At 55.0% G+C, this 103,938-nt stretch carries 107 protein-coding genes, 2 tRNA genes and 1 pseudogene; 65 read left to right on the top strand and 45 right to left on the bottom strand.

What is annotated here, in order from left to right; translation table 11 throughout:
• The first annotated feature begins 686 nt into the window (after positions 1-686).
• Both LA04_RS24770 and LA04_RS10280 read left to right on the top strand, forming a co-directional pair.
• Complete coding sequence (locus LA04_RS24770) at positions 687-1,322, top strand: response regulator (protein WP_047651454.1); 636 nt, start codon at positions 687-689, stop codon at positions 1,320-1,322.
• Positions 1,323-1,372: 50 nt separating this feature from the next.
• Complete coding sequence (locus tag LA04_RS10280) at positions 1,373-1,594, top strand: YgdI/YgdR family lipoprotein (protein ID WP_047651453.1); 222 nt, start codon at positions 1,373-1,375, stop codon at positions 1,592-1,594.
• 647 nt (positions 1,595-2,241) lie between these two features.
• Here the strand turns inward: LA04_RS10280 and ivy are convergent.
• Both ivy and LA04_RS23500 read right to left on the bottom strand, forming a co-directional pair.
• Entirely contained in the window at positions 2,242-2,688 is a 447-nt protein-coding gene (gene ivy, locus LA04_RS10275) for an Ivy family C-type lysozyme inhibitor (protein WP_047651452.1), read from the bottom strand.
• A 489-nt stretch (positions 2,689-3,177) separates the two neighbouring features.
• Positions 3,178-3,396, bottom strand: a complete 219-nt coding sequence (locus tag LA04_RS23500) for a hypothetical protein (RefSeq protein ID WP_072015523.1) — start codon at positions 3,394-3,396, stop codon at positions 3,178-3,180.
• 435 nt (positions 3,397-3,831) lie between these two features.
• Here LA04_RS23500 and acuR point away from each other — a divergent pair, with 435 nt between their 5' ends.
• Positions 3,832-4,488, top strand: coding sequence for an acrylate utilization transcriptional regulator AcuR (acuR, locus tag LA04_RS10270; protein WP_047651451.1), 657 nt, complete (start codon positions 3,832-3,834; stop codon positions 4,486-4,488).
• 62 nt (positions 4,489-4,550) lie between these two features.
• Here the strand turns inward: acuR and acuI are convergent, their stop codons facing one another.
• The 6 genes from acuI to LA04_RS10240 all read right to left on the bottom strand — a co-directional run bounded on the left by acuI (position 4,551) and on the right by LA04_RS10240 (position 8,742).
• Positions 4,551-5,534, bottom strand: coding sequence for an acrylyl-CoA reductase (NADPH) (gene acuI, locus LA04_RS10265; protein WP_047651450.1), 984 nt, complete (start codon positions 5,532-5,534; stop codon positions 4,551-4,553).
• A gap of 334 nt (positions 5,535-5,868) precedes the next feature.
• Positions 5,869-6,168, bottom strand: coding sequence for a putative quinol monooxygenase (locus LA04_RS10260; protein ID WP_047651449.1), 300 nt, complete (start codon positions 6,166-6,168; stop codon positions 5,869-5,871).
• Between the two features lie 107 nt (positions 6,169-6,275).
• Positions 6,276-6,962, bottom strand: coding sequence for a replication protein P (locus tag LA04_RS10255; protein WP_047651448.1), 687 nt, complete (start codon positions 6,960-6,962; stop codon positions 6,276-6,278).
• On the bottom strand, positions 6,959-7,876 hold the full coding sequence (locus tag LA04_RS10250) for a replication protein (protein ID WP_047651447.1): 918 nt from the start codon (positions 7,874-7,876) through the stop codon (positions 6,959-6,961). Before LA04_RS10250 ends, LA04_RS10255 begins: the two co-directional genes overlap by 4 nt.
• Before the next feature lie 84 nt (positions 7,877-7,960).
• Positions 7,961-8,512 carry a toxin YdaT family protein gene (locus LA04_RS10245; RefSeq protein ID WP_047651446.1) on the bottom strand — a complete coding sequence of 184 codons (552 nt, stop codon included), beginning with the start codon at positions 8,510-8,512 and terminating at the stop codon, positions 7,961-7,963.
• A gap of 2 nt (positions 8,513-8,514) precedes the next feature.
• Positions 8,515-8,742: a transcriptional regulator gene (locus tag LA04_RS10240; protein ID WP_022651300.1), complete on the bottom strand. Its 228-nt coding sequence runs from the start codon at positions 8,740-8,742 to the stop codon at positions 8,515-8,517.
• Between the two features lie 99 nt (positions 8,743-8,841).
• Here LA04_RS10240 and LA04_RS10235 point away from each other — a divergent pair, with 99 nt between their 5' ends.
• The 11 genes and pseudogenes from LA04_RS10235 to tus all read left to right on the top strand — a co-directional run bounded on the left by LA04_RS10235 (position 8,842) and on the right by tus (position 19,282).
• Positions 8,842-9,234, top strand: a complete 393-nt coding sequence (locus LA04_RS10235; RefSeq protein WP_022651301.1) for a helix-turn-helix domain-containing protein — start codon at positions 8,842-8,844, stop codon at positions 9,232-9,234.
• A gap of 365 nt (positions 9,235-9,599) precedes the next feature.
• Positions 9,600-9,755, top strand: a pseudogene (locus LA04_RS24985) (hypothetical protein); the annotation flags it as partial.
• A complete protein-coding gene (locus LA04_RS24980; protein ID WP_047651444.1) occupies positions 9,748-9,912 on the top strand; it encodes a YdaE family protein in 165 nt (54 codons plus the stop codon). The pseudogene LA04_RS24985 and the gene LA04_RS24980, both read left to right, overlap by 8 nt.
• Positions 9,913-10,052: 140 nt before the next feature.
• Positions 10,053-13,190, top strand: coding sequence for a RecE family exodeoxyribonuclease (locus tag LA04_RS10220; protein WP_047651443.1), 3,138 nt, complete (start codon positions 10,053-10,055; stop codon positions 13,188-13,190).
• Between the two features lie 9 nt (positions 13,191-13,199).
• The gene (locus tag LA04_RS10215; RefSeq protein ID WP_047651442.1) at positions 13,200-14,285 is read left to right on the top strand and encodes a RecT family recombinase; all 1,086 of its coding nucleotides are present in this window, start codon (positions 13,200-13,202) and stop codon (positions 14,283-14,285) included.
• A gap of 33 nt (positions 14,286-14,318) precedes the next feature.
• Positions 14,319-15,152 (top strand): DNA adenine methylase, encoded by an 834-nt coding sequence (locus LA04_RS10210; RefSeq protein ID WP_047651441.1) that lies wholly within the window; start codon positions 14,319-14,321, stop codon positions 15,150-15,152.
• A complete protein-coding gene (locus LA04_RS10205) occupies positions 15,149-15,391 on the top strand; it encodes a DUF4060 family protein (protein WP_047651440.1) in 243 nt (80 codons plus the stop codon). The genes LA04_RS10210 and LA04_RS10205 overlap by 4 nt, the downstream gene beginning before the upstream one ends.
• Before the next feature lie 64 nt (positions 15,392-15,455).
• Entirely contained in the window at positions 15,456-15,671 is a 216-nt protein-coding gene (gene xisR, locus LA04_RS10200) for an excisionase family protein (RefSeq protein WP_047651439.1), read from the top strand.
• Positions 15,671-16,951, top strand: a complete 1,281-nt coding sequence (locus LA04_RS10195) for a site-specific integrase (protein WP_052119543.1) — start codon at positions 15,671-15,673, stop codon at positions 16,949-16,951. The genes xisR and LA04_RS10195 overlap by 1 nt, the downstream gene beginning before the upstream one ends.
• Before the next feature lie 29 nt (positions 16,952-16,980).
• Positions 16,981-18,279, top strand: coding sequence for a two-component system sensor histidine kinase RstB (rstB, locus tag LA04_RS10190; protein WP_047651438.1), 1,299 nt, complete (start codon positions 16,981-16,983; stop codon positions 18,277-18,279).
• A gap of 73 nt (positions 18,280-18,352) precedes the next feature.
• Positions 18,353-19,282 (top strand): DNA replication terminus site-binding protein, encoded by a 930-nt coding sequence (tus, locus tag LA04_RS10185; RefSeq protein ID WP_047651437.1) that lies wholly within the window; start codon positions 18,353-18,355, stop codon positions 19,280-19,282.
• Here tus and fumC read toward each other — a convergent pair whose 3' ends face one another.
• Both fumC and fumA read right to left on the bottom strand, forming a co-directional pair.
• A complete protein-coding gene (gene fumC, locus LA04_RS10180) occupies positions 19,283-20,677 on the bottom strand; it encodes a class II fumarate hydratase (RefSeq protein WP_047651436.1) in 1,395 nt (464 codons plus the stop codon).
• Between the two features lie 139 nt (positions 20,678-20,816).
• Positions 20,817-22,463 (bottom strand): class I fumarate hydratase FumA, encoded by a 1,647-nt coding sequence (fumA, locus tag LA04_RS10175; RefSeq protein ID WP_047651435.1) that lies wholly within the window; start codon positions 22,461-22,463, stop codon positions 20,817-20,819.
• 199 nt (positions 22,464-22,662) lie between these two features.
• Here fumA and manA point away from each other — a divergent pair, with 199 nt between their 5' ends.
• Positions 22,663-23,838 carry a mannose-6-phosphate isomerase gene (manA, locus tag LA04_RS10170; RefSeq protein ID WP_047651434.1) on the top strand — a complete coding sequence of 392 codons (1,176 nt, stop codon included), beginning with the start codon at positions 22,663-22,665 and terminating at the stop codon, positions 23,836-23,838.
• 99 nt (positions 23,839-23,937) lie between these two features.
• Positions 23,938-25,470, top strand: a complete 1,533-nt coding sequence (locus LA04_RS10165; protein WP_047651433.1) for a YdgA family protein — start codon at positions 23,938-23,940, stop codon at positions 25,468-25,470.
• A 125-nt stretch (positions 25,471-25,595) separates the two neighbouring features.
• On the opposite strand, the gene LA04_RS10160 is transcribed toward LA04_RS10165, so the two are convergent.
• Positions 25,596-26,624, bottom strand: a complete 1,029-nt coding sequence (locus tag LA04_RS10160) for a Mal regulon transcriptional regulator MalI (protein WP_047651432.1) — start codon at positions 26,622-26,624, stop codon at positions 25,596-25,598.
• A gap of 177 nt (positions 26,625-26,801) precedes the next feature.
• Here LA04_RS10160 and malX point away from each other — a divergent pair, with 177 nt between their 5' ends.
• The 3 genes from malX (at position 26,802) to add (ending at position 30,713) form a co-directional block, all read left to right on the top strand.
• Positions 26,802-28,394: a maltose/glucose-specific PTS transporter subunit IIBC gene (gene malX, locus LA04_RS10155; RefSeq protein ID WP_029740306.1), complete on the top strand. Its 1,593-nt coding sequence runs from the start codon at positions 26,802-26,804 to the stop codon at positions 28,392-28,394.
• A gap of 48 nt (positions 28,395-28,442) precedes the next feature.
• Entirely contained in the window at positions 28,443-29,615 is a 1,173-nt protein-coding gene (locus tag LA04_RS10150; protein WP_047651431.1) for a MalY/PatB family protein, read from the top strand.
• Positions 29,616-29,711: 96 nt separating this feature from the next.
• Positions 29,712-30,713 carry an adenosine deaminase gene (gene add, locus LA04_RS10145; protein WP_047651430.1) on the top strand — a complete coding sequence of 334 codons (1,002 nt, stop codon included), beginning with the start codon at positions 29,712-29,714 and terminating at the stop codon, positions 30,711-30,713.
• A gap of 52 nt (positions 30,714-30,765) precedes the next feature.
• Here the strand turns inward: add and LA04_RS10140 are convergent, their stop codons facing one another.
• Entirely contained in the window at positions 30,766-31,806 is a 1,041-nt protein-coding gene (locus tag LA04_RS10140; protein ID WP_032657704.1) for an oxidoreductase, read from the bottom strand.
• 243 nt (positions 31,807-32,049) lie between these two features.
• On the opposite strand from LA04_RS10140, the gene blr reads away from it, so the two are divergent.
• From blr to gstA, 12 genes are all read left to right on the top strand, one after another.
• Positions 32,050-32,175 (top strand): division septum protein Blr, encoded by a 126-nt coding sequence (blr, locus tag LA04_RS10135; protein ID WP_168112406.1) that lies wholly within the window; start codon positions 32,050-32,052, stop codon positions 32,173-32,175.
• A 231-nt stretch (positions 32,176-32,406) separates the two neighbouring features.
• Positions 32,407-32,622 (top strand): transcription modulator YdgT, encoded by a 216-nt coding sequence (ydgT, locus tag LA04_RS10130; RefSeq protein ID WP_013096896.1) that lies wholly within the window; start codon positions 32,407-32,409, stop codon positions 32,620-32,622.
• A gap of 86 nt (positions 32,623-32,708) precedes the next feature.
• The gene (locus tag LA04_RS10125; protein ID WP_029740310.1) at positions 32,709-33,149 is read left to right on the top strand and encodes a DUF2569 domain-containing protein; all 441 of its coding nucleotides are present in this window, start codon (positions 32,709-32,711) and stop codon (positions 33,147-33,149) included.
• A gap of 76 nt (positions 33,150-33,225) precedes the next feature.
• Positions 33,226-33,807, top strand: coding sequence for an electron transport complex subunit RsxA (gene rsxA / locus LA04_RS10120; protein ID WP_014883581.1), 582 nt, complete (start codon positions 33,226-33,228; stop codon positions 33,805-33,807).
• Positions 33,807-34,385 carry an electron transport complex subunit RsxB gene (rsxB, locus tag LA04_RS10115; protein ID WP_047651429.1) on the top strand — a complete coding sequence of 193 codons (579 nt, stop codon included), beginning with the start codon at positions 33,807-33,809 and terminating at the stop codon, positions 34,383-34,385. Before rsxA ends, rsxB begins: the two co-directional genes overlap by 1 nt.
• Complete coding sequence (rsxC, locus tag LA04_RS10110; RefSeq protein WP_047651428.1) at positions 34,378-36,408, top strand: electron transport complex subunit RsxC; 2,031 nt, start codon at positions 34,378-34,380, stop codon at positions 36,406-36,408. Before rsxB ends, rsxC begins: the two co-directional genes overlap by 8 nt.
• Positions 36,409-37,461 (top strand): electron transport complex subunit RsxD, encoded by a 1,053-nt coding sequence (gene rsxD / locus LA04_RS10105; RefSeq protein WP_047651427.1) that lies wholly within the window; start codon positions 36,409-36,411, stop codon positions 37,459-37,461.
• 10 nt (positions 37,462-37,471) lie between these two features.
• Positions 37,472-38,092: an electron transport complex subunit RsxG gene (gene rsxG / locus LA04_RS10100; protein WP_047651426.1), complete on the top strand. Its 621-nt coding sequence runs from the start codon at positions 37,472-37,474 to the stop codon at positions 38,090-38,092.
• Between the two features lie 2 nt (positions 38,093-38,094).
• Positions 38,095-38,781, top strand: coding sequence for an electron transport complex subunit E (locus LA04_RS10095; protein ID WP_023617347.1), 687 nt, complete (start codon positions 38,095-38,097; stop codon positions 38,779-38,781).
• Positions 38,778-39,413, top strand: coding sequence for an endonuclease III (gene nth, locus LA04_RS10090; RefSeq protein WP_008500570.1), 636 nt, complete (start codon positions 38,778-38,780; stop codon positions 39,411-39,413). Before LA04_RS10095 ends, nth begins: the two co-directional genes overlap by 4 nt.
• 591 nt (positions 39,414-40,004) lie before the next feature.
• Positions 40,005-41,513 carry a dipeptide/tripeptide permease DtpA gene (gene dtpA, locus LA04_RS10085; RefSeq protein WP_033145330.1) on the top strand — a complete coding sequence of 503 codons (1,509 nt, stop codon included), beginning with the start codon at positions 40,005-40,007 and terminating at the stop codon, positions 41,511-41,513.
• 100 nt (positions 41,514-41,613) lie between these two features.
• Positions 41,614-42,219, top strand: a complete 606-nt coding sequence (gene gstA / locus LA04_RS10080; protein ID WP_047651425.1) for a glutathione transferase GstA — start codon at positions 41,614-41,616, stop codon at positions 42,217-42,219.
• Between the two features lie 60 nt (positions 42,220-42,279).
• On the opposite strand, the gene pdxY is transcribed toward gstA, so the two are convergent.
• The 5 genes from pdxY to anmK form a co-directional block, all read right to left on the bottom strand.
• On the bottom strand, positions 42,280-43,140 hold the full coding sequence (gene pdxY / locus LA04_RS10075) for a pyridoxal kinase PdxY (RefSeq protein ID WP_047651457.1): 861 nt from the start codon (positions 43,138-43,140) through the stop codon (positions 42,280-42,282).
• 66 nt (positions 43,141-43,206) lie between these two features.
• On the bottom strand, positions 43,207-44,481 hold the full coding sequence (gene tyrS, locus LA04_RS10070) for a tyrosine--tRNA ligase (protein ID WP_047648003.1): 1,275 nt from the start codon (positions 44,479-44,481) through the stop codon (positions 43,207-43,209).
• Between the two features lie 125 nt (positions 44,482-44,606).
• Entirely contained in the window at positions 44,607-45,263 is a 657-nt protein-coding gene (gene pdxH / locus LA04_RS10065; RefSeq protein WP_024909355.1) for a pyridoxamine 5'-phosphate oxidase, read from the bottom strand.
• Positions 45,264-45,320: 57 nt separating this feature from the next.
• Complete coding sequence (mliC, locus tag LA04_RS10060; RefSeq protein WP_047651424.1) at positions 45,321-45,644, bottom strand: C-type lysozyme inhibitor; 324 nt, start codon at positions 45,642-45,644, stop codon at positions 45,321-45,323.
• A gap of 93 nt (positions 45,645-45,737) precedes the next feature.
• Entirely contained in the window at positions 45,738-46,862 is a 1,125-nt protein-coding gene (gene anmK, locus LA04_RS10055; protein ID WP_047651423.1) for an anhydro-N-acetylmuramic acid kinase, read from the bottom strand.
• Between the two features lie 255 nt (positions 46,863-47,117).
• On the opposite strand from anmK, the gene slyB reads away from it, so the two are divergent.
• Together slyB and LA04_RS10045 are read left to right on the top strand one after the other, a co-directional pair.
• Positions 47,118-47,585, top strand: a complete 468-nt coding sequence (gene slyB, locus LA04_RS10050; RefSeq protein ID WP_008500578.1) for an outer membrane lipoprotein SlyB — start codon at positions 47,118-47,120, stop codon at positions 47,583-47,585.
• 199 nt (positions 47,586-47,784) lie between these two features.
• The gene (locus LA04_RS10045) at positions 47,785-49,146 is read left to right on the top strand and encodes a sensor domain-containing diguanylate cyclase (protein WP_047651422.1); all 1,362 of its coding nucleotides are present in this window, start codon (positions 47,785-47,787) and stop codon (positions 49,144-49,146) included.
• A 36-nt stretch (positions 49,147-49,182) separates the two neighbouring features.
• On the opposite strand, the gene slyA is transcribed toward LA04_RS10045, so the two are convergent.
• The gene (slyA, locus tag LA04_RS10040) at positions 49,183-49,623 is read right to left on the bottom strand and encodes a transcriptional regulator SlyA (RefSeq protein ID WP_033145325.1); all 441 of its coding nucleotides are present in this window, start codon (positions 49,621-49,623) and stop codon (positions 49,183-49,185) included.
• A 186-nt stretch (positions 49,624-49,809) separates the two neighbouring features.
• On the opposite strand from slyA, the gene LA04_RS10035 reads away from it, so the two are divergent.
• The 3 genes from LA04_RS10035 to LA04_RS10025 are packed head-to-tail and all read left to right on the top strand — an operon-like array spanning position 49,810 to position 52,942.
• Positions 49,810-50,046: a DUF1656 domain-containing protein gene (locus tag LA04_RS10035; protein WP_047651421.1), complete on the top strand. Its 237-nt coding sequence runs from the start codon at positions 49,810-49,812 to the stop codon at positions 50,044-50,046.
• A gap of 2 nt (positions 50,047-50,048) precedes the next feature.
• Positions 50,049-50,909 carry an efflux RND transporter periplasmic adaptor subunit gene (locus tag LA04_RS10030; RefSeq protein WP_047651420.1) on the top strand — a complete coding sequence of 287 codons (861 nt, stop codon included), beginning with the start codon at positions 50,049-50,051 and terminating at the stop codon, positions 50,907-50,909.
• Positions 50,909-52,942, top strand: a complete 2,034-nt coding sequence (locus LA04_RS10025) for an FUSC family protein (protein ID WP_047651419.1) — start codon at positions 50,909-50,911, stop codon at positions 52,940-52,942. Before LA04_RS10030 ends, LA04_RS10025 begins: the two co-directional genes overlap by 1 nt.
• Here the strand turns inward: LA04_RS10025 and sodC are convergent.
• From sodC to LA04_RS10010, 3 genes are all read right to left on the bottom strand, one after another.
• Positions 52,921-53,439 (bottom strand): superoxide dismutase [Cu-Zn] SodC, encoded by a 519-nt coding sequence (gene sodC, locus LA04_RS10020; protein ID WP_047061660.1) that lies wholly within the window; start codon positions 53,437-53,439, stop codon positions 52,921-52,923. The genes LA04_RS10025 and sodC overlap by 22 nt on opposite strands.
• 81 nt (positions 53,440-53,520) lie before the next feature.
• Positions 53,521-54,417 carry an aldo/keto reductase gene (locus tag LA04_RS10015; protein ID WP_047651418.1) on the bottom strand — a complete coding sequence of 299 codons (897 nt, stop codon included), beginning with the start codon at positions 54,415-54,417 and terminating at the stop codon, positions 53,521-53,523.
• Between the two features lie 48 nt (positions 54,418-54,465).
• Positions 54,466-54,705, bottom strand: a complete 240-nt coding sequence (locus tag LA04_RS10010) for a DUF1289 domain-containing protein (RefSeq protein WP_010430327.1) — start codon at positions 54,703-54,705, stop codon at positions 54,466-54,468.
• A gap of 149 nt (positions 54,706-54,854) precedes the next feature.
• On the opposite strand from LA04_RS10010, the gene eptA reads away from it, so the two are divergent.
• From eptA to rnt, 5 genes are all read left to right on the top strand, one after another.
• Positions 54,855-56,480 carry a phosphoethanolamine transferase EptA gene (gene eptA, locus LA04_RS10005; RefSeq protein ID WP_047651417.1) on the top strand — a complete coding sequence of 542 codons (1,626 nt, stop codon included), beginning with the start codon at positions 54,855-54,857 and terminating at the stop codon, positions 56,478-56,480.
• Between the two features lie 41 nt (positions 56,481-56,521).
• Positions 56,522-57,121, top strand: coding sequence for a TetR/AcrR family transcriptional regulator (locus LA04_RS10000; RefSeq protein WP_047651416.1), 600 nt, complete (start codon positions 56,522-56,524; stop codon positions 57,119-57,121).
• Positions 57,122-57,176: 55 nt separating this feature from the next.
• On the top strand, positions 57,177-58,274 hold the full coding sequence (locus tag LA04_RS09995) for an alkene reductase (protein WP_047651415.1): 1,098 nt from the start codon (positions 57,177-57,179) through the stop codon (positions 58,272-58,274).
• A gap of 100 nt (positions 58,275-58,374) precedes the next feature.
• Positions 58,375-58,782 (top strand): lactoylglutathione lyase, encoded by a 408-nt coding sequence (gene gloA / locus LA04_RS09990; protein ID WP_013096923.1) that lies wholly within the window; start codon positions 58,375-58,377, stop codon positions 58,780-58,782.
• A 95-nt stretch (positions 58,783-58,877) separates the two neighbouring features.
• Entirely contained in the window at positions 58,878-59,528 is a 651-nt protein-coding gene (gene rnt / locus LA04_RS09985; RefSeq protein ID WP_023311355.1) for a ribonuclease T, read from the top strand.
• A gap of 44 nt (positions 59,529-59,572) precedes the next feature.
• On the opposite strand, the gene grxD is transcribed toward rnt, so the two are convergent.
• Positions 59,573-59,920 (bottom strand): monothiol glutaredoxin 4, encoded by a 348-nt coding sequence (gene grxD / locus LA04_RS09980; RefSeq protein ID WP_003832760.1) that lies wholly within the window; start codon positions 59,918-59,920, stop codon positions 59,573-59,575.
• A 338-nt stretch (positions 59,921-60,258) separates the two neighbouring features.
• Between grxD and LA04_RS09975 the strand changes: the two genes are divergently transcribed.
• Positions 60,259-61,032: a C40 family peptidase gene (locus LA04_RS09975; RefSeq protein WP_023311354.1), complete on the top strand. Its 774-nt coding sequence runs from the start codon at positions 60,259-60,261 to the stop codon at positions 61,030-61,032.
• A 122-nt stretch (positions 61,033-61,154) separates the two neighbouring features.
• Positions 61,155-61,736, top strand: coding sequence for a superoxide dismutase [Fe] (gene sodB, locus LA04_RS09970; RefSeq protein ID WP_029739795.1), 582 nt, complete (start codon positions 61,155-61,157; stop codon positions 61,734-61,736).
• A 38-nt stretch (positions 61,737-61,774) separates the two neighbouring features.
• Here sodB and LA04_RS09965 read toward each other — a convergent pair whose 3' ends face one another.
• Together LA04_RS09965 and cydH are read right to left on the bottom strand one after the other, a co-directional pair.
• Entirely contained in the window at positions 61,775-62,941 is a 1,167-nt protein-coding gene (locus LA04_RS09965) for an MFS transporter (protein ID WP_047651414.1), read from the bottom strand.
• 163 nt (positions 62,942-63,104) lie between these two features.
• Complete coding sequence (cydH, locus tag LA04_RS24385; RefSeq protein WP_008500596.1) at positions 63,105-63,194, bottom strand: cytochrome bd-I oxidase subunit CydH; 90 nt, start codon at positions 63,192-63,194, stop codon at positions 63,105-63,107.
• Between the two features lie 297 nt (positions 63,195-63,491).
• On the opposite strand from cydH, the gene purR reads away from it, so the two are divergent.
• On the top strand, positions 63,492-64,517 hold the full coding sequence (gene purR / locus LA04_RS09955; RefSeq protein WP_010430302.1) for an HTH-type transcriptional repressor PurR: 1,026 nt from the start codon (positions 63,492-63,494) through the stop codon (positions 64,515-64,517).
• A gap of 17 nt (positions 64,518-64,534) precedes the next feature.
• On the opposite strand, the gene punR is transcribed toward purR, so the two are convergent.
• Complete coding sequence (gene punR / locus LA04_RS09950; RefSeq protein ID WP_023311350.1) at positions 64,535-65,446, bottom strand: DNA-binding transcriptional activator PunR; 912 nt, start codon at positions 65,444-65,446, stop codon at positions 64,535-64,537.
• A 114-nt stretch (positions 65,447-65,560) separates the two neighbouring features.
• On the opposite strand from punR, the gene punC reads away from it, so the two are divergent.
• Together punC and cfa are read left to right on the top strand one after the other, a co-directional pair.
• On the top strand, positions 65,561-66,760 hold the full coding sequence (gene punC / locus LA04_RS09945; protein WP_047651413.1) for a purine nucleoside transporter PunC: 1,200 nt from the start codon (positions 65,561-65,563) through the stop codon (positions 66,758-66,760).
• A 298-nt stretch (positions 66,761-67,058) separates the two neighbouring features.
• Positions 67,059-68,207 (top strand): cyclopropane fatty acyl phospholipid synthase, encoded by a 1,149-nt coding sequence (cfa, locus tag LA04_RS09940; protein WP_047651412.1) that lies wholly within the window; start codon positions 67,059-67,061, stop codon positions 68,205-68,207.
• Positions 68,208-68,238: 31 nt separating this feature from the next.
• Here the strand turns inward: cfa and LA04_RS09935 are convergent, their stop codons facing one another.
• Positions 68,239-68,883: a riboflavin synthase gene (locus LA04_RS09935; protein WP_023311347.1), complete on the bottom strand. Its 645-nt coding sequence runs from the start codon at positions 68,881-68,883 to the stop codon at positions 68,239-68,241.
• A gap of 225 nt (positions 68,884-69,108) precedes the next feature.
• Between LA04_RS09935 and mdtK the strand changes: the two genes are divergently transcribed.
• The 4 genes from mdtK (at position 69,109) to LA04_RS09915 (ending at position 72,508) form a co-directional block, all read left to right on the top strand.
• A complete protein-coding gene (gene mdtK / locus LA04_RS09930) occupies positions 69,109-70,482 on the top strand; it encodes an MdtK family multidrug efflux MATE transporter (protein WP_047651411.1) in 1,374 nt (457 codons plus the stop codon).
• 153 nt (positions 70,483-70,635) lie between these two features.
• Positions 70,636-70,712, top strand: a tRNA-Val gene (locus LA04_RS09925).
• Between the two features lie 4 nt (positions 70,713-70,716).
• A tRNA-Val gene (locus LA04_RS09920) sits at positions 70,717-70,793 on the top strand.
• A 119-nt stretch (positions 70,794-70,912) separates the two neighbouring features.
• Positions 70,913-72,508, top strand: a complete 1,596-nt coding sequence (locus tag LA04_RS09915; RefSeq protein ID WP_047651410.1) for an FAD-NAD(P)-binding protein — start codon at positions 70,913-70,915, stop codon at positions 72,506-72,508.
• Positions 72,509-72,536: 28 nt separating this feature from the next.
• Here the strand turns inward: LA04_RS09915 and LA04_RS09910 are convergent, their stop codons facing one another.
• Positions 72,537-73,172 (bottom strand): carbonic anhydrase, encoded by a 636-nt coding sequence (locus LA04_RS09910; RefSeq protein ID WP_023311344.1) that lies wholly within the window; start codon positions 73,170-73,172, stop codon positions 72,537-72,539.
• A 72-nt stretch (positions 73,173-73,244) separates the two neighbouring features.
• Positions 73,245-74,027: an MBL fold metallo-hydrolase gene (locus LA04_RS09905; RefSeq protein ID WP_047651409.1), complete on the bottom strand. Its 783-nt coding sequence runs from the start codon at positions 74,025-74,027 to the stop codon at positions 73,245-73,247.
• 125 nt (positions 74,028-74,152) lie between these two features.
• Here LA04_RS09905 and LA04_RS24380 point away from each other — a divergent pair, with 125 nt between their 5' ends.
• Positions 74,153-74,293 (top strand): hypothetical protein, encoded by a 141-nt coding sequence (locus LA04_RS24380; RefSeq protein ID WP_003857665.1) that lies wholly within the window; start codon positions 74,153-74,155, stop codon positions 74,291-74,293.
• A gap of 92 nt (positions 74,294-74,385) precedes the next feature.
• On the opposite strand, the gene LA04_RS24760 is transcribed toward LA04_RS24380, so the two are convergent.
• On the bottom strand, positions 74,386-74,553 hold the full coding sequence (locus LA04_RS24760; protein ID WP_038419198.1) for a hypothetical protein: 168 nt from the start codon (positions 74,551-74,553) through the stop codon (positions 74,386-74,388).
• A 245-nt stretch (positions 74,554-74,798) separates the two neighbouring features.
• Here LA04_RS24760 and LA04_RS09890 point away from each other — a divergent pair, with 245 nt between their 5' ends.
• The 4 genes from LA04_RS09890 to LA04_RS09875 are packed head-to-tail and all read left to right on the top strand — an operon-like array spanning position 74,799 to position 77,893.
• The gene (locus tag LA04_RS09890; RefSeq protein ID WP_161785591.1) at positions 74,799-75,629 is read left to right on the top strand and encodes an ABC transporter substrate-binding protein; all 831 of its coding nucleotides are present in this window, start codon (positions 74,799-74,801) and stop codon (positions 75,627-75,629) included.
• Between the two features lie 2 nt (positions 75,630-75,631).
• A complete protein-coding gene (locus LA04_RS09885) occupies positions 75,632-76,447 on the top strand; it encodes an amino acid ABC transporter ATP-binding protein (RefSeq protein WP_047651408.1) in 816 nt (271 codons plus the stop codon).
• The gene (locus LA04_RS09880) at positions 76,447-77,223 is read left to right on the top strand and encodes an amino acid ABC transporter permease (RefSeq protein ID WP_047651407.1); all 777 of its coding nucleotides are present in this window, start codon (positions 76,447-76,449) and stop codon (positions 77,221-77,223) included. Before LA04_RS09885 ends, LA04_RS09880 begins: the two co-directional genes overlap by 1 nt.
• Positions 77,207-77,893: an amino acid ABC transporter permease gene (locus LA04_RS09875; RefSeq protein WP_047651406.1), complete on the top strand. Its 687-nt coding sequence runs from the start codon at positions 77,207-77,209 to the stop codon at positions 77,891-77,893. The genes LA04_RS09880 and LA04_RS09875 overlap by 17 nt, the downstream gene beginning before the upstream one ends.
• Here LA04_RS09875 and fumD read toward each other — a convergent pair.
• From fumD to LA04_RS09855, 4 genes are all read right to left on the bottom strand, one after another.
• Positions 77,874-78,083, bottom strand: coding sequence for a fumarate hydratase FumD (fumD, locus tag LA04_RS09870; RefSeq protein WP_008500615.1), 210 nt, complete (start codon positions 78,081-78,083; stop codon positions 77,874-77,876). The two genes, LA04_RS09875 and fumD, sit on opposite strands and share 20 nt — an antisense overlap.
• 110 nt (positions 78,084-78,193) lie before the next feature.
• Positions 78,194-79,006 (bottom strand): MetQ/NlpA family ABC transporter substrate-binding protein, encoded by an 813-nt coding sequence (locus LA04_RS09865; RefSeq protein WP_047651405.1) that lies wholly within the window; start codon positions 79,004-79,006, stop codon positions 78,194-78,196.
• Positions 79,007-79,033: 27 nt separating this feature from the next.
• Complete coding sequence (locus tag LA04_RS09860) at positions 79,034-79,702, bottom strand: methionine ABC transporter permease (RefSeq protein ID WP_047651404.1); 669 nt, start codon at positions 79,700-79,702, stop codon at positions 79,034-79,036.
• The gene (locus tag LA04_RS09855) at positions 79,695-80,717 is read right to left on the bottom strand and encodes a methionine ABC transporter ATP-binding protein (protein ID WP_047651403.1); all 1,023 of its coding nucleotides are present in this window, start codon (positions 80,715-80,717) and stop codon (positions 79,695-79,697) included. Before LA04_RS09855 ends, LA04_RS09860 begins: the two co-directional genes overlap by 8 nt.
• Before the next feature lie 400 nt (positions 80,718-81,117).
• Here LA04_RS09855 and LA04_RS09850 point away from each other — a divergent pair, with 400 nt between their 5' ends.
• From LA04_RS09850 to lpp, 5 genes are all read left to right on the top strand, one after another.
• Complete coding sequence (locus LA04_RS09850; RefSeq protein WP_032657782.1) at positions 81,118-82,488, top strand: pyridoxal-phosphate dependent enzyme; 1,371 nt, start codon at positions 81,118-81,120, stop codon at positions 82,486-82,488.
• An 11-nt stretch (positions 82,489-82,499) separates the two neighbouring features.
• Positions 82,500-83,645 (top strand): trans-sulfuration enzyme family protein, encoded by a 1,146-nt coding sequence (locus LA04_RS09845; protein WP_047651402.1) that lies wholly within the window; start codon positions 82,500-82,502, stop codon positions 83,643-83,645.
• Positions 83,646-83,820: 175 nt separating this feature from the next.
• On the top strand, positions 83,821-84,015 hold the full coding sequence (gene ynhH, locus LA04_RS25235) for a protein YnhH (protein ID WP_418721936.1): 195 nt from the start codon (positions 83,821-83,823) through the stop codon (positions 84,013-84,015).
• A gap of 7 nt (positions 84,016-84,022) precedes the next feature.
• The gene (gene pykF / locus LA04_RS09840; RefSeq protein ID WP_029739779.1) at positions 84,023-85,444 is read left to right on the top strand and encodes a pyruvate kinase PykF; all 1,422 of its coding nucleotides are present in this window, start codon (positions 84,023-84,025) and stop codon (positions 85,442-85,444) included.
• Positions 85,445-85,753: 309 nt separating this feature from the next.
• Positions 85,754-85,990: a murein lipoprotein Lpp gene (lpp, locus tag LA04_RS09835; RefSeq protein WP_001082307.1), complete on the top strand. Its 237-nt coding sequence runs from the start codon at positions 85,754-85,756 to the stop codon at positions 85,988-85,990.
• A gap of 60 nt (positions 85,991-86,050) precedes the next feature.
• On the opposite strand, the gene ldtE is transcribed toward lpp, so the two are convergent.
• From ldtE to LA04_RS09790, 9 genes are all read right to left on the bottom strand, one after another.
• On the bottom strand, positions 86,051-87,064 hold the full coding sequence (ldtE, locus tag LA04_RS09830) for a L,D-transpeptidase LdtE (protein WP_047651401.1): 1,014 nt from the start codon (positions 87,062-87,064) through the stop codon (positions 86,051-86,053).
• A 97-nt stretch (positions 87,065-87,161) separates the two neighbouring features.
• Positions 87,162-87,578 carry a cysteine desulfuration protein SufE gene (gene sufE, locus LA04_RS09825; protein WP_023311331.1) on the bottom strand — a complete coding sequence of 139 codons (417 nt, stop codon included), beginning with the start codon at positions 87,576-87,578 and terminating at the stop codon, positions 87,162-87,164.
• 14 nt (positions 87,579-87,592) lie between these two features.
• Positions 87,593-88,813 carry a cysteine desulfurase SufS gene (gene sufS / locus LA04_RS09820; protein ID WP_047651400.1) on the bottom strand — a complete coding sequence of 407 codons (1,221 nt, stop codon included), beginning with the start codon at positions 88,811-88,813 and terminating at the stop codon, positions 87,593-87,595.
• The gene (sufD, locus tag LA04_RS09815) at positions 88,810-90,081 is read right to left on the bottom strand and encodes a Fe-S cluster assembly protein SufD (protein WP_047651399.1); all 1,272 of its coding nucleotides are present in this window, start codon (positions 90,079-90,081) and stop codon (positions 88,810-88,812) included. The genes sufS and sufD overlap by 4 nt, the downstream gene beginning before the upstream one ends.
• Positions 90,056-90,802 carry a Fe-S cluster assembly ATPase SufC gene (sufC, locus tag LA04_RS09810; RefSeq protein WP_047651398.1) on the bottom strand — a complete coding sequence of 249 codons (747 nt, stop codon included), beginning with the start codon at positions 90,800-90,802 and terminating at the stop codon, positions 90,056-90,058. The genes sufD and sufC overlap by 26 nt, the downstream gene beginning before the upstream one ends.
• Before the next feature lie 9 nt (positions 90,803-90,811).
• On the bottom strand, positions 90,812-92,302 hold the full coding sequence (sufB, locus tag LA04_RS09805) for a Fe-S cluster assembly protein SufB (RefSeq protein WP_047651397.1): 1,491 nt from the start codon (positions 92,300-92,302) through the stop codon (positions 90,812-90,814).
• Between the two features lie 8 nt (positions 92,303-92,310).
• A complete protein-coding gene (sufA, locus tag LA04_RS09800) occupies positions 92,311-92,679 on the bottom strand; it encodes a Fe-S cluster assembly scaffold SufA (RefSeq protein WP_008500631.1) in 369 nt (122 codons plus the stop codon).
• Positions 92,680-92,991: 312 nt separating this feature from the next.
• Positions 92,992-93,720, bottom strand: a complete 729-nt coding sequence (locus LA04_RS09795) for a MerR family transcriptional regulator (RefSeq protein WP_047651396.1) — start codon at positions 93,718-93,720, stop codon at positions 92,992-92,994.
• Between the two features lie 188 nt (positions 93,721-93,908).
• Positions 93,909-95,129, bottom strand: coding sequence for a diguanylate phosphodiesterase (locus LA04_RS09790; protein WP_047651395.1), 1,221 nt, complete (start codon positions 95,127-95,129; stop codon positions 93,909-93,911).
• Positions 95,130-95,467: 338 nt separating this feature from the next.
• On the opposite strand from LA04_RS09790, the gene ycgZ reads away from it, so the two are divergent.
• From ycgZ to fdhF, 4 genes are all read left to right on the top strand, one after another.
• Positions 95,468-95,707: a regulatory protein YcgZ gene (gene ycgZ / locus LA04_RS09785; RefSeq protein WP_023311324.1), complete on the top strand. Its 240-nt coding sequence runs from the start codon at positions 95,468-95,470 to the stop codon at positions 95,705-95,707.
• A gap of 4 nt (positions 95,708-95,711) precedes the next feature.
• Positions 95,712-96,032 (top strand): hypothetical protein, encoded by a 321-nt coding sequence (locus tag LA04_RS09780; protein ID WP_047651394.1) that lies wholly within the window; start codon positions 95,712-95,714, stop codon positions 96,030-96,032.
• Positions 96,033-96,061: 29 nt separating this feature from the next.
• A complete protein-coding gene (locus LA04_RS09775; protein WP_023617825.1) occupies positions 96,062-96,340 on the top strand; it encodes a biofilm development regulator YmgB/AriR family protein in 279 nt (92 codons plus the stop codon).
• Positions 96,341-96,531: 191 nt separating this feature from the next.
• Positions 96,532-98,682 (top strand): formate dehydrogenase subunit alpha, encoded by a 2,151-nt coding sequence (gene fdhF / locus LA04_RS09770; protein WP_047651393.1) that lies wholly within the window; start codon positions 96,532-96,534, stop codon positions 98,680-98,682.
• Between the two features lie 88 nt (positions 98,683-98,770).
• On the opposite strand, the gene LA04_RS09765 is transcribed toward fdhF, so the two are convergent.
• From LA04_RS09765 to ydiJ, 3 genes are all read right to left on the bottom strand, one after another.
• Entirely contained in the window at positions 98,771-98,965 is a 195-nt protein-coding gene (locus tag LA04_RS09765; protein ID WP_003857766.1) for a YdiH family protein, read from the bottom strand.
• Positions 98,966-99,050: 85 nt separating this feature from the next.
• Complete coding sequence (gene menI / locus LA04_RS09760) at positions 99,051-99,461, bottom strand: 1,4-dihydroxy-2-naphthoyl-CoA hydrolase (RefSeq protein ID WP_047651392.1); 411 nt, start codon at positions 99,459-99,461, stop codon at positions 99,051-99,053.
• Positions 99,458-102,514 carry a D-2-hydroxyglutarate dehydrogenase YdiJ gene (gene ydiJ, locus LA04_RS09755; RefSeq protein WP_047651391.1) on the bottom strand — a complete coding sequence of 1,019 codons (3,057 nt, stop codon included), beginning with the start codon at positions 102,512-102,514 and terminating at the stop codon, positions 99,458-99,460. Before ydiJ ends, menI begins: the two co-directional genes overlap by 4 nt.
• A gap of 198 nt (positions 102,515-102,712) precedes the next feature.
• Between ydiJ and ydiK the strand changes: the two genes are divergently transcribed.
• Positions 102,713-103,828, top strand: a complete 1,116-nt coding sequence (gene ydiK, locus LA04_RS09750; protein WP_033145295.1) for an AI-2E family transporter YdiK — start codon at positions 102,713-102,715, stop codon at positions 103,826-103,828.
• The last annotated feature ends 110 nt before the right edge of the window (positions 103,829-103,938 follow it).

Here is a 103,938-nt window from a genome sequence, read left to right as displayed (position 1 = left end):
CTTCACCCCCACCCGCCCATCACTTTAAATATTTCCATAATAATAACAAAAACATAGTCAGATCATATGGAGATGTTTTGTTACCAAGTAGGAAATACTTAATCGAAATTGATGAATATCCATTCAAATTTCATTTATATTTAATAATCAAAAGCAGTATGCATAATTACCTTGAAACTTGTCTGACCAGACCTTAAATGTTATGTTATAACAAATGCTTTGGAGGCATGAAGTTCAGGACGCAGAAGTTAAGATAAGGAGGTGTGTTATGCGTAGTTTGAAGTCACTAAATAGCCGATCAGTTATCTATCTCCTGTGTTTCTTTATGATAGCCGTAACTCATAAAACGAATGCTCGTTCGTTTTATGTGAAGAACTACAGTCTGCCAAGCTATACCGAGTTTCACGGGAAAATTAAAAGTGGTGAATTTGATGAATACCATGTGTTTCTACAGAAGTCTCAGCCCCTCAGAATGGAGATATCCGATAAACGCTTTGAACTGAGAGTGACTGGCCCGGATCAAAGAGGAAGTAAGATAAACACCCGACTTGAGAAGAGTAATGTCTTCATCGCCCCAGTATCCGGTATGTATAAGATTATTGTTAAAAGCACGCATCGGGATCAACAGTGTAATTGCTATGTATTGGCTATTAACTTTACGGATTGAGATGACGCATTATGTTTAAATGGAAAAATATATCTATTTTCTTAGCAGTAAAAATATCAGTATTTTACTAACGGATGACTTCTACTTTTTTTATGGTTTAAAAAAAATAACCGGCTTGCCTTTGGTTCATATGACATATGATGGAACCACTCATCCTCCCGCTATTATAAGAGGAAAAGGTAAGATCCGAGTGCTTATTGATGGCCGAATTTTCAAGGAAGGTAATTGGAGGGGTTTCAATAAGCTACGCGAGTCGCTAAAAAAGGGGGCTGACTGGATCTGGCTTGATGTATCCGGACACGGACGTTTTTATCCTGAAGATTGTGAATATCATATTTATGCCAATCTAAGAGGAAGCATGCATGACTCAATTATGTCCTTGTACCATGCCTATTTAAGACGCCGCATCACTATGATTTACCATCACTACCCGCGACTGACTGTCAAGGAGTTAGATATTCTTCAGAGTCTACTTGATAACGACAGTATAGCTGAAATTCAAAAGAAATTTTGTCTTGGTGAAAAGACAGCTACCTGTTACCGAAGCAGGATTGTGCAAAAATTTGGTTGCCGAGGATACGGAATGTTTATGCAGTATTATGAACGAAACAAGGAAATCATTGACAGAAAATGGAGGTATGAATGTAAGCAGTAATTAAAATTTCTTTTAATAACTTTTTATGCCTGAAATCAAAGGAGCACTTTATGAATAAAGCTGTAATTCTTTCCCTCTTCACTGCCGTCACATTATTTACTGCAGGATGCGCTAAACATACATACAGCATTGTCACTCAGGACGGTCGAACCATTATTAGTGAAGGAAAACCTAAAGAAACCAGTGCCGGTTTAGTAGGGTATGTGGATGCGAATGGTGTCAAACAGCAGATTAACCGCGCAGAAGTGAAAGAAATCACCCAGATAAGGTAAGCCAGATTTCTAGGCAGCAGTGCTTTACCGTCAGCCCGGAGCGTAAATAGATTTACGCTCCTTAACTCGCTCTCCCGAAACGGGTGCTAAGGTTCCCCTTCTCTGTTCCTTGTCCCATGTTAAATTACGCAGGCTCAGACTTCCTATTTCAGTTCAAGGCTATCGTTTCTTTCCTGAAGGTATCCGTACAAATATAGGCAACTGATGAAGCCACTATACTGGATTCCAATACTTCCTTCGTCAGTGAATTTCATCAAGTAAGGCTACATTTAACCTTTCTATGATGAGAAGGAGTTTGTTATGGGTAAACTTCATGCCACGCCTGACTGTTTGTAGCCAGGTAACGTATGGCATGAATGCAGAATGGCGCCATCAGTTTGGAAATAAGATGTAACCGCGCCCAAAAAGTTGCCTTAGGTACCAGTATTTGGTATTGATGCCGGGGAATAACTCATATTTAACAGGCAGAAAATTAATAAATAAAAAAACGTCGGGCAGGCATAACCCGACGTGGTACTCAAAAAGCAGGATTACATTTTTGCCATAGCCAGAGTAATGACGTAATACCTGCAGGCAAGTTCCCAAGAGGTAGCAATTTATTAATGAAACTTAAAGACAATCACACAAAGCAGCAAAGACTCGCTCAGTTATTTGAAGTTAAAAGCATCAGGATGGTTTTGAAGGCTACCGCTGAGAGCAGCAAAAAGAACCGTCCTACCATCTATCGAGATATCACTTCCTGAATTCAACCACACCAGGTTTTGCTGATATCCCTCTTCGGATTGTTTTGAAAATACCGCTGACATACTCTTGGTATCAGGTGAGTACAAGATCGCGATTTGTTCCGCTGCACAATCATGGGGTTTGCAGGCAGAAACTACCTGGTAGGCTTTATTGTCCACGGTTACCCTCATCGCAGGTGTACTGGTACCGCCTTTCATCACCCAGTCTGGCAGGTTATGACCCTTCGACATTTTATGGAAAGCTTTGCTGGTTTCACTATCCGTCGCTAGACTGCTTACTGTCATCTCAGTTTGCGCATAGGCAGCAGTTGCAGTTAACAATGATAAGGTTGTCACAATTAGCTTAAGCATATGTTTTCCTCTATAAGTAAAAGTTCCAGCTTAGGACAATGTCATAAAAAGAAAGTACTGCATTTGCACACATCTATGGTGAATGCATTCCACATAAATATCAATAAACAATAACACCGACAAAAATTTTCTTTTAGGTTTTTTCTGATGTAAATTACGAAAATGAATCAATAAAAACTTAAAAAGCAACAAATAGCTTCAATCACGCTGATATTAACTATCCACTAAGATAATCCTAAAGTCAGGAATTAAATTAACATTTTGCAGATATCGATGTACCTACCCTGTTATTGGAAGGAACAGATATAAATGCAACATGTAATTATTGCACCCTATAAATTCCGAATTGGAGTTTAACTTGGGTTTAAGTTGTTTTCAGCAAGCATCAAATTTGGTTTTCCAGGTTGCCTCAACCGTCAGCGTAGCTTACCTATCTTATGTACAGATTATGGATGATAGATATCATCAAAGCTCTCTCAGTTGCCGTTTTCACGCCTGAAACCCCTTTCCCCTTGCGATGTTAATTCCCTCAACGCATTCCCTTAATGCATTTACTTGCTCAGAGGAGAGTTCAGATTCATCAATTGTGGCCAACAGAGCGTTGAGGGAGCGCTCAATATCGTTTTTAGTCAATCGTAAACAGATAACCTTAACCCAACGTGGAGAGAACTTGCTGAGGCCGATTGCTCTTGTGATACGTAGTTTCATGAAATGCCTCTTTACTGCCAGTGGTGGCGATTTGTAACTCAGTTGTAACACACAGTGGAGGAGACTTATGTGATTATTTCGCCATAAAAATTTCTAAGGGGCGTTTAGCCTGGGCAATCAGGCTTTCAGCAAGTATCGAAGTTGGTATTCCAGCATGTCACACAAGCGCCTCGTCATAACCTGAAGCGGCTAAATCATGTGAAGGTGCTTTTACAGTCATAAATAGGCTGGGATGCCAGCTTTGCGCTAGAAGCGGACAAAGCGAATTCGTCATTGCACTGGGTTAGCAGGTTTACTTCAACGGCCTACTATGCAGGCACTGCTCCTGCCCAAGAGGTATATGAGACCACCTCATCCCCGTCGGGGATAAACTTATTGAAGCTCCCATTGAAAATAACTTATTCTTTTCCGTCAATGAAATGCAGGAGACGAGTCATGACTGGCGAAATTCGCAGACGAGGAAGGCCACGAAAAACAGAAAGTACCTATGCAGATACCCGTAATGACCTGATCCGCAGTGGACTTGAACTGCTCACGCAGAATGGTTTTCTTTCGACGGGAGTCGATGCCATTGTCAAAAATGCCAGTGTCCCTAAAGGCTCATTTTATTACTATTTTAAGAGCAAAGAGGAATATGCCCAGACAGTTCTGAACGCCTATGACAGTTTCTTTGTGCACAAACTCAAAAAACACCTTCATGGATCATCCAGCCCACCAATGGTACGTCTGGAAAATTTCATCAACGATGCCTGCGACGGCATTAAAAAGTACAATTTCACCCGGGGCTGCCTGGTTGGCAATATGATGCAGGAGAGCCCGGGGCTTCCACTATCCTTTATTAAACAGCTTCAGGATATACTTGAACGCTGGCAGGCAATTGTGGCGTCCTGTCTTTCCGATGCGTTATCCTCTGGCGATATCTGTTCCGATATGAACGATACACAACTGGCGGCCATTTTCTGGAGCAGTTGGGAGGGTGCCGTGATGCGTGCCAAACTTTATTGTTCAACCCAGCCTGTGTACGATTTTTGGAGCTATTTCAAAACGTCAGTACGCTATCAACCCTCTAAGGATACGACGGTTAAACAGTAAAAAAGGGGCCGCGGCCCCTAATTGTAATTATCCCCCCCAGGCCGAGCCTGGCTTCCATCTCATTAGCTACATTGAATTACTGCCCGGCCACGAATTCCTCCACTCAGAAGTTTTTCAGCCACATTTATAGCGTCACTGAGCGGGTAAATGGTGGTAAGGCTATCCAGTCGGGACTCTGGTAAATACTGTACCGCTTGTTGCCAGATCGCTGTTCTTTTCTCTTTCGCGAACATGACACTGTCAATCCCTTTCAGCGTGACAGCACGCAGAATAAACGGAGCCACATTGCCCATCAATTCCATCCCCTGAGCCATGCCGCAGGCTGCAACAATACTGCCATACCGCACCCCGGCGCAGGCATTGCAGAGTGTGTGGCTACCGACTGTATCAATGGCGGCAGCCCAGCGTTCTTTTTGTAACGGTTTTCCAGGGGAGGCAAGCTCGGAACGATTAATAATCTCCTCTACACCGACCGTTTTATAAAGCCAGGCAGCTTCTTCAGGTCGACCAGTAGACGCGGTCACGCGGTAATCCATCGACGCCAGGATCATGGCCGCAATGCTCCCGACACCTCCACTGGCACCAGTAACTAGTACCTGACCATCTTCAGGCTTAATACCATGATTCAGTAGTGCGTCGACACACAGCATCGCGGTAAAACCTGCTGTTCCGATTGCCATTACGTGTTTGCTGTTTGAGCCAGCCGGCAGCGGCGTCAGCCAGTCTCCTTTTACCCGTGCTTTTTCAGACAGTCCACCCCAGTGTTTTTCCCCTACACCCCAGCCTGTCAGGAGAACCTTATCTCCGGGCTGATATTCCGGATGTGAACTGGCGGACACCGTACCGGCAAAGTCAATGCCTGGCACCATTGGGAAGTGCCGGACGATTGGGCCACGGCCCGTAATGGCCAGCGCGTCTTTGTAGTTGATGGAGGAATATTCAATATTTACCTCAACATCCCCCTGCGGCAGCTCACTTTCAGCAATTTCAACAAGTTGCGCACTATAGCGTTCATCTGCTTTGTTTATTAATAAAGATTTAAACACTTTCACCTCGTCTTTTTGGCGTTTACCGTTCAGTTATTAAGTCATGTACAAATAATATTGACCGATCGTCTAATAATCAACACTACTATCCTGATGTTTTGCCAGCAATCAAGAATTATTATTTATTTCATGAACATAAAACGGTCTACCTTGATCAGCATCAAGCTGGATTCAGATTGATCTGGTACAGATGGGAAAATGAACATCTCTTAAATATACACAGCTAATGCTTCAGGAGACGGCTGATGATGAGATAAAGCAACTGAGCTTCAATGAGTTTGCCCACACCGGACCTTCCGTCTTTCAGAAGACCGTTTTGTGCCAAAAGCTGAACTTATCTCTCAGGATCCACCTGTCCATCCATTAGTATGTACTGCGCTGCTTTACGCGCGTGTTGATCAATCAAAGGAACAAGCCGAGTGAAATGCTCACTGGCGCAATGTGCATCGAGTGCCGCCCGGTCAGGCCATTCCTCAATGAAAATAAAATGCCCCGGATCCTTTTCATCTCGATACAAATCATAAGCAATACATAGAGGCTCTCGTTTCGTTGTCGCAATGAGCTCACGGTATAAAGGGAGGACGGTTTCAACGCATTCGGGTTTGATAAAATCTTCGGCAATGACCTTTAGCATGCGAATTCCTTTAGAAAAAATGGCTAGGGTTTTGATGGATAATGCCAGCATGAAGGGCTATTTCAAAAAGAATGTTCGCTCCTCGCTCATAACGAACCATTTCCTCACTATGCCCTGCCATCGGCTTTCATCCGCTGATATTTAGCTTTCAAAAGCTCTGCCGGTGTCGGCCCCTTCGGCGATACCGGCGCGGCCAACGCCCGCCGTACAGGCGGAATCGGCTTACCGGCCAGCACGCGCTTTTCCCACATATCCAGAATATCGCTGGCTTCACGCTCGAGTTCTTTATGGCTTAGTTGGCCATCGGTTCCGCGGCGCCTCAGTTCGAGACAAATGTGGTAGTAAATCGGCTTAGGCCACGGATACTGCTCACTGCTCGGGTACCGAAACACCAGCTTACGCCACTTCCAGTACTCAGCCATCACGTCAGCAGTGGTGATCCCCAGCACGCATCGCCCTTCCCTGCACCACTTGATGAACTGGCCAGGCGACGGCAGGAACGGACGCTCCTGACGGCGTACCACTCGCATTCCGGCTTCAACCTGCTCCAGAGTGGTGATCCCATTTTCTTTGAAGGCCAGCACCCATTGCCGGCGGATCTCGTTCACGTCTTCCTGGCTGCGATTAACCAGGCTTGCAGGGAACGCGGCCGCCAGATGTACGAATAGCCCGTTGATAATCTGCGCCACCTGTTGCGTTTGTTCGCGTTCGGTGTACTGCTCAGGCATGTTGTGCACCACGCGCCGAGCCTGTTCCCGGTCAAAACTGCGAATTTTCTCTGCGAGGTTTTTCATTCCAGCACCCCGTCAATCCAGTCGGTGTTATGCAAGTCAATGCCGCCCCGGGATGGTTTTACCGCTCCGGTTGCACGCAGCCGTTTGGTGGTGAGCTGATCCCACTGCTTTCGCAGACTTGAGGGACTCAGGATGTTGTCTTTCCAGAAATCATCTCGGTTGGCCCACTGGAACAGGTCACAGATTTCGTAGTGAGTACGATTGTCCTGGACACGCATCAGCCTGATGGTGTTTGCCCATTCAGCCCAGTTTGGTTCGGATAGCGATGCGTTGACGGTGAGAAGCCTGTCGTAAATCCAGCGGGCGGCCTTGAGGTCGTCAGCGGATCCCCATGACTTACCTGCCGGGGTGTATATCCCGGCGGCAGCTTCTGGATGGCGTGAGAGAAACTTTTGAGTTTTCTGGTTTCGGGATTCGTTAGAATTCCGAGACGAGGATATTTTAATATTGTTCTTGTTATAGTCTTGGGTGTCTACCGTTTCCGGGAAGACTTTTCCCGTTTTCGGTAACACTTTTCCCGATTTCGGGAAGGTTTTTCCCGTTTTCGGTTTGTCTAAAATCCAGGCAGAAAGGTCAGTATTTATACCGACGATTTTCATCACGCCTTGCTTCTGACTGAAGATAATTTTGCGTTCTGCGAGCGATTTGAGCGCATCAGAGACATGCGAATCACTCAGCCCTGTAAGCTCAGCGATCACCGTGTTCGTAACGCGGTCTTGTTTCTTGTTCCAGCCGTAGGTAAGCCAGATCACCGCCTCAAAACACTGCCACTCCCGGCCTGACATTCTCAGACGAGGCTTTAGCTGTTGGATCTCGTTAGCGACCTTGGTATACCCGTTCGACAGGTCGGCCATACGACCTCCCGGTTGTTCGGTTCTGTGGGGGAAATTGATAATTTCAGCTGTGTTTGACATACTTAGCTCCGCAATTACACTCCGTTCTTGCACCTGAAAGTCGGTTCTGTTAGCGCAGACCGGCTTTCGCCTTTTCTGAAGTCTTCACACTGCCCCCAGCATGGTTGTTACCATCGCCAGCAGCGGCGCAGTAAGGTCCGGATCGACACGGAACATCTCAAAAATCCCCTCGCCTAACTCCTTCAGCTTTTCCTTCTTCGGCGCATCGAGCATCAGAGCTTGCTTCGCCTCACTTACCTCTTTTTCTAATCTGGCCATGCGATACGCGAACGAGTCGTTCTTTACGACACGGTCGCGGTATCGAAGCGGTAGTACGGACATGATCGCTGGCAACAGTTGTTCGACGTTCTTTCGGTAAGATGCGGAGTCTTCTTTGTTGTCTAGCCAGCGGAACAGCTTCACGTTCCAGACATCGGCCTGGCCTGTTAAATCCACGCCATCAAGTTGAAGTTCTTCCGCCGCGTCTTGAATTTGAAGCGCAACAGTTACGCGCCCTTCTGCTGCCGCCCACGCCCGGACCGCAGAGCAGAGATCACGATGAGCAATATCCTGCGCTGTAGATTCGCTTTGATGACACTGGAATATCAGAGGATTAGAGGCAGCTCTGCTACTTTGTTGAACTGAAACAGTTTGCATAGTTAAGGCTCCTGTTTAGGTAAACCGTCAGTTGGGTTTGGGTAGAGATCTGGGCGCAGCTCGTGCGGAGTTACGCCAGTAACCCCATAAATTTGCAAGACTCGATCTGCCGGGACGACGCCCTGATATCGATTTCGCCAATGACTAACAGTCATGGCGCTTACGGTTAGTAGTTGGGCTAAGCGCGTAGCAGTTCCTGCTTTGGTAATTGCTTTATCAATTGCTTTCATAAATAGCTCCTGTAACAACCACGCAATTAAACATATTGTTTATGTTTATGTCAACATTTTGAATATTGAGCTAATAAACATTTGGTTTAGAATTCGTCCATGAAAGAAAAAACTCATCAAATTAACCACCCACAAGTTCAGCGGCTTAACGAGGTTCTTGAGCTCAAGAAGTTGACCAAATCAGACATGGCCCGTATTTGTGGCGTCAGTGCTCAGTCGGTCAATAACTGGTTCGTTCGTGGGACGATTGGTAAAAGCTCAGCGATTAAGCTGGCGGATGCGCTTGGGGTGAGCCTTGAGTGGCTGCTTGGCCAAGATGTTGGCGAGAAAGATGGACTGAAGCCAGACGAACAACGCCTGCTGGAACTTTACCGTCAGCTTCCCGAAGAAGAGCAACAGAACATGCTTCGCATCTTCGCACTTCGCCTGAAAGAGCTGGACGAACTATATGATAAGTATATGAAAGGCCGTATTCGTTCGCAGGATGATTGAGTAATCCTTTCAGCAATGATTCGTAAATACCTACTATAAGAAATGGCCATAAAGTGGCCTTTTTTTATGCCCCTCGAATAACTAGCACATCTTTTGTATTAAACGCCCATTCCCCGGACTTCCAGCCCGTACCATTTCGTCGAATTTTTTGCCTCCAAAGAACAAAATTTCACTCTCCATAAGCACCACATAAACATTTTGTTTATTTAATATTACTCATTTCGTTGACTAAAGCTTAAACTTTGTGTTTAATCTAACTCACCAGGACGCACTACGAACCACCAAGGCAGGACGCCCACGGAGTAGCCGCCGACGGCATACGAATAGTCGGATGAGGTGGAGAGATTAACGCGCATCAGGTTTAAACGTTCCGCTGGCCGGCGATAAGGCAAACGAGGGTGAGAATGATTGATTTCGCACGCAAACCAGGACGGCAGCAGGCCGTAAAACTTAACTTGTTCGAAGTGATTCTTCGCCGCCTGTGCTACCTGCTGGCGCAAAAGGGGAATCCAGATGTGTAACTCAACAAAATGCGGGTACTGCGGCAAGCCGGTTGAACCGGAGAAAGTAGTCAAAAGTACCCTTCTCTATCGCAACGGCGCACAGCTGGCGCGCAAAGAAAAAGAATACTGCTCTGAACGTTGTGCTTCGTACGACCAGATGGCCCACGAGGCATAACGTAAAAGCCGCGCAAGGCGGCCCGTACGTCCGGTGCTCCCGACCAAAGTTACACCGGAAAACTACTTAAAAAACCAAAGTTCACCCAATGGGCGCTATCTCTGGCCCGGGGATCTTACATCCAAAAAAGAGGATCTCACATGGAATTTTTCTATGTAGTTAAGGCTACGCAGAAATCTGGCAAAGAAGACGCGGTGATTTGGTTCACTGCGAAATCTGAAGTCCGAGCCAACCTGCAGCTCTATGTCGAGCTGGAAGATTCTGGTATTGAAACCGGCCGCGGTAAGGATTACGCCAAACCGGTTCGCACCGATTTCCCTGTTTACAACGACCTGCCGGAAGAAAGCACCGTGGATTACACCTGGTGCAAACGCTACGAACTCCAGGACGATGGACGCACCTGGCTACCAAAGGCTGGCGCTGAGTCTACTGAAGCCGTTGACAACATTGCCGCACCGGAACCGACTGTTAAAGTCGAAACTATCGTCGAGAGTGTCCCGCTTGAAAACCGCACTCCAGCGGTTCGTTTTGCCGTCCACCTGACCAGCGACAAATACCAGTCACACATCACTAAAGAGCAGCAGCTCGCTGCCAGCGAAATGTCACTGGATGAAGGCAATACCTATCTCCAGAACCTGCTGCTGGCGAAGAGCGACATCCCTGAAGTTGCCGAACTCAGCCTGAACGCTGAGTGGAAACTGGTTCAGGCGATTAAGCAGGTATTCGCGCCAGATGAAGCGCACGAAACTGAAATTATCGCTGCATTCATGGCTGACTGGGCGAGAGCAGATGCCGGCGACCGCAATCAGTTAGTTGAAGAGTGGAGAAGCGGAAAGCTTGCTCTTCTCAAATCAGAAAGCACCAGCGACGCCGACGTTACAACTGGTCATGATCTCAAACCTGATAACGGTATCCAGATTGACGAGAATGATGACGAAACCACTCGTTATCCAGTCGTGCGTATGCCGTTCCGGAAGCAGCTACTCGCACAGTTCACCGCCAATGAACTGCGCCACCACTTAACCCGCGAAGAGTACGAAACTATCAGCGCGCTGGAGATGGACACTGACAACAGCTATGTCCAGAACCTGCTGCTGGCGGCAGAAAACTGCGAAGAGGTGAAGGGTTACGATACCAAAGACCTTTGGCGCTATACCGACGCCATTCGCAAGGTGTTCAGCCAGGAGAAGCGCCACGAACTCGCTTTGGTTCTCCGTTTTACCCGAATCTGGGCGGCGACTGATTATATTGACTGCGGCATTCTCGTTCGCGAATGGGCTGCAGGTAATCGCATCAGTAATGTTCAGCGTACTGATTCTGGTACCAATGCAGACGGTGGCTATGTGACGGATCGCGGCGAAGGCGCGCACCACACTCTGGACACTCTCGATCTTGAGATCGCCTGTGCCCAGCTGCCTATGGATTTCCATCACTTTGAAATCCCCTCAAGCGTTTTACGTCGCGTCAAAGAAATCGTGGCGAAGAAAGAAGAACCATGGAAATCATGGAGCGCCATCCTGCGTAATCAGCCCGGCGTACTGGCAGTGAACCGTGCGGCAATCTTCAATCTGATCCGCATAGCGCCGGAAAATATCCACCACACGCCAGCGGCTCATCTTGAGTTCGTTAATAAAACCATGACGGCTGAATTTAACTCTGCTGTGGAATTACTGCCGTTGCCTACTCCTGTAGTTGAGGCTGAAGCCCCAGCTGAACAACCGCAGGTTGAAAATCTCGGTAGCGGCGTGTTCTCCATCGATGGCCTGGTGGATGGAAATACCGAACCGGTCCTCAATACCCCCTCAAATGAAGTCGAAAAAACGGAAAACGCAACGGAGACCACCAGCGATGTGCAGATGGAAACGGCTAAGCCAGAGAAAGACGAAGATGTTGGTTCGGTACCACCGAGCGAAAGCACTGATGCAGCTAATTCGCAGACAGATTCCGTAACGTTGGAAGAACAGCAAGCAGAACCGGTAATTGAGTACCCGGCTTATTTCGAGCCTGGCCGCTACGAAGGCCTTCCGAATGACGTTTATCACGCAGCAAACGGTATTAGCTCAACCCAGGTGAAAGATGCCCGCGTCAGCCTGATGTACTTCAACGCACGCCATGTGGCTAAAACTATCCCGCGCACAGCATCTAAAGTGCTGGACATGGGGAACCTGGTGCACGCCCTTGCACTGCAGCCGGAAACCCTGGATGCAGAGTTCAGCGTAGAACCTGAGATCCCGGAGGGTGCTTTCACCACCACCGCAACTCTGCGTGAGTTCATCGACGCGTACAACGCCAGCCTGCCGGCACTACTAAGCGCTGACGAGATCAAAGCGTTGCTTGAAGAACATAACGCATCCCTTCCCGCTCCAGTGCCGCTTGGCGCTAGCCTGGAAGAAACGGGTCAAAGCTATATGGCTCTCCCTGTTGCGTACCAGCGTATTGAAGAAGGCCAGAAGCAGACAGCAACAGCGATGAAGGCATGCATCAAAGAGTACAACGCCACCCTGCCCGTACCGGTTAAAACCAGCGGCAGCCGTGATGCGTTACTCGAGCAATTAGCGATCATCAATCCTGATTTGGTCGCACAGGAAGCGCAGAAACCGACGCCGCTGAAAGTATCCGGCACCAAAACGGACATGATCCAGGCTGTTAAGTCGGTTAAGCCCGATGCCATATTCGCCGACGAACTTTTGGATGCCTGGCGCGACAACCCTGGCGAAAAGATTCTGGTTACCCGCCAGCAACTGGCCACAGCGCGGGCAATTCAGTCTGCACTCCTGGCGCACCCTACCGCTGGCATGCTGCTGACACATCCAAGCCGCGCTGTTGAAGTGAGTTACTTCGGCTTTGACGACGAAACAGGTTTAGAAGTGCGTGTACGCCCTGACCTCGAGATTGAACTGGACGGCGTGCGTATCGGTGCTGACCTGAAAACCATCAGCATGTGGAATGTGAAGCAAGAAAGCCTGCGCGCCAGGCTGCATCGGGAAATCATTGACCGGGACTACCACCTCAGTGCGGCTATGTATTGCGAGACCGCGGCGCTGGACCAGTTCTTCTGGATTTTCGTCAACAAAGACGAGAACTACCACTGGATCGCCATCATCGAGGCATCCGCAGAACTGCTGGAACTGGGCATGCTCGAGTACCGCAAAACAATGCGCGCCATCGCAACCGGATTCGACACGGGCGAATGGCCAGCGCCGATCACTACCGATTACACCGATGAACTGAACGACTTTGACATGCGCCGCCTCGAAGCGCTGCGCGCTCAGGCTTAAGGGGGATTTATGCATAACACTAACGTTACCGTTGCTGACCAGAACACCGTTATTAACTCCAACGTGGCTTTGTTCGATTCCCAGTATCTGAACGCCATCAGCACGTTCGCGCAGATTATGGCCCAGGGCACCGCTACAGTTCCTAAGCACCTGCAGGGCAATCAGGCCGACTGCATGGCTGTAGCGATGCAAGCGGCACAGTGGCAGATGAATCCCTTTGCCGTGGCGCAGAAGACGCACCTGATTAACGGTGTGCTCGGGTATGAAGCGCAGCTGGTTAATGCCGTCATTTCACGCAGCGGCGTTCTGGCAAGTCGTTTTGAATATGACTGGTTCGGGCCATGGGAAAAGGTTGTTGGAAAATTCCATATCCGTAAAGGCGACAAAGGCGAGTACCGGGTCCCGGGCTGGTCCCTGGCTGACGAGGCTGGGATCGGCATCATTATCAGCGCAACGCTGAAAGGTGAAGATCAGCCAAGAAAACTCGATTTGCTGCTGGCTCAGGCCCGTACCCGAAATTCTACCCTCTGGGCTGAAGACCCTCGCCAGCAACTAGCGTACCTGGCCGTCAAACGCTGGGCGAGGCTGTTCTGCCCGGATGTGATTCTGGGCGTCTACACCCCGGATGAACTCGATGATCGACGAGAAGAACGAGAGGTAAACCCGGCACCTGCGCAGCACGTTAGCCTTGCAGACATTTCAGGTGACAACGTCACTACGACTCAAACGGCTCAGGAATCAGCTCAAAATATTGATGCACTTGCTGATGATTTCCGCGATCGCATCGAGGCGGCTCAGGATGTGGATAGCGCTAAAGCTCTGCGCGCAGATATTGAAACCGTCAAAGCAACGCTGGGTTCTGCCCTGTTCACTGAGCTGAAAAACAAGGCCGTGAAGCGTTATTACCTGGTTGATGCACGGAACAAAGTCGAAGCAGCCATCAATTCCTTGCCACCTTCAGATGAGCCCGATGCAGCTGCGCAGTTCGCAGAAGTAGAGCGCGTTCTTGCATCGTCGAAACGCCATCTGGGCGACGGACTGCATAGTCAGTTCAGCATCACTCTGGCGGATATGAAACCGGAATACGTGGGCTAATGGAGGCGGGAGGGTCAGCCCTCCCGGAAAGGAATGCAAAATCAAAACCCTGTAAAACATCCAGCAATTCGCTACCACGGCGGTAAGTTCCGTCTGGCTTCATGGATTATCCCACAGATGCCTCAGCACGTTTGCTACGTAGAACCTTTCGGCGGCGCAGCCGGCGTGCTGCTGCAAAAACCTCGAAGCTATGCAGAAGTCTATAACGATCTGGATGGCGAGGTAGTCAACCTGTTTCGCGTGCTGCGCGACGTCGAGATGAACCAACGTCTGCAGGAAGCGTGCATGCTAACACCTTATTCTCGGGACGAATTTTGCGCGGCCCGAGATGCAACAGACGAACCGATTGAACGGGCCAGGCGCATGATTGTACGCGCCAGTATGGGCTTCGGTTCAGCAGCCGGAATCGGTGGTAATTCCGGCTTCCGTAGTGACAGCAAAAGGAAATATGCGACGGCTGCACATCTTTGGGTCCGTTATCCAGAAAATTTGGCAGCAGTAGGTCAGCGCCTGCAGGGGGTCATTATCGAGAATAAAGATGCTCTGGAAGTTATGCATGCTCATGACGCTGAAACCACACTGCACTACATCGATCCACCTTATGTACTTGAAACCCGTGTACAAGGTAACCGCTATTACAGACATGAAATGACTGCTGAGGAGCACGTGCAGTTGCTCTCAGCGGCAAGAGCGATGATTGGAATGGTGATGATCAGTGGCTACGACACTGATCTATATAACGACATGTTAAACGGTTGGGCAAAGCTTACAAAAGGAGCACGCATCAGCGCTGGGCGTGGCACAAAAGTTCGTACTGAATGCTTATGGATTAATCCACAGGCGCAACAAGCGGAGCGTGCAGTATGAAACTGATTAATCGAGGCAGTAAGCAATCCCCTTTGGCTCGCCAGGCATGTGAAATCGCACTTGCAGCCCACCAGCAAAGATATGGTGACTATGGGCGCAGCAAGATGAAAGAGACCTATACGGTGAGAGTGGAAGGCGTGAAGGTCTGGGTTGAAGTGGTCAACTGCAAGGCAAGCTACGTGGCCACAGCAATGACCGGCATGCGCCGACTGCGTTCCCTGCCCGGCCAAGCAAACTGAAACTGAAATATCAACGACTAAAGACCGGCATATCTATACTCATGCCGGTTACCTGAGGTGAACCATGTCGCAGGTAATTTACGATTCAGAATGGGGCGTTGCTTCAAAACTAAAAGAGAAGACAGGCCTTACAGATCGTCAGATTAAAAGCTATCGCCAAACCTCCTGGGTAGAAGGTGTTCATTTTAAGAGAATCCCATTGGATGGAAGCAACTCCGAAGAGCGAGGACTTGTCTGGTACAACATCCCAAACATTAACAGGTTTGTGAAGGAGGCATAATGGCTGCAATGCCAACGGGTGTTGAGATCCACAACAATAAGATACGAATAAGTTTCAAGTTTCAGGGCGTTAGATGTCGAGAAACATTGAAAGGATGGATCGTAAATGCATCGAATCTCAAAAAAGCCGGGAATCTAAGGGCCAAAATTGTAAGCGAGATTCAACTGGGCACTTTTGACTACCGGGGCATGTTCCCGGAGTCAAAGGTGGCAGCAAAGTTTTATACATCTAAAAACATTACGACGTTCGCCGAACTTGCATCAACCTGGTATGAAAACCATAAAATCGATCTCTCACCCAATGCCACAAGAAGCTATGGGATAGCTGTAAGAACGTTAACAAAACTAATCGGCCCTGAAACGCTCGTTGCATCCATCACCAACAGCGACATTCTGGGCTGGAGAAAGGATTTACTGACTGGCGAGACTAACTATGCTCCCGAAAAGAGGAGAAATAAAACTGGCCGCGCCGTTAGAACAGTAGATTATTATCTGGCCATCCTGCGACAAATCCTCGACTATGCGGTTAAAAATAAAGTCATTTCATATCAACCATATGTCGGGATAAAAAGGCTTCGCAAAGGGCAAACAAAACCAGATCCGCTTCTGAGACATGAATTTGAGCAGTTGAAAGATACTGCTCCGGCTCAGCAGAAGAACATGTGGCAATTTTTCGCTTATACCGGCGTTCGGCCCGGGGAGCTTTGCGCTCTTGCCTGGGAGGATATCGATCTTAATTCCGGCGAAGCTAACATTGCGCGCAATCTAACTCAGGAAGGCTTATTTGGACCACCCAAAACCGAAGCTGGATACCGGACGATAAAGTTACTGGAGCCGGCTCTGGAAGCTTTGCGAGCTCAAAAGAAACTTACCGGGAGTGCCCCTAAGGTACCAATCACTTTTCACCACCGGGAGTTCGGTAAAACGGAAACGCAGAAACTGCACTTTGTGTTTATGCCTCGACCTCAGAAAGGCAAGCAAGCTGCGTACTATTCAGTCAGCTCAATTGTGTCACTATGGGATATTACGGTTAGACGATCGGGCATTCGCCGCAGACGCCCCTATCAGCTGCGTCATACATACGCGTGCTGGATGTTGTCGGCAGGTGCTAATCCTGCTTTTATTGCGAATCAGATGGGTCATGAGAATGCAGAGATGGTCTTCCATGTATACTCTGCCTGGATAAATGCTCTCGATAGCGATCAGGTATCATTTTTGAATCAGCGCTTTGGTGGATATACAAATGCCCCTATAGTGCCCCTGAAGGTAAAAACAAAGTAGTTAATTACTTGATTTTCCGGTGATATTTAATGAAAAAGCTGTTTGTGCAGTTTTATCTTTTGCTTTTTGTCTGCTTCCTGGTCATGACCATGCTGGTCGGGCTGGTGTATAAATTTACCGCCGAACGTGCGGGCAGACAGTCTCTGGACGACTTGATGAAAAGCTCGCTCTATCTGATGCGCAGCGAGCTGAGAGAGATCCCGCCGCACGACTGGGCGAAAACCCTGAAAGAGCTGGACCTGAATCTGTCGTTCGATTTACGCATCGAGCCGTTAAAAGATTTTGAGCTGGATCCACCCGCCATGCAGCGTCTGCGCGACGGGGACATCGTCGCGCTGGATGAGAAATACACCTTTATCCAGCGCATTCCGCGCAGCCATTACGTGCTGGCCGTCGGGCCGGTGCCCTATCTCTATTATCTGCACCAGATGCGCCTGCTGGACATGGCGCTGATGGCCTTTATCGCCATTTCGCTCGCGTTTCCGGTCTTTATCTGGATGCGCCCGCACTGGCAGGACATGCTGAAGCTGGAATCCGCCGCGCAGCGTTTTGGCGAGGGGCACTTTACCGAACGCATTCACTTCGACAGCGGTTCCAGTTTTGAACGTCTGGGCGTGGCCTTTAACCAGATGGCCGATAACATCAATGCCCTGATCGCCAGTAAAAAGCAGCTGATCGACGGGATTGCACACGAGCTGCGCACGCCGCTGGTTCGCCTGCGCTATCGTCTGGAGATGAGCGAAAATCTGACGGAAGCGGAGTCTCAGGCGCTTAACCGCGATATCGGCCAGCTTGAGGCGCTGATTGAGGAGCTGCTGACCTACGCGCGCCTCGATCGTCCGCAAAACGAGCTGAACCTCAGCACGCCGGACCTGCCCGCCTGGCTGCAAACCCACATCGATGACGTTCAGAGCGTGAACCCACAGCGCACGCTGTTAACGCGGGTCACACCGGGTGATTACGGCGCGCTCGATATGCGCCTGATGGAGCGCGTGCTGGACAATCTGATGAACAACGCCATGCGCTACAGCGAAAGCACGCTACAGATTGGGCTGGATTTGCAGGGCAATCAGGCCAGCCTGACGGTGGAGGATGACGGTCCGGGTATTGCTCCGGAAGCGCGAGAAACCGTGTTTGAACCGTTTGTTCGCCTTGACCCGAGCCGCGATCGCGCCACTGGCGGATGCGGCCTGGGGCTGGCGATTGTTTACTCTATCGCGCAGGCGATGGGCGGCACGGTGCACTGCGAAGAGAGCGAGCTCGGCGGCGCGCGCTTCTGCTTTAGCTGGCCGGTAAACCATAACATCGCCCTTCCCGTCCCTGCCTGACCTCAACCGCACGCTGGCCTGACCCGGCGTGCTGTGCTATATGATAAGTATGTTGTAACTAACGAGAGTGTTTATGGCGACCTACGATCTCCTCGAACGGCTGAACAGCACGTTTCGGGAAATAGAACACGAGCTCCTGACCCTGACCGAACGTTTGCAGACCTGCCGTCTGCTGGCCGCGCGCGTCTTTACCCTGCCCGAGGTGGCCAAAGGGGCCGAGCACGACCCGCTGGACACCATCGCGGTTGAACAGCACATCGGCAGCGCCGCTCTTGAGCTGGCGCTGAAGCACTATCGTCGCCTGTTTATCCAGCAGCAGTCAGAAAACCGCAGCAGTAAGGCGGCCGTGCGTCTGCCCGGCGTGATCTGCCTGCAAACCGATGCGACAACGCGCGAAGCGCTGGAAAGCCAGATTACCCATATCAACACCCTGAAAGCGGCCTTTGAAAAGATCATCACCGAAGAGTCCGGCCTCGCCCCTGCCGCCCGGTTTGAATGGGTGCACCGCCAGCTTCCGGGGCTAATTACCCTTAACGCCTATCGCACGCTGACGGTACTGCGTCACCCCGCCACGCTGCGCTTCGGCTGGGCGAATAAGCACATTATTAAAAACTTCACCCGGGATGAGATTCTGGCGCAGCTGGAAAAAAGCCTGAAGACGCCGCGCACCGTCGCACCGTGGTCGCGCGAGCAGTGGATTGAGCGCCTGGAGCAGGAGTACCACAGCATCGCCTCGCTTCCGGCGGACGCGCGCCTCAAAATTAAGCGTCCGGTGAAGGTACAGCCTATCGCCCGCGTCTGGTATTCCGGTCAGCAAAAACAGGTTCAGTATGCCTGCCCTACGCCGCTGATTGCGCTGTATGATGCCGATCGGGGGGCCATCGTGCCGGATATTGGTGAGCTTTTGAATTACGATGCGGACAATGTCCAGCACCGTTACAGACCTCAGGCGCAGCCGCTACAGCTGATTATTCCGCGGCTGCACCTGTACGTGGCGGGATGACTATTTCAGGCTGCCGACCATCGCTTCCGGGCGCACCCAGGCGTCGAACTCCGCCTCCGTCAGATAGCCCAGCGCCAGGGCGGAGGCTTTCAGCGTCAGCCCCTCTTTGTGCGCTTTTTTAGCGATCTCGGCGGCTTTGTCGTAGCCGATATGGGTATTCAGCGCCGTCACCAGCATCAGGGATTCATTGAGCAACTGGCTGATACGTTCGCGATTCGGCTCAATCCCTACCGCGCAGTGCTCGTTAAAGCTCTCCATTCCGTCCGCCAGCAGACGAATTGATTGCAAAACGTTATGGATCACCATCGGACGATAAACATTCAGCTCGAAGTTGCCGGACGCGCCGCCCAGGTTGACGGCCACGTCGTTGCCCATCACCTGACAGCAGAGCATGGTCATGGCTTCGCACTGGGTCGGGTTGACTTTACCCGGCATGATGGAGCTGCCCGGCTCGTTTTCCGGAATGCTGATTTCACCGATGCCGCAGCGCGGACCCGAGGCCAGCCAGCGCACGTCGTTGGCGATTTTCATCAGCGAGGCCGCCAGCCCTTTCAGCGCGCCGTGGGTGTGGACCAGCGCATCGCAGGTCGCCAGCGCTTCGAACTTGTTGGGCGCCGTGACGAACGGCTGCCCGGTGATGTTTGCCAATTCCTCCGCCACGCGCACCGCGTATTCAGGATGGGTATTTAACCCGGTCCCGACCGCCGTCCCGCCGAGCGCCAGCTCCGCCAGGTGCGGCAGGCTGTACTCAATATGCTTCAGGTTATGTTCCAGCATCGCCACCCAGCCGGAAATCTCCTGGCCGAGCGTCAGCGGCGTGGCGTCCTGCAGGTGCGTACGGCCAATTTTGACGATGTCGCGGAAGGCCTGCGCTTTCTCGTTGAGCGTGGATTTCAGGACGTTAAGCTGCGGGATAAGCTGCTCGCGGATAGCAATCACCGCCGCCACGTGCATCGCCGTCGGGAAGACGTCGTTGGAACTCTGGCTTTTATTGACGTCATCGTTCGGATGAACCTTACGCTCCATGCCGCGCACGCCGCCCAGCAGTTCGCTTGCCCGGTTCGCCAGCACTTCGTTCATGTTCATGTTGCTTTGGGTGCCGGAACCGGTCTGCCAGATGGCGAGGGGGAATTCGTCGGGATGCTTGCCCGCCAGCACTTCGTCGGCGGCGTTGATGATGGCGGTGGCTTTGTCTGCCGCCAGCAGGCCTAAATCCTGGTTTACTTTCGCGGCGGCGCGTTTGGTGAGCGCCAGCGCCTGAATCAGCGAGACGGGCATTTTTTCAGTCGAGATACGGAAATGCTCCAGCGAACGCTGGGTTTGCGCGCCCCAAAGCTTGTCGGCCGGGACGTCGATGGCGCCCATCGAGTCTTTCTCATGGCGTACCGTGGTCATTACTTTCTCCTTGATAACAAAAGAGGGATTGCTCACATGCTTAAGGGATAAGTATTGATGACTTCTGAGAAACGTTATGGCGCTTTGTGCGCTCTTTAATGTGTCGGGTGGCGACTGCGCCACCCGACTATTTACTGCACTACTTCACGCACGCCGAACACTGGGACGACTGGATCTGCTTGAAGAAGTCGTTGCCTTTGTCATCCACGAGGATAAACGCCGGGAAGTCTTCCACTTCAATTTTCCAGATCGCTTCCATACCCAGTTCCGGGTATTCCACGCACTCCAGGCTCTTAATGCTGCCCTGCGCCAGCACCGCTGCCGGGCCGCCGATGCTGCCGAGGTAGAAGCCGCCGTGCTTGTGGCAGGCATCCGTGACCTGCTGGCTGCGGTTGCCTTTCGCCAGCATGATCATGCTGCCGCCGTTGGCCTGCAGCTGGTCAACGTACGAGTCCATACGCCCTGCGGTGGTTGGGCCTAACGAGCCGGATGCATAGCCTTCAGGCGTTTTCGCCGGGCCTGCGTAGTAAATCGGGTGATCTTTAATGTACTGCGGCAGCCCTTCGCCGTTGTCCAGACGCTCTTTCAGCTTCGCGTGCGCGATGTCGCGGCCCACGATGATCGTGCCGTTCAGGGAGAGACGGGTCGAGACCGGATACTGAGAAAGCTGCGCCAGAATCTCTTTCATCGGACGGTTCAGGTCGACGCGAACCGCTTCACCCTCACCCGCTTTGCGCAGCGCTTCCGGAATGTATTTGCCCGGGTTGTTTTCCAGTTTTTCGATCCACACGCCTTCGCGGTTGATCTTCGCCTTGATGTTGCGATCCGCAGAGCAGGACACGCCCATCCCGACCGGACAGGAGGCACCGTGACGCGGCAGACGGATCACGCGCACGTCGTGGGCAAAGTATTTGCCGCCAAACTGCGCGCCGAGGCCCAGATTGCGAGCTTCTTCCAGCAGTTCCTGCTCAAGCTGCACGTCGCGGAACGCCTGTCCGTGCTCGTTACCTTCGGTAGGCAGGCCGTCGTAGTATTTGGTTGAGGCCAGCTTGACGGTTTTCAGCGTGCTTTCCGCCGACGTACCGCCAATCACAAACGCGATATGGTACGGCGGGCACGCCGCGGTGCCGAGGGTGCGCATCTTCTCAACCAGGTAGTTCTTCAGCTTGCCCGGGGTGAGCAGCGCCTTGGTTTCCTGGTAAAGATAGGTTTTGTTGGCTGAACCGCCGCCTTTGGCGATACAGAGGAATTTGTACTCGTCACCGTCGACGCTGTAGAGATCGATCTGTGCAGGCAGGTTAGTGCCAGTGTTGACCTCTTTGTACATATCCAGCGCCGCGTTTTGCGAGTAGCGCAGGTTATCTTCGGTGTAGGTGTTGTAGACGCCGTGCGCCAGGGCCGCTTCGTCACCGCCGCCGGTCCAGACGCGCTGGCCTTTTTTACCGACGATGATCGCCGTGCCGGTATCCTGACAGGTTGGCAGAACACCTTTCGCCGCGATGTCTGAGTTACGCAGGAACTGCAGGGCTACGTATTTATCGTTCTCACTGGCCTGCGGGTCGCTCAGGATATCGGCAACCTGCTGCTGGTGCGCTGGGCGCAGCATAAACGAGGCGTCGTGGAAAGCGTGCTGCGCCAGCAGCGTCAGCGCCTGCGGATCCACCTTGAGGATCTCTTGTCCTTCAAACTCAGAGACGGAGACGTGATCGCGGGTTAGCAGGTAATACTCGGTCCGATCCTTACTGAGGGGGAAAGGATCCTGATAATGGAAGGGTTTATTCGACATTGGTCTCTCACTTACTGCTTCGGTCTGTTTATTCAGGGCAGATGTTCCGCTGCCCGGCTTAAAAGCGAGTCAGCTTATCCTACACAATTTTTTAACAAAAACTGAGACTAGTACGACTTTTTACATCCACAGGTTACTTCCATGAGGTTTATTGCTTTAATACCCGGAGTTAATTCCATAATTGAATCAGGGCTTGATAATGCAAAAACTCATTAACTCAGTGCAAAACTACGCCTGGGGAAGTAAAACTGCGTTAACGGATCTCTACGGTATCGCGAACCCGAACAACCTGCCGATGGCAGAACTGTGGATGGGGGCGCACCCGAAGAGCAGCTCAAAAATTGAAGACGCCAGCGGCCAGGTTCGCAGCCTGCGTGACGTGATCGATGCCGATACAGCCGCGCTGCTGGGCGATAAGGTGGCTCAGCGCTTTGGTGAACTGCCGTTCCTGTTCAAGGTGCTGTGCGCCGACCAGCCGCTCTCCATCCAGGTTCACCCGAACAAAAAAGCGTCTGAAATCGGCTTTGCGAAAGAGAACGCGGCGGGTATTCCGTTAGACGCCGCCGAGCGTAACTACAAAGATCCTAACCACAAGCCGGAGCTGGTCTTTGCGCTGACCCCGTTCCTGGCGATGAACGCGTTCCGCGAATTTTCAGAGATCGTTTCTCTGCTGCAACCGGTCGCGGGGGCCCATAAAGCTATCGCGCATTTCCTTGAAAACCCGAACGCAGACGCGCTCAGCCAGCTGTTTGCCAGCCTGCTGAATATGCAGGATGAAGAGAAATCTCACGCGCTGGCGGTGCTGAAAGCGGCTCTGGGCAGCCAGCAGGGTGAACCCTGGGAGACTATCCGCCTGATCTCCGAATTCTACCCGGACGACAGCGGCCTGTTCTCCCCTCTGCTGCTGAACGTGGTGAAGCTGAACCCGGGCGAAGCGATGTTCCTGTTCGCTGAAACCCCGCACGCCTACCTTCAGGGCGTGGCGCTGGAGGTGATGGCCAACTCCGATAACGTGCTTCGCGCGGGCCTGACGCCGAAATACATCGATATTCCTGAGCTGGTTGCCAACGTGAAGTTCGTGGCGAAACCTGCCGCGGAGTTGCTGACTCAGCCGGTGAAAAACGGCGCAGAGCTGGACTTCCCGATTCCGGTTGAGGATTTTGCCTTCTCCCTGCACGACCTGAGCCAGGCCGAAACCGCCATCGCGCAGGAGAGCGCGGCGATCCTGTTCTGCGTGGAGGGCGAAACGACGCTGCACAAAGGTGAACAGCGTCTGGTGCTTAAGCCCGGTGAGTCAGCGTTCGTTGCAGCCAGTGAGTCTCCGGTCAGCGTAAGCGGCACCGGTCGCCTGGCGCGCGTTTTCAATAAGCTTTAACCACTTACTGAATTTTTTAACAACTCTTGCTAAGCTAGTTGCAGGCTTAATATCTCCAGGCGGTTCTTACCGCCTGGTTTCATTTTAGGGATAGTCGCAATGAAAAAATCGGTCGTAGCGGTTGGAGTGATTGTAGCGTTAGGCGTGGTCTGGACGGGTGCCTCCTGGTTTACCGGGAAACAGCTGGAAGGCCGTCTGGCTGAGATGGTGGCGCAGGCTAACGGAGAGATTAAGCGCAGCGCGCCGGAGGCGGGCCTTGAGCTGAGCTACCAGAACTATCATCGCGGCGTCTTTACCAGCCGTATGCAGCTGGTAGTGAAGCCGGTTGCCGGTGCTGAAAATGGCTGGCTGAAACCGGGCCAGAGCGTGGTGCTGGACGAGGTGGTGAGCCACGGTCCGCTGCCGCTGGCGCAGCTGAAGTCCTTTAACCTGATCCCGTCGATGGCGTCCGTTCATACCGTGCTGGTGAATAACGACGTCACCAAACCGCTGTTTGACCTGGCAAAGAATGAATCGCCTTTCGACATTAATACCCGCATCAGCTATGCCGGTGACACAAGTTCAGATATCGCTCTGAAAGCGCTGAACTACGAGAAAGAGAATGAGAAAGTCGCCTTCAGCGGCGGTCACTTCAAACTTGACGCTGACCGCGACGGAAACGTGTTCTCCCTGACGGGTGAAGCGGAAAGCGGCCTGGTCAATGCCGTGAACGAATATAACCAAAAGGTTCAGCTCACCTTCAACAACCTGAAGGCCGACGGCAACAGCCGAATGACCGATTTCCAGGAGCGTATCGGCGATCAAAAACTGTCTCTGGACAAGGTTGCCATTGCGGTTGAAGGCAAAGAGATGGCCGTGCTGGAAGGCATGGACATCAACGGCAAATCCGACGTTTCCAAAGACGGTAAGAGCATCAACACCCAGCTGGATTACACGCTGAAGAGCCTGAAGGTGCAGAATCAGGATCTGGGCACCGGCAAACTGTCGCTGAAGATCGGCAATATCGACGGCCAGGCGTGGCACGAGTTTAGCCAGAAATACAGCAAAGAGAGCCAGGCGCTGCTGACCGATGCCGCGCTGCAGCAGAACCCTGAAGTGTACCAGCAGCAGGCGATGGCGGTGCTGTTCAACAACCTGCCGATCCTGCTGAAAGGCGAGCCGGTGGTCACCGTTGCGCCTCTGAGCTGGAAAAACAGCAAAGGCGAAACCAGCTTCAACCTGTCGCTGTTCCTGAAAGATCCGGCAACCGCAACGGGTGAACCGCAGACGCTGGCGCAGGAAGTGGATCGCAGCGTGAAGTCGCTCGACAGCAAGCTGACCATCCCGATGGATATGGCGACCGAGTTTATGACCCAGATTGCGAAGCTGGAAGGCTACGGCGATGAAGACGCCGGCAAGCTGGCGAACCAGCAGGTGAAAGGTCTGGCGGCCATGGGCCAGATGTTCCGCATCACCAAAGTGGAAAACAACACGATCTCCACCAGCCTGCAGTACGCCAACGGCCAGGTCACGCTCAACGGCGACAAGATGCCGCTGGAAGACTTCGTCGGCATGTTTGGTATGCCGACGCTGGGGATGCCGGAACCGGCTGAACCCGCAGCGCCAGCCGCTCCCGCGGCACCGCAGCAGTAAACCGCAAAACCCCTCGCATGAGGGGTTTTTTATTGCCGGGTGGCGCTGACGCTTACTCGGCCTGTGATTCCGGGCCGCTGTAGGCCCGTGCAAGCGAAGCGCCGCCGGGCGTTGCGCAGCGGAGATTATTTCACCGTCACCAGCCGCGCCGCCACAATCTGGTGTCCGGCCTGAACGTCCGTATTGTCGATGCGCTGCATGATCCTGTCAGCCAGCGTGTAGCCCATCTCCCGCGCGGGGGTGGTAGCCCAGACGATCGGCAGATCGTCGAGCGCGTTTTCACCGACGTCGGCGAACGCCCCGAGCGCCACCTGGTGGCCGAAGAAGGTTTCCACCCCGCCCTCGCCGCTCTGACGCCCGGCGCGGATCAGGCCAAACCAGGCGCCCATGGCAATCACGTCGTTGTAACAAATCACGGCGCTGATCGTCGGGCTGCTTCGCAGCAGCGCGCCTATCGCTTCCGCCGCTTTCTTCTGGCTGGATTCGCACTCCACGACCCATTCGCTGTGGAACGGCAGGCCGTATTTAATCAGCGTCGCGCAGTAGCCGCCGACCCGCTCGGCGCGGGTCAGGGACGAGCTTTTCCCGCCCAGCCAGGCAATGCGCTGATGCCCGCGACGAATTAGATGCTCGGTCAGCATTTGCGCGGCCTGCATGTTATCAGGGCGCAGCGTATCGGCCTCGTCCAGGTAGCTGGCGCGCGAAGCAAACACCAGCGGCACGCCTTTTTCGGCGGCGCGCCCGCACAGCTCGTTGCCCACGCCCGACGCGCCGGCGACGATCACCCCATCCACCCCCTGGTTCAGCAGCATATCGAGCCGGGAGAGAAGCTGATCGGCCTCGCGACCGCCGTGCAGAAGAAAGACCATCCGCCCCTGCGCTTCAAGCGCTTCGGTTAACCCTGCGGTCAGCTCCGCATAGAAAGGTGACGTCAGGTCGCGAACAATCAGGCCAATCACCCCGCTTTGCCCACCGCGCAGCGCCGACGCCTGACGGTTACGCACAAAACCCAGCTGCTCAACCGCCTCGTTCACCCGCTGACCGGTCGCAGGAGAGATGCGCCCTTTTCCGCTTAGCACCAGAGAAACGGTGCTGACGGAAACGCCCGCCGCCAGCGCGACATCGTTGATGGTGATTTTTTTCGCTACAGCCATGTGTTGGCGTGACTCCCTGAAATGAGATCGGTAAAACGTTTTATCAATACGTTATCTTTATACTACCAGTCAAAGCCTGAGAATGTGATTTAGCGCGCACTAAACTTTGATAAAACGTTTTATCTTCTCGCAGCATTGAAGCAGGCAAACTGATTTTAACAATAAAGGAGTCGTTTTATGACGGCGAAAGCAGCACAAAAAATATCGCTGTGGGAATTTTTCCAGCAACTGGGTAAAACCTTTATGCTGCCCGTGGCACTCCTCTCGTTCTGCGGGATCATGCTCGGGATCGGCAGCTCGCTGAGCAGTAAAGACGTCATCACGCTGATCCCGTTCCTCGGTACCCCGGTGCTGCAGGCGATCTTCATCTGGATGAGTAAAGTCGGCTCCTTTGCGTTTAGCTTCCTGCCCGTGATGTTCTGTATCGCTATCCCGCTGGGCCTGGCGCGCGAGAACAAAGGCGTCGCGGCGTTTGCCGGGTTTGTGGGCTACGCCGTGATGAACCTGGCGGTTAACTTCTGGCTGACCGCGAAAGGCATTTTGCCGACCACCGACGCTGCCGTGCTGAAGGCCAACAACATTCAGAGCGTGATCGGCATCCAGTCTATTGATACCGGGATCCTCGGGGCGGTGATCGCGGGTGTGATTATCTGGATGCTGCACGAGCGCTTCCACAATATCCGCCTGCCGGATGCCCTGGCCTTCTTCGGCGGTACCCGCTTTGTGCCGATTGTTACCCTTGTCGTGATGGGCCTGTTCGGTTTAATCATTCCGCTGATCTGGCCGGTCTTTGCGATGGGCATCAACGGTATTGGCCGCATCATCAACGGCGCGGGAGATTTCGGTCCGATGATCTTCGGCACCGGCGAGCGTCTGCTCCTGCCGTTTGGCCTGCAGCATATCCTGGTGGCCCTGATTCGCTTCACCGAAGCGGGCGGTACCATGGAGGTGTGCGGTCACGACGTGAGCGGCGCGCTGACCATCTTCCAGGCGCAGCTGAGCTGTCCGACCACCCACGGTTTCTCCGAAAGCGCCACCCGCTTCCTGTCTCAGGGTAAAATGCCGGCCTTCCTCGGCGGCCTGCCGGGTGCCGCGCTGGCGATGTACCACTGCGCGCGCCCGGAAAACCGTCATAAAATTAAAGGCCTGCTGATTTCCGGCGTGATCGCCTGCGTCGTCGGCGGTACTACCGAACCAATCGAATTTCTGTTCCTGTTCGTCGCACCGGTGCTGTACCTCATCCACGCGGTGCTGACCGGTCTGGGCTTTACCGTGATGGCGGTGCTGGGCGTTACCATCGGCAACACCGACGGTAACGTGATCGACTTCGTGGTGTTCGGGATCCTGCACGGCCTGTCCACCAAGTGGTATCTGGTGCCGGTCGTGGCGGCTATCTGGTTTGCGGTGTACTACGGGATCTTCCGCTTCGCCATCACCCGCTTTAACCTGAAAACACCGGGCCGCGATACCGATACGGCGAGCAGCGTTGAACAGGCGGTTGCCGGGACCGTGGGCAAATCCGGCTACAACACGCCGGCCATTCTGGCGGCGCTGGGCGGCGCGGATAACATCACCTCGCTGGATAACTGCATCACCCGCCTGCGTCTGTCGGTGGCGGATATGTCAAAAGTGGATACCAACGCCCTGAAAGCCAACCGGGCCATCGGCGTGGTACAGTTAAATCAGCACAATTTGCAGGTGGTTATCGGCCCGCAGGTCCAGTCGGTGAAGGATGAGCTGGCAACCCTGATGCGAACAGTTGAAGCCTGATGCCTCAGCCCCCTCTCATGAGGGGGTTTTACTTTAAGGACTCACGTCATGTTTGATTTTTCTACCGTCGTGGATCGACACGGCACCTGGTGTACGCAGTGGGACTACGTCGCCGACCGCTTTGGCGCGGCCGACCTGCTGCCCTTCACCATCTCCGATATGGATTTCGCCACCGCGCCCTGCATTACCGACGCGCTGCATCAGCGCATTAATCACGGCGTGCTGGGCTACAGCCGCTGGAAGAACGATGAGTTTCTCGCCGCCGTCGCGCACTGGTTCCAGCAGCGCTTTAACAGCACGATTGATACGGAAACCGTCGTTTATGGTCCTTCCGTTATCTACATGGTGTCAGAGCTGATTCGTCTCTGGTCACACCCCGGCGACGGCGTGGTGGTTCACACCCCGGCATACGACGCGTTTTACAAAGCTATTGAAGGGAATGCGCGTCATGTGGTGCCCGTGGAGATGGAAAAGAATGCCGCAGGCTGGCAGGGGAATATGGCTGCACTGGAAGTGGCCCTGGCGAAACCTGAAAACAAAATTTTACTGCTGTGCAGCCCGCAAAACCCAACCGGTAAGGTCTGGACGCGGGACGAGCTGACGCAGATGGCTGAACTGTGCGCACGCTATGACGTGGCGGTTATCAGCGATGAAATTCATATGGATATGGTGTGGGGAGAGCATCGTCACACGCCTTGGAGCGCGGTGGCGCGCGGCAAATGGGCGCTTCTCACCTCCGGCTCGAAAAGCTTTAATATTCCGGCGCTGACGGGCGCTTACGGCCTGATCGGCGATGAAGCGAGCCGTAACGGTTATCTCAGCGCGCTAAAAGGCCGGGACGGACTCTCTTCCCCTTCCGTGCTGGCGCTAACGGCGCATATCGCCGCCTATCAGCAGGGAGCGCCGTGGCTGGATGCCCTGCGGGGCTATCTGGAAGAGAATTCGTTGTACATCGCGCAGGAAGTAAACCGCGCGTTTCCGAAGCTGAACTGGCAGCCGCCCGAAGCAACCTATCTGGCCTGGATTGACCTGCGCCCGCTGAACATTGACGATCGGGTGCTGCAAAAAGTGCTGATCGAGCAGCAAAAAGTCGCCATCATGCCGGGATATACCTACGGCAAAGAGGGAAACGGCTTTGTTCGCCTGAACGCCGGCTGTCCGCGCAGCAAGCTTGAACAAGGGGTGCAACGCCTGATTGCCGGGATTAACACCCTCCTCTAATCAGTTTGCGCAACGGAATATTCCCTTGCGCAAATAGCTTTTTACCCCGTTTTGTTTTTATAATATGGCGCACTTTAACCAGAAAAGAGTGCGACCATGATTGATACACGCCTGCCTTTAACTGATATTCATCGTCACCTTGACGGTAACATTCGTGCCCAAACCATCCTCGATCTTGGCCGCCAGTTCAATTTAACGCTTCCTGCTCAGACGCTTGAGTCGCTGATCCCTCACGTACAGGTAACCTCAAATGAACCGGACCTGGTCAGCTTCCTGAGCAAACTCGACTGGGGCGTGAAGATGCTGGCCTCGCTAGATGCCTGTCGCCGCGTGGCGTTTGAAAACATTGAAGATGCGGCCCGTAACGGCCTGCATTACGTCGAGCTGCGCTTCTCGCCGGGCTATATGGCGATGACCCACGGCCTGCCCGTTGCAGGCGTGGTGGAAGCCGTGATTGAAGGCGTTCGCGAAGGATGTAAAACCTTCGACGTTCAGGCCCGTCTGATTGGCATTATGAGCCGTACGTTCGGCGAAGCCGCCTGCCTGCAGGAGCTGGAAGCGCTGCTGGCCCATCGCGATGCCATTACCGCCGTCGATCTGGCCGGTGACGAGCTGGGCTTCCCGGGCAGTCTGTTCCTCTCCCACTTCAACCGCGCGCGCGATGCCGGCTGGCACATTACCGTGCATGCGGGTGAAGCGGCTGGTCCGGAAAGCATCTGGCAGGCCATCCGCGAGCTGGGCGCCGAGCGTATCGGTCACGGCGTGAAGGCCGTAGAAGATCGCGCCCTGATGGATTTCCTGGCGGAGCAGCGTATCGGGATTGAGTCGTGCCTGACGTCTAACATTCAGACCAGCACCGTCGCAACGCTGGCGCATCATCCGCTGAAAACGTTCCTCAAGCACGGCGTGCTGGCCTCACTGAACACCGACGACCCGGCGGTTCAGGGCGTGGATATCATCCACGAATACAACATCGCCGCACCGCAGGCGGGTCTGAGCCGCGAGCAGATCCGTCAGGCGCAGATCAACGGGCTGGAGATCGCCTTCCTGACGCCTGAAGAGAAGCAGGCGCTTAAAGATAAAGTGGCTCACGGTTGAGCATTTGCCGGGTGACGGCTACGCCTTACCCGGCCTACAAAAACATTTAAAATTATGCCAGACAGAGCGTGGCGCGATGTTTGGCAGATTCGATGCCCAGCTCAATCAGCTCCATAATCTGAATCGCCTGGCTGGCCGGAACCGGATTCTCCCCCGTGCCGTTCAGCGCATCGCGGATGCCCGCGTAATAGGCCGGATAGTTACCCGGGATCGTCAGCAAGGTCTCCTCAACGAGTTCCTCACCTTCCACCCGCGTTACCACGCCGTCGCGCATATCATAGCCCCAGTCTTCCTGCGGCAAACGTTCACCGCTTTTCAGCCGGTCCTCCTGCGGATCGAGGCCAAACTTCACGTAGCTCCCGCGCGTGCCGTGAATGATGTAGCGGGCCGATTCCGCGGCCGCGACCATCGTGCCGTGCAGCACAATCCGGCGCTGCGGATAGCTGAGCACCGCGTGGAAGTAATCGGTTGTCTGCGCGCCGGGCCTGAGCTGGGCCAGATCGACCGTCATGCTCACCGGCAGACCAAAAAGATTGACGGCCTGATCCAGCAGATGCGGGGCTAAATCGTACCAGATGCCGCTGCCCGGACCGGCCTGCTCGCGCCAGCGGTTTCGTACCTGCGGACGGAAGCGGTCAAAGTGCGATTCAAAAAAGAGGATCTCCCCTAGCGTGCCTTCACTGAGAAGCCTTTTTACCGTCAGAAAGTCGCTATCCCAGCGGCGGTTATGGAACACCGACAGCAGCCTGCCCAGACTCTTTGCCAGCGCATCCAGTTCGCGAGCCTGAGACAGGGTGACGGTAAAGGGCTTATCGACCACCACGTGCTTACCGGCTTCAAGCGCGGCCTTGGCCAGCGGAAAGTGGGTGTCGTTCGGGGTGGGGATAACGATTAAATCAATATTCGGATCGTTGAAAAGGTGTTTTGGCTCAGAGACAACCGGCACGGAAGGCCAGTCGGCATGGACTTTAGCGGCATCGCTGCTGGATACCGCAGCCAGGGTCATCCCCGGCGTCCCGGCTATCAGAGGCGCATGAAACGTTTTGCTTGCATACCCGTAGCCGATAAGCCCAACGCGGATATTATCACTCATAGTGCCGTCCTCTTTTATGACGTTCTTATTTCACACTGGCTAGCCTGGCATTACCACAGATTAATAATGTGCCATATGACTTAAAATAGCAGGTTGTAGGGGTTGTTTTTGTTACATAGTATTAACCCACTGATTTTATTTAAGGGAACCGTTCCCAAAGCGCTTGCCGTCGGGGAAACGTCGCTGTAACATTTGCGACCTGTATTTATGGATAAAGTACAACTACGAATCATGACGTCAATTATTAATCGAATCATTGAATTAGCGGGATGGATTGTCCTTGGGGTTTCGGTCATTTTGCTGGGCGTTGCCAGCCATATCGATAACTACCAGCCGCCGGAGCCTGTCACAGTCGCCCAACCTAAGTAACCGGTTACTGCAATAAAGAGTGACATAATATGTCAGTTACTTATTGCCAGCCCTGGTGAACACGGTTAACCTTCTCTTCCAGGCATCGTCTGATGCCTGAATTTCAGCAAAGAAAACTCCTAATTTCGTCGCGTTACCTGAGTGGGCTGTTTACGTCTTTATTAATCCGTTTATTATTCGAACGAATTACCTTAACTGGTATTACTCACTTTTATATGGAAACTTATTAATATGACAGTTCAGGACTATTTATTAAAATTTCGCAAGATCAATTCGCTTGAGAGCCTGGAAAAACTGTTTGACCATCTGAACTACACCCTGTCGGATAATCAGGACATCATTAATATGTATCGCGCCGCTGACCATCGCCGTGCGGAGCTGGTTTCCGGAGGTCGTTTGTTCAACGTGGGTGAAGTGCCTAAGTCCGTGTGGCGTTACGTTTTATAAGAAAGTAGCCATCCGCGCGAAATGTTATATACTCTCCGCCCTGCAAACTGGCTGTACAACATTTCGCGCAGATTATGGGAGAGTTCATGACCGCAACGCCTGGAGATCGCATTGGAGGCTGGTTAATCGCCCCACTGGCATGGCTGCTGGTTGCCTTATTAAGCGCATCACTTGCGCTGCTGCTGTATACCACCGCGCTGATTACTCCTCACGCTATCCAGACCCTGATGTCGCAAAGCGTGCTGAATATTGCGATGTGGTTTGTGTCGTTCGTTTTCGCGATTGGTATGTGGTACTACACCCTGTGGTTGACCATTGCCTTCTTTAAACGCCGCAAAAGTGTACCTAAACACTACATTATCTGGCTGCTGATTTCGGTTCTGCTGGCGGTTAAAGCGTTTGCTTTTTCGCCCGTATCAGATGCTCTGGCCGTTCGTCAGCTGCTTTTCCCGTTACTGGCCGCCGCGCTGCTGGTCCCCTATTTTAAGCGTTCGACGCGGGTAAAAAACACCTTCGTGAACCCGTAATAACCTTACAGATAACCTGTTGTCGCCTGCGTGAGTTTGTCCGATAATAGGCGGCTTTTTTATTTCAGGCTAAATAATGACCGATTACTTACTGCTCTTTGTCGGCACCGTGCTGGTTAACAACTTCGTTCTGGTGAAGTTCCTTGGCCTGTGCCCGTTTATGGGCGTGTCCAAAAAGCTGGAAACGGCGATGGGCATGGGGCTGGCGACAACCTTCGTCATGACGATGGCGTCCATCTGCGCGTGGTTGATTGATACCTGGATCCTCATCCCGCTCGGGTTAATCTATCTTCGTACGCTGGCTTTTATTCTGGTCATTGCGGTTGTTGTGCAATTTACCGAGATGGTGGTGCGTAAAACCAGCCCGGCCCTCTATCGCCTGCTGGGTATCTTCCTGCCGCTGATCACCACCAACTGCGCCGTTCTCGGCGTTGCGCTGCTGAACATCAACCTTGGCCATAACTTTATGCAGTCGGCGCTGTACGGTTTTTCCGCCGCCGTCGGTTTCTCATTTGTTATGGTCCTGTTCGCGTCGATTCGCGAGCGTCTGGCGGCAGCGGATATCCCCGCGCCCTTCCGCGGTAACGCGATTGCGCTGGTGACCGCAGGTTTAATGTCTCTGGCCTTTATGGGCTTTAGTGGTCTGGTGAAGTTGTAATGAATGCTATCTGGATTGCCATCGCCTCTATCAGCGTCCTGGGGTTGGTGTTTGGCCTTATCCTGGGTTATGCCTCCCGCCGTTTCGCGGTAGAGGACGATCCTGTTGTTGAGAAAATTGATGAGCTCCTGCCGCAAAGCCAGTGCGGGCAGTGCGGCTACCCGGGCTGCCGTCCCTACGCGGAAGCGGTAGGCATTCAGGGTGAAAAAATTAACCGCTGCGCCCCCGGCGGCGAAGCGGTGATGCTGAAAATTGCGGCCCTGCTTAACGTCGATCCGCAGCACGTTGATGGCGATGCGGAGGTGCAGGAGCCGGTTCGCGCCCTCGCCGTGATCGACGAGGCCAACTGCATCGGCTGCACCAAATGTATTCAGGCCTGCCCGGTTGACGCCATTGTTGGCGCCACCCGCGCCATGCACACCGTCGTGGCGGATCTGTGCACCGGCTGTAACCTCTGCGTGGCCCCCTGCCCGACGCAATGTATTGAGCTGCGCCCGGTTGAAACGACTACCGAAAGCTGGAAGTGGGATCTTCAAACCATTCCGGTTCGCAATATTCCTGTGGAACAACATGCTTAAGTTATTTTCTGCTTTCAGAAAAGAGAAGATTTGGGACTTTGACGGCGGTATCCATCCGCCAGAGATGAAAACCCAGTCCAACGGCACACCGCTGCGTCAAATTCCGCTGGCGACGCGTTACGTCATGCCGCTCAAACAGCATATTGGCGCTGAGGGCGAGCTGTGCGTAAAAGAAGGCGATACGGTTCTTCGCGGTCAGCCGCTGACCTTTGGCCGCGGACGCATGCTGCCGGTGCACGCCCCTACCTCCGGTAAAGTGGTGGCGATTGCCCCGCATACGGTGGCTCATCCGTCCGCGCTTTCAGAGCTGAGCGTGATCATTGAAGCCGACGGCGAAGACCGCTGGATCGATCGTGACGGCTGGAGCGACTACCGCAGCCAGAGCCGCGAAGCGCTTATCGAGAGAATTCATCAGTTCGGCGTCGCCGGGCTGGGCGGCGCGGGCTTCCCGACCGGCGTCAAGCTGCGCGGCGGTGGCGATAACATCCAGACGTTGATTATCAACGCCGCCGAGTGCGAGCCGTACATCACCGCCGACGATCGTCTGATGCAGGACTGTGCCGCCCAGGTGGTGGAAGGCATCCGCATTCTGGCGCACATTCTGAAGCCGCGGGAAGTCCTGATTGGTGTCGAAGACAATAAACCGCAGGCCATCTCGATGCTGCGCGCCGTGCTGGCGGGCAGTCACGATATTAGCCTGCGCGTTATTCCGACCAAGTACCCTTCTGGCGGCGCAAAACAGCTGACGCAAATTCTCACCGGCAAGCAGGTCCCACACGGCGGACGCTCTTCGGATATCGGCGTGCTGATGCAAAACGTCGGCACCGCCTATGCGGTGAAACGCGCGGTGATTGACGGCGAGCCGTTGACCGAGCGCGTGGTGACGCTGACCGGCGAGTCGATTTCTCGTCCGGGCAACGTCTGGGCGCGTCTCGGTACGCCGGTGCGCCATCTGCTGGAACAGGCTGAGTTTTGCCCGGCCAGCGACCAGATGGTGATCATGGGCGGCCCGCTGATGGGCTTTACCCTGCCGTGGCTCGATGTGCCAGTGGTCAAAATCACGAACTGTCTGCTTGCGCCTTCCCCGACCGAAATGGGGGAAGAGCAGGAAGAGAAAGGTTGCATCCGCTGCAGCGCCTGTGCCGATGCCTGCCCGGCGGATCTCCTCCCGCAGCAGCTGTACTGGTACAGCAAAGGCCAGCTGCACGATAAGGCGAAAGCCCATAACCTGGCCGACTGCATTGAATGCGGCGCCTGCGCCTGGGTCTGCCCGAGCAACATTCCGCTGGTGCAATATTTCCGCCAGGAGAAGGCCGAGATTTATGCCATCTCCATGGAAGAAAAACGCGCCGCGGAAGCCAAGGCGCGCTTCGAAGCGCGCCAGGCGCGACTGGAGCGCGAAAAAATCGCCCGTCAGGAACGCCATAAGCAGGCCGCCGTTCAGCCTGCCGGGAAAGATCAGGATGCGATCAACGCCGCACTGGCGCGCGTTCGCGAGAAAAAAGCCGATGCCGCCCAGACGGTGGTGATCCAGGCCGGGGAAAAACCGGATAACAGCGAAGCGATTGCCGCCCGCGAAGCGCGAAAGGCTGCGGCTCGCGCGCGTCAGGCGGAAAAAGCGCAAACGGTTCAGGCAGATACTGAGATCGACACGCGTAAAGCGGCCGTCGAAGCGGCGATTGCCCGGGCCAAAGCCCGCAAAGCTGGAGAGCAGCAGGTAGCCGTCGAGCAAGAAGCGGTCGACCCACGCAAAGCCGCCGTTGAAGCGGCGATTGCTCGCGCCAAAGCCCGTAAGGCTGCGCAGCAGGCGCCAGAGGCAGTATCAGAAGCAGAAGCACCACCGGTCGACCCGCGTAAAGCCGCCGTCGAAGCAGCGATTGCCCGCGCCAAAGCCCGTAAGGCTGCGCAGCAGGAAGAGCAGCCGCAGGCCGCCAACGATGACCCGCGTAAGGCCGCCGTCGCCGCCGCCATTGCGCGCGTTCAGGCGAAGAAAGCCGCACAGCAAGCCGTAAACGAGGATTAAATGGTTTTCAGAATCGCAAGCTCCCCTTACACCCACAATCAGCGCCAGACATCGCGCATTATGATGCTGGTCTGCCTGGCCGCGCTGCCGGGCATTGCCGTTCAGTGCTGGTTTTTCGGCTGGGGAACCCTGTTCCAGATAATCCTGGGCTGCGCCAGCGCCGTCGCGGCGGAAGCACTCGTCCTGAAGCTGCGTAAGATGACGGTGTCACGCATTCTGGCTGACAACTCCGCGCTGCTGACCGGCCTGCTGCTGGCCATCAGTATTCCACCGTTTGCCCCGTGGTGGATGGTCGTGCTCGGCACCGTGTTTGCCGTGATCATTGCCAAACAGCTCTATGGCGGGCTCGGCCATAACCCGTTTAACCCGGCGATGATTGGCTACGTGGTGCTGCTGATCTCCTTCCCGGTGCAGATGACCAGCTGGCTGCCACCGCACGAGATTGCCGCCACGGTTCCCGGCTTTATGGATGCCCTGCACGTTATCTTTACCGGCCATACGGCGCTCGGCGCTGATATGAACGCGCTGCGCATGGGCGTGGACGGCATCAGCCAGGCGACGCCTCTCGATACCTTTAAAACGTCCCTGCATGCCGGGCACAGCGTTGAGCAGATTATGAAATCCGCGATTTACAGCGGCATGCTTGCAGGCGCGGGCTGGCAGTGGGTCAACCTGGCGTATCTGCTGGGCGGCCTGTTCCTGCTGCAGCAGAAAGCCATCCGCTGGCATATTCCGGTTAGCTTCCTCGTGACGCTGGCGGTCTGCGCCACGCTGGGCTGGGTATTCTCTCCTGAATCACTGGCCAGCCCGCAGATGCATTTGCTCTCCGGTGCGACCATGCTAGGTGCCTTCTTTATCCTGACGGATCCGGTGACGGCGTCAACGACTAACCGCGGCCGCCTGATCTTCGGCGCGCTGGCGGGCCTGCTGGTATGGCTCATCCGCAGCTTTGGCGGTTACCCGGACGGCGTCGCGTTTGCCGTCCTGCTTGCCAACATTACCGTTCCGCTCATCGACTATTACACGCGCCCGCGCGTGTACGGCCATCGCTAAGGGTTTCGCCATGTTAAAAACGATGCAAAAACACGGCGTCACGCTGGCTGTCTTCGCCGCGGTCCTGACCGGGCTGACGGCCCTGGTTAACACGTTAACCAAAACGACCATCGAAGAGCAGGCTTCAAAGCAGCAAAAGGCGCTGTTCGATCAGGTGATCCCGTCCGATTTCTACGATAATGACCTGCAAAAGAGCTGCTTTGTGGTAGACGCGCCGCAGCTTGGGAAAGGCCCGCACCGCCTCTTTATCGCCCGCAAAGGGGATAGACCGGTAGGCGCGGTGATGGAAGCGACGGCGCCCGACGGCTATTCCGGCGCCATTCAGCTGCTTGTCGGCAGCGATTTCTCCGGCACTATTCTGGGTACTCGCGTGACGGAACATCATGAAACGCCGGGTCTTGGCGATAAAATTGAAACCCGGCTGAGCGACTGGATTTTGCACTTTGCCGGTAAAGTTATCCATGGCGAAGGGGATACCGCGTTTGCGGTGAAGAAAGATGGCGGCGAGTTCGACCAGTTCACCGGCGCGACCATCACGCCGCGCGCCGTGGTGAACGCCGTAAAACGAGCCGGGCTGTATGCCGAAACGCTGCCCGCGCAACTCAACAATCTTCCGGCCTGTGAGGAGTAATCATGAGCCAGGTTAAAGAGGTTATTGTCCAGGGATTGTGGAAGAACAACTCCGCTCTGGTGCAGCTTCTGGGGATGTGTCCCCTCCTGGCGGTAACGTCCACCGCCACCAACGCGCTCGGTCTGGGTCTGGCAACCACGCTGGTGCTGACCCTGACCAACCTCTCCATCTCCGCCCTGCGACGCTGGACGCCGTCGGAAATTCGTATTCCGATTTACGTCATGATCATTGCGTCGGTGGTCAGTATCGTCCAGATGCTGATTAACGCCTACGCGTTCGGGCTGTACCAGTCGCTCGGGATCTTTATTCCCCTTATCGTCACCAACTGTATCGTCGTTGGCCGTGCGGAAGCGTTCGCGGTGAAAAACAGCCCCGCCATGTCGGCGCTGGATGGTTTTTCCATTGGAATGGGTGCCACCTGCGCCATGTTCGTGCTGGGCTCGCTGCGCGAGATCCTCGGTAACGGTACGCTGTTTGACGGCGCAGATGCGCTGCTGGGCGGCTGGGCCAAGGCGCTGCGCGTTGAAGTGTTCCACACCGATACGCCATTCCTGCTGGCAATGCTGCCCCCTGGCGCGTTTATTGGCCTTGGCATGATGCTGGCGATAAAATACCTGATTGATGAGAAACGTAAGCGCCGCGCGGCTGAGCGTAGCGTTCTGGAAGGGACACCCGAGAAGGCTTCATGAATAAAGAAAAGCGCATTGCGATCCTGACCCGTCTGCGGGACGAGAACCCGCACCCGACGACGGAGCTGAATTTTACCTCCCCGTTTGAGCTGCTGATCGCGGTGTTGCTCTCTGCGCAGGCGACCGATGTGAGCGTCAATAAAGCCACTGCCCTGCTTTATCCGGTCGCCAATACGCCAAAAGCCATGCTGGAGCTGGGCGTGGAAGGCGTGAAGTCCTATATCAAAACCATCGGCCTGTTTAACAGCAAAGCCGAGAACGTCATTAAGACCTGCCGGATCCTGCTGGAACAGCACGGAGGCGAAGTACCGGAAGATCGCGCCGCGCTGGAAGCCTTACCGGGCGTGGGGCGTAAGACCGCAAACGTGGTGCTCAACACCGCGTTTGGCTGGCCGACCATCGCCGTGGATACGCATATTTTCCGCGTCTCTAACCGGACTAACTTCGCGCCGGGGAAAAATGTTGAGCAGGTCGAAGAGAAGCTGTTAAAGGTGGTTCCGGCCGAATTTAAGGTTGACTGCCATCACTGGCTGATTCTGCACGGCCGCTATACCTGTATTGCCCGTAAGCCTCGCTGCGGCTCCTGCATTATTGAAGATCTCTGCGAATACAAAGAAAAAGTGTATCCCTGATCGTCATAACCCCTTACTAAAAGAAGGGTTACCAGGCACCCTTCTTTTGGCCGTTATTTGTCCGTCTTTCATTCCCCCTGACCTGTCACTTGTTCGGTTGTTTAACGCTCAAACAGGTTAATAGTTTTTTCATAGCCAAAAATTTCTATACATCTGTGATCGCGATCACCCTGATAACTTCATGTTGAATTTTTGTTGTCAAAATCCGCCTAAACCCTTTGTCTGACAAGATACTCTCCTTCCATCACCGAAGATAAGACCAGCTATTTTTCAGAATATGGCCCATATCACTGCAGTAAGCGGCAAATAGCAGAACATATCGCCAAAAGCCGGTCGGGGTGGGTTAACGCCAGTCGAAAAAACTACCTTTACTCATCGTATGAAATTTAACGCTGAATAACATTTATATGAACCGACGATTATACCACTCCAGATATATGTAACAGATTATTACAAACGTATTGCCAGATGGGGCAGGATAGTGAACATTACCCGCCGTTTCTCCTCCCAATATAACTATAAGGCGTATGGACGACGGCCATCACGCTATGAACACCCCCGTTAATATGGGATGTAAAAAAAGAGGTATATGTGTCTACTGCAAACAATAAACCAACAGATGAAAGCGTGAGTCTTAACGCTTTTAAACAGCCTAAAGCGTTCTATCTCATCTTCTCTATCGAGTTATGGGAGCGTTTTGGTTATTACGGCCTGCAAGGGATCATGGCCGTTTACCTGGTAAAACAGCTGGGTATGTCCGAAGCCGATTCCATCACACTGTTCTCTTCCTTCAGTGCTCTGGTGTACGGTCTGGTCGCTATTGGCGGCTGGCTGGGTGATAAAGTCCTCGGGACTAAACGAGTCATCATGCTGGGCGCCATCGTCCTGGCGATTGGCTATGGTCTGGTTGCATGGTCAGGGCATGATGCCGCTGTCGTGTATATGGGTATGGCGACGATTGCCGTCGGTAACGGTCTGTTCAAAGCGAACCCGTCCTCCCTGCTTTCTACCTGCTATAACAAAGACGATCCGCGCCTGGACGGTGCATTTACCATGTACTACATGTCCATCAACATCGGTTCGTTCTTCTCGATGCTGGCAACTCCATGGCTCGCGGCGAAGTTCGGCTGGAGCGTAGCGTTTGCGCTGAGCTTCGTGGGCATGCTGATCACCGTGGTGAACTTCCTGTTCTGCCGCAGCTGGGTTAAAGACTACGGTTCAAAACCTGACTTCGAGCCTGTGCATATGGGCAAACTGCTGGCCACCATCGTGGGCGTTGTTGTCCTCGCGGCAATTGCCACCTGGCTGCTGCACAACCAGGGTATCGCCCGTGCCGTTCTGGGCGTGGTTGCTCTTGGTATCGTGGTTATCTTTGCGAAAGAAGCGTTCGCCATGCAGGGTGCTGCCCGTCGCAAGATGATTGTGGCATTCATTCTGATGCTGGAAGCGATTATTTTCTTCGTGCTGTACAGCCAGATGCCAACCTCACTGAACTTCTTCGCCATTCGTAACGTTGAGCACTCAATTCTGGGCATCGCGTTCGAGCCGGAACAGTATCAGGCGCTGAACCCGTTCTGGATCATGATTGGTAGCCCGATTCTGGCCGCGATCTATAACAAGATGGGCGACCGCCTGCCAATGCCGCACAAGTTTGCTATCGGTATGGTGCTGTGTTCCGGCGCGTTCCTGGTGCTGCCGCTGGGTACCAAATTTGCCACCGACGCGGGTATCGTGTCCGTTAACTGGCTGATCCTGAGCTACGCGCTGCAGTCTATCGGTGAACTGATGATCTCAGGTCTGGGTCTGGCGATGGTTGCACAGCTGGTGCCACAGCGTCTGATGGGCTTCATCATGGGTAGCTGGTTCCTGACCACTGCCGGTGCGGCAATCATTGCGGGTAAAATTGCGAACCTGATGGCTGTGCCGGAAAACGTCACTGACCCACTGGTCTCCCTGAACGTCTACGGTACCGTGTTCATGCAGATTGGTATCGCGACTGCCGTTATTGCAGTTCTGATGCTGCTGACCGCGCCGAAACTGAATCGTATGACTCAGGACGACGACAAGACGGCCGAAGCGACCAAAACCGCTACCGCGTAAGATTATTGAGAAACGACGAGCCGCTAATGCATATTAGCGGCTTTTTTTTTATCCTTTCGCGCACTAACATAGCTGAAACCTCAGCAAAAAGGAGTTACCGATGAAACTGTTCTACAAACCGGGCGCGTGCTCTCTTGCTTCCCATATCACCCTGCGCGAGAGCGGCAAAGATTTCACGCTGGACGGCGTTGATCTGATGAAAAAGCGTCTGGAAAATGGCGATGATTTTCTTGCCATTAACCCCAAGGGACAAGTTCCGGCACTCTTGCTGGATGACGGTACTCTGCTGACCGAAGGCGTCGCGATTATGCAGTTCCTGGCCGATAGCGTGCCCGATCGCCAGCTGCTGGCGCCGGTCAGTACTATCTCTCGTTATAAAACGCTGGAATGGCTGAACTACATTGCCACCGAGCTGCACAAAGGCTTTACCCCCCTCTTCCGTCCGGATACACCGGAAGAGTTTAAGCCGACCGTGCGTGCGCTCCTTGAGAAAAAGCTGCAGTACGTTAACGAATCGCTGAAAGACGAACAGTGGATTGGCGGGTCGCGCTTCACGATTGCCGATGCGTATCTGTTTACCGTGCTGCGCTGGGCGCGCGCGGTTAAGCTGAACCTGGAAGGGTTAGACCACATCGCATCGTATATGAAACGCGTGGCGGAGCGTCCTGCAGTAGCTTCGGCGCTGAAAGCGGAAGGGTTGAACTAACCGAGCGGCCTGTGTTGCCGGGTGGCGCTAACGCTTACCCGGCCTACACGTTTTGGCCAGTTATAACCGGGTTGCGCTGAAATAGTGCTCCGGCTTCGCGATACGATCCTGTGCCGCAACCACCTGCAGTTCATATTCCTGCATCTCTTTCGTCGCAATCATGATTTCGTACACCGCCGCGGTAACGTGCTCCAGCGAGTCGCGTATCGTCGCCCCCTGCAGCAATTTCACCAGCAGCAGACCGCTGGTGACATCCCCAACCCCAACCGGCTGGCGCAGGCCGAAATCCACCAGCGGACGGCTAATATGCCAGGCGTCATCTTTCGTCACCAGAAGCATCTCAAAACGGTCCTGGCTCAGCCCTGCGCGGGCGAGATGTTTTACCAGCACCACCTCAGGCCCCTGAGCGATCAGTTCACGAGACGCGCTTATCGCCTCTTCTACGCTGTTAACCGGACGCTCGCAGAGAATTTCGAGCTCGACCAGGTTTGGCGCAATGATATCGCTGGCGGGCAGCGCGTGGCGGACGTGAAACTCTGCAACGCCCGGCGCCACGATGCAGCCTTTCTCCGGATGGCCCATGACGGGGTCGCAGAAGTATTTTGCCGACGGGTTTGCGGCTTTCACCTGTCGCACGATGCCGAGGATATGCTCCCCCTGCTCCGCTGAGCCGAGGTAGCCGCTCAGCACGGCGTCACAGCGTTTGAGCTGGTCGATATCGGCAATCCCCTGCACAACCTCGGTGAGGTGCGAAGGCGGCATTACGCAGCCGGTCCATTTGCCGTATTGCGTGTGGTTAGAGAACTGCACGGTATTAAGGGGCCAGACGTTGACGCCGAGGCGACGCATCGGGAATTCCGCGGCGCTATTGCCAGCGTGTCCAAAAACAACGTGGGACTGAATGGCGAGGATGTTCTTCATTTTTTGCTTACCAAACCCTGAAAAAACAAAAGGGGCGTGGTTTCCCACGCCCCTGGAGACTGTTAATTATTTCCAGCAGACAAGGCAGTAGTTTTTCTTACCGCGACGCAGCAGCGTATAGCGACCATACAGACGGTCACCGTCAACGAAGGTGTATTCCGGGTCGGCCTGTTTCTCACCGTTGATGGTGATCGCGTTCGACGCGATGGTTTTACGCGCCTGACCGCGCGAAGGCTGGAGCTCAGAGTCCACCAGCGCCTGCATCAGGTCAGCCCCTTTTTCCATCTCAACCATCGGCACGCCGTCCTGCGCCAGCTGTTCGAAGTCCGCTTCGCTCAGATCGCTCAGGGTACCGTTGAACAGGCTTGCGGTAATACGTTTTGCCGCGGCCAGACCTTCTTCGCCGTGAACCAGTTTGGTGACTTCGTCCGCCAGCACGTACTGGGCGCGCGGGGCTTTACCGCTGTTCTTGTCTTCTTCTTCCAGCGCGTTGATCTCTTCGATGTCCATAAAGGTGAAGAACTTCAGGAAGCGGTAAACATCGGCATCCGCCGTGTTGATCCAGAACTGGTAGAACTTGTACGGGCTGGTTTTCTTCGGATCGAGCCATACCGCGCCACCTTCGGTTTTACCAAATTTGGTGCCGTCGGCTTTGGTGATTAGCGGAACGGTCAGACCGAAGACCTGGTTCTGGTGCAGACGACGGGTCAGGTCGATACCGGAGGTGATGTTACCCCACTGATCGGAACCGCCAATCTGCAGGGAAACGCCGTGCAGTTTGTTCAGGCAGGCAAAGTCATAGCCCTGCAGCAGGTTGTAGGAGAACTCGGTAAAGGAGATACCCTGGTCGTCACGGTTCAGACGCTGCTTCACGGCCTCTTTGTTAATCATCTGGTTAACAGAGAAGTGCTTGCCGATGTCGCGCAGGAAGGTCAGCACGTTCATGCTGCCAAACCAGTCGTAGTTGTTCGCGGCAATGGCAGAGTTATCACCACAGTTGAAGTCGAGGAACGGTGCAACCTGTTTACGGATCTTATCCACCCACTCCTGCACGGTATCTTCGGTGTTCAGTTTACGCTCAGCGGCTTTAAAGCTTGGGTCACCAATCAGGCCGGTCGCGCCGCCCACCAGCGCAACAGGCTTATGGCCCGCCATCTGGAAGCGTTTCAGGCATAACAATGGAACAAGATGCCCCAAATGCAAGCTGTCAGCGGTGGGATCGAAGCCGCAATAGAGCGCGATCGGGCCTTGCGCCAGTCGCTCTGCTAACGCTTCCTCGTCCGTCACCTGGGCCACGAGGCCCCGCTCTTGCAATTGTTTAATCAAGTTACTGCTTGCCATCAAATTCTCCATGTATAAACGACTGCACCTTTGCCGGTACACGACTTTTCGCCTGATGCGAAAGGACCATAGAATAAAGCGCAAGCGCGGTGTGCGCTAGCGCTTAAATCAACAAATTTCGGGGATTACGGTGCCAGTCTGTCGATTTTCCAGCCGCCATTCTCGCGCTGGTATAAAAAGCGGTCATGCAGGCGATGTTCGCCCCCCTGCCAGAACTCCATCTGCTCAATCGGGATGCGGAACCCGCCCCAGAAGCTTGGCAGAGGAATTTCACCCTGCTGGAACTTCTGCTTCAGTTCCAGGAATTTACTTTCCAGCACGCCGCGGGCGGAAATGCGGCTCGACTGTTTTGATACCCAGGCGCCAATCTGGCTGTCACGCGGGCGGCTGTGGAAATACTTTACCACTTCCAGAGTTGAGAGGCGTTCCGCCTTGCCGGTGACCATTACCTGACGTTCCAGCATGTGCCAGGGGAACAGCAGGCTGATACGCGGATTGTTTTCTAAATGGTGCGCCTTGCGGCTGCCGAGGTTGGTATAGAACACCAGCCCTTTCTCGTCATAATGCTTGAGCAATACGATGCGCTGATACGGTTGGCCGTTTTCATCCACCGTCGCGACAACCATGGCGGTTGGGTCGGCGAGTTTCGCTTCGCAGGCCTGTTTCAGCCAGCGTTCAAAAAGCACGAGGGGTTCAGCGGGAAGATCCTGGCGACGCAGGCCGCCTTTAGTGTATTCACGGCGCAGATGCGCAATTTGCTGCAGTTCGTCGTTATCTGACATGGCGTTAGCTGACATTGAGAGTGGGTGGCGCTATTGTGCGCCGCCCCTGTAAAAATCTCAACGCTTCGGATTTTCGAGCTGACAATTGTTCAGCACAATGCGGTCGCGTTTGTAGACCGTGGCGCCGTCGCCTTTCGACCAGAAGACGTAGATACCGTCGGAATAACGTGCGCCGGAGGCTGACATCCCCTGCTTCAGCGTCAGCAATTTATTGTCGTAAACAAAACTGGCTTCCTGGCGTGGATTGTTGAGCTTCACAGTCAGCGGTTTTTCGTCGCAGCGATACTCCAGCGTATCGGTCTGCATGCGCTCAAGGAGCTGGTTATAGACGCTGCATCCTGACAGCAATAAAGGCGCGGCAATAAGAAGAAGTTTTTTCATGGGCGTATTCCGAAGACTTTCCTGGTCCTGAAGGGCATGGCTGCCCTCCTGTTTCGTCCCATTCTAACGACGACGCGCCGCGCTGAATTTCAGTTAACTCTGATTATGACGAGGATTTGCCGGGAAAATCGCCCCAAGGACGCTCGCCTCACGTGCACCGGTTACCGACGGCAAGTTGCCCGGCAGTCCGGCAATGGTGCGCCAGGCGAGCCAGGCGAAAGCCAGCGCCTCCATATCATCCCCGCTGATGCCGGCCTCATTGGTCGTGGTCACTTCTGTACCCGGCAGCAGCCCCGCAAGACGCGCCATCACCAGCGGGTTACGGCTTCCCCCGCCGCACACCAGCAGGCGCTCACAGCCGCCGCTGAGCAGAACCTGTTCGGAGATCGACACGGCCGTGAGTTCGGCAAGCGTCGCCTGGACATCCTGCGGTGCGAGCGCCGGGAATGACGCCAGCTGGCGCTCAAGCCAGCTAAAGTTGAAGTATTCACGCCCGGTACTTTTCGGTGCCGGTAAAGCAAAATACGGATCGCTCAGCATGGACTGCAGCAGCGGGATAATCACTTTCCCCCCGCTCGCCCACTCCGCGTTTTTATCATACGGTTGACCGCACTGACGCCAGATCCAGGCGTCCATTAACATATTGCCCGGGCCGGTATCGTAGCCGCGTACGGGCTGCCCAGGGATGAGCATCGACAGATTGGCAATCCCACCAATGTTGAGCACCATGCGCCGTTCTGAAGGGTGCGCCAGTAACGCCTGATGGAACGCGGGCACCAGCGGCGCGCCCTGCCCGCCAAGGGCGATATCGCGCCGACGGAAATCGCCAACCACCGTCACGCCCGTCTTCGCTACAATCTGGTTGTTATCACCGATTTGCAGGGTATGTGGGGCATCTCCGCCGGGTTCATGCCAGACCGTTTGTCCGTGACACCCGATGGCCACCACATCCTGCGGGCGAAGATGTTCTTTTTCCATCAAAGCCTGCACCGCATCCGCAAACAGCGCCCCCAGGCGGACATCAAGTTGTCCAAGCTGGGAGAGAGTCAGCTGTTGCCCCTGACAGATGCTCAGAATATCCTCTTTCAGTGAAATGGGGATTGGCCAGGTCAGGCTCGCCTGCTGCGCCACCATGTTTTCGTCAATGGCGGCCAGAACGACATCTACCCCATCCAGACTGGTGCCTGACATCACACCAATGTAGCGACCCGATTTCATGCGCTTTCCTTACGTTGCGTGGGCTAAGGATATCCACTCAACCATAAACGGCGCAGCTTTGCCATCCGGAGATAATATTTTTTAACAATGTCAGACGGGTTACGCGGGCGGATCCTGTTTATGTCTCGTTAAGTCAAATTCAAGTACAATTTTCTTATTGTTAGTGCAAAGATATGAACTATGGCCGCTTATGCCATATAATTTAGCCATAACGGATGCCCCCAATCGGGCGTTTTTGGTGAACAGGAGATTCAAATGATTTTACGTGTACTGGGCGTTTCGCTGATTGGTTTAACTCTGGCTGGCTGTGTGAATGACAGTTCACTTTCTGGCGACGTTTACAGCGCTTCTGAAGCGAAACAGGTTCAGAACGTGACTTACGGTACCGTTGTTAATGCACGCCCTGTACAGATCCAGGGTGGTGATGAAAACAACGTGATGGGCGCGATCGGCGGTGCCGTGCTGGGTGGTTTCCTGGGTAATACCGTTGGCGGCGGCACTGGCCGCTCTCTGGCGACGGCCGCAGGCGCCGTTGCGGGTGGTGTAGCTGGCCAGGGCGTTCAGGGTGCGATGAACAAAACCCAGGGCGTAGAGCTGGAAATTCGTAAAGACGACGGCAGCACGATCATGGTTGTCCAGAAACAAGGCAGCACCCGCTTCTCTGCAGGCCAGCGCGTTGTTCTGGCAAGCAACGGAAGTCAGGTGACCGTTTCTCCACGTTAATTAAAAATGGATGTGGTCATCAGGCCACATCCATTTACATTATTTATCACTCCCACAAATATATTTACAAAATACATTCACCCCATCCATTATTAACCTCGCCATATATTGTTTCTGCGCAAAGTATTTAGCGCGCTAATTGATTAAACTCTTCGCAATACCCTCACCTTAATTCATTATAAAGTCATTAAAGCCATATATGTTTGCGAATCATCGTTCTGTAAAAGGTCGTTATATCTCGTTCTGCCTGGGTTGCATTGCTGTTATCAGCATATTACACGCCCTGTTTTCAAAAATTGCCGAATGGGTTCCAACCTTTTCGTCTCACTTGTTCCCTACGCTCACCATATTTTTACTGGTGTTTGATCTTTTTATTGCCTGCTTTATGGCAATGAAATACTGGTGTGACCGAAAAAGGTTGTATCTGGTATCGCTTGCTTTTGCCTTTGCCGGGTCGGCATCGCTGATGGTCGGAACTCTGTGCAGCTTTCCCGCCTGGCTGGACCTCTATCAGTTCAACGCGGTGAACTACAACGATGCGATGATCTTCTATATGTTCCGCCATCTTATAATGGCGGTGTTAATAATCGTTTCGGCAATACTTTATACCACGCGCAATTGTCCCCTTTCACGGCCGGCGCATATCGCTATTGTGAGCGGCGAGTTTCTGTTTACCGTTTTTGCAGTAGGATTGGCCTGGATGTATTCCAGTCATTCTTCTTTTTTAACCATTGATCTTGTTGATAATGAAACCCGTGAGTTTATGGTTCTCTGGAGCCACTTCATTAATATTGCATTAATTGCACTCTGGGTGGTCACATTAGCCACGCTGATGTTTATTACGCGCATACGCAACTTATTCTGGGTGGGCGGTAATTTTCTGTGCGTCTGCTATATCGTCACGCTCTCAATGCTGTTAGTGGGTGGACATGTAGAAAATATCTCCTGGTATCGCGCCCGCTTATTTGAAACTGTCGCCACGCTGATAATCATTTTTGTTCTGCTCTATGATGTTTTCAGGCTGTATCGCGACTCACACGTTAAGTATCAGCAGTCCTACCAGAACTCCATTCGCGACCCGCTCACGCGCCTGTATAACCGCAGCTATTTTTATGAATCATTAAAGCAGGCGCTGGATATCGCCAAACCCAGCCGCCCGGTTTCCGTCATCGTCAGCGATCTCGATCGCTTCAAGCGTATCAACGACACCTACGGGCATCTTCAGGGCGATAAAGTCCTGCAGTTTGTCGCTAATCTGCTGATGGATTCCGTGCGCCCGCAGGACATCGCGGCGCGTATCGGTGGTGAGGAGTTTGTTCTGATGCTGGCCAACACCTCATCAGACGCGGCGTACCAGGTGGCGGAACGCATACGGTTAAATCTGAGCAGCTTCGATAACGCCAGCAGCGGCGGGCAACTGCCGGAGCCAATCACCATCAGCATGGGGGTGTATACGGCGACGTCTGCCGCGATAGCCGCAGAAACGTGCGTGGAAAATGCCGACAAAGCGATGTATGAAGCGAAGGAGACAGGCCGTAACCGCGTGGTCGTCTTTAAGTAAAAAAAAGGCCTTGCTGCTGCAAGGCCTTGTTGTTTGTCAGTCGCGCGACTGTAGCTCATGGATGTTTTGCTCAAGGCGCCCAATGAGGCTGATGAGCATTTCCAGCTCCGCCGGTGAAACGCCTGAGAGGATTTCACCGCGCGTCTTCGTAATCACGGCTTCCATTTCCGTGATGATAGGCGCCGCTTTCTCGGTGAGTTTAATCCGCTTGGCGCGACGATCGCTGGCGCAGGTTTGCCGCGAGATCAACCCCTTCTCTTCCAGCTGGTCAAGGGTGCGCACCAGCGACGGTTGCTCAATCCCTATCGCTTTTGCCAGTTGAATTTGCGACTGTTCGGGCGGCAGCTGATGAATGTTGTGCAGCGTGACCCAATGCGTCTGTGTGAGTTCCAGAGGTTTCAGGCGATGGTCAATCAGAGCACGCCAGACGCGTACCAACCTTGCCAGATCAGAACCTAATGGCGATTCCAATTTCATCTCCTTATAATTAGCTTGCTAAGTTATTATACTGATTTTAGAATAGTGTGCAGCATTTGTATTGCCAAAACAAATGCAATACTGCATTCATCGAACTTAAAAGTATGACTTACACTGAATCGTGATGCTTCATCATACTAAGACAAGCCAACGCGGCATTCTGTTCACTGCAAAGGATTTCTGCCCGTGACGTTTTTTCATCGCTCGGAGGGTTTACCCCTTCAGGACCTGATCTTCGGTGCGTCAGTCTACTTTCCTCCCCTGTTTAAGGCCGTTATGGTGGGCTTTATCCTCTGGCTCATCGCGCATCGTCTGCTTCGCGACTGGATGTACTCCGGCGAAATCTGGCATCCCATGCTGATGGATCTTTCCCTGTTTGCCCTTTCCGTATGCCTGGGCCTTGCCGTTTTGACTGCGTGGTGAATATGTCTCTGAAAACGCTAAAGTACTTTTCCACCCTGTTTGTCCTTGCCCTCGCGCTGGTTGCGGGATGGTGGATGTGGAATTTTTATATGCAGTCGCCCTGGACGCGTGACGGCAAAGTGCGCGCCGAGCAGGTCAGCATTACCCCTCAGGTATCAGGAAGTATTACGACGCTGTTGGTTAAGGATAACCAGTTCGTCAAAAAGGGAGACATTTTATTCCGCATCGACGACACCCCGTACCACATTGCGATCCTGAACGCTCAGGCGCAGCTGGCTAAAGCCCAGTCGGATCTGGCAAAGGCCAACAACGAGGCCAACCGCCGCCGCCACCTGTCGCAAAACTACATCTCAGCGGAAGATTTAGACACCGCCAACATCAACGTGAAGGCCATGCAGGCGAGCGTCAACGTGGCCGAAGCCACGCTGAAGCAGGCCCAGTGGGAGTTGACCCAAACGGTGATTACCGCGCCGGTTGACGGGTGGGTAACCAACCTTTCCGCTCGCGTTGGGAATTATGCAACCACGGGACAACCCGTTTTTGCCCTCGTCGACAGCCACTCCTTCTACGTGGTGGGCTATTTTGAAGAGACCAAACTTCGCCATATTCGCGAGGGATCGCCTGCAGTTATTACGCTTTACAGCGGCTCGCAGAAGTTACAGGGTCACGTATCCAGCATTGGCCGCGCCATTTACGATCAAAGCGTCGAAACGGATTCAGGACTGGTGCCGGACATAAAGCCGAACGTTCCCTGGGTGCGTCTGGCCCAGCGCGTTCCGGTTCGCGTGGAGTTTGACCGTTTACCGCAGGACATTACCCTGGTGTCCGGCACTACCTGCACTGTCTCCATCGGAAACCAGTGATGAAGCTGCAGGGTCTCTCCTGGCAAAACACGCCGTGGATGAAAGCGACGCGTACCCAGTGGCGCTACGCGCTACGTAACGGCATTGCCATGTGTCTTGCGCTGACTGTGGCTTATTACCTGAACCTGGATGAACCCTACTGGGCGATGACGTCTGCGGCGGTGGTCAGTTTTCCAACGGTCGGCGGGGTGATCAGTAAAAGCCTTGGCCGTATCGCAGGCAGCCTGCTGGGCGCCACCGCGGCGTTAATTATCGCCGGCCATACGCTGAACGATCCGTGGCTGTTCCTGCTGAGCATGGCCGCATGGCTGGGGTGCTGTACCTGGGCCTGCGCCCATTTTACCAATAACGTCGCCTACGCTTTCCAGCTTGCGGGCTATACCGCCGCCATTATCGCCTTTCCGGTGGTTAACGTGCTCGACACCACCGAGCTGTGGGATATTGCCCAGGCGCGCGTCTGTGAAGTGATTGTCGGGATCCTGAGCGGCGGCTTCATGATGATGATCCTCCCCAGCACGTCCGACGGCACCGCGCTCATCACCGCGCTAAAAACCATGCATACCCGGTTACTGGAGCACGCGAGCCTGCTGTGGCAACCGGATACCAGCGACGATATCCGCCTCGCGCATGAAAAGGTTATCGGGCAGATCCTGACCATGAATCTGTTGCGCATTCAGGCGTTCTGGAGCCACTACCGCTTTCGCCGCCAGAACACCCTGCTTAACTATCTGCTGCACCAGCAGCTGCGCATGACCAGCGCCATCTCCAGCCTGCGCCGGATGCTGCTCAACTGGCCGACGCCGCCTGAAAATACCCGAGCCGTGATTGAAACGCTGCTCGCGGCCCTTGCGCGCCCGGATGCGGACATCTATACCGTGGCGCGGATTATCGCTCCGCTCGCGCCGGCTGACGAGTACGACTACCGCCATCGCGCCTTCTGGCAGCGTCTGAACTACTTTTGCCGCCTGTACCTGCGCAGCAGCCGCTGGATTACGGCCGTCGAAAACGCAACCCCATTAACGGAGTTCAACGTCCCCGGCAGCCCGGCTCTTGCGCGCCATACCGACTATCTGGAAGCGCTGTGGAGCGGTTTTCGCACCTTCTGTGCGCTGATGCTGGTGGGGGCGTGGAGCATTACCACCCAGTGGGAGTCCGGTACGGCGGCCCTGACGCTTGCCGCCATCAGCTGCGTGCTTTACTCCGTTGCGGCCTCGCCGTTTAACTCGCTTACGCTGCTGCTGCGCACGCTGGTGCTGCTGTCGCTGTTCAGCTTCGTGGTGAAGTTTGGCCTGATGGTGCAGATAAGCGATCTGTGGCAGTTCCTGCTGTTACTGTTTCCCCTGTTGACCACCATGCAGCTTCTGAAGCTGCAAATGCCTAAGCTGGCGGGCCTCTGGGGCCAGCTGATTGTCTTTATGGGCTCGTTTATCTCCGTGACGAATCCACCGGTTTATGATTACGCCGATTTTCTCAATGATAACCTGGCGAAGATCCTTGGCGTGGGGCTGGCGTGGCTGGCTTTTGCGGTGTTGCGTCCCGGATCCGATGCACGCAAGAGCCGCAGGCATATTCGGGAGTTACGCAGAGGGTTTGTCGATCAGCTCAGCCGTAAACCGCATCTGAGTGAAAACGAGTATGAATCGCTGGTTTATCATCACGTCAGCCAGCTGAATAACAGCCAGGACGCGCTGTCCCGGCGCTGGCTGCTGCGCTGGGGCGTGGTGCTGTTGAACTGCTCGCACGTGGTCTGGCAGCTTCGCGCGTGGGAAACGCGTTCCGATCCGCTGTCGCAGGTTCGTGATGTTTGCATCTCCCTGCTGCGCGACGTAATGAGCGAGCGCGGTGTCCAGCAGCGGCCGCTGGAAGCCACGCTGAATGAACTGCAGCGGATCTGCGATACGCTTGCACAGCATCATCTGCCCGCAGCCCGAGATTTGGCCTCGATAATCTGGCGCCTGCACTGCTCGCTCTCGCAGCTGGAACAGGCACCGCCGCCGGGAACGATTGGGGATCAGATCACGCCGCACGCATAGCGTGCCCCGCCGCCGCCGAGCGGTTTAGGCCGATCGGACATATTGTCGCCGCCGACATGGATCATCAGCGCCTTGCCTTTCACCTCATCCAGCTTTTTCAGTCGCGGCGCGACAACAGGATCGGTGGCTTTACCGTCGTTATTGACCACCAGCACGGGCAGATCGCCCAGATGCCCCATTCCCTCCGGGCCTTCATGCTTGCCGGAATGCTGCGGATCGAGGTGCCCTCCTGCCGCTTCCGCCGCAGACGGTTTACCTTCTTTTAAAGCGGGCTGACAGCTGCCTTTGGCATGAACATGGAAACCATGTTCACCGGGAGGGAGGGCTTTGAGGTTGGGGGCGAACTCCAGCCCTTTATCGGTTTCAGTGATTTTTACCGTTCCGATGGACTGACCCACACCCTGTGGGGTGACGAGATTCATTTCCACTTCGTCGCTGGCTGCCTGCGCCCCTGCGCAAACAACCAGCGTGACCAGTGCCAGAGCAAAACGCTTCATAGTGACCTCCGCGGGTTATTTTTTGCCCCTTAAGTGTATACCAGGGGCAAAGATTTCACCGGAAAGCCACCTTCAGGCGGTTTATGGTACGTCGTAACCCAGCGCGGCCTTGCGGATGCGGAACCACTGCTGACGGGTCATCTGTAGCTCTTCAGCGGCCAGCGCAGAACGCGCGCGTTCAATTTTACCGGAACCGATAATGGGCAGCGGTTTTGACGGCAGGCGCAGGATCCACGCGTAAACCACCTGTTCGATGCTCTCCGCGTTCAGTTCACGGGCGATGGTTTCAAGCTCGTTGCGCAGCGGCTGGAATTCCTCATCATTAAACAGGCGTCCGCCTCCCAGGCATGACCACGCCATCGGGCGAATGCGCAGCTGCTGCAGCTGATCGAGCGTACCATCCAGCAGCAGCGGCTGGTGTACCGGGGAAATCTCAACCTGGTTGGTGGCCAGGGTAAACGGCAGACGGGACTGAAGCAGCGCAAACTGTGCCGGGGTAAAGTTTGACACGCCGAAGTGACGCACTTTCCCACTCTGGTGCAGGTTCAGGAAGGCTTCCGCCACCTCATCGGCATCCATCAGCGGGTCTGGGCGGTGGATTAACAGCAGGTCAATACGATCGGTCGCCAGATTGACCAGCGACTGCTCGGCGCTCTTGATGATATGCGCGCTGTCGGTGATGTAATGACCGAGGGCGTGTTCCGGTTTTGCCGTGGTGGCAATCCCGCACTTCGTGACGATCTCCATGCGATCGCGGAGTGCCGGAACCAGCTTAAGCGCCTCGCCGAACGCGGCCTCGCACTGGTAGCCACCGTAAATATCCGCATGATCGACCGTGGTGATGCCTAAATCGAGGTGCTCTTCAATAAAGCTCGCCAGCTGGAGGGGGGACATATTCCAGTCCATCAGGCGCCAGTAGCCCATGACAAAACGGGAGAATTCTGGCCCCTGGGGGGCAAGGGTAATTCGCTGAACCATAACATTTTCCTCAAGGACGTAATGTCATGAGTATACGCAATTACCGTGTTAAAAAAGTGAAGGTTGCTGCGGTTCTTCGGTCTCACCGGCTTTATTCGCGCGTATTTTGCGCAGAAGACGCTGTCGGCAGAGGCGTAACACGTCCTGCTTTTGCGTGTCGCTAAAGTTTTGCCAGTTGAAACGTTCATCGCGGGTACGCATACACCCGCGGCAATATCCGCGTTCATCGACCTGACAAATACCCCGGCACGGGCTCTGGATGGGGAAAAACTCCAGCTGCTCTGCCACGCTCACCTCCCGATAGCTCTTCTCACCTACAGTGAAGACGTTAATCGCGCCGCGTGCAAGGCCTGTATCACAGATTTGTGGCATTAAGGTTTCACTAATCTTCCCTCTCTATACTCGGCCCATCATGACAATAACGGGTTTACCGATCGATGTGGTTAAGCAGAAAGTTACAATGTAACGACATTAAATTTACTCTGGGCTGTGCACTCTTTTTTACTCTGCTGAACGGGCTGTTTATCCAGCGCAGCTGGGCCATTATCGGCGCAGTCCATCTGCACGACTTCCTCTTTGCCGCCTCCGTCCCGCTGGTGCTGTTTTGCGGCTGGGTGATTGTTTTTAGCCTGCTTAACATCCCGTATCTCCGCAAGCCGCTGCTGATCGTTTTAACGGTCGGATGCGCCGCGGCGACCTATTTCATGTATACCTACGGCGCGGTGATCGATCAGAACATGATTGTGAACGTGTTCGAAACCAACTCTCAGGAAGCGACCGCCCTGGTGACCCCGCAGATGATCCTGTGGATTGTCATAGCCGGCCTCGTTCCCTCCGTGGTGCTGGCGTTGACCCGCATTCGTACCGGAAAATGGTGGTACGCGCTGCTGACGCGCGTTGCCGCGATGCTCGGCGCCCTGCTGGTGATTATCCTGATTGCCGCGCTGTTTTATAAAGATTACGCGTCGCTGTTCCGCAATAACAAAAGCATCGTCAAAATGGTCACCCCGGCGAACTATGTCAGCGCCGTGGTGAAGTACAGCAAAATGCGCTGGTTTGCCGGCGATCAAACGCTGGTGCGCATTGGTGAAGATGCCCATAAAGGGTCACTGATTACCGGTCAACAAAAGAAAACCGTTCTGGTGCTTGTCGTTGGCGAAGCCTCTCGCGCGGCAAACTACTCCCTGAACGGTTACGAACGCGAAACCAACCCGGAGCTGAAAAAGCAGGACGTGATTAACTTCCCGCAGGCCTCCTCGTGTGGCACCGAAACCGCCGTTTCCGTTCCGTGCATGTTCTCCGGCATGACGCGCAGCAAATACGATGCCGACCTGGCTCACCATCGCGAGGGACTGCTCGATGTGCTGAAGCATGCGGGTATCAACCTGCTGTGGCGCGACAACGACGGTGGCTGTAAAGGCGCCTGCGATCGCGTGCCCCATACCGACATGACGCAGTGGAATCTGGATCAGTTCTGCAAAGACAAATCCTGTATTGATGATGTGAACTTCTACCGCCTGGACAACGTTCTGGACGGCGTGAAGCAGGACACGGTGCTGGTTATCCACCTGATGGGGAGTCATGGACCAGCGTACTATCATCGTTACCCGGACAATTTCCGTAAATTCACCCCCACCTGCGACACCAATGAAATTCAGGATTGCGACCATCAGGCGCTGATCAATACCTATGACAACACTGTCCTCTATACCGACAGCATGGTCAGCAAAACCATTGATGCGCTGAAAGCGCGCCAGTCGAGCATGAACACCGCGCTGATCTATCTCTCAGATCATGGTGAATCCTTAGGTGAAAGCGGTATTTATCTGCACGGTACGCCGTACATGCTGGCGCCGGAGCAGCAAACGCATATTCCGTTTATGTTCTGGCTGTCACCGGATTACGCGAAAAACTTTGGCATCAACGAACGGTGTTTGCGTGACCATGCAGCAAAAAATGCGGTTTCCCAGGACAATTTATTCTCAACCGTATTGGGTATGATGGACGTGAAATCAACGGTTTATCAACCGCAGCTGGATATACTGAGCGCATGTCGTCAGTAAACTCGCTTGCATTAGACCGAACGGTCTATTAGAGTGCGGCCATGAGCAGAAATACTGAACACGATACCCGCGAACATTTACTGGCAACCGGCGAGCGACTTTGCATGCATCGCGGGTTTACCGGTATGGGGTTGAGCGAGCTTTTAAAAACCGCTGAGGTACCGAAGGGGTCGTTTTATCACTACTTCCGGTCCAAAGAGGCTTTTGGCGTAGCGATGCTGGAGCGTCATTATGCTGGCTACCACCAGCGTCTGGCGACCCACTTTGCTTCGGGTGAAGGTAACTACCGGGATCGTGTTCTGAACTACTATCAGGAAACGCTGAACCAGTTCTGTCAGCAGGGCATTATCAGCGGATGCCTGACGGTCAAACTGTCTGCCGAAGTGTGCGATCTTTCCGAAGACATGCGCTCGGCGATGGATAAGGGTGCCCGCGGCGTAATCGCCCTGCTGGCGCAGGCGCTGGAAAAAGGCCGCGAAGAAAAAACGCTGGCCTTTTCTGGCGACCCCTTAATGCAGTCTCAGGTGCTCTACTCCCTCTGGTTAGGAGCCAACCTGCAGGCAAAAATTTCGCGCAGTGCCCTGCCGCTGGAAAGCGCGCTGGCACATGTGAAAAACAGTATTACTGCGCCAGACGTATAACGGGCGCTTTTTTATTTACCCTATTACTAGTCGACTGGTCTACTCAGGAGTCTTTATGTCAGCTGAAAAACTGTTTACCCCATTGAAAGTGGGTGCCGTCACGGCGCCAAACCGCGTGTTTATGGCTCCGCTTACCCGTCTGCGCAGCATTGAGCCGGGCGACATCCCAACCCCACTGATGGGTGAATACTATCGTCAGCGCGCAAGCTCTGGCCTGATCATTACGGAAGCCACGCAGATTTCAGCTCAGGCTAAAGGTTATGCGGGTGCACCGGGCCTTCACAGCCCGGAGCAGATCGCCGCATGGCAGAAAATCACCGCGGGCGTTCACGCTGAAGAGGGTCGTATTGCGGTCCAGCTGTGGCATACCGGTCGTATCTCACACAGCAGCATCCAGCCTGGCGGCCAGGCACCGGTCTCCGCGTCGGCCCTGAGCGCAAATACCCGTACGTCCCTGCGTGATGAAAACGGCAATGCGATCCGCGTGGATACCTCTATGCCGCGCGCGCTTGAGCTGGAAGAAATTCCGGGTATCGTGAACGACTTCCGCCTGGCCGTGGCCAACGCCCGTGAAGCCGGTTTTGACCTGATTGAGCTGCACTCCGCGCATGGCTACCTGCTGCACCAGTTCCTGTCACCGTCGTCTAACCATCGCACCGACCAGTACGGCGGCAGCGTCGAAAACCGCGCTCGCCTGGTGCTGGAAGTGGTTGATGCCGTATGCCAGGAGTGGAGCCCGGATCGTATCGGGATCCGCGTCTCCCCAATCGGTTCTTTCCAGAACGTCGACAACGGTCCGAACGAAGAAGCCGATGCCCTGTACCTGATCGAAGAACTGGCTAAACGCGGCATCGCCTATCTGCACATGTCCGAGCCGGACTGGGCTGGCGGTAAACCATACACGGACGCTTTCCGTCAGAAAGTGCGCGAGCGTTTCCACGGGGTGATCATCGGTGCGGGGGCTTATACCCCGGAGAAAGCCGAAGATCTGATCGGCAAAGGGCTGATCGATGCCGTCGCGTTTGGCCGCGACTACATCGCCAACCCGGATCTGGTTGCCCGTCTGCAGAAAAAAGCGGCCCTGAATCCGCAGCGCCCGGAAAGCTTCTACGGCGGCGGCGCGGAAGGCTACACCGACTACCCTTCTCTGTAATCTCGCCGTTGTTCATTGATAGCGGCGATACTTCGCCGCTATACTAAAACATCGTTTCTGTTCAAAAAGACAGTCTATTCCATTGGTTAATGAGGAAATTATGCGCCTACTTCACACCATGCTGCGCGTTGGCGACCTGCAACGTTCCATTGATTTCTACACTAACGTCCTGGGCATGAAGCTGCTGCGCACCAGCGAAAACCCGGAATACAAATACTCGCTGGCGTTCGTGGGTTACGGCCCGGAAACGGATGAAGCGGTGATCGAGCTGACCTACAACTGGGGCGTAGACAGCTATGAGCTGGGCACCGCCTACGGCCACATCGCGCTGGAAGTGGACAACGCGGCCGAAGCGTGTGAGCGCATTCGCAGCAATGGCGGTAACGTTACGCGCGAAGCGGGCCCGGTAAAAGGCGGCACCACCGTGATTGCGTTCGTGGAAGATCCGGACGGTTACAAAATCGAGCTGATTGAAGCCAAAGACGCGGGTCGCGGTCTGGGCAACTGATCCCTCAGGGCGCAACATGCGCCCGTTGTTTTACTGCATCACCCCGCAAAATTTGCCATAATGCGCTCTGCTTTTTCCCCATGTAAGAGACCCTGATGTCCGATAACGCTCAATTTAGCGGTCTGTGCGACCGTTTTCGTGGTTTTTATCCCGTTGTCATTGATGTAGAAACAGCCGGATTTAACGCTAAAACCGATGCGCTGCTCGAAATTGCCGCCATCACGCTGAAGATGGATGAACAGGGCTGGCTTACACCGGACACCACGCTGCATTTCCACGTTGAACCTTTCGAAGGAGCAAACTTACAGCCGGAAGCGCTGGCGTTTAACGGTATCGACCCGCACAACCCGCTGCGTGGCGCAGTCAGTGAATACGATGCGCTGCACGCCATTTTTAAAATGGTGCGTAAAGGCATGAAAGAGAGTAACTGCAGCCGCGCCATCATGGTGGCCCATAACGCCACCTTCGATCACAGCTTTACCATGGCCGCAGCCGAGCGCGCCGCGCTCAAACGCAACCCCTTCCATCCGTTTGTGACCTTCGACACCGCCGCGCTGAGCGGCCTGGCGCTGGGACAAACGGTGTTATCAAAAGCCTGCATCACGGCGGGTATACCTTTTGACGGAACGCAGGCGCACTCTGCGCTGTATGACACGGAGCGCACTGCAGAGCTGTTCTGTGAGATCGTCAACCGCTGGAAGCGTCTGGGCGGCTGGCCGCTGCCGATGGGCGACAGCGAAGAATAAAAAAAAGCGACCTTATCAGGTCGCTTTTTTATTTGCGCAGAAAATTATTCTGCGTCCGGCTCTTCGGTTTTGTACTTCGCCGCCGTCTCTTTGATCAGCTGCTGCAGTTCGCCGCGCTGATACATTTCAATCAGGATATCGCAGCCGCCAACCAGCTCACCGTCAACCCACAGCTGTGGGAAAGTCGGCCAGTTAGCATACTTAGGCAGCTCAGCGCGGATGTCCGGGTTCTGCAGGATATCGACGTAAGCAAAACGCTCACCACAGGCTGACAGCGCCTGAACCGCTTGTGCGGAGAAGCCGCAGCTTGGCAGCTTCGGAGAACCTTTCATATACAGCAGAATCGGGTTTTCAGCGATCTGGCGCTGGATTTTTTCAATAGTGGTGCTCATGTCTTGCTTCCTTTAACTTCTGTTACGGCATTCGTCTGACATTGTAGCGGTTCAGACTGGCATCGGAAAATAACATTTTTGTCACGTTTATACATTCTACCCCGAGTCACGAAAAGTTGCATTGCAAATGGTGTTTACCCCTGCGGCGGTCAGGGTTTTGCTTAGGGAGTGGGCAAATGTGCGACAGAACGATGAATTTTTTTGCACTTGCTAACGAAACACGATTGTAGATTGAAAAATGCTATTAACTTTCTGGGTTTTTATAGATTAGAATCGACGGGCTTTGTAAATCACACGCGGGTATTATTGATGACCTGCATTTATCAGGGGACTGCCCAGTGGCGCGGATAAATAAAATCTCGATCACGCTCTGTGCTTTACTGTTTACTTCACTCACTTTCACGCCAGTGGCAAACGCCTCTCAGCAGGCGCGGCATTCTGCTGTACAAAAAAACCATCTGGTGAAAGCCACAGAACGTAAGAAAAAAACCACCGCTAAGAACGACAAGAAAAAAACACCGGCTCAGACGAAACAGACCGCTTCCAGCAAGACGAAAACAAAACCTTCCCGCACTGCCCACTCCGCTAAAAGTAAAGCTTCGCAAACCGCTGCTAACCTCGTTACTGAAAAATGCATCACGCGTAAAGGCCACAAGGCGAAATGCACGAAGGTCACGAAAATAGCTGAAGTGCATAAAGTGCGTGTACAGAAAGCGCAAAAAACCGCGATGAACAAACTGATGGGCCAGATTGGCAAACCTTATCACTGGGGTGGCAGCTCGCCGCGTACCGGGTTTGACTGCAGCGGCCTCGTCTATTACGCCTATAAAGATCTGGTCAAATTCCGCATTCCTCGTACCGCCAATGAGATGTACCACCTGCGCGATGCCTCACCGGTTGACCGCGGTGAGCTGGAAAACGGCGATCTGGTGTTCTTCCGCACTCAGGGTCGCGGCACGGCTGACCACGTCGGCGTGTATGTCGGCAACGGGAAATTCATCCAGTCTCCACGTAGCGGCCAGGATATTCAGATTACCTCTCTCAGTGAAGACTACTGGGTACGCCACTACGTCGGCGCGCGTCGCGTGATGACGCCGAAAACCATCCGCTAACCCCTGCCCTGCCGCATCCGTGGCAGGGTAAGTTCCTCTTTTGCATACCCTTTCAATTTGCTATCCTGTCCCTGTTGTCTGTGTGGTTATTGGCAACGTAAAATACAATAAGGAGAGAAGCAATGTCGTTCGAATTACCTGCACTACCGTATGCAAAAGACGCCCTGGCACCGCACATTTCTGCGGAAACCCTGGAATATCATTACGGCAAGCATCACCAGACGTACGTCACCAACCTGAACAATCTGATCAAGGGCACCGATTTTGAAGGCAAAACGCTGGAAGAGATCGTCCGCAGCTCAGAGGGTGGCGTATTTAACAACGCGGCTCAGGTGTGGAACCATACCTTCTACTGGCACTGCCTGGCGCCGAATGCCGGCGGTGAACCTGTCGGTGAACTGGCTACCGCTATCAACGCCGCATTTGGCAGCTTCGCGGATTTCAAAGCGAAGTTTACCGATGCAGCCATCAAGAACTTCGGTTCTGGCTGGACGTGGCTGGTTAAAGAGGCGGATGGCAAACTGGCTATCGTGTCCACCTCTAACGCGGGTACCCCGCTGACCACCAGCGCGAAGCCGCTGATGACCGTGGACGTGTGGGAACACGCTTACTACATTGATTACCGCAACGCGCGTCCGAACTACCTGGAGCACTTCTGGGCACTGGTTAACTGGGACTTTGTCGCGAAGAACTTCGCCGCGTAAGAGACACGCAGAAGGGTTCGCCCTTCTGCGTTTTTGGTTTATTCCGCAGCGCAGGCTGCTTCAGGCTGTTTACGTCCCGACATCATCACCAGCAGCAGGCCGAGCGCGGCAATAATCGCCCCCATCACCGGCACAAAGCTGTATCCCAGACCACCTGAAATCACGGCCCCACCGGCCGCGGCGCCCAGGGCATTACCCAGGTTAAACGCACCGATATTCACGGATGATGAAAGTCCCGGCGCCTCGTGCGCGACACGCATCACGCGCATCTGCAGCGGCGGCACCACGGCGAAAGTGGCGGCTCCCCAGACGACCATCGCGATCGCGGCCCCGAACTCATTACGCGCCAGCCACGGAATGGCAACCATGATGACAATCAGCAGGGTTAAGAAGCCCTTAAGCGTCCCGCTCACGGAACGGTCGGCAAATTTCCCGCCGAGATAGTTGCCGATCGAGAAGCCCACGCCAATCAGCACCAGCATCGCGGTCACAAAGAGAGGCGTTGCGTGGGTGATATCGTGCAGCACCGGTGAAATATAGGTGTAGAGGGTAAACATCGCCCCTGCCCCCAGCACGGTGGTGAGCAGCGCGGAGAGCACCTGCGGACGCATCAGCACCGACAGCTCTTTACGCACTTGCGGACGTTCACCGGCGCTGCCTTTCGGCAGGGAGAAGAACAATGCCACCATCGCGACCACGCCCAGCCCGGCCGTCGCCAGGAAGGACATACGCCAGCCGATCGCTTCTCCCAGCCAGGTTGCCGCAGGCACCCCGCCGATGTTGGCAATCGTCAGCCCCATAAACATGGTTGCCACGGCGCTCGCCTGCTTGTGTTTAGGCACCACGCTGGCAGCCACGACCGACCCCAGCCCAAAGAACGCGCCGTGGTTAAGGCTGGTCAGAATACGCGACAGCATCAATGTGGTGTAGTCCGGCGAAATGGCCGAAAGCACGTTGCCGAGGGTGAAAATCGCCATCAGGAAAATCAGCGCATTGCGGCGCGCGCGGTGCGAAAGAAGAAGCGTCATCAGCGGCGCCCCGACCATCACGCCGATAGCGTAGGCGCTAATTAACATCCCTGCCGCAGGGATCGAGACATCTACGCCCCGGGCAATAACAGGCAGTAACCCCATCGGGGAGAATTCAGTGGTGCCAATCCCAAAAGCGCCAATCGCCAGGGCCAGCAGGGGAAAATTGATTTTCATGCGTCAACTCCGGATGCCGTGTCATGTGGTGACACAGAACAAAGAAGCGGAAAGCATGACATCAATCACAAAAAATGAGAAGTTAACAAAATGGCAAAAGATTTTTGCCAGAGAAGTAACAATCCGGGGTGTCGGGAGGGAGAAGGCTCTCCCTCCGCGTAAATCAGTGCAGCGCAGCCGTCAGACCGGCCGCAACAATCAGAGCCAGCACAACAACGGTGGTGAACAGCGAAAACTTAAGATCGGAACTCATCAATTTTTCTCCTTTTAATCCCCACACGAAAAGTGAGCTTGCTCATTTTTGCACAGATTACGTCAAAAATCTTCCTGGATTTATACTGATAACCACTTTACCTCTTCCCCTTTTCATCAAGATAGGACAAAATTCCACGCTAAATTTATTAGCGTACCGGCCATTGACCCCCTCCTGACGTCCCGTGTCGTTTTCCCGGCGTGCCGCAATTCAAGATTGCGTGATAAGGGTGAGAGAAGGCAAACGTTTACCTTCAAGTTTTTCAGGAGTTTAGGATATGGTCTGGAGTGACATTTAATGGCAACAATTAAAGACGTAGCAAAACGCGCAAACGTTTCCACTACAACCGTATCACATGTAATTAACAAAACCCGCTTTGTGGCGGAAGAGACGCGCAACGCCGTCTGGGCAGCGATCAAAGAGCTGCACTATTCGCCAAGTGCGGTTGCGCGTAGCCTCAAGGTTAATCACACCAAGTCCATTGGATTGCTGGCGACCAGCAGTGAAGCGGCCTATTTTGCCGAGATCATTGAAGCGGTTGAGAAAAACTGCTTCCAGAAAGGCTATACCCTGATTCTGGGCAACGCGTGGAACAGCATTGAAAAACAGCGTGCCTACCTGTCGATGATGGCGCAGAAGCGCGTTGATGGCCTGCTGGTAATGTGTTCTGAGTACCCGGAATCCGTGCTGTCGATGCTGGAAGAGTATCGCCATATTCCGATGGTGGTGATGGACTGGGGCGAAGCGCGCGCGGACTTCACCGATTCCGTTATCGATAACGCCTTTGAAGGCGGCTATATGGCCGGTCGTTACCTGATCGAACGCGGTCACCGCGAGATTGGCGTGATCCCCGGCCCGCTGGAGCGCAACACCGGCGCGGGCCGTCTGGCCGGTTTTATGAAAGCGATGGAAGAAGCGCTGATCACCGTGCCGGAAAACTGGATCGTGCAGGGCGACTTTGAGCCGGAATCGGGCTACCGTGCGATGCAGCAGATCGTCTCCCAGCCGCACCGTCCGACCGCCGTGTTCTGCGGGGGCGACATCATGGCCATGGGCGCGCTCTGCGCTGCCGACGAGCTGGGCCTGCGCGTACCGCAGGATATTTCCGTGATCGGCTATGACAACGTGCGTAACGCGCGCTTCTTCACCCCGGCGCTGACCACCATTCACCAGCCAAAAGACTCGCTGGGCGAAACGGCTTTCAACATGCTGATGGACAGGATCGTCAACAAGCGTGAAGAGTCGCAGTCCATTGAAGTTCACCCGCGTCTTATCGAACGTCGTTCCGTTGCGGACGGTCCGTTCCGCGACTACCGTCGTTAATCGCTTTACGGGGCCAGCTATGCTGGCTCCCGTAACCATTCCCGGTTTAGCGTTTCGCTGTCTCCCAGATAGTCCAGCAGCCACGCCATAGCGGGCGAGACATCATTTTGCTGCCAGGTGAGGCAGCAGGCCGCATCCGGGAACGGATTCTCCAGCGTCAGCTCAACCCACTCTCCGGTATCGATGCGCGGACGCGCAAAATGAACGGGCACCATCGCGACGCACAGCCCGGCGCTGAGGCACGTCGCCGATGATTCCCAGTCCGGAGCCACCACCCGCCGCTGGTTGTCCAGAAGCCAGGTGATACGCTTGGGCAATGAACGGGACGTATCCTCCAGCACCAGCGACGGCCAGTTGCGCAGCGTGTCATCGCTCAGCGGCCCTTCCATCGCCGCCAGCGGATGATCGCTTGCCACCACGCATTTCCAGCTCAGCATCCCCATATCGCGAAAGGCGTAACGTCCCCCGACCGGGATCGCCTGCGTGGCCCCAATCGCCATCTCTGCCCTGCCGTCCGCCAGCGCATCCCAGACGCCGTTAAACACCTCCTGCGAGACCCGCAGCTCGACGTCAGAAAAATGACGATAGAAATCGACGATCATCTGCCGGGTGCGCTCCGGCTTAACGATATTATCCACCGCGATGGAAAGATGTCCCCGCCAGCCGTTAGCGATCTGCTGACACTGTTCGCGGGTGATCTGCATTTTTTTGATAACAGAACGCCCTTCCTTCAAAAACCACGCGCCTGCGGGCGTTAATTCCACATCACGATGCCGCCGTTCAAACAGCGGAACCGCCAGCCACTCCTCAAGCTGGCGCACCGTGTAGCTGATTGCCGAAGGGACGCGGTGCAGCTCCTGCGCCGCACCGCTGAAGCTGCCGTTACGCGCAACAGCATCGACCACTTCAAGAGAATAATCTGACCACATTTTCTGCCTGCAAAATTTTTGAATGCACCCGCCAAATATTAGCGTTTCACAAGCGGCTTTGCACTCCCTACACTCAGCGCCAATGTATACCTGCCTCCTCAGGAGAATAAAATAATGCAACCCAGGAACGGTTTTTTAGTCTGGCTCGGCGGCTTAAGCGTGCTGGGCTTTTTAGCCACCGATATGTACCTGCCGGCGTTTGCCGCCATGCAGGAAGATTTGCAAACCCCGGCTGCCGCCATCAGCGCCAGCCTGAGTTTGTTCCTCGCCGGTTTTGCCTTCGCGCAGCTGCTCTGGGGACCGCTCTCGGATCGCTTTGGTCGTAAACCGGTACTGTTGCTGGGCCTGGCCATTTTTGCGGTGGGCTGCCTGGGAATGTTATGGGTACGCGATGCCACCTGGCTGCTGGTGCTGCGGTTTATTCAGGCCGTGGGCGTCTGTGCCGCGGCCGTGACCTGGCAGGCGCTGGTCACCGACTATTACCCGGCTAACCGCACAAACCGTATTTTCGCCACCATTATGCCGCTGGTGGGTCTCTCACCTGCCCTCGCTCCCCTGTTGGGCAGCTGGATCCTCGCGCATTTCGACTGGCAGGCCATTTTCGCCACGCTGTTTGCCATTACTCTGATACTGATGCTGCCGGCGTTCGCCCTCAAGCCCGCGCATAAAAAAGAAGCGCATACTGACGCGAAGCCGATTACCTTTACTTCCCTGCTCAGCGCCAAAGCGTATCGCGGGAATGTCCTGATCTATGCCGCCTGCTCGGCAAGTTTCTTCGCGTGGCTCACCGGCTCGCCGTTCATCCTGCACGATATGGGTTACAGCCCGGCAGCCATCGGCCTGAGCTATGTTCCGCAGACCATCGCGTTCCTGGTAGGCGGGTACGGCTGTCGCGCGGCGCTGCAGAAGTGTGAAGGTCAGCAGATGCTGCCGTGGCTGCTGGTGCTGTATGCGCTGAGCGTTATCGGGACCTGGGCCGTTGGCTTTATTCCCGGTGCCGGTCTGGCTGAAATTTTGATCCCATTCTGCGTGATGGCCGTCGCGAACGGGGCGATTTACCCGATCGTGGTGGCACAGGCGTTACGTCCGTTTCCGCAGGCAACAGGCCGCGCCGCCGCGCTGCAGAACACCCTGCAGCTGGGGCTGTGCTTCCTGGCAAGCCTGGTGGTCTCGGCGCTGATTGCCACGCCGCTCCTGACCACCACCAGCGTGATGCTGTTCACCGTAGCGCTGGCGGTATTGGGCTATCGCATGCAGACCTCCGCGCAGCGTGAGCAGGAAAAGAGTGCTCAGGTTGAAACGTCACATGCCTGATTGCGTCAGAAATCATGTTAATTTTCAGTGATTAGGTTGCTAAGAATTTTCTATTGAATCACCAAATTTTGAGGCCTATACTAAATTTGGTTCGATTAAATACGATAAATATTAAGCGTTAACGGGAGCCGGAGTGCTCCCGTTTTACCATGGAAGGCATTTCGGCAAGGGTTATCTCCCTTCCTCTGTTCTACGTCGGATACTAGCCTCGCGGTATTTACCGTGAGATTTCTCACAAACCAAAAAAAGCGTCTACGCTGTTTTAAGGTTCTGATCACAGTAGGGTGATGGAGAAGCTATGAGTTCATCGTGTATAGAAGAAGTCAGCGTTCCGGACGATAACTGGTCCCGGATCGTCAGTGAACTGTTAGGTCGAGCAGGCATCACTATCAATGGATCATCGCCATCCGATCCTCAGGTTAAACATCCCGACTTTTTTAAACGCGTGTTGCGGGAAGGGTCGTTAGGCCTGGGTGAAAGCTATATGGACGGCTGGTGGGAGTGCGAGCGTCTGGATACCTTTTTCGCCAGCGTGCTGCGTGCCGGTCTTGAAAATCAACTCCCTCGCAATCTGAAAGACACCCTGCGCGTCGCCTCTGCCCGACTGTTCAATCTGCAAAGTAAAAAGCGCGCGTGGATCGTTGGCAAAGAACACTACGATCTTGGCAACGACCTGTTCAGCCGTATGCTGGACCCTTTCATGCAATACTCCTGCGCCTACTGGAAAGACGCGTCGACCCTTGAAGAGGCCCAGCAGGCCAAGCTGCGTCTGATTAGCGAGAAGCTGCAGCTCCAGCCCGGTATGCGCGTGCTGGATATCGGCTGCGGCTGGGGCGGGCTGGCGTATTTTATGGCGAAACACTATGGCGTCAGCGTCGTCGGCGTCACGATCTCAGCGGAACAGCAAAAAATGGCGCGAGAGCGCTGCCAGGATCTCGATGTGGATATCCGGCTGCAGGACTACCGTGACCTGAACGAGCAGTTTGACCGGATCGTTTCCGTCGGCATGTTTGAGCACGTCGGGCCGAAAAACTACGCTACCTATTTTGAGGTGGTGGATCGGAATCTGAAGCCGGACGGTATCTTCCTGCTGCACACCATCGGCTCTAAGCGGACCGACAATAACGTCGACCCGTGGATCAACAAATACATCTTTCCGAATGGCTGTTTACCGTCCGTTCGCCAGATTGCCAACGCCAGTGAACCCCATTTCGTGATGGAAGACTGGCATAACTTTGGCGCGGATTACGACACCACGTTGATGGCCTGGCATGCGCGTTTTCAGGAGACCTGGCCAGAAATTGCGGACAACTATTCTGAACGATTCAGGCGGATGTTTAGCTATTATCTGAATGCCTGCGCGGGGGCGTTTCGCGCACGGGATATTCAGCTCTGGCAGGTGGTATTCAGCCGCGGGATTGAACACGGATTACGTGTCGCACGCTAAAAAAATAACCCCGGATGCCCGGGGTTATTTTTTATTCTTCTTCTGCGGCGGTCTTTATTATTGCCGCTTCTTTTGCTGCCAGCACGCGCTCAACCGTATCCACTACCGCCTGGGTTTGCGGATCGATTTCGATATTCACGCGATGCCCCAGTTTTTTAGCGCCCAGCGTTGTGCGCTGCAGCGTTTCAGGAATTAAATGTACGCAAAATCGCGTTGGCGTCACTTCACCTACCGTCAGGCTAATCCCATCAATGCCAATAAATCCTTTATAGAGGATGTATTTCATTAATGAAGGATCCTGCATTTTAAACCAGATCTGACGGTTATTTTCCGAGGTCACGATTTTTGCCACTTCAGCGGTGGTCATGATGTGCCCGGACATCAGGTGGCCGCCAATCTCATCGCTGAACTTCGCCGCCCGCTCAACGTTGACGGTATCTCCCACCGCCAGCTCGCCAAGGTTGGTAATGCGCAGCGTCTCTTTCATTAAATCAAAGCTAATCTGGTTGCCGTTAATTTCGGTAACGGTCAGGCAGCAGCCGTTGTGGGCAATCGACGCGCCTGTTTCAATGCCCTCAAGCATATATTCCGGCAGCTCAACAACATGAGTACGGAAATTAGGTTTTTCATCAATGGACACCACTTTGGCGGTGCCCTGCACAATACCAGTAAACATGCTTACAACTCCTGTTTTTTCCAGACGGTGGTGACACCGTTTAATCTCACCACAATAACAGTTGGAAAAACAGGTTGCCAGCGGGGCGCATTTTCTGGCGATTTTTTCACTAGATAAATAGCTAAAGCCCGCTACAATAGCTGGCACCCCCCTGCATTTTCTTCTTGCTGCCCGTTTCGGCGGCTTTTTTAGTCTCTCAAATAACAACAAAATAAAGGTGTTCACGTGCAGAAGTACATGAATGAAGCGCGCCAGCTATTGGCACTGGCTATACCAGTGATCGTCGCGCAAGTGGCCCAGACCGCAATGGGATTTGTGGATACGGTAATGGCAGGTGGCTACAGCGCCACCGATATGGCGGCCGTGGCTATCGGCACGTCAATCTGGCTTCCGGCCATCCTGTTCGGCCACGGTCTGCTGCTCGCGCTCACGCCGGTTATCGCTCAGCTCAATGGCTCGGGTCGTCGCGAGCGCATTGCCCATCAGGTCCGTCAGGGTTTCTGGCTGGCAGGGTTTGTCTCCGTGCTGATCATGGTTGTGCTCTGGAACGCGGGTCACATCATTCGCGCTATGCATAACATTGACCCGGCACTGGCTGATAAAGCCGTGGGCTATCTGCGCGCCCTGCTCTGGGGTGCGCCAGGCTACCTCTTTTTCCAGGTGGCGCGTAACCAGTGTGAAGGTCTGGCGAAAACCAAGCCCGGTATGGTGATGGGGTTTATCGGTTTACTGGTCAATATTCCGGTGAACTATATCTTTATTTACGGTCATTTCGGGATGCCGGAGCTTGGCGGCGTCGGCTGCGGCGTGGCGACGGCAGCCGTTTACTGGGTGATGTTCTTCTCGATGATCGTCTTTGTAAAACGCGCCCGCTCCATGCGCGATATTCGCAACGAGAACAAATTTAGCACGCCGGACTGGAACATCATGACGCGTCTGGTGCAGCTAGGGTTGCCGATCGCCCTCGCGCTGTTCTTTGAGGTGACCCTGTTTGCCGTGGTCGCCCTGCTGGTCTCCCCGCTGGGCATTGTGAACGTGGCCGGGCACCAGATTGCGCTGAACTTCAGCTCCCTGATGTTCGTCCTGCCGATGTCGCTGGCGGCGGCGGTGACGATCCGCGTTGGCTTCCGCCTTGGCCAGGGCTCAACGCTGGATGCGCAAACGGCCGCCCGAACCGGGCTGGGTGTCGGCGTCTGCATGGCGGTCTGTACGGCGCTCTTTACCGTTGCATTACGCGAGCAGATTGCCCTGCTCTATAACGACAATCCGGAAGTGGTCACGCTGGCATCGCACCTTATGCTGCTGGCCGCGATTTACCAGATCTCTGACTCCATTCAGGTGATTGGCAGCGGCGTGCTGCGCGGATATAAAGACACGCGCTCCATCTTCTTTATCACCTTCATCGCCTACTGGGTGCTGGGTCTGCCGTGTGGCTATATTCTGGCCCTGACCGACCTGGTGGTGGACCGCATGGGGCCGGCGGGGTTCTGGATGGGCTTTATTATCGGCCTGACCTCGGCGGCGATTATGATGATGATGCGCATGCGCTTCCTGCAGCGCCAGCCATCAACGGTCATTTTGCAGCGCGCTGCACGTTAACGACGCGGTAGCCGCCGCCTGGCGGCTACTTTCTCTTCACTTTGCGCGGTAATACAGCAATCGCGTGAAATCAGAGAGAAAATTGCATTTTCCCTCTTGCCACCTCGGTGCTGTGCCGCTAATATTCGTCCCCGTTGTCACCGACAACACGTTGCGTTCATAGCTCAGTTGGTTAGAGCACCACCTTGACATGGTGGGGGTCGTTGGTTCGAGTCCAATTGAACGCACCATTCTGCGTCCGTAGCTCAGTTGGTTAGAGCACCACCTTGACATGGTGGGGGTCGGTGGTTCGAGTCCACTCGGACGCACCATTTCAGTCCTGAAATGGTGCAAATCCTCTTCTGATATCCTGAATTTTCTTAATCCCTTATTTTCATCATTATTCTCCTGCTACGCTTTTCTTATGGAAAAAAACACAGGAAACGTGTTGATGAAGAAGATCGCGATTATCGGCTCCGGCCCCACAGGGATTTATACTTTTTATCATCTCCTTAAAAACAGCACGCCGCTCTCAGTTTCCATCTTTGAACAATCCGAAGACGCTGGCGTGGGTATGCCCTATAACGACGACGACAATTCCCGGCTGATGCTGGCGAACATTGCGAGCATTGAAATCCCGCCCATTTTTATGACCTACCTCGACTGGCTCAAGGAACAGAGTGACGCCCATCTGGCGCGCTTTAAGGTCGATAAAACCCGTTTACATGACCGGCAGTTCCTGCCCCGGCTTCTGCTGGGTGAGTATTTCCGCGACAGCTTTCTTTCCATCGTAAAAGAGGCAAAGAGGCTAGGATTCAGCGTTGATGTCCATGAATCTGCGAAGGTCACAGACATCATTCCCGCAACAACCGGCGTTACGCTTTCCGTCAACGGCAGCGTCTTGCCCGATCAATTCGACCTTGCGGTTATCGCCACCGGTCACGTCTGGCCAGAAGAGGATGAAGCTACGAGAACGTTCTTCCCAAGCCCGTGGTCCGGTCTGATGGACGCCAGTATTCCTCCCTGCCGCGTCGGTATTATGGGGACATCGTTAAGCGGTCTCGACGCGGCCATGGCGGTGGTGATGCAGCACGGCGAGTTTCGTGACGGTAAATTCATCCTCGACAGCGGCAGTGAAGGGTTAAACATTACGCTGATGTCCAGGACGGGCATTCTGCCGGAAGCCGATTTTTACTGCCCTATTCCTTATGAACCGCTGTCGGTCCTAACCGAATTCGTGGTTGAAACCGAGATTGCCAAAGGATCGGATGGCCTGCTCGATCGCATCTTTACCCTGGTGGTGAAAGAGCTTCAGCTCGCTGACCCGGCGTGGTGTGAGAAAATATCCCTGCATAAGCAGAATGCGGACAGCATACGTGAGGCCTGGTTTGAGGATCGTAAACGGCACGGCCCCTTTACCTGGGCGGAAGAGAATCTCATCGAGGTTGAGCGGAACAAACGCGAGCGGCGCACCGTAGCCTGGCGCTATACCGTGCTTCGGCTGCATGAGCTGGTTCAGGAGATTGTTCCCCACCTCAACGAACGGGACAGAGAGCGCTTTAAGCAAGGCCTCGCCCGCGTATTCATCGACAACTATGCGGCCATCCCTCCGCAGTCTATCCGCAGGCTGCTCGCGCTTCGCGAAGCCGGCATCATCAGCGTGGCGACGCTCGGTGACGATTACACGCTGGACGTTGGCAGCGATCGAACGGTGATCACCACAAAAGAGACCGTTTACCGTTTCGACGTGTTTATTGACGCCCGCGGACAAAAGCCGCTGAAAACGAAAGATCTACCCTTCCCGACGCTGCGCAAACAGCTGGAAGCCACGGGTGAAGAGATACCTGACCTCGGTGAGGATTACACCTTAAAAGCGCCTGACGCCGCTCGCGGACGCATCGCCTTCGGTGCGATACCGTGGCTAATGCACGATCGTCCCTTCGTTCAGGGGCTGGCAGAGTGTGCAGAGATTGCGGAAGCAATGGCGAAGGGGGCGGAAAAAACCGCGTCGCGATCGCGGCGCAGACTACCGTATATTGAGAACTGACAGGGCTTCCATGCCCTGCTGTCGCGGATTACTCGAAGAAGACTTCCGGGTTTTCAGACAGCGAAACGAAGGTTTTCGTCGCTTTATCCAGCGCAAGGATTTTGCCGCTTTCAATGTCGTACACCCAGCCGTGCAGTCGGATGGAGTTATTACGCAGGCCCACCGCCACGGACGGGTGGGTCTTAATGTTGCTCAGCTGCGCAAACACGTTCTCCTGCACCATCGCATTGACTTTATCGATCGGCTTATCCCAGGTTTTCTTCTCAACCACCGCTTTCGCCGCGTCGGAATAGCGCAGCCAGTGTGACACAGCAGGCATCGGCTCCAGGTTCGCGTTATCGGCAATCGCCTTCATCGCGCCACAGTTGGAGTGACCGCAAATCACGATATCCGTGACGCCCAGCGCCACCACGGCGTATTCGATGGTTGCAGACACACCGCCAGGTTCCGGCCCGAACGGCGGCACGATGTTGCCAGCATTACGAATGACAAAGAGTTGTCCTGGCTCTTGCTGGGTGACCAGTTCCGGGACCAGACGGCTGTCGGAGCATGAGATGAACAGCGCTTTGGGATTCTGGCTGGACGCTAAACTGCGGAAGAGTTCTTTACGTTGCGGGAAAATCTCTTTTTGAAAGCTGAGAAAACCTTCAATGATATGTTGCATAGCAATGTCTCTTTTATCTGTTTTAGTTTAGGTATGATCGCGATCACACTCGTAAAGTTTACCCATCGTGGTTTACTTCAGACAAGCAATATATTTCTGGCCCGACCGCTGAACAATCTCGTCCGCACTGGCCTGGATGTTCTGCCCTTCGAACGCGCCGTACAGACGTTCAAAGGTTTTGCCTTCGAGATGACTCACCACCGACGCCACGGTGCGGGCCGGCAGCGGAAGATAATTCGGATAGCTCCACATAAACGAGACGGCGTCTTTACCCGGCGTGACCTGCAGAATATCGCCCACCAGCAATATTCCGTCCCCCTCCTGCCAGTGCAGCACCGTTCCACCGGCAAAATGCCCGCCCAGACGCAGCAGGGTGACCGACGGGAAAATCTCCAGCGCATCCCCCTCCCAGAAATGAATGGCCGGGCTGTCGCGCATGACCCACTCTCTGTCGCTGGCGTGCAGGTACACCGGCGCATCAAACGCCGCGGCCCACTCCTGCATCGTGGTGTAATAGTGCGGATGTGAAATCGCAATTGCGCTGATGCCGCCCAGGGCGGTAATGAGCGTTTTGGTTGCGGGGTCGAGGTTGGCGATGCAGTCCCAGAGGATATTGCCGTAAGGCGTTTGCAGGAATAGCGCCCGCTGGTTGATCGCAAACGCAGGCACCGTTTTGATCCCAAGCAGCCGCGGCTCCAGCAGCTGCCATTTGTTGCTATGGGTGGCGGTGACGGTGTCGAAATCGGTCCACGCCTGGCCCGTGGCGGGCACGTACTGGCGTTCATCCTCGCAAATTGGACATCTGTCCGGCTGCGTATCGTAGGCGGTTCCACAGGTTTTACAGAGTGTAATCATGTGCTCTCCTCAGCGATAAAGCACTGAGTATGGCAGGGATTATCCTTATGTGCTGCGAGGTACATTGCTGGCTTTTTTTGCCCTATACTGTGCCAGTATCAAAAACTGAACAGAGCAGGTGCCACATGGAAATTGATCTCGATAACTTAGTCTTTAACGGTCTGGATGAAGCCGAAGAGCGTAATGCGGAACGTCTGGACGATGCAGACAAAAAAGCGCAGGCGATTGTCGCCGACGACGACTGCGGCGACGCCTGCAAAATCTAATAAAAAAGCACCGGGAAACCGGTGCTTTTTTATTTCACTCGTTAAACGTCACGCACACTTCGTTCCAGTACGTTTCGCGCGTGCGGCGCAGTTCAGCGTGACGTTTTATCATGGAACCACTCCGGGTCAATGTTGGCAACGTCTACGCCATACAGGCTGGCGACAGGCAGGATTGACTCAAGAACACGTTGCGCGCTGTTCTCCGCATTCGCTGGCCTGGCCGCAAAAAACCGCCGTAACGTGCTGATCCATTTTTTCATCGTCTTACCCTCTCTCGCCGTGTCTGATCTCAGTTAAGCACTCAAATGCCGCGCGGGGGAAATACCAAAATCCACTGTCGATGTGCAGGATCTGCAAATAGCATCCCGTTCGTTTCACTCTTCATTAACACCTTGTTCACTAATGCTTTTTTGCTCATAGCAAAGAACGATTTCTTATTTGGCGATAGCTTTCGCTTATGGGAGCGTAGCGGGGTAAAACAAAAACAACGGGATGGCGAATGACTATGGCAGCAAACATGAAAGGGTTTACAAAACGGACACTGGTTCTGGGCTTACTGGCGGCGGGGAGCCTGCTTTCAGCGCAGGCACAGGCGGATCAGCTGGCGGATATTAAGGCCGCAGGGGTGGTGAAAGTGGCCACGTTTGACGCCAACCCGCCGTTTGGCTCTGTTGATGCCAAAACGCACGAGATCGTGGGTTATGACGTGGACTTCGCCAAAGCGCTGGCAAAATCCCTCGGCGTAAAGCTTGAACTGGTTACCACCAATCCGGCCAACCGCATTCCGCTTCTGCAGTCCGGCAAAGCCGACCTTATCGTGGCGGATATCACCATCACCCCGGAACGCGCGCAGGTGATTGATTTCTCGACACCTTACTTTGTCACCGGCCAGCAGTTCCTGGTGCCGGCTAAATCACCGGACAGGCTTGATGACTACAGCCGGGCGCGCATTGGCGCGGTAAAAGGAACGACGGGCGAGCAGGCGCTGCACCAGCGTTTCCCGCAGTCACGCGTGCTCTCGTATGACGATATTCCGCTGGCGCTGACGGCACTGCGCAACGGCAACGTGCAGGCCATCACCCAGGACAGCACCATTCTGGCCGGTCTGCTGGCGCAGGCGCCGGATAAAGCGAACTTCAAAATCCTGCCCGATCTGCTCAGTAAAGAAGAGATTGGCGTTGGGGTGAAGAAAGGTGAAAAGGCGCTGCTGAAGGCCGTTAACGACGAGCTGGTTAATCTCGAGAAGAACGGCCAGGCGGCAAAAATCTACGACGTCTGGTTTGGTCCAGGCACCCCAGCCCCACAGCCTCGCGCCTTTAAAATAGAAGCCAGATAATTATGCTCTCAGGTTTATTTTCACACTCCGCGGCCGGTGCCGCGGATTTTTCACATCTGGAACAGGCCAGCGTCGAGTTTCGTCATGTGGACAAACGCTACGGTGACCATCAGGTTTTAAACGACATTAACCTCACCATCACGCCCGGTGAAGTGGTCGCCATCCTCGGCCCTTCGGGTTCCGGTAAATCCACCCTGATCCGTCTCATCAACCAGCTTGAAACCCTGAGCGGCGGAGAGATTCTGGTCGACAACAAGCCTACCGCAAAGCTCTCCGGTACCGGGCTGCGTCAGCTGCGAAGCCGCGTGGGGTTTGTGTTCCAGCAGTTCAATCTTTACGCCCACCTCACCGCCAGCCAGAACATCACCCTGGCGCTGGAGCACGTTCACGGCTGGAAGCCGCACCCCGCACAGGAGCGCGCGCTGGCCCTGCTGGAGAAGGTCGGGATGCTGGAAAAAGCCCACCATTTCCCGGCAGAGCTTTCCGGTGGACAGCAGCAGCGCGTGGCGATTGCCCGCGCCCTGGCCTCTTCACCGCAAATCATTCTGTTCGATGAACCCACCTCCGCGCTGGATCCGGAGATGATTGGTGAAGTGCTGTTTGTGATGAAAGCCCTCGCCCACAGCGGGATCACGATGATCGTGGTGACCCACGAGATGCAGTTTGCGCGAGAAATCGCCGACCGGATTGTCTTTATCGACGGCGGGCAAATTCTGGAAACGGCGCCGCCGGCACAGTTTTTCAGCCAGCCGTCGCATCCGCGCGCGCAGCGTTTCCTGCAAAAGGTGCTCAACCCGCTGCATCAGGAGCATCTGTAATGCCCGCGCTCGACTGGCAGGGGGTACTGACCGGACAGCCTCTGCAGTGGATATTCTCCGGATTTCTCACCACCCTGTGGGTAACGCTTGCCGGGATGCTGCTGGCCAGCCTGCTCGCACTGCTCTTTATGCTCCTGCGCCTTTCCGGCGGCCGCCCCGGGAATGCGGTCGTCAGCAGCTGGGTGTCGCTGTTTCGCAATACGCCGCTGCTGGTGCAGCTGCTGTTCTGGTATTTTGCCGCCTGGAACGGATTACCGCAGGCGTTTCGCGACACGGTGAACGCGGATCACAGCTGGTCAATTCTGCCCGGCGACGTCTGGTGGTTTACGCCCGAATTTTTATGTTCTGCCTGGGGGCTGGGGGTCTTTACCTCGGCGTTTTTAATCGAAGAGGTGGAGTCGGGGTTACGTTCCGTGCCTGCCGGACAGCGTGAGGCGGCGCTCGCGCAGGGATTCTCCGCGTGGCGTCTGTTTCGCTACATTCTTCTGCCGCAGGGCCTGGCCAACGCCTGGCAGCCCGTTGTAGGTCAGTACCTTAATCTGATGAAGCTCTCCTCGCTCGCGAGCGGAATTGGTTTCGCCGAACTGACCTATCAGGTCAGGCAGATCGAGAGCTATAACGCGCACGCGCTGGAGGCATTTACCCTCGGAACCGCGCTCTATCTGCTGACCGGCCTGGTCATGGGGATGGTGCTGGTACGCCTTGGGCCGCAGGCGAAACGTAAACGCCCGAACGTCGTCATCGCAGGGAGTGAAAAACATGATTGCCGGACTTAACGTCATCACCGACAACCTCGACTATCTGCTGTGGGGACGCGCGGCAACGGGTGAACCGGGGGGCGTACTGCTGTCGTTAATGATGGCTGCCGGGGCCGCCGTCATCGCTCTGCCCGGTGGGATAGTGCTCGCGTGTCTGGCCTGGCGCTTTACCGGGCTCGTGCGAAAGGCCCTGTTTTTATGGGCAGAGCTGATCCGCGGTATCCCGCTCATCTTCGTGATTTTCTGGATGTGGTATCTGCTGCCGCTTATCACCGGAGGCGATCTGCCGGGAGCGCTGACCGTCACGCTGGCGCTGGCCTGGTTTACCGCGGCCACCGTGATGCACTCGGTGCTGGCCGGGCTTAACGCGCTCCCGCCCGGGCAGTACGAGGCCGCACTGTCACAGGGATTCAGCACGCGGCAAACCCTCCTGCGCGTGCTGCTGCCGCAGGCGCTGAGGAATATTCTGCCGTCGCTGGTGGGGATTTTTATCAGCCTGCTGAAGGATACGTCGCTGGCGTTTATCGTGAACGTCCCGGAACTGACCACGGTGGCGGGACAGGTCAACAACCGGGTGCAAATATACCCGGCGGCCATTTTTATCTTTACGGGCGTGGTCTACTACCTGCTCTGCTGCTCGCTCGAGCAGCTTGCGAAACGCTGGCGCATTACCCGGCCAGCGCTTTAACCACCGTTTCCATCGCTTCGGTTGTCAGTTCACTGCGTTTAACGCGCTGGTTCGCCAGCGCGGTACGCAGGACTCCGGCAATGACAATATGCTTTGGCTCCTGCCCTAAATCACGCATCTCAAGCACCACCTTCCCGACCACCCGGCACATCTCCTGGTACAGCGCTTCATCTTTGGTCACGTTACCCATCGTCATCACTCCATTGCCTTTTAAACGTTGAGCTTAAATGATTCTCCTGCCGGATACAAAAAAGAAGCCCGGCGAGAGACTCGCCGGGCTTCATCTGTAAAATCAGTACATTAGTTGTTTACTGGGATGACCGCGCCTTTGTACTTGGTGCGGATCCAGTCCTGAATCTCTTTCGAGTGCAGGACGTTCACCAGCGCTACGATATCTTTCTTCTTCTCGTCACCGCGATGCACGGTAATGATGTTGGCGTACGGGTTGTTTTCACCGCTCTCTACCGCAATCGGGTCGTGAACCGGGTCCAGACCTGCATCAATCGCGTAGTTGGCGTTGATCACCACCGCAGCGCCTTCGTCGTTGTTGTACATCTGCGGCAGCAGAGAGGCTTCAACGTTCGGCGTGAATTTCAGCTTTTTCGGGTTCTCAACGATGTCGCTGATGCGCGCGGTCACTTTGTCGATGCCCGGCTTCAGCTTGATCACGCCCTCTTTCTCGAAGATGGAGAGAATACGCCCCTCTTCAGAAACCGCGTCACGCATGATGATCGTGCCGCCTTCCGGCAGGTCTTTCAGCGACTTGTATTTTTTGGAGTAGATGCCGATTGGCTCAATGTGGATCGCGCCCGCACTGACGAAATCGTAGTCTTTATCGCCCGCATGATCCTTCAGCACGCTGTTCAGGTAAGGAATGTGCTGGAAATAGTTCGCGTCGATGTCATGACCCGCCAGCGCGGTGTTCGGCAGAATGTAGTCCTGGAACGGTTTGATCTCCAGGTCGATACCCTGCTTTGCCAGAATTGGCTTTGCCTGCTCCAGAATTTCGGCGTGCGGCGTGTTGGATGCGCCCACGGTCAGGGTGTCGGCCCAGGAGGCGAAGCTCAGGGCGCTCAGAGTTGCGGCGGCGATCAGTGTCAGTGTTTTTTTCATGATGTGGTTCCTGTGTGTTATTAGAGATTATCTTTTGTCTAACAGTGAAGTAATGACATCGCCGCAGAACTGGATAATGAAAACGATGATCAAAATGGTCACCGTTGCCACCAGCGTGACGTCACCATGGTTGCGCTGGAATCCTTCCAGATAAGCCAGATTTCCCAAACCACCGGCGCCAATCACTCCCGCCATTGCGCTGTAGCTCACCAGCGCAATCAGCGTCACCGTAATACCCGATACCAGTGCGGGTGATGATTCCGGCAGTAAAACCCGAAACACGAGCGTGCTCAGTCGTGCGCCCATCGAGCGCGTTGCTTCGATGACGCCTTTATCCACTTCACGCAGGGCAATTTCCACCAGGCGTGCGTAGAACGGTGCCGCGCCCACAATCAGCGCCGGCAGCGCCGCGTTGGCACCAAGAATGGTGCCAACGACGGTCTTGGTGAACGGGATCAGCAGGACAATCAGAATGATGAACGGAATCGAGCGGAACACGTTCACGACAATCGAAATCACGCTGTAAACCCTGCGGTTGTGGAACAGCCCGCCGCGCGCGGTTAAAAACAGCGCCAGACCCAGCACGATGCCCAGCACAAACGTCGCCACGCCGGACAGCGCGGTCATGTACAGCGTCTCCAGCGTCGCCGCCCAGAGCTGATCCCACTTGAGATGCGGAAAGAGATTCTCAGCCATGTTTAATTACCTCGCCTTCAATATCGCTGTGCTGCAGGTCGGCGAGGATATTGTTCAGTTGTTCATCGGATGCCACGACATGTACCCAGAGCTGACCAAACACGCCGTGGGCGGTTTGCGTCATTTTCCCGTGCAGGATGTTAAAAGGCAGGCCGTAGCGTAGGGTCAGTTCACCCACGATCGGCTTATGGGTGCTGTGCCCGGTAAAGGTCAGCCTGATGACCGTGCCTTCCAGATCGTTTGCCAGTTCCGTGTTGAAGGTTTCCTCCTCGGCATACTGGCTCACCTGACGGACAAACTGCTGCGTAATCGGCTGCTGCGGATGGGTAAAGACGCTCAGCACGTCGCCCTCTTCCACCACTTTACCGTTCTCCATCACCGCCACGCGGTCGCAGATTTTGCGCACCACGTGCATCTCGTGGGTGATCAGCACGATGGTCAGTTTGAACCGACGGTTAATATCCAGCAGCAGATCGAGGATCTGATCGGTAGTCTGCGGGTCGAGCGCGGAGGTGGCTTCATCGCAGAGCAGCACGTCAGGGTTGTTAGCTAAAGCACGTGCAATGCCCACGCGCTGCTTTTGCCCGCCGCTCAGCTGGGACGGGTACGCATTCTCGCGCCCCTTCAGGCCAACCAGCTCCACCAGCTCGGCGACGCGCGCCTTGATGCTGGCTTTTGGCACCCCGGCGATTTGCATTGAGAAAGCGATATTCTCGCTCACCGTGCGCGACCACAGCAGGTTGAAGTGCTGGAACACCATGCTGATTTTCAGGCGCGCCTGGCGCAGCGCTTCACCCTTTGCCGCAGAGATGTCCTGCCCGTTAATGGTGACGCTTCCGGCGCTGGGTTTTTCCAGACCGTTCAGCAGACGAATCAGCGTGCTTTTCCCGGCCCCGCTGTAGCCAATAATTCCGTAAATCTGTCCCTGCTCTATCGTCAAATTGACGTTATCAACGGCAGTCAGTGCGACCTTTCCGTTGTCAAAAACCTTCGAAATATTCCTGAGTACGATCATTCTTATTCATTATCCGTTTCGCGCATGGCTGTTTAGCAGTATGGATGTCCAAACGATAGTAAACAGGCGTTATCAGCTTTCAAATGAACAAAAAAGAATGTGTTATAACTTTCGGAAATAACCAGCGGATTTACCGGGTGGGAAGCATTTAGACAAATTTCAGCAATGATTATCTGCCGGATGCATATCTGCTGGATGATGCCCGCGAAAAACGGTCATTTTTGCAGCATTTCATCCCGATATAGCCATCCCCACATCCAGACAACTTTACGTCTTGCTGTCCTGACATCTGAAAACCGCATTTATATGCTTTTCAGTTCTAAACGGCAGTGAATGGTTCTTTATTGAGAAAATTTCATCGCCCTATCATCCCGTCATGACATCCAGAAAGGAAAACATCATGACGATTTACCACTCCGTCACCGAACTGATTGGCCGTACCCCGCTTATCCAGCTGCACAAGCTCGATACCGGCCCCTGCTCGCTGTTCCTGAAGCTGGAAAACCAGAATCCGGGCGGCTCTATTAAGGATCGCGTTGCGCTGTCGATGATTAACGAAGCGGAGCGTACCGGCCAGCTGCAGCCGGGCGGCACGATAATTGAGGCCACGGCGGGGAATACCGGTCTCGGCCTGGCCCTGATCGCTGCCCAGAAAGGCTACTCGCTGATCCTGGTGGTGCCGGACAAAATGAGCCGCGAGAAGATTTTCCACCTGCGCGCGCTGGGTGCCCAGGTGGTGCTGACCCGCTCCGACGTTAACAAGGGCCACCCCGCCTATTACCAGGATTACGCCCAGCGCCTGGCCAACGAGCTGCCCGGCGCGTTTTACATCGATCAGTTCAATAACGAAGCCAACCCGCTGGCGCACCGCACCACCACGGCACCGGAACTGTACGAGCAGCTTGATGGGCGGATCGACGCCATCGTGGTGGGCGTCGGCTCAGGCGGTACGCTGGGCGGCCTCCAGGCGTGGTTCGCCGAGCATTCTCCGCACACGGAGTTTGTCCTGGCCGACCCTGCCGGATCGGTTCTGGCCGACCAGGTGGAAACCGGACGCTACCACGACGCGGGCTCCTGGCTGGTTGAAGGTATTGGCGAAGACTTTATTCCGCCGCTGGCCCACATCGAAGGGGTGAATCGCGCCTGGCGCATCACCGACCGAGAGGCCTTCACCACCGCGCGCGATCTGCTGAAAACGGAAGGCATTCTGGCGGGCTCCTCCAGCGGCACGCTGCTGGCGGCCGCGCTGAAGTATTGCCAGGCGCAGACCGCGCCGAAACGCGTGGTGACCTTCGCCTGCGACAGCGGCAATAAGTATCTCTCGAAGATGTTCAACGACGACTGGATGCGACAGCAGGGGCTCATCACGCGTCCTCAGGCCGGCGACCTCTCCGACTACATCGCCCTGCGTCACGATGAAGGTGCCACCGTCACCGCGGCCCCGGACGACACGCTTTCCACCGTCCTGGCACGCATGCGTCTGTATGACATCTCCCAGCTGCCGGTGCTGGAGAACGGCAAGGTGGTGGGCATTATCGACGAGTGGGATCTCCTGCGGCATATCGGCGGCGATGGCGATCGCTTCGCGCTTCCGGTGACGGCAGCCATGACGCGCCAGGTGGAGTTTCTGGATAAACACGCCCCGGAAAGCGCACTGAACGCCATCTTCGACCGCGGTCTGGTGGCCGTGATTAATGACAACGACCGTTTTCTCGGTCTGATTACGCGCAGCGACGTTCTGACCGCCTGGCGCAACCGTCTTCAGCAATAAAGGAATCGATGATGAAAAACCTGGCTACCCTGAGCGTCCACAGCGGCGAGTTCAACGACCAGCACGGCGCCGTCATGCCGCCGATTTACGCTACCTCTACGTTTGCGCAACCGTCACCCGGCGAGCATACCGGCTATGAGTATTCGCGCAGCGGCAACCCCACCCGCCACGCGCTGGAAACCGCCATCGCCGAACTGGAAGGCGGCACGCGCGGCTACGCGTTTGCCTCCGGTCTGGCGGCCATCTCCACGGTGCTCGAACTGCTGGATAAAGACAGCCATATTGTCGCCATTGATGACGTTTACGGGGGGACGTACCGCCTGATTGAAAACGTGCGCAAGCGCAGCACCGGTCTGCAGGTCAGCTGGGTTAAACCGGACGACTTAGCCGGTCTCGAGGCCGCCATTCGCCCGGATACCCGCATGGTCTGGGTCGAGACGCCGACCAATCCGCTCCTGAAGCTGGCGGATCTGGCGGAAATCGCGGCAATCGCCCGTCGTCATAACGTCATCAGCGTGGCGGATAATACCTTCGCGTCGCCGGTGATCCACCGTCCGCTGGAGTCGGGTTTCGATATCGTGGTGCACTCCGCCACCAAATATCTGAACGGCCACTCTGACGTGGTGGCCGGGCTGGCGATTGTCGGGGACAACAGGGAACTGACGGATAGGCTGGGCTATCTGCAAAACGCGGTGGGCGGCGTTCTGGATCCGTTCAGCAGCTTCCTGACGCTGCGCGGTATTCGCACGCTCGCTTTGAGGGTAGAAAAGCACAGCACCAACGCGCTGGCGATTGCGCAATGGCTGGATCAGCATCCTCTGGTCGAAAAGGTGTTCTATCCCGGCCTGGAATCGCATCCACAATATCAGCTTGCCCGCACGCAGATGGCCCTGCCCGGCGGGATGATTTCCATCGTGGTAAAAGGCGATGCGCAACGCGCCACCGAGGTGATTCGCAACCTGAAGCTGTTCACCCTCGCAGAAAGCCTGGGCGGCGTGGAAAGTCTGGTGAGCCAGCCTTACAGCATGACGCACGCCTCCATTCCGCTGGAGCAACGCCTGGCAAACGGCATTGTGCCGCAGCTGATCCGCCTGTCAGTCGGGATTGAAGATCCGAAAGACCTGATTGCCGACCTCAGCCAGGCGCTGCAGAAATAAGCAAATGGCGGCAGGTCCATCACCTGCCGCCACAAGTTGTCATCATGGCTTAACGCCTTGATAACAATATTATGAGAAACAGCACAGATTATTTCTGAAACACCGTTTCCATTTTCCTTTTATCTTAAAATCAGCGTATAATGCGCGCCAAATCCCTGGTGAATGGTTTCAGCGCTTGGAATACAAAAAACAACGTACAACTTCTCCTCTCCTTCGTTGGGCTGTCACTCAGGCACACTTTCTTCTGCACGCTCATTTGATGTCTCCTATCCTTAGTGCGTGTCATATACTCTTTTGCAACACAGGTTTGACTCCGCGGCGGTGCGCCCCCGGAGCGAGATTTCCATATCCTTCCCAACTTAAAGACTAAGACTGTCATGAAAAAGACGAAAATTGTTTGTACTATCGGCCCGAAAACCGAATCTGAAGAGATGCTGACCAAAATGCTGGACGCCGGCATGAACGTGATGCGTCTTAACTTCTCCCACGGCGACTACGCAGAACACGGCCAGCGTATCCAGAACTTGCGCAACGTGATGAGCAAGACCGGTAAAAAAGCTGCGATCCTGCTGGATACCAAAGGTCCAGAAATCCGTACCATCAAACTGGAAGGCGGTAACGACGTCTCTCTGAAAGCGGGCCAGACCTTCACCTTCACTACCGACAAATCCGTTGTCGGCAACAGCGAAATCGTTGCAGTGACCTATGAAGGCTTCACCAACGACCTGTCCGTCGGTAACACCGTGCTGGTAGACGATGGTCTGATCGGTATGGAAGTCACCGCGATCGAAGGTAACAAGGTTATCTGTAAAGTGCTGAACAACGGCGACCTGGGCGAAAACAAAGGCGTTAACCTGCCGGGCGTCTCTATCGCACTGCCAGCACTGGCTGAAAAAGACAAACAGGACCTGATCTTCGGTTGCGAACAAGGCGTTGACTTTGTGGCGGCATCCTTCATCCGTAAGCGCTCAGACGTGGTTGAAATTCGTGAGCACCTGAAAGCCCACGGTGGCGAGAAGATCCAGATCATCTCCAAAATTGAAAACCAGGAAGGCCTGAATAACTTCGACGAAATCCTCGAAGCGTCTGACGGCATCATGGTTGCGCGTGGCGACCTGGGCGTAGAAATCCCGGTTGAAGAAGTGATCTTCGCGCAGAAGATGATGATCGAGAAATGTGTTCGTGCGCGTAAAGTGGTTATCACCGCAACGCAGATGCTGGACTCCATGATCAAAAACCCACGCCCAACCCGCGCAGAAGCAGGCGACGTGGCTAACGCCATCCTCGACGGTACTGATGCCGTTATGCTGTCCGGCGAATCCGCGAAAGGTAAATATCCGCTGGAAGCGGTGTCCATCATGGCCACCATCTGCGAACGTACCGACCGCGTAATGAAAAGCCGTCTGGACTACAACAACGACAGCCGCAAGCTGCGCATCACCGAAGCGGTTTGTCGCGGTGCAGTAGAAACGGCTGAGAAACTGGAAGCACCACTGATCGTGGTTGCCACCCAGGGCGGTAAATCAGCTCGCGCGGTGCGTAAATACTTCCCGGATGCAACTATCCTGGCGCTGACCACCAACGAAACCACGGCTCGTCAGCTGGTGCTGAGCAAAGGCGTGATCCCTCACCTGGTGAAAGAGATCGCGTCTACGGATGATTTCTATCGTCTGGGTAAAGAAGTGGCTCTGGAGCTGGTTGATCGTGGTCTGGCGCAGAAAGGTGACGTTGTGGTCATGGTTTCTGGCGCGCTGGTACCAAGCGGAACCACCAATACCGCCTCTGTTCACGTGCTGTAATAATTCCCGAACGAATTAATTTTGATAAAAAGCGCCCTCAGGGCGCTTTTTTTATTCCTGGCATTATCCAAAGTCATTCAAATTGCAAATCGGGTTTCTCTATTTAATTGCCAATTATCTAAGATGAATCCGATGATAAATGCCTTTTTTTCCTTAGATTTTTGCCCGAATAGGGCCGATTCGATGCTTCTTTGAGCGAACGATCAAAAATAGGTGTATTCCCATCAAAAAAATATTCTCAACCCAAAAAACTTTGTGTAATACTTGTAACGCTACATGGAGATTAACTCAATCTAGAGGGTATTAATAATGAATCGTACTAAACTGGTACTGGGCGCGGTAATCCTGGGTTCTACTCTGCTGGCTGGTTGCTCCAGCAACGCTAAAATCGATCAGCTGTCTTCTGACGTTCAGACTCTGAACGCTAAAGTTGACCAGCTGAGCAACGACGTGAACGCAATGCGTTCCGACGTTCAGGCTGCTAAAGACGACGCAGCTCGCGCTAACCAGCGTCTGGACAACCAGGCTACTAAATACCGTAAGTAATAGTACCTGTTAATAAAATGGCGCACATTGTGCGCCATTTTTTTTGCCTGCGTCAAACGGCTACTGCGTCACCTTCTCCCCTTCATCTTCCGCTACCGCAGCGGACACCCGACTGTTCTGCACCGACAGCACGTTATTGCTGGCCGACGGGCCGCTACCTGACGACACGATAACCGGGATCCCGGCGCGACGTGACAGGGCTTTCTCAATTAGCGCCTTATCGCTTCCCGCCTGAGAAACAAAGGTCGCAAAGTCTGCGGAATGGGAAATAGGCGAGACCTGCGGATTTTCTCCCTCAACCTGGGCCAGCGGGCGATGGACTTCAATATAGCGTTTACCATCCGGCTCCACGGAGAACTTCACGGGTTCATTGATAATCTGTACCCGCGTGCCAACCCGCACCTGTTCGAACAGGGCCTTAATGTCCGGGGCGTTCATCCGCATACAGCCGGAGCTGACCCGCAGGCCAACGCTGTCCGGCGCGCTGGTACCGTGGATAAGATATTCCCCATTGCCCACGCCCAGACGCAGTGCGAAGCGTCCCAGCGGGTTATTTGGCCCGGCAGGCACCACCGGAGGTAATTTAATTCCCTGTTCCAGAGAGCGTGCTCTGATGCCCGGCGTGGGTGTCCAGGTGGGATTCGGGATTTTCTGACTTACGCGCGTGGTCGTGACCGGTGTTTCCAGCCCCAGCTGTCCGATGCCGAGCGGGAAGACCTGAACGATATTTTCTCCAGGCGGGAAGTAGTAGAGCCGCAGCTCAGCGAGGTTCACCACAATCCCCTCGCGCGGCGTGTCCGGCAGCAGCATCTGCGACGGGATGGTAATGACGGTTCCCGGCGCCGGGTTGACCGGCGCAATGGTATTGTTCGTTTCCAGAATCACCTGCGCCGCAGTATTAAACCGACGGGCGATGGTCTGCAGCTTATTATCCCCTTCCTGTATCGTGTAGGTTTGATTTTGCCCAATCAGGCGGCTGCCTGCGGGCGGCAACGGATAGTCCATCGCGCGGGCCGAATTAAGTGCGCCGAGCGAACTGAGGAGTAATAGAGTTATGAGAGACGCGCGCTTCATGCTGAGATTCCTTATTCACTGGCAGGACGCCAGAAAGCTGAAAAACCAGCGAGGCGGGAACCACCTCGCGAAACAGAATGAATGCTGTTCTGTAAGTCTAGCTAAGGATTGCAGCTTTGGCGCGAATCGCGCGAATCATCGCTTCCAGTCCCTGGGAGCGTGACGGGGTGAGGTGTTGGGTCAGGGCCATTTTTTCAAACCACGGGCGGACGTCAAACGCGACAATATCCTGCGCCGACATCCGGTGGTAAAGAATAAAGACGACCGCAATAAGCCCTTTTACAATGGCCGCATCGCTGTCGCCGTGCAGTGCTATCGTGCCGTCGTCAGACTGTTCCATCACAATCCACACCTGGCTCTGACAGCCCTGAATACTGTTTTCCGGGTTATGCGCCTCTTCACCGAGCGGCGGCAAGCGCTGTCCCAGCTCGATGATATAAAGGTACTTCTCTTCCCAGTTTGCGCAACGCCCAAAGTTGCGCAGCAATTTGTCTCTGTCCGGCAGCTCTGCCATCTTTTGCCTCTCCGTTAGCCCAGCAGCTGGTGAATGCGCTTAAGCCCCGCCACCAGCCTGTCGACTTCTTCCGTTGTGTTGTACATCACCAGCGACGCGCGGCACATTGCCGGCACCTGGTAAAACGCCATCAGCGGCATGGCGCAGTGGTGCCCGGTACGCACCGCCACGCCGTAGTTATCGAGGAAACTGCCCACGTCATAGGCGTGATGTTTCCCGAGATTAAACGCGATCACTCCTTGCCGGTCGGCAGGCCCGTAAAGGGTCAGATCCGGCACGCTGGCAAGCTCGGCAAGCGCATAGTGCATCAGCAGCTGTTCGTACTCCTGAATGCTATCAAGGCCGATCGCGGAGACGTAGGAAACCGCCGCCCCCAGCCCGATAATCCCGCCGGTGTTGGGCGTACCCGCCTCAAAACGCCACGGTGCGCGCGCGTAGGTGGTGCCTTTCGTCAGGCTGACGGTGGCGATCATCGACCCGCCCCCTTCCCACGGCGGCATCGCCTGCAGGATGTCTTCTTTCACGTACAGCACGCCAATCCCGGTCGGCCCGTAGAGCTTGTGGCCGGAAAAGACGTAGAAATCACAGTCCAGCGCCTGAACGTCAACCGCGTGGTGCATCACCGCCTGGGCACCGTCAATCAGCACCTTCGCGCCGGCCTGGTGGGCTTTTTCGATAATCTCTGCCACCGGGTTTTCAGTCCCGAGCACGTTAGAGACCTGGGTGACCGCCACCAGCCGCGTGCGGTCATCCAGCAGTGCGTCGAGCTGCTCGAGCTGCAGCGTCCCGTCAACGTTGAGCGGAATGACCCGCAATTGCGCGCCAACGCGCTCGCAGAGCATCTGCCACGGCACGATATTGGCGTGGTGCTCCATCTGGGTGATGATGATGTTATCCCCCGCGTGGACCTGCGCGTTGCCCCAGCTGTTAGCGACAAGGTTGATCCCTTCGGTGGTTCCGCGCACGAAGACCAGCTCTTCAGGCGATTTCGCATTGAGGAAGGCGGCAATCTGCGTGCGCACGTTTTCCATACGCTGGGTCGCCTCGGCGCTCAGGGTATGGATACCGCGATGCACGGCGGCGTAGCCGTGGCGATAAAACTCGGCTTCCGCATCCACTACTTGGTTCGGCTTCTGCGCGCTCGCCGCGCTGTCCAGATAGGCCAGCGGAAGACCATTCACTTCACGGGTCAGAACCGGAAAATCTGCCCGTACTTTCTCGACGGGAAAACTCATGCTTCGCCTCCAGGCAGACGCTGACCGATACGCGCCAGCACCTGCTGTTTCAACTGACCATCGTTCAGCGCTTCCGTCAGTTCGGCGGCAAACGCATAGATAATCATTTTCTGCGCCGCCTGCTGGTCGATACCGCGGGAACGCAGGTAGAACATCTGCTCGTCGTCGATGCGCCCAACCGTCGCACCGTGGCTGCACTTCACGTCGTCGGCGTAGATCTCCAGCTGCGGTTTGGTATCCACTTCCGCCAGGCGACCTAACAGCAGATTGTTGTTGGTCATCTGCCCGTCGGTTTTAATGGCGTGCTGCGCCACGTTAATCAGTCCGTTAAACACCGCACGCCCTTTATCACTGACGATGGTTTTGTGCAGCTGGCGGCTGTTGCAGTAGCCTTTGTTGTGCTCAAGCCAGGTGCGCGTGTCGCACACTTCAGATTTAACCGGCATCGCCAGGCTGTTGATGCGCAGCGTGCTGTTTTCACCGTTAAGCTGCGTGCTGGTGTTGTGGCGCAGCACCGACCCGCCGAGCAGGAAGCTATGGCTGTACGCCGCGGCATTCTGACCGAGCACAATGTCGTTATGGGCAAAGTGGTGGCTCTGCGCATTCTCAAATGCCAGCTTGACGTGGTGAAGCTGGGCATTGGCAGCAACGTTCATCGTCAGACGCGAACCGGTAAAGTGACGCGTTTCATTAAGGCTGACGTAATGTTCGATTACCGTGGCCTCCGCTCCCTCCGCCAGCTCAAGATGGTGGCGATAGTGCGCGGTGTTAATTTCGTCGCCGTCCAGACCCTGGGTGATGTGCATCAGCAGCAGCGGTGTTGCCGGACGCTGGTTACGCTTCACGCGGATGTGCGTCACGCTGCGGGCCAGGCTCTCGGTCAGGTGGAGGAAAACCTCAGGCTGAACCGGGGCGCTCAGGGACTGGCGATCGTCGTTTATCTCAATCTCAAATCCGCTCCCCTGAAGGGCGTCGCTCAGCTCCGGACGGAACTCACCGTCGACAAACACCAGGCGCGCGGCGTCCACGTTTACGGCCAGCGCGTCACGCTGCGCCGGGGTGAGATCTGCCAGACGGGTCACAAACTCGGCGTTCAGCAGGCCATCAAGCGGGGTGTATTTCCAGTTCTCATGCTTACGCGTCGGCAGGCCGAGACGCAGCATCTGCTGCAGATGCTGCTGCGCCTGCTCAGAGCGCGTGCCGCCCTGGGCTTCAAACAGCCGGTGCCACTGCTGGAGCGCATTACTGCTGTTCGGTAAGCCAGCCATAGCCCTGCTCCTCCAGTTGTTTAACCAGCGTGAAATCTCCGGATTTCACAATACGCCCCTGGTAAAGCACGTGGACGTAATCCGGCTTGATATAGTCCAGAATGCGCTGGTAGTGGGTGACGATAATGAACGAACGCTTGCCGTCGCGCAGGAAGTTCACCCCGTCAGCGACAATCTTCAGGGCGTCGATATCCAGACCGGAGTCGGTCTCATCCAGAATGCACAGCTCGGGCTCCAGCACCGCCATCTGCAGAATGTCGTTACGCTTTTTCTCGCCGCCGGAAAAACCGACGTTCACCGAGCGGGTGAGCAAATCTTCCGGCATTTTCAGCAGCTTGATTTTCTCTTCCATTAAATCCTGGAAGTCAAAGCGGTCCAGCGCCTCCAGGCCGCGATACTTGCGCACCGCATTCAGCGCCGTCTGCAGGAAGAACTGATTGCTGACGCCAGGAATTTCGACCGGGTACTGGAAGGCCATGAAGATGCCCTCGCCCGCACGGTCTTCCGGCGACATCTCCAGCAGATCTTTGCCGTTAAATTCGACCGAGCCGTGGGTCACCTCATAATCTTCGCGCCCCGCCAGCGTCGCAGAAAGCGTACTTTTCCCGGAGCCGTTCGGCCCCATGATGGCGTGAACTTCGCCCGGCTTGACGTCAAAATTGAGGCCACGCAGGATGGCTTTGTCTTCTACGCTGACCTGTAAATCTTTAATGCTTAACATGTGCTTTCCTTAACCGACGCTGTGTTCAAGACTAATGGCGAGGAGTTTCTGGGCTTCAACGGCAAATTCCAGCGGCAGTTCAGAGAACACGTCCTTACAGAAGCCGTTAACGATCATTGAGATGGCGTCCTCTTCGCTGATCCCGCGCTGCAGGCAGTAGAAGAGCTGATCTTCCCCAATCCGCGACGTCGTCGCCTCGTGCTCAAGCTGGGCCGTATTATTACGGCACTCAACGTACGGGAAGGTATGCGCCCCGCAGTCTGCGCCAATCAGCATCGAGTCACACTGGGTAAAGTTTCGCGCATTGGTGGCCGTCGGCATGATTTTCACCAGCCCGCGATAGCTGTTCTGGCTGTGCCCGGCGGAGATCCCTTTCGAGATGATGGTCGACCTGGTGTTTTTACCAATGTGGATCATCTTGGTGCCGGTATCGGCCTGCTGATGGCCGCTGGTCAGCGCCACGGAGTAAAACTCACCGATAGAGTTATCCCCGCGCAGGATGCAGCTCGGGTATTTCCAGGTGATGGCAGAGCCGGTTTCAGACTGGGTCCACGACATCTTGCTGTTTTCGCCTTCGCACAGCGCGCGCTTGGTGACGAAGTTCAGGATACCGCCGGTATTGCCGTCGCCGGGGAACCAGTTTTGCACCGTGGAGTATTTCACCTCGGCGTCTTTATGGATGATGACCTCCACCACCGCCGCGTGCAGCTGATAGCTGTCGCGAACCGGGGCGGAGCACCCTTCGATATAGCTGACGTAGCTGCCTTCATCCGCGACCAGGATCGTGCGTTCGAACTGGCCGGTTTTTTCGGCATTGATGCGGAAATAGGTGGAAAGCTCCATCGGACAGCGCACGCCTTTCGGCACGTAAATAAAGGTGCCGTCAGAGGCTACCGCCGCGTTGAGCGCCGCAAAGAAGTTGTCGTTAGAGGGCACCACGGTCCCAATGTACTTTTTGACCAGTTCCGGATGATCGTGAATCGCTTCACCGAAGGAGCAGAAAATGATCCCCTGCTCTGCCAGCTTCTCGCGGTAGGTGGTCGCCACCGAGACGGAGTCGAAAATGGCGTCTACCGCCACCTCTTTACCTTCGCGAACGGGCACGCCAAGCTGGTTAAAGGCTTCTTCCACCTCTTTGCTGAGGAAGCTGTTTTCAGCGCCAGTTTGCTGCACCGCGCCGGGCTGCGAGGCGCAGGTGTCGTCGCAGCTGCCGCAGGAAGGCGCAGAGTAGTAGCTGTAATCCTGATAGTTCAGCTTGTCATAATGCGCTTTCAGCCAGTGCGGCTCTTCCATCTCCAGCCAGGCGCGGAAGGCGCTCAGGCGAAACTCCAGCATCCACTCGGGCTCGTTACGTTTGGCCGAGATCGCCCGCACGACATCTTCGTTAATGCCTTTCGCCAGCTCATCGGTCTGCAGCTGGGTGAAGAACCCCTCTTTATAGTTGAGGTGTCCACCGCCCCAGGTATTTACTTCACTCGTTGCTTCAGTATTACGAGACATAGCACCGCCTATACCCCAAAGCTTTCGCCACAGCCGCATTCGTTCTGGGCTTTCGGGTTATGAAATTTGAATAACTGGTTTAAGCCTTCGCGGACGTAGTCCACTTCGGTGCCGTCGATAAAGGGCATAGCCTGCAGCGCAACGTACAGCTTCGCGCCGTCAGTCTCGAACACCAGGTCATCTTTCTCGGGTTCGGTGACGGTGTCGAGCACGTAGCCGAAGCCCGCGCAACCGGTCTGTTTGACACCCAGGCGCACGCCGAGGATCTCGGGCTTTTTCGCCACCAGCTCGTGAATATGTGCCGCCGCCGCTGGCGTGAGCGTTAAGCCGCGCCAGGCGAAATCGGCAGGATTAAAGGTTTCTGAATGCAGTTCCATAGGTCCACCTCATCTGATAAGCCATCAGGGCATAACACCATGTTAGTGATAACGATTATCACTTCAACCCTCTGTCAGCAGGGGCATTCGGCTAAAGCGCCCTTTTTGCCTGGTTTTATTAAGCATAGACCCTGTGAGAGGATGCAGTCAGGATGGATGTATTTGTTCAATGCATTGATTAATAATGCATTTTGTGGCGGCATTCATAACGAAGAGGAGAAAAGTAAAATATGCATCGGAAATGCCTATTTTTGAGATAGATTTTCTTCAGAAAATGACAAAAACAAAAAAGGCCCTCAAGGCCTCTTACGATCAGTGATGAAATGAGACAGCAAATCCCTGTTCACGCCAGTGGTCGAGCTGTTCCTGCTGGCGAGGCGTTGGTGATTTCCCCGTCCAGACGAAGATTTTTTGCCCGGGAAACAGTTCAGGACGCGGCGAATCGATGGGTTCCGCCAGGACGTCAATGTGCCAGCCCTTCTGCGCCAGGCGCGCAGCCTCCAGCCACAGGTGGGTGCGGTCATCACATTCCCAGCCAATTAGCAGCGCGTCTTTACCGGTTTTTTTGCGGGACTCCGCCAGGCTTGCAATCGCAAATTCAATCAGAACGCCGTCAAACAGGCTCGCCATGTGACGCACGGTGTTTTGATCCTGATTCATGCGCTGACGGACGGGAGAAATAATATTGTCAATCAGCGCATCTATCGCGTGATCGCGGCGGAATTCGCCCATTTTGGCGCGCAGCTTTGCCGGGCTGGCGTAACGCAGAACGGTCATCATCTCTTCCTGGAACGAAACCCAGTTGCCCTGCGTCAATACTTCTTTGTTTTCCAGCAAGGCTTTGACTTTTCCGACCGAAACGCCGCTTTTCATCAGGCGCTTGATCTCTTCGATACGCAGGATATCTTCATCGTCAAACTGACGATGACCCCCTTCGCTGCGCTGCGGCTTCAACAATCCATAACGGCGCTGCCAGGCACGCAGCGTAACGGGGTTGATACCGCATCGTTCGGCCACTTCGCCGATACTGTAATAGGCCATTAACTCCCTCACGCTCAGAACTTCCATACCTAACTGCACCAACCTTATCAGATTGTACACACCATTTGTATAACTAAGACCGCATTTTAAACGGGTGAACGGGGTTCTTTCCCATCCACCTGTAAATACATTGTTGTATAAAATTTGCCGTTCGTACAGTTAACTCTGCCGGATTGTGTACAGCTTTATCAAAAGTCGAACTTTTTCTCCGGCCACGCAATCGGGGGAATACCGCCGTGTCGCGGGCTGGCAAAAAGATGTCCCTGGAACTGGAAAATCCCGGCGGATTCCAGCCACATCCACTCTTCAGCCTTCTCTACTCCTACCGCGCAGAACTGGATCTCAAGCGAGGCACAGCATTTGATGATTGCCTGAATAATGGCCTGTCGGGGGCCACTTTTGTGCACGTTCGCGACCAGATCGCGATTAATCTTAATTCTGTCCGGCTGGAATTGAGCCAGCAGCTGTAGCCCGGCAAAACCGGCGCCAAAGTGATCGATCGTCACGCTGATACCCGCGCTTTTTAACTGCCTGACCGAGTCCGTAAAGTCATCAAAGCGGGAAATGGCTTCGCTTTCGGTGAACTCCACCACAATTTGCTCGGGGACAAACCCATTGGCTTCAATCGCGGTGAGCAGGAAATCCACGGCGTTGGGGATGTTAACCAGCGTCATGGGCAGCAGGTTAAGGGATAACGTCTGCTCCTGTAGCCCCAGCGCGCTGGCCATTGAGAGCGCCACCTGCTTGCTGCGTAAATCAGAGGCATACACCTCGTCACGCGGCAGATTGGCAAAGTAATCTCCCGGTGCGCCGCCGTCAGGCGTGCGGAGAAGCGCCTCCCAGGAGACGACCTGCTGCATAAAAGGATCGACTATCGGCTGGAACGCGAAGCTGCAATCCGCCCCTTTCGCAACCACCTCGGGCTGCGCGGACAGACGCGTCTCTTCGCGCACGAATTCCCAGGAATCCGCAGGGGGCAGTTCAAAATAGTTCGCTTTTTCCGTAGCCTCGACAAAGGTGCGGAAGAACTGCAGCGGGCGATCGTTATACGTCAGCTGATAGCGTGTCGTCCCCCTGTTGAGCACCTGCTGCAGCACTTCGTCCCTGTCGAAGTGGCGCAAATCAAAAAGCTCCATGCCCGCGTTGCCAAAACGCCGGACAGGTCCGTGATCGCGCATCAGCTCTACCACATTATGGTGGCGCGGGTCGTTGCAGATCTGCTCATAGATGGCAGAAACATCTTCCACTGGCCCTTCAAGCAGCTGAAAAAAATGTGTGCCGTTAAACAGCAGGATCCCCGTGATATTGGATTGCCGGTTTTTACTATTTGCAGCAGCGACCATTGCTTCCAGCGCTTTCACTGGAACGTCCTCGCAGATATGACTGCGGTAAATGATGGTTGTGAGCATGCTATTCCTGGGGGTTAGGGTTTTGGCCACAAAAAAGGTGGATAAGGATCATTTATAGCACATTAATTGCCTGACAAATAATTTACATCTCAACCATTTACGGCATTTGATGATGCTTTTTTCCAGGCTGTACAACTTATCAGCGCCCGAGCTTTTTGTACAATATATCCTGTAACATTACCGGTCCACAACAACCCCACAACCAAATGAAAATAAAGAACTTTATAAAAAATATCATAAAAATATTAAAAATCTGTACATTTTTAGTGTACAGATTTAGAAATTATGTATACCTTAATTGTAACGTTAGTGATTACAAAATTTTACAGGAGCGAAACATGCAGCAGAAAGGTTACGTCGCAGATTCCGCAGCAGCAATCGCACAGTACTTCGAAAAAGCCGTGCTTCCTACCCAGCAGGAGACGCTGGGCCAGGTCGTTGTTGAAATTCTCAGCGACGGGCGAAATCTGAATCGCAAATCGCTCTGTACCAAACTGCTCAGTCGCCTCGAAAAGGCCGATGGCCCGGAAGAGGAAGAGCATTACCACAAGCTGCTTGGTCTGCTCTTCGAACGGTAAGGATATGAAGAGCAGTAACGCAGACAAACTGATCGACACGCTTATCGGTGAAGCCGTTCTCTCTCTTTTGAAAGAGCGGGGGCCAGTGACAACCGAAGGATTGCTGCAGCGTCTGCGGGTCATGGAAGAACATGAAAAGGATCCCCGGCGGCGGGAGACACTTGCGGTGGTGATTGCCGAGATCGGCTCAAACAGCACCGCCTTTACACGTCGCAGAACCGCGCAAGGACGAACGAAAAGAGAGGGACCTCTCAACGATAAGAAAGACAATGTAGTGCCGTTATTTGGAAGTGGAAAACCGTCCGACCCCAAAAAAATACATTGACTGCAATTTAACAGCTACGGTGAGAACAAATGAGACAAAATATTCAGCTTCAACCCGAGTACCACTCTGCTTTTTTAGACAGTGCGCTGTCGGAATATTTCCGTCATGCAGGCGATCGTTTTGCTGAAGAGTCCGCTGTTTTTTCTACTGCAGTACGCTGTGTTCTGGCCTCTGAAGGCCATCTGTCCAACAAAGCGATCATCCTCTGGCTCATTCAGACGCTGGAAGCGACTAACGACGTTGTCCAGGCGGACGTGATTCGCAAGACGCTGGAAATTGTCGTGGGCTACACCATGGACGACCTGTAATTTCACGGCCCCTCATCCAGCTCTCGTGTCATCGTCAAAACTGACGAATGTTCTGACGATGACACGCGCCCTCCCCGCTTAACACCCTGTAAAACCAGCAAAGCCAATCTGGCACGGTTCCTGCCTACCTCCCTTTACGGGACTGGGTTTTCCAGTCAACTTTGCTTCATTTCTTAACAGGTCTGTTATTGATGAAAAAGATCGCCAGCGTCTGCCCGTACTGCGGTGCAGGCTGTAAATTAAACCTTGTCGTAGAAAATAACCGTATCATCCGTGCCGAAGCGGCAGAGGGCGTCACAAACCAGGGCACCCTGTGTCTGAAAGGCTTTTACGGCTGGGACTTCCTCAACGATACCCGTCTGCTCACCCCGCGCCTGACCCAGCCGATGATCCGCTACCACAAAGGCGAGGCATTCACTCCCGTTACCTGGGAAGAGGCTATCCGCTACACCGCGCATAAGCTCAGCAGCATTAAAGCGCAGCACGGGCCGCGGTCAATCATGACCACCGGATCCTCTCGCGGAACCGGGAATGAAACAAACTATGTGATGCAAAAATTTGCCCGCGCGGTGCTGAACACCAACAACGTGGACTGCTGCGCGCGAGTCTGTCACGGCCCTTCCGTGGCTGGTTTACAGGAAACGCTCGGCAACGGCGCGATGAGCAACTCAATCAACGATATCGAAAACTCAAAATGCCTGCTGGTGTTTGGCTATAACTGCGCGGACTCCCACCCTATCGTCGCCCGACGCGTGCTGAAAGCGCGGGAAAACGGCGCAAAAATCATCGTCTGCGATCCGCGGCGCATTGAAACGGCGCGCATCGCCGACCAGCATCTGCAGCTGAAAAACGGCAGCAACATGGCGCTGGTAAACGCCTTTGGCTACGTGCTGCTGGAAGAGGAGCTCTACGACAAAAGCTACGTGGCGCGCTTTACCGAGGGGCTTGAGGCCTATCGCCAGACGGTGAAAGACTATGCGCCGGAGAAGGTTGAGCATCTTACCGGCATTCCCGCCCGCGACGTTCGCCAGGCGATGCGCACCTTCGCGGCGGCCCCTTCCGCCACCGTGATGTGGGGGATGGGCGTAACCCAGTTTGGTCAGGCCGTGGATGTGGTCAAAGGGCTTTCCAGCCTGGCGCTGCTGACCGGCAACCTCGGTCGCCCTGCCGTCGGCGTCGGGCCGGTGCGCGGACAAAACAACGTTCAGGGCGCCTGCGATATGGGCGTTCTGCCGAATATGTTCCCCGGCTATCAGGATGTGACCGATCCGGCGGTCAGGCAGAAGTTTGCCGACGCCTGGGGAATTGACGTCAATAAAATGGACGATCGGGTCGGAACGCGCATTACCGAGGTGCCCCATCTGGCGCTGGAAGGCAAGGTCAAGGCCTACTACATCATGGGGGAAGATCCGCTTCAGACCGAAGCCGATCTCGGTCTCGTTCGCAGCGGTTTTGAGGCGCTCGATTTTGTGGTGGTTCAGGACATCTTTATGACCAAAACGGCAGAAGTGGCGGACGTACTTCTCCCGGCCACCTCCTGGGGTGAACACGGCGGCGTCTTTACCTGTGCCGATCGCGGGTTCCAGCGTTTTGGTAAAGCCATTGAGGCCAGCGGCAACGTGAAGCGCGACTGGGCGATCATCAGCCTGCTCGCCACCGAGATGGGCTACCCGATGCACTATGACTCCAACCAGCAGATCTGGGATGAGATGCGCGAGCTGTGCCCTCTCTTCTACGGCGTGACGTATGAAAAAATGGGCGAGATGGGCCACGTGCAGTGGCCGTGTCCGACGCTGGATCATCCGGGAACGCCGTACCTGTACAAAGACAATCAGTTCGACACCCCAACCGGTAAAGGGCAGCTCTTTGCCGCACCGTGGCGCGCGCCGGCGGAAACGCCGGACGCGGATTTCCCGCTGGTGCTGTGCACGGTGCGTGAAGTGGGACACTACTCCTGCCGCTCGATGACCGGGAACTGCGCCGCGCTGCAAAGCCTGGCCGATGAGCCGGGCCGGGTGCAATTGAACCCTGCCGATGCGGACAAACTGGGCATTACCGACGGCCAACTGGTCTGGGTGCGTTCGCGTCGCGGCAAAGTGATTACCCGTGCCAGCATTAGCGAGCGTATCAACACCGGGGCAGTCTATATGACCTATCAATGGTGGATTGGCGCCTGCAACGAGCTGACCCAGGATAATCTCGATCCCATCTCCAAAACGCCGGAAACGAAATACTGCGCGGTTCAGCTGGAGGCGATTGAGGACCAGCGCTGGGCGGAGGATTTTGCGGCGTCTGCATATCAGTCCATGAAGTCGCGGCTGATTAGCGCCGTCAATGTCTGAGGAAAATATCGGGTGGCGTCACCGCCGCCCGATACTGAATTTCAGACACAAAAAAGGCCGCACTCGCGGCCCTTTTATTCTGATGTACTCAATGGACGTGAACGCCCAACCGCCAGGCAAAGTAGATCTCTTCTTTCAGTTCATTCGAAGAGAGCGCCAGCAAATCTGTAAATTCCAGCTCAAGCTGTTTCAGCTTTTTCAGGTACTGCGCCGGAGACAGGTTGCTCTTATCGCGACGTAAATATTCAATTGCCAGCTGTGTTGGGGTTATTTCAGTATCCATGATGTCCTCGCTTATGTACAAAACCTGACCAGTATATCACAACGGACTGGCTAGTTTTTGACCAAAGGCAAAACATCTGAAAACTTTACACAACCGCCGTGGTCAGCCGCGACGAGCAGCACAGGCGATTCTGCTCATCGAGAATCTCTATCTGCCACACCTGATGGCGGCTTCCGGCGTGCAGCGCGCGGCAAACGCCGCGCACGCGCCCGCTGCGCACCGAGCGAATGTGGTTAGCATTCACCTCAAGTCCGACAACCTTCTGCTCCCCTTCGGTACAGAGATACCCCGCCACCGAGCCCAGCGTTTCGGCCAGCACGACGGAGGCCCCGCCGTGCAATAAACCAAACGGCTGGTGGGTGCGACTATCGACCGGCATGGTGGCCTCAATTTCATCGTCGCCAATGCGGATGAACTGGATATCCAGCAGCCCCACCATATTCCCCTCGCCCATGGCGTTCAGCGCCTGCAGCGTGACGGCACGTTTCCAGATCATCCAATTATCTCCAGTAAAGCCTGCAATGGGTGACGCACACCGTTACCTTCTACCCGTTTTACCTGGCTGCGGCAGGAGTAGCCCGTCGCCAGACAGCGGTTTCGCGGCAAACGCTGCATCGCCTGATGCCAGGACAGCTCATAGATGCCGAGCGAGCTGGCGTGGTTTTTCACTTCGTGTCCGTAGGTTCCGGCCATCCCGCAGCAGCCTACGTTGACGCTCTCCAGCTTCGCACCGAAGCGGGCAAAAACGGACGCCCACTGCGCGGGGGCACCCGGCAGCGCGGTCACTTCCGTGCAGTGGCCGAACAGATACCACGGTTCACCGCTGACATCCTGAACGGCCTTATCTGCCAGCGCCACCGGAAGCCACTCGTGCACCAGCATGACGTTGAAATCGCCGCGCTTATCGCCCAGCGTCTGCCTGTATTCATCGCGATAGCAAAGCACCAGCGCCGGATCGACGCCGACCATCGGTATCCCGAGCTGCGCCACGCGGTTTAAGAAGTCAGACGTTTTCTGCGCGGTCTTCGCAAATCGCTTCAGGAAACCTTTAATGTGCTGCGCCTTGCCGTTGGGAGAGAACGGCAGAACCACCGGCTGGTAACCCACCTTCTCCGCCAGACGGACGAAATCGGCCACAACCTGCGCATCGTAGTAGCTGGTGAACGGATCCTGCACCACCAGCACCACATTCGTTTTTTGCTCCGGAGCGAGCGCCTCCAGCTGTTCGAGGGTCATGTTCGCCGAACGGTGGCCGACAAGCTGGCGCTGCAGAGACGGGACCGACAGCAGCGGCAGATCGACCATGCCGATGTGTTTTTCGGAGAGCTTGCGCACCAGCGGCTGGTTGATAAAGAAGTTAAAGGTCTTTGGCGCACGCGCCATCAGCGGCGCGTAGCTTTCCACCGTCGCCACCAGATGGTCGCGCACCGGGCGGAGGTATCGGGTGTGGTAAAGCTGCAGGAAACGCGAGCGGAATTCCGGCACGTCGATTTTAATCGGGCACTGGGTGGAGCAGGCTTTGCAGGCCAGACAGCCGGACATCGCCTCTTTCACCTCATGGGAAAAATCATACTCGCCCTTGTTGGCATGCCAGCTGTTGCGGGTGCGCTCAATCAGCGAGCGCAGGCTGGCCCGTTTTTCCGGCAGCTCCTGCTCCAGCTTGAGCGGATCCACCCCGCGGTCGGCCAGCAGACGCAGCCACTCGCGCACCAGCGTCGCCCGCCCTTTCGGCGAATGGATGCGGTTGCTGGTAATTTTCATCGACGGGCACATCGGGCTTTTCACATCAAAGTTAAAGCACAGGCCGTTGCCGTTGCACTCCATCGCGCCGCGCCAGGACGAGCGCACCGCAATCGGGATCTGCCTGTCGTACGTACCGCGCTTGGCGGCATCCACCTGCAGCATTGGCGCGTCCACGCCTTCAGGCGGGCAGATTTTTCCCGGGTTGAGGCGGTTATGCGGGTCAAACGCCGCTTTCACCTTTCGCAGCTCCGCGTAGAGCTGTTCGCCGAAGAATGCCGGGCTGTACTCCGCGCGGAACCCTTTCCCGTGCTCCCCCCACAGCAGACCGTCGTATTTGGCGGTTAAGGCCACCACGTCGTCGGAGATCTGCTTCATCAGGATCTCCTGCTGCGGGTCGCACATGTCCAGCGCCGGACGCACGTGCAGTACCCCGGCGTCGACGTGGCCGAACATGCCATAGCTCAGGCCGTGGCCGTCCAGCAGGGCGCGAAACTCAACGATATAATCCGCCAGGTGCTCGGGCGGCACGCAGGTATCTTCGGCAAAGGGAATGGGCTTCGCCGCCCCTTTCGCATTGCCGAGCAGGCCCACGGCTTTTTTACGCATCGCATAGATACGCTCGATCCCGGCCAGATCGTTACAGAGCTGCCAGCCGATGACGCCGCCTTCACCCTGCGCAATCAGCTCATCCAGACGCTGACAGAGCGTAGTGACCTGCCGTTCAATCAGCTCCGCGTCGTCGCCGGCAAATTCCACGATATTGAGACCGAGCATCTCTTTATCCGGCACGTCGGTAATGAGGTCGCTTACGGAGTGCCAGACAATATCTTCCCGGGCAAGATTGAGCACCTTAGAGTCGACGGTCTCCACGGACAGCGCCTGCGCTTGCACCATAAACGGCGCATTGCGCAGCGCGGAGTCGAAGGAGTCGTATTTAACGTTTACCAGACGGCGCACTTTCGGCAAGCGGGTGATATCCAGCCGCGCTTCGGTAATAAACGCCAGCGTCCCTTCGGAGCCGGTGAGAACGCGGGTTAAATCAAACTGGGTCAGGTCGTCGTTAAAGACGTGACGCAGATCGTACCCGGTCAGGAAGCGGTTCAGCTTGGGGAATTTATCGAGAATAAGCTGGCGGTTGTCGCGGCAGCGTTCCAGCACAGTGCGATAGATACGCCCGCTGGCGGTGTTGTCTTTGCCCAGCGTTTCCGCCAGTTCAACCGGCATCGGCTGGGTATCGAGGATATCGCCGCCCAGCAAAACCGCACGCACGCCCAGCACGTGATCGGAGGTTTTACCGTAGACCAGCGAGCCCTGGCCGGAGGCATCCGTGTTAATCATCCCGCCAAGGGTCGCGCGGTTGCTGGTGGAGAGCTCCGGGGCAAAAAAGTAGCCGTACGGCTTGAGATACTGATTAAGCTGATCCTTGATGACGCCCGCTTCGACCCGCACCCACCCCTCTTCCGGGTTGATCTCAATGATGCGGTTCATGTAGCGCGACATATCGACAATGATGCCCTCGTTCAGCGCCTGACCGTTGGTCCCGGTGCCGCCGCCGCGCGGCGTAAAGACCAGCGAGGCAAACCGCTCCTGCGTGGCCAGCCGGGCAATCAGCGCCACGTCGGCCGTTGAACGGGGGAAAACCACGGCATCGGGAAGAAGCTGGTAGATACTGTTATCGGTCGCCATCGTCAGCCTGTCGGCATAGTTCGTGGCGGTATCACCTGTAAAACCCTGTTGCTCCAGTGCCTGCAAAAAATTAAGCACCAGTTGAACGACGCCAGGTGCCTGAGAAATCTGTGGGATCATTACTGTCGACCCTAATTAGAGTTGTGGGAATCGTTTGCGTGTATCTTAAAAGTTTTATCACATTTTTTTCTTATAATCTCTGCTGAATTACAGGCAGAATTCGCCTGTTAAAAACCGCTGAGATCATTAATGATTAAAGAGACGCGGTTTTCCGTTCCCGCCAGTCGTACTGGCGTTCTTTTAAGGAAAGTTTCATTTATGGTCAATCTTCGCCAGCCCAGGGATGTTGCGCAAATTTTGCTGTCGGTGCTGTTTCTGGCCCTCATGATTATTGCGTGTCTGTGGATTGTTCAACCCTTTATTCTCGGCTTTGCGTGGGCTGCGACCGTTGTCGTTGCCACGTGGCCTTTGCTGCTGCGCCTGCAGAAGCTGCTGTTCGGCCGTCGCGGGCTCGCCGTGCTGGTCATGACGCTCCTGCTGTTCCTGCTGTTTATTATTCCGATTGCCCTGCTGGTGAATAGCCTGGTGGATTCCAGTGGCCCGGTTATTCGCGCCATTAGCAGCGGCGACCTGACGCTGCCGGATCTCGCCTGGCTGAACAGCATTCCGCTGGTGGGCGCCAAGCTCTACAGCGGCTGGCATAGCCTGCTGGAGATGGGCGGCAGCGCGCTGATGGCAAAAGTCCGCCCGTACATTGGCACCACCACCACCTGGTTTGTCGGTCAGGCGGCGCATATCGGCCGGTTTATGATGCACTGTACCCTGATGCTGCTCTTCAGCGCCCTGCTCTACTGGCGCGGTGAACAGGTGGCTTTAGGCGTTCGTCACTTTGCCACCCGACTGGCGGGCAAACGCGGTGACGCGGCGGTACTGCTGGCCGCGCAGGCCGTGCGCGCGGTTGCGCTGGGCGTGGTGGTCACCGCGCTGGTGCAGGCGGTGCTCGGGGGGATTGGTCTGGCGATTTCCGGCGTACCGTACGCCACCGTATTCACCGTTGTTATGCTGATGACCTGTCTTGCGCAACTGGGACCGCTGCTGGTGCTGGTTCCCAGCATTATCTGGCTCTACTGGACGGGCGATACCACGTGGGGAACGGTGCTGCTGGTCTGGAGCTGCGTGGTCGGCACCATGGATAACGTCATTCGTCCGATCCTCATCCGCATGGGTGCGGACCTGCCGCTGATCCTGATCCTCTCCGGGGTCATTGGCGGATTGATTGCCTTTGGCATGATTGGCCTGTTTATTGGCCCGGTGCTGCTCGCCGTCACCTGGCGTCTGTTCTCTGCCTGGGTGCATGAAATTCCGCCGCCGGGAACTGACCCGGACGTGATTTTGAGCGAACTGGAAGAGCTGGAAGAGAAGAACACGCATTAAGGTTTGCTGCCGGGTGGCGTTAACGCTCACCCGGCCTACACTCTCCCGCATGATACTTAAACGCTGCTAAAGTATTTATTCGTTGCTCACTGGTCAGACCCGCCTTTTCA

The organism is Enterobacter sp. UCD-UG_FMILLET (genome assembly GCF_000762975.1).
GTDB classification, from domain to species: Bacteria; Pseudomonadota; Gammaproteobacteria; order Enterobacterales; family Enterobacteriaceae; genus Enterobacter; species Enterobacter dykesii.
This window is presented reverse-complemented; position numbering and strand designations above follow the sequence as displayed.

What these genes read in the sequence shown, in the direction of transcription:
- LA04_RS24770 (WP_047651454.1), top strand. Translation starts at nt 687, where the DNA reads ATGGAAAAATATATCTATTTTCTTAGCAGTAAAAATATCAGTATTTTA.
- LA04_RS10280 (WP_047651453.1), top strand. Translation starts at nt 1,373, where the DNA reads ATGAATAAAGCTGTAATTCTTTCCCTCTTCACTGCCGTCACATTATTT.
- ivy (WP_047651452.1), bottom strand. Translation starts at nt 2,688, where the DNA reads ATGCTTAAGCTAATTGTGACAACCTTATCATTGTTAACTGCAACTGCT.
- LA04_RS23500 (WP_072015523.1), bottom strand. Translation starts at nt 3,396, where the DNA reads ATGAAACTACGTATCACAAGAGCAATCGGCCTCAGCAAGTTCTCTCCA.
- acuR (WP_047651451.1), top strand. Translation starts at nt 3,832, where the DNA reads ATGACTGGCGAAATTCGCAGACGAGGAAGGCCACGAAAAACAGAAAGT.
- LA04_RS10260 (WP_047651449.1), bottom strand. Translation starts at nt 6,168, where the DNA reads ATGCTAAAGGTCATTGCCGAAGATTTTATCAAACCCGAATGCGTTGAA.
- LA04_RS10255 (WP_047651448.1), bottom strand. Translation starts at nt 6,962, where the DNA reads ATGAAAAACCTCGCAGAGAAAATTCGCAGTTTTGACCGGGAACAGGCT.
- LA04_RS10250 (WP_047651447.1), bottom strand. Translation starts at nt 7,876, where the DNA reads ATGTCAAACACAGCTGAAATTATCAATTTCCCCCACAGAACCGAACAA.
- LA04_RS10245 (WP_047651446.1), bottom strand. Translation starts at nt 8,512, where the DNA reads ATGCAAACTGTTTCAGTTCAACAAAGTAGCAGAGCTGCCTCTAATCCT.
- LA04_RS10240 (WP_022651300.1), bottom strand. Translation starts at nt 8,742, where the DNA reads ATGAAAGCAATTGATAAAGCAATTACCAAAGCAGGAACTGCTACGCGC.
- LA04_RS10235 (WP_022651301.1), top strand. Translation starts at nt 8,842, where the DNA reads ATGAAAGAAAAAACTCATCAAATTAACCACCCACAAGTTCAGCGGCTT.
- LA04_RS24980 (WP_047651444.1), top strand. Translation starts at nt 9,748, where the DNA reads ATGTGTAACTCAACAAAATGCGGGTACTGCGGCAAGCCGGTTGAACCG.
- LA04_RS10220 (WP_047651443.1), top strand. Translation starts at nt 10,053, where the DNA reads ATGGAATTTTTCTATGTAGTTAAGGCTACGCAGAAATCTGGCAAAGAA.
- LA04_RS10215 (WP_047651442.1), top strand. Translation starts at nt 13,200, where the DNA reads ATGCATAACACTAACGTTACCGTTGCTGACCAGAACACCGTTATTAAC.
- LA04_RS10210 (WP_047651441.1), top strand. Translation starts at nt 14,319, where the DNA reads ATGCAAAATCAAAACCCTGTAAAACATCCAGCAATTCGCTACCACGGC.
- LA04_RS10205 (WP_047651440.1), top strand. Translation starts at nt 15,149, where the DNA reads ATGAAACTGATTAATCGAGGCAGTAAGCAATCCCCTTTGGCTCGCCAG.
- xisR (WP_047651439.1), top strand. Translation starts at nt 15,456, where the DNA reads ATGTCGCAGGTAATTTACGATTCAGAATGGGGCGTTGCTTCAAAACTA.
- LA04_RS10195 (WP_052119543.1), top strand. Translation starts at nt 15,671, where the DNA reads ATGGCTGCAATGCCAACGGGTGTTGAGATCCACAACAATAAGATACGA.
- rstB (WP_047651438.1), top strand. Translation starts at nt 16,981, where the DNA reads ATGAAAAAGCTGTTTGTGCAGTTTTATCTTTTGCTTTTTGTCTGCTTC.
- tus (WP_047651437.1), top strand. Translation starts at nt 18,353, where the DNA reads ATGGCGACCTACGATCTCCTCGAACGGCTGAACAGCACGTTTCGGGAA.
- fumC (WP_047651436.1), bottom strand. Translation starts at nt 20,677, where the DNA reads ATGACCACGGTACGCCATGAGAAAGACTCGATGGGCGCCATCGACGTC.
- fumA (WP_047651435.1), bottom strand. Translation starts at nt 22,463, where the DNA reads ATGTCGAATAAACCCTTCCATTATCAGGATCCTTTCCCCCTCAGTAAG.
- manA (WP_047651434.1), top strand. Translation starts at nt 22,663, where the DNA reads ATGCAAAAACTCATTAACTCAGTGCAAAACTACGCCTGGGGAAGTAAA.
- LA04_RS10165 (WP_047651433.1), top strand. Translation starts at nt 23,938, where the DNA reads ATGAAAAAATCGGTCGTAGCGGTTGGAGTGATTGTAGCGTTAGGCGTG.
- LA04_RS10160 (WP_047651432.1), bottom strand. Translation starts at nt 26,624, where the DNA reads ATGGCTGTAGCGAAAAAAATCACCATCAACGATGTCGCGCTGGCGGCG.
- malX (WP_029740306.1), top strand. Translation starts at nt 26,802, where the DNA reads ATGACGGCGAAAGCAGCACAAAAAATATCGCTGTGGGAATTTTTCCAG.
- LA04_RS10150 (WP_047651431.1), top strand. Translation starts at nt 28,443, where the DNA reads ATGTTTGATTTTTCTACCGTCGTGGATCGACACGGCACCTGGTGTACG.
- add (WP_047651430.1), top strand. Translation starts at nt 29,712, where the DNA reads ATGATTGATACACGCCTGCCTTTAACTGATATTCATCGTCACCTTGAC.
- LA04_RS10140 (WP_032657704.1), bottom strand. Translation starts at nt 31,806, where the DNA reads ATGAGTGATAATATCCGCGTTGGGCTTATCGGCTACGGGTATGCAAGC.
- ydgT (WP_013096896.1), top strand. Translation starts at nt 32,407, where the DNA reads ATGACAGTTCAGGACTATTTATTAAAATTTCGCAAGATCAATTCGCTT.
- LA04_RS10125 (WP_029740310.1), top strand. Translation starts at nt 32,709, where the DNA reads ATGACCGCAACGCCTGGAGATCGCATTGGAGGCTGGTTAATCGCCCCA.
- rsxA (WP_014883581.1), top strand. Translation starts at nt 33,226, where the DNA reads ATGACCGATTACTTACTGCTCTTTGTCGGCACCGTGCTGGTTAACAAC.
- rsxB (WP_047651429.1), top strand. Translation starts at nt 33,807, where the DNA reads ATGAATGCTATCTGGATTGCCATCGCCTCTATCAGCGTCCTGGGGTTG.
- rsxC (WP_047651428.1), top strand. Translation starts at nt 34,378, where the DNA reads ATGCTTAAGTTATTTTCTGCTTTCAGAAAAGAGAAGATTTGGGACTTT.
- rsxD (WP_047651427.1), top strand. Translation starts at nt 36,409, where the DNA reads ATGGTTTTCAGAATCGCAAGCTCCCCTTACACCCACAATCAGCGCCAG.
- rsxG (WP_047651426.1), top strand. Translation starts at nt 37,472, where the DNA reads ATGTTAAAAACGATGCAAAAACACGGCGTCACGCTGGCTGTCTTCGCC.
- LA04_RS10095 (WP_023617347.1), top strand. Translation starts at nt 38,095, where the DNA reads ATGAGCCAGGTTAAAGAGGTTATTGTCCAGGGATTGTGGAAGAACAAC.
- nth (WP_008500570.1), top strand. Translation starts at nt 38,778, where the DNA reads ATGAATAAAGAAAAGCGCATTGCGATCCTGACCCGTCTGCGGGACGAG.
- gstA (WP_047651425.1), top strand. Translation starts at nt 41,614, where the DNA reads ATGAAACTGTTCTACAAACCGGGCGCGTGCTCTCTTGCTTCCCATATC.
- pdxY (WP_047651457.1), bottom strand. Translation starts at nt 43,140, where the DNA reads ATGAAGAACATCCTCGCCATTCAGTCCCACGTTGTTTTTGGACACGCT.
- tyrS (WP_047648003.1), bottom strand. Translation starts at nt 44,481, where the DNA reads ATGGCAAGCAGTAACTTGATTAAACAATTGCAAGAGCGGGGCCTCGTG.
- pdxH (WP_024909355.1), bottom strand. Translation starts at nt 45,263, where the DNA reads ATGTCAGATAACGACGAACTGCAGCAAATTGCGCATCTGCGCCGTGAA.
- mliC (WP_047651424.1), bottom strand. Translation starts at nt 45,644, where the DNA reads ATGAAAAAACTTCTTCTTATTGCCGCGCCTTTATTGCTGTCAGGATGC.
- anmK (WP_047651423.1), bottom strand. Translation starts at nt 46,862, where the DNA reads ATGAAATCGGGTCGCTACATTGGTGTGATGTCAGGCACCAGTCTGGAT.
- slyB (WP_008500578.1), top strand. Translation starts at nt 47,118, where the DNA reads ATGATTTTACGTGTACTGGGCGTTTCGCTGATTGGTTTAACTCTGGCT.
- LA04_RS10045 (WP_047651422.1), top strand. Translation starts at nt 47,785, where the DNA reads ATGTTTGCGAATCATCGTTCTGTAAAAGGTCGTTATATCTCGTTCTGC.
- slyA (WP_033145325.1), bottom strand. Translation starts at nt 49,623, where the DNA reads ATGAAATTGGAATCGCCATTAGGTTCTGATCTGGCAAGGTTGGTACGC.
- LA04_RS10030 (WP_047651420.1), top strand. Translation starts at nt 50,049, where the DNA reads ATGTCTCTGAAAACGCTAAAGTACTTTTCCACCCTGTTTGTCCTTGCC.
- LA04_RS10025 (WP_047651419.1), top strand. Translation starts at nt 50,909, where the DNA reads ATGAAGCTGCAGGGTCTCTCCTGGCAAAACACGCCGTGGATGAAAGCG.
- sodC (WP_047061660.1), bottom strand. Translation starts at nt 53,439, where the DNA reads ATGAAGCGTTTTGCTCTGGCACTGGTCACGCTGGTTGTTTGCGCAGGG.
- LA04_RS10015 (WP_047651418.1), bottom strand. Translation starts at nt 54,417, where the DNA reads ATGGTTCAGCGAATTACCCTTGCCCCCCAGGGGCCAGAATTCTCCCGT.
- eptA (WP_047651417.1), top strand. Translation starts at nt 54,855, where the DNA reads ATGTGGTTAAGCAGAAAGTTACAATGTAACGACATTAAATTTACTCTG.
- LA04_RS10000 (WP_047651416.1), top strand. Translation starts at nt 56,522, where the DNA reads ATGAGCAGAAATACTGAACACGATACCCGCGAACATTTACTGGCAACC.
- LA04_RS09995 (WP_047651415.1), top strand. Translation starts at nt 57,177, where the DNA reads ATGTCAGCTGAAAAACTGTTTACCCCATTGAAAGTGGGTGCCGTCACG.
- gloA (WP_013096923.1), top strand. Translation starts at nt 58,375, where the DNA reads ATGCGCCTACTTCACACCATGCTGCGCGTTGGCGACCTGCAACGTTCC.
- rnt (WP_023311355.1), top strand. Translation starts at nt 58,878, where the DNA reads ATGTCCGATAACGCTCAATTTAGCGGTCTGTGCGACCGTTTTCGTGGT.
- grxD (WP_003832760.1), bottom strand. Translation starts at nt 59,920, where the DNA reads ATGAGCACCACTATTGAAAAAATCCAGCGCCAGATCGCTGAAAACCCG.
- sodB (WP_029739795.1), top strand. Translation starts at nt 61,155, where the DNA reads ATGTCGTTCGAATTACCTGCACTACCGTATGCAAAAGACGCCCTGGCA.
- LA04_RS09965 (WP_047651414.1), bottom strand. Translation starts at nt 62,941, where the DNA reads ATGAAAATCAATTTTCCCCTGCTGGCCCTGGCGATTGGCGCTTTTGGG.
- cydH (WP_008500596.1), bottom strand. Translation starts at nt 63,194, where the DNA reads ATGAGTTCCGATCTTAAGTTTTCGCTGTTCACCACCGTTGTTGTGCTG.
- purR (WP_010430302.1), top strand. Translation starts at nt 63,492, where the DNA reads ATGGCAACAATTAAAGACGTAGCAAAACGCGCAAACGTTTCCACTACA.
- punR (WP_023311350.1), bottom strand. Translation starts at nt 65,446, where the DNA reads ATGTGGTCAGATTATTCTCTTGAAGTGGTCGATGCTGTTGCGCGTAAC.
- punC (WP_047651413.1), top strand. Translation starts at nt 65,561, where the DNA reads ATGCAACCCAGGAACGGTTTTTTAGTCTGGCTCGGCGGCTTAAGCGTG.
- cfa (WP_047651412.1), top strand. Translation starts at nt 67,059, where the DNA reads ATGAGTTCATCGTGTATAGAAGAAGTCAGCGTTCCGGACGATAACTGG.
- LA04_RS09935 (WP_023311347.1), bottom strand. Translation starts at nt 68,883, where the DNA reads ATGTTTACTGGTATTGTGCAGGGCACCGCCAAAGTGGTGTCCATTGAT.
- LA04_RS09915 (WP_047651410.1), top strand. Translation starts at nt 70,913, where the DNA reads ATGAAGAAGATCGCGATTATCGGCTCCGGCCCCACAGGGATTTATACT.
- LA04_RS09910 (WP_023311344.1), bottom strand. Translation starts at nt 73,172, where the DNA reads ATGCAACATATCATTGAAGGTTTTCTCAGCTTTCAAAAAGAGATTTTC.
- LA04_RS09905 (WP_047651409.1), bottom strand. Translation starts at nt 74,027, where the DNA reads ATGATTACACTCTGTAAAACCTGTGGAACCGCCTACGATACGCAGCCG.
- LA04_RS24380 (WP_003857665.1), top strand. Translation starts at nt 74,153, where the DNA reads ATGGAAATTGATCTCGATAACTTAGTCTTTAACGGTCTGGATGAAGCC.
- LA04_RS24760 (WP_038419198.1), bottom strand. Translation starts at nt 74,553, where the DNA reads ATGAAAAAATGGATCAGCACGTTACGGCGGTTTTTTGCGGCCAGGCCA.
- LA04_RS09890 (WP_161785591.1), top strand. Translation starts at nt 74,799, where the DNA reads ATGGCAGCAAACATGAAAGGGTTTACAAAACGGACACTGGTTCTGGGC.
- LA04_RS09885 (WP_047651408.1), top strand. Translation starts at nt 75,632, where the DNA reads ATGCTCTCAGGTTTATTTTCACACTCCGCGGCCGGTGCCGCGGATTTT.
- LA04_RS09880 (WP_047651407.1), top strand. Translation starts at nt 76,447, where the DNA reads ATGCCCGCGCTCGACTGGCAGGGGGTACTGACCGGACAGCCTCTGCAG.
- LA04_RS09875 (WP_047651406.1), top strand. Translation starts at nt 77,207, where the DNA reads ATGATTGCCGGACTTAACGTCATCACCGACAACCTCGACTATCTGCTG.
- fumD (WP_008500615.1), bottom strand. Translation starts at nt 78,083, where the DNA reads ATGGGTAACGTGACCAAAGATGAAGCGCTGTACCAGGAGATGTGCCGG.
- LA04_RS09865 (WP_047651405.1), bottom strand. Translation starts at nt 79,006, where the DNA reads ATGAAAAAAACACTGACACTGATCGCCGCCGCAACTCTGAGCGCCCTG.
- LA04_RS09860 (WP_047651404.1), bottom strand. Translation starts at nt 79,702, where the DNA reads ATGGCTGAGAATCTCTTTCCGCATCTCAAGTGGGATCAGCTCTGGGCG.
- LA04_RS09855 (WP_047651403.1), bottom strand. Translation starts at nt 80,717, where the DNA reads ATGATCGTACTCAGGAATATTTCGAAGGTTTTTGACAACGGAAAGGTC.
- LA04_RS09850 (WP_032657782.1), top strand. Translation starts at nt 81,118, where the DNA reads ATGACGATTTACCACTCCGTCACCGAACTGATTGGCCGTACCCCGCTT.
- LA04_RS09845 (WP_047651402.1), top strand. Translation starts at nt 82,500, where the DNA reads ATGAAAAACCTGGCTACCCTGAGCGTCCACAGCGGCGAGTTCAACGAC.
- pykF (WP_029739779.1), top strand. Translation starts at nt 84,023, where the DNA reads ATGAAAAAGACGAAAATTGTTTGTACTATCGGCCCGAAAACCGAATCT.
- lpp (WP_001082307.1), top strand. Translation starts at nt 85,754, where the DNA reads ATGAATCGTACTAAACTGGTACTGGGCGCGGTAATCCTGGGTTCTACT.
- ldtE (WP_047651401.1), bottom strand. Translation starts at nt 87,064, where the DNA reads ATGAAGCGCGCGTCTCTCATAACTCTATTACTCCTCAGTTCGCTCGGC.
- sufE (WP_023311331.1), bottom strand. Translation starts at nt 87,578, where the DNA reads ATGGCAGAGCTGCCGGACAGAGACAAATTGCTGCGCAACTTTGGGCGT.
- sufS (WP_047651400.1), bottom strand. Translation starts at nt 88,813, where the DNA reads ATGAGTTTTCCCGTCGAGAAAGTACGGGCAGATTTTCCGGTTCTGACC.
- sufD (WP_047651399.1), bottom strand. Translation starts at nt 90,081, where the DNA reads ATGGCTGGCTTACCGAACAGCAGTAATGCGCTCCAGCAGTGGCACCGG.
- sufC (WP_047651398.1), bottom strand. Translation starts at nt 90,802, where the DNA reads ATGTTAAGCATTAAAGATTTACAGGTCAGCGTAGAAGACAAAGCCATC.
- sufB (WP_047651397.1), bottom strand. Translation starts at nt 92,302, where the DNA reads ATGTCTCGTAATACTGAAGCAACGAGTGAAGTAAATACCTGGGGCGGT.
- sufA (WP_008500631.1), bottom strand. Translation starts at nt 92,679, where the DNA reads ATGGAACTGCATTCAGAAACCTTTAATCCTGCCGATTTCGCCTGGCGC.
- LA04_RS09795 (WP_047651396.1), bottom strand. Translation starts at nt 93,720, where the DNA reads ATGGCCTATTACAGTATCGGCGAAGTGGCCGAACGATGCGGTATCAAC.
- LA04_RS09790 (WP_047651395.1), bottom strand. Translation starts at nt 95,129, where the DNA reads ATGCTCACAACCATCATTTACCGCAGTCATATCTGCGAGGACGTTCCA.
- ycgZ (WP_023311324.1), top strand. Translation starts at nt 95,468, where the DNA reads ATGCAGCAGAAAGGTTACGTCGCAGATTCCGCAGCAGCAATCGCACAG.
- LA04_RS09780 (WP_047651394.1), top strand. Translation starts at nt 95,712, where the DNA reads ATGAAGAGCAGTAACGCAGACAAACTGATCGACACGCTTATCGGTGAA.
- LA04_RS09775 (WP_023617825.1), top strand. Translation starts at nt 96,062, where the DNA reads ATGAGACAAAATATTCAGCTTCAACCCGAGTACCACTCTGCTTTTTTA.
- fdhF (WP_047651393.1), top strand. Translation starts at nt 96,532, where the DNA reads ATGAAAAAGATCGCCAGCGTCTGCCCGTACTGCGGTGCAGGCTGTAAA.
- LA04_RS09765 (WP_003857766.1), bottom strand. Translation starts at nt 98,965, where the DNA reads ATGGATACTGAAATAACCCCAACACAGCTGGCAATTGAATATTTACGT.
- menI (WP_047651392.1), bottom strand. Translation starts at nt 99,461, where the DNA reads ATGATCTGGAAACGTGCCGTCACGCTGCAGGCGCTGAACGCCATGGGC.
- ydiJ (WP_047651391.1), bottom strand. Translation starts at nt 102,514, where the DNA reads ATGATCCCACAGATTTCTCAGGCACCTGGCGTCGTTCAACTGGTGCTT.
- ydiK (WP_033145295.1), top strand. Translation starts at nt 102,713, where the DNA reads ATGGTCAATCTTCGCCAGCCCAGGGATGTTGCGCAAATTTTGCTGTCG.